Consider the following 115,343-nt stretch of genomic DNA (forward strand, 5'->3'; position numbering starts at 1 on the left):
CCTTGAGGGTGGTCTCCGAGATCGCCATCGTGCCCGACAGCGAGTGCAGTACGCCGACCTTGATCGGCGGCGCGCCTTGCGCCATCGCGCCGATCGACCATACGCCCACTGCGGCACCGACGGCGGCGCTCGCGACTTTCCTCAGCATCGTCATTCTTCTTCCCCTTCGCTGGACACCGGACCGCCATGGACCGGGCGCCTGCGCGGAGATGAGCAAGACTCGGGCCACTAGCGGGGATTGGTGCCTCAAAGAGGCAATCGCCTAGAATATGCCCTGATAGTCGAAAGACTAGTCATTAAACGGCTATTAATTGTGCATTCTCCTGCAATGCTGGTCGTCAAGCCGTCGCGACGGCCAAAATCCGCACGGACTGAGGCGGCCGGCGAGGCTGAATCGCCAGATTGACTAGTAATTGAGCAGTGGAAATACAGCCCGAAATTCGTCTGACTTCGATTTAGGCGATTCCAACAGCGATCGCGGCGCCGCCGAGAACGAGCGCGCCACCAAAGCCGCGCGGACCCAAGGCGCCGGCGGCACGGATCAGCGCAGAACCGATGCCAATTCCGGCCGCATGGAGAACGATCGTCGCCGCGACGAAGCCGGCCGCGTAGCCCGCCAGCGCGCCGCCGACGGGGATCTCCGCGCCGTGCGCGTAGCCGTGGAACACCGCGAACACCGCCGCCGTGGCGACCGGCGCCCATGACGGCAGGCGCGGGGCGCCCAACAGCAGCAGACCCAGCAGGACGACCGAACCGACGATGCCGGCCTCGATCATCGGCAGGCGCAGGCCGGTCCAGCCGGCGACCGCTCCGGCCAGCATCATGGCGACGAACGCCGCCGGGATCGTCCACACCGCCCGCCGGTCGGCGACGCCGCGCTGCGCCGCCCAGACGCCGATGCCGACCATGGCCAGCACGTGGTCGAGACCGGTCATGGGATGCGCGAAGCCGGCCGCGAGACCCAAGCCGTGGTCGCCGACATGGGCGTGGGCGGCGCCGGCGGAGGCGGCGAGCAGGAGCGCGGCGAGCGGGGCGATGCGGATCATGTCGGAACCTCCGTGGATTTGTGGGCAAGCTCTAGCATGGCGGCGCGGCGTCACGCAGCCTTCTAGTCGGGGCGCGCGGGACGGTCCGGCAGCCCGCCTTTGCGGACGATGAACTCGGCGATCTCGGCGACGCCGCGCTGCTCCTTCAGATTGGCGAACACGAAGGGCCTTGCGCCGCGCATCTTGCGGGCGTCGCGGTCCATCACGCCGAGATCGGCGCCGACCAGCGGCGCGAGGTCGATCTTGTTGATGACCAGAAGGTCGGACCGGGTGATGCCCGGTCCTCCCTTGCGCGGGATCTTGTCGCCGGCCGAGACGTCGATGACGTAGATCGTCAGGTCGGCCAGCTCGGGCGAGAACGTGGCCGCGAGATTGTCGCCGCCGGATTCGACGAACAGCAGCTCGAGGCCGGGGAAGCCGCGGCACAGGTCGGCCACGGCGGCGAGGTTGATCGAGGCGTCCTCGCGGATCGCGGTGTGCGGGCAGCCGCCGGTCTCGACGCCGATGATGCGGTCCGGCGGCAGCGCGCCGGAGCGGGTCAGGAACTCGGCGTCCTCCTTGGTGTAGATGTCGTTGGTGACGACGGCGATATCGTAGGAATCGCGCAGATGCTTGCACAGACGCTCGACCAGCGCCGTCTTGCCGGAGCCGACCGGCCCGCCGACGCCGACGCGCAGCGGCCCGTGCGATGTTGGCGGCACGCTCATTTCACGACTCCCGGCAGAAGCAGCGCGCCGTATCCGGCGGCGATGATGAAGCATAGTGGCGAGAACAGCGTGATGTCGCGCATCGCGAACGGCTCGGTGGCGAACCGCCGGCGCCAGGCGGGGAGGTAGCCCGCGACGCCGCGCAGCAGGAACACGACCGCGATGGCGGCGCCGACGCCGACGATGACGGCCCGCGGCGGCGCCGTCGTGGCTGTCGCGACGAGCAGCATCGGCCAGACCGCCGCGACCGCGACCGCCGCGGCCGCGAGCAGGCACGCGACTGGCGGCGGCATGCGCGCGCGGCCGTCGCCGATCACGGCGCGCGCCAGGCTGGCGCCGTCGCGGGCCGGCCAGACGCCGCCCGTCGCCCAGTAGGCGTGCGCCAGCGCGATGGCGCCCAGCACGCAGAGGATCGCTGCTGCGATCACCAGGCTCATGACCGGAACAACCGCGTGTACTGGGTCTCGTGCCGCATCGAGCACCAGTCCAGCAACGGCGCGGCGGCGCCGACCTCGTCGAGGTCGTCGACCGCCAGCGCGGCGGCGACGGCCGACTCGACCGCCGGCGCCAGCGCCGCCAGCGCGAGCTGGCCGTCGGACTGGCCCAGAGGGATCGAGCGCACCGCCGCCGAGCACAGATTGGCCGCGAACGCGTGCAGGTACGCGGTCAGCGCGGCCGCCAGCGGCACGCCATGCGCGGCGGCGGCGACCGCCACGGCGACCGGCAGCGCGCAGATCCCGTCGCGGCGGACCACGAAGCGCTCCAGCGCCGGCGCCGGCCACGCCGCGCGCGTGATCGACAGGAACGATCCGCCCTGTTGCCGCGACTCCAGCGCCATCTCGGACGTGCTGCGCCACGCCGCCGCCATCGCCGCGACGCCGTCTAGCGCCGCGTCGTCGCCGGCCTCCGCCGCGCGCCACGCCGCCGCGAACAGCGCGCCGTCGACGCGGCCGGTGCCGTGCGCCAGCACGCCCGCGATCCAGTCCGTCAACGTCGCGCGGTCGGCGACGAAGCCCGCCTCGATCGCGTATTCCAGCCCGTGGCTGTAGCTGAACGCGCCGACCGGATAGGCCGGCGACAGCCACGCCATCAGCCGGTACAGCGCCGCGCTGGAGGCGCCGCTATCCGTGACCATGGCCGTCGTGTCCGTGGCGTCCGCCGGCGCCGTGGGCGTGCGGATGCAGCGAATCATGGTTTTGCTGGCCGTAGGCGCCGCCTTCGGGATCGAACGCGCAGGCCACTTTCGCGACCTCGGCGCCGAGCCCCTTCAGCATGTCGACGATCACGTGGTCGTCGCGGATCAGCATGCGGTCGGCCTCGATCTGGGTCGGCAGATGGCGGTTGCCGAGATGCCAGGCCAGCCTGACGAACAACGCCGGGTCGCGGGCGCGGATCTCGATCAAGGGCTCGTCGGCCGCTTTCACCATCACGTAGCCTCCATCGTCGAGCGCCAGCCCGTCGCCCTCGCGCAGCACCACCGGCTCGGGCAGGTCGAGCAGGAAATCCGTGCCGGCGTCGCCGAGCAACCGCAGCCGGCGGCGGTAGCGGTCGTCGTAGATCAGGGTGATCGAATCGACGCGCGACTCCGCCGGCCACGAGCCGGCGCGCGCGACCCGGGCGGCGCGCCTCATCGCCATGCCCGCGCCTTGCCGACCATGTCCCACATCACGCGGTGGAGCGCCCCGGCGTGGCCGCCGGCGCCGCGCCGACGTCCGTTGGTCACGGCGGCCCGGCACGGGCCGGGCGCGGCGGCCGCGCGGAGGCCGTCGAGCGCTGTCGGGCACGCCAGGGACATCGCGTCAGAACAGGAAATAGCGCTGCGCCATCGCCAGCACCGTGGCGGGCTCGCAGGTCAGCAGCTCGCCGTCCGCGCGCACCTCGTAGGTCTCCGGATCGACCTCGATCCTCGGTGTCGCCGAGTTGTGCACCATCTTCTTCTTCGAGATGCCGCCGCGGGTGTTGCCGACGGCGACCAGCGGCCGCGACAGGCCCCATTTGCGGCCGATGCCCGCCGCCAGCCCGGCGGCCGACGTGAAGATCACCGAGCTCTGGACGCGGTTGCGGCCGTAGGCGCCGAACATCGGCCGGTAGTGCACGGGCTGCGGCGTCGGGATCGAGGCGTTGGGATCGCCCATCGGCGCCGTCGCGATCGAGCCGCCCTTGATCACGAAATCCGGCTTAACGCCGAAGAACGCCGGCGACCACAGCACCAGGTCGGCCAGCTTGCCGACCTCGACCGAGCCGACGTGCTTCGCGATGCCCTGCGCGATGGCGACGTTGATCGTGTATTTGGCGACGTAGCGCTTCACGCGGAAATTGTCGTTGTCGCCCTTCTCCTCCGGCAGCCGGCCGCGCTGCTTGCGCATCTTGTCGGCGGTCTGCCATGTGCGCACGATCACCTCGCCGACCCGGCCCATCGCCTGGCTGTCGGACGACATCATGCTGAAGGCGCCGATGTCGTGCAGGACGTCCTCGGCGGCGATGGTCTCGCGCCGGATGCGGCTCTCGGCGAACGCCACGTCCTCGGGGATGCGCGGATCGAGATGGTGGCAGACCATCAGCATGTCGAGATGCTCGTCCACGGTGTTGACCGTGTAGGGCATGGTCGGGTTGGTCGACGACGGCAGCACGTTGGGCAGACCGCAGACGCGGATGATGTCCGGCGCGTGGCCGCCGCCGGCGCCCTCGGTGTGGAAGGTGTGGATCGTGCGGCCCTTGAAGGCCTTGATCGACGCCTCGACGAAACCCGACTCGTTGAGCGTGTCGGTGTGGATCGCGACCTGCACGTCGTGGTCGTCGGCCACCGACAGGCAGTTGTCGATCGCCGCCGGCGTGGTGCCCCAGTCCTCGTGCAGCTTCAGGCCGCAGGCGCCGCCGACGAGCTGCTCGACCAGCGCGGCGGGACGGCTGGCGTTGCCCTTGCCGAGGAAGCCGAGGTTCATCGGAAAGGATTCGGCGGCCTGCATCATGCGCCCGAGATGCCACGGGCCGGGCGTGCAGGTGGTGGCCAGCGTGCCGTGCGCCGGGCCGGTGCCGCCGCCGATCATCGTCGTGACGCCGCTGGTCAGCGCCTCCTCGATCTGCTGCGGGGCGATGAAGTGGATGTGGCTGTCGATGCCGCCGGCCGTGAGGATGCGCCCCTCGCCGGCGATGATCTCCGTGCCCGGCCCGATGACGATGTCGACGCCCGGCTGGATATCGGGGTTGCCGGCCTTGCCGATGGCGGCGATGCGGCCGTCCTTCATGCCGACATCGGCCTTCACGATGCCCCAGTGGTCGACGATCAGCGCGTTAGTGATCACCGTGTCGACGGCGCCCTGGCGGCGGGTGCGCTGCGACTGGCCCATGCCGTCGCGGATCACCTTGCCGCCGCCGAACTTGACCTCCTCGCCGTAGGTCGTGTGGTCCTTCTCGACCTCGATGACCAGGTCGGTGTCGGCCAGCCGCACGCGGTCGCCGACGGTCGGGCCGAACATCGAGGCGTAGGCCGAGCGCGAGATGCGCGCCGGGCTGTTGCCGCCGCTCGCCGTGACCCGCTTGGCAGGCGGCAGCTTGCCGGAGACCTTGGCGTTGAAGCCGTGCACGACGCGCGCGCCGGCCATCGCGACCAAGGTGACCTCGCGCGTCTGGCCGGGCTCGAACCGCACGGCCGTGCCGGCGGCGATGTTCAGCCGGAAGCCCTTGGACTTGGCGCGGTCGAACTTCAGCGCCTCGTTGGTCTCGAAGAAATGGTAGTGGCTGCCGACCTGGATCGGCCGGTCGCCGCTGTTGGCGACCTCCAGGGTGATCGTCTCGCGGCCCTCGTTGAGGGCGATCTCGCCGGTCGCGGGAATGATCTCGCCGGGTTTCATGGCGGGCTCCTCAGCGGATCGGCTGGTGGACGGTCACGAGCTTCGTGCCGTCGGGGAAGGTCGCCTCGACCTGGATCTCGTGGATCATCTCGGCGATGCCGTCCATCACCTGCGCCCGCGTGACCACCGCGGCGCCGTCGCGCATCAGCTCGGCCACCGTGCGGCCGTCGCGCGCGCCCTCGACCACGAAATCGGTGATCAGCGCGATGGCCTCGGGGTGGTTGAGCTTGACGCCGCGTTCGAGCCGGCGGCGCGCCACCATCGCCGCCATCGAGATCAGCAGCTTGTCCTTTTCCCGCGGCGTCAGATTCACGGTCCGCTCCCTCGTTCATTCGGCCGGACCGTCGTTGTCGCGCGGTCCACGCGCCCTCCGGATAGCACTAAACGTGCCATACCCGGGGCAGACGCTCGGGCAATCCAAGACAGATCGCCCGGAGCTTGGCAATCAAGCGCGCCACGCCCATCCGCACCACCCGCGAGTCGCCCAAAAAACGGGCAACGAGCGAGCCGTTCACCGCCGTGATCCCGGCACGTAGACCCGGGAGCGCGGCCTCGATCGCGTCGAGCGCCTCGCGGGCCGCGTCGAGTCGCGCCGGCGCGTCGGCGGCGGCGTAGATCGCGGTGGCGATGGACGTCGCGTCGCCGAAGCCCGAAAGGCCGGTCGGCGGCGGCCCGTCGAGCCGCAGCGCGTCGGCCCAGACCAGACCACCGTCGCGCCGGATCCGCCACGAATCGAGCACGAGGCCATGCGTGAAGCTCTCGCCGCTGGCGGTGCGGCCCAGCGCCACCATCTCGCACGCCAGCAGGCGCGCGTCGGGCGCCAGGTCGACGACGGTGCGCCGGCGCAGACGCGCGCCGTCGAACACGATCGTCTCCTGCGGCAGCCACTCCAGCGTCGCGCCCGCGCGGACCGCGAGCGACACGTCGACGACGCAGTCCTCGGCGTAGGACGAGGCGCGGTAGATCTTCTCCGCCGCCTGCGTGGTGACCGTCGCCACCGCGCCGTCGCGGATCTCGACCGCGACGCGGACCCGGTCGCCGTCGCTCAATCCGCCCGACAGCGTGACGATCGCCGCCTGCGGCGGATCGCCATCCTCCTCGCGCGGAAACAGCACGCGGCAGGGATCGCTCTGGAACAGATGCGCCAGCGCCGTGATCCCGCCGTCGCGCCGCGCGAACGCCAGCTCGGCCGCGCCGTCGGCGCGCTGCAGCGGGCTGGCGCGCCCGGCGCGCGGCGCGCTCATGGCTTGGCGCGCGCCAGCAGGCCCAGCGCCGCGTCGAGGCCGAGGATGTAGGAATCGATCCCGAAACCGGCGATGTAGCCGGTCGCGGCCTCCGCCGTGATCGTGCGGACGCCGCGTTTCTCGATGTTGGTCATGTGCACTTCGACGATCGGCACGGGGATCGCGCGCAGGCAGTCGCGCAGCGCGAAGCCCGCGTACAGAAATCCGGCGGGATTCATGACCAGCGCGTCGAGGCCGGCGTCGAGCGCGCCGTAGATGCGGGCCACCGCCTCGCCCTCGACATGGGTGTAGACGATATCGAGGTCCACGCCGCGCGCGCGCGCGTGGGCGGCGAGCAGCGAGTCGAGCTCGGCGCGGGTCGTGGTGCCGTAGAGCTCGGGCTGGCGCTGGCCGAGATAGGTCATGTTGGCGCCCTGCAGCAGCAGGATGCGCGGCCGATTGGCGCGTCGACGCCGCGGCGCGGCCGTCCTTCCCGCCGCGGTCTTCCTCGTCGCCCCCGTCATGGTCCCCCTCCGCCGGCGCGCAGCCTATCAGCCGGTGGGCTTGGGGAGCGAGTCGATGGTCTTGATCACGGCCGGCGCCAGGCGGGCGACGATCTCGTCGACGCCGCGCAGGTTGGGGTGGATGCCGTCGGGCTGGTTCAGCTCGGCGACCGTCGCCACGCCGTCGAGCAGGAACGGATACAGCGGCACGTCGTGCTTCTTCGCGAGGCGCTCGTAGAGGCCGTCGAACGCCTCGACGTACTGCGCGCCGAAATTGCGCGGCGCCTTCATGCCCAGCAGCATCAGCGCGGCGCCGGCGGCTTTCAACTTGGCGAGGATCGCGTCGAGGTTGCGCTCGGTCTCGGCCGGATCGAGGCCGCGCAGCGCGTCGTTGGCGCCCAGCCCGACCAGCACCAGCCGCGGTTTGTCGCCCATCAACCAGTCCAGCCGGGCCAGCCCGCCGGCCGTGGTGTCGCCGGAGACGCCGTGGTTGGCGATCACGATATCGCGACCGGCGGCCTTGAGCGCCGCCTCCAGCCGCGCCGGCAGGGCCTGCTCGGGCTTCAGGCCGTAGCCCGCTGTGAGGCTGTCGCCCAGCATCGCGACACGCAGCGGCTCGGCCGCGCGCGGCTGCGTCGCCGACAGAACGGCGAGGCCGGCCAGCGCCGCGATCCCGCCGATCGACAGGCGACGGCGGTTGACGCCGCTGCGCGGATCGCCATATCCCGCCGGTGCGGCGTCCGCCGCGACCGCGCCGCAATCCTCGCCGAGCCTGCCCGACATGACGCCCTTCCCGCCGTCCGCCGCATGACCGAGATGATCCGCCTGCGCGACGTGCGCCTCGATATGGAGAGCGACGCCGGCACGGTCAACATCCTGCGCGGCATCGACCTCGATATCGCCCCGGGCGGCACCACGGCGCTGGTCGGCCCCTCCGGCGCCGGCAAGTCGAGCCTGATGATGGTGGTGGGCGGTCTGGAGCGCGCCACGTCGGGCTCCGTCGAGGTCGCCGGCGTCGATCTGCGCACCCTGTCGGACGACGGGCTGGCGCGGTTCCGCCGCGACCGGCTGGGCATCGTGTTCCAGGGGTTCCATCTCGTGCCGACGATGACCGCGACCGAGAACGTCGCGCTGCCGTTGGAATTCGCCGGCGCCAAGGATCCGTTCGGCGCCGCCGAGACGGCGCTGCGCGAGGTCGGCCTCGGCCACCGCCTGACGCACTATCCCGCGCAGCTCTCCGGTGGCGAGCAGCAGCGCGTCGCGGTGGCGCGGGCCTTCGCCGCCCGGCCCGGCCTGCTGCTGGCCGACGAGCCGACCGGCAATCTCGATGGCGCCACCGGCACGCAGGTGATGGGCCTGCTGTTCGATCTGGCGCGCGGCGCCGGCGCGACTCTGGTGCTGATCACCCACGATCCCGCGATCGCGGCGCGCTGCGACCGCGTCGTGCACATCGCCGACGGCCGCGTCGCGGACGACGCGTCGTGAGGCGTTCGCTGTCCGACTTCGGCGTCTTCGCCCGCGCCATCGCGGACGCCTGTGCTCGCGCGTGCGCGGAGCCGGCTCCCTCCGTCGTTCCAAGCGCTCTCTCTGTCATCCCGAGCGCAGCGAGGGATCTTGGCGCCGCCCTCAAGATCCCTCGCTACGCTCGGGATGACAAAGAGGGCTACCGAGCGGGCGGCGCGGCTCGCGCGCGCATCCACGCGATGCGGCGCTTCGCGCCGCCGGCACCGTCGTGACCGACGCCGCCGTTCCTTCGGCGGGAACCGTCGCCATCCGCGGCGACGGCGGACGCGCGGCGCTGTCGTGGGCGCTGGCGGTGCGGCTGGCGCTGCGCGAGCTGCGCACGGGGTTCGCCGGCTTCGGCCTGTTCCTCGCCTGCCTGGCGCTCGGCGTCGCCGCCATCGCCGGCATCCTGTCGATCTCGCGCGCGGTCGAGGAGGGGCTGCGGGCCGACGCCCGTTCCCTGCTCGGCGGCGACGTCTCGATCGCGCAATCCTACCGGCCGGCGACGCCGGAGCAGCTCGCCGCATTCGGCCGCGACGGCGCGCGGGTGGCGCGCTGGATCGAGCTGCGCGGCATGGCCCGCGCCGAGGCGCCGGACTCGCGGCCGACGCTGGTGCAGATCAAGGCGGTCGACGGCCTCTATCCGCTGGCCGGCGGGTTGGAGATCGCCGGCGGCGGCGAGCTGCGCGCGCTGCTGGCGCCACGCGACGGCGTGTTCGGCGCCGTGGTCGAGGACATCGCGCTGCGCCGGCTCGGAATCGGCATCGGCGGCCGCGTGCGCGTCGGCGACGCCGTCGTCGAGATCCGCGGCGTCATCGCGCGCGAGCCCGACCGCGGGCTGGGTCTGTTCGGCATCGGTCCGCGCCTGATGCTGTCGCTCGACGCCATGCCGGCCACCGGACTGATCCAGCCCGGCAGCATGATGACCTACGAGTACCGCGTCGCGCTGCCCGACGGCGCCGCCTACCGCGCGTGGATCGGCGATCTCCAACGGCGCTTCCCGCAGGCCGGCTGGCGCGTGCGCGGCCTCGACCAGGCCGGTGGCGGCCTGCGCATGTGGACCGACCGTCTGACGCTCTACCTCGAGCTGATCGGACTGGCGTCGCTGCTGGTCGGCGGCGTCGGTGTCGGCAACGCGGTCGACGCCTTCCTGCGCGCCCGCGTGCGCACCATCGCGATCCTCAAATGCCTCGGCGCGCCGGCGGCGTTGGTGTCGCGCATCTACTTCCTGCAGATCGCCATGCTCGCGGCGGTCGGCATCGCCATCGGCGTCGCGGTCGGCGCGGTGCTGCCGTACCTGGCCGAGGCGGCGATGGGCGACGCGCTGCCGGTGCGCGCCCGCGTCGCGCTCTACGCCAAGCCGCTGGCCGTCGCCGCCACGTTCGGCGGGCTCGTGGCGCTGCTCTTCGCGTTGTGGCCGATGGCGCGCGCCCGCGCCGTGCCGGCCGCCAGCCTGATGCGCGGCGCGGTGTCGCCGGCCGGCTTCCGCCCGACCTTGCGCGACATCGCCATCCTCGGCGCCGCGGCCGCGGCGCTGGTCGCGTTCACCCTGTTCGCGGCGTCCGACAAGCGCATCGCCGCGTGGTTCGCGGTCGGCGCGATCGGCGCCTTCATCGCGTTCCCGCTGCTGGCGCGCGTCGCCATGCTGGCCGCGCGTCTCGCGGGCAGGCCGCGCGCCGCGGTGCTGCGGCTGGCGCTGGCCAACATCCACCGCCCCGGCGCGCCGACGCCGACGGTGATGCTGTCGCTGGGGCTGGGGCTCACCGTGCTGGTGGCGACGGCGCTGGTCGAGGGCAATCTGCAGAACCAGCTCGGCAAGCGCATCCCCAAGGACGCGCCGGCGTTCTTCGTGGTCGACATCCAGCCCGACCAGATCGGCCCGTTCGCGGCGCTGGTCGGCGCCCAGACCGGCGTCACCCGGCTCGACAAGGTGCCCAGCCTGCGCGGCCGCATCGTGCGCATCGCCGGCCGGCCGGTGTCCGAGGTGGCCGTGCCGGCCAACGCGCGCTGGGCGGTCGACGGCGACCGCGGCCTGACCTACGCCGCGGCGCTGCCCGAGGGCAGCCGCGTCGTCGCCGGCGAATGGTGGCCGGCCGACTACAGGGGTCCGCCGCTGATCAGCTTCGACGCCGAGCTGGCGGCCGCGTTCGGCGTCGGCGTCGGCGACACCATCACGCTCAACGTGCTGGGCCGCGACGTCGAGGCGCGGATCGCCAATCTGCGGCGCATCGACTGGACCTCGCTGTCGCTGAACTTCACGTTCGTGTTCGCGCCGGGCGCGCTGGAGCGCGCGCCGCAGACCTTCCTCGCCACCGTCTACGCGCGCGAGCCGGCGGCCGAGGAGGCGGTCTACAAGGCCGTCACCGACCGCTTCGCCAACGTCACCGTCGTGCGGGTCAAGGACGCGCTCGAGACCGCCGGCAAGATCCTCGGCAACATCGGCCTGGCGGCCCGCGCGGTCGGCGTGGTCGGCATCGCCGCCGGACTGCTGGTGCTGGCCGGCGCCATCCTCGCCACCCAGCGCCGCCGCGTGCATGACACCGTGGTCATGAAGGTGCTCGGCGCCACCCGGGCCCGCATCCTCGGCGTCTACGCGCTGGAGTTCGCCGCGCTCGGCCTCGTCACCGCGCTGGCCGCCACCGCCGCCGGCACCTTGGCGGCGTGGCTGGTGGTGCGCTTGGTGATGGGGCTGGAGTGGGTGTTCCTGCCCTCGGTCGCCGTCATCACCGCCGCCGTCGCCGTCGGCCTCACTCTGGCCGTCGGCCTCGCCGGCGCGCTGGCGGCCCTGCGGCAGCGCCCGCTGGCGATTCTGCGGAACGAGTGATCACTCTCTGATCGGCTGCTGGGCGGCCGTGGCGGATTTGCCACATCCGGATCGAGAAATCCGTCAATCCGCCGATTCGAGGCGCGCCGATGTAGGCAGGCGGCGGGGGTTGTCGTATTTGTGCCGGGTCGCGCTGTTGGATCGGGTGGTCCGGCGGCGCTGAAGACGCGGGTGGGAGACGGACGACATGCGTGGAATTCTTTTGGCCGGAGCGGCGCTGGGCGCACTGATGGCGGGCGCGGCGCAGGCCCAGGTCCAGAGCGGGCCCGGCTTTTTCGCGATGATCGACGGCATGTACGCGGTGCATCCCGGCGGCGGCCACAAGATCACGAACAGCGGCGGGACGCGGAACTCGTCGTCGGGCGACGGCTGGGGCGCGAACGCCGTGGTCGGCTACCGCTTCGACGGTGGATGGGACGTGGCGCTCGGCGGCCGGTACGTCGATTTCAGCGCCGGCCGCGCCGACACCTCGCCGTTCACGCCGGGCGCGCGGGTGGATGACGTCAAGGTGTGGAACATCGACGGCGATGTCGGCTACACCATCTCGGGTCCGGGATACGGCGTGCGTCCGTTCCTGGGCGTCCGCTACCAGCGGGCGACGTCGAAATTCTCGTATCCGATCGGCCCGGCCACGGACAAGACCACGTCGTGGGGCATCGGTCCCCGGCTGGGCGTCGACGCCTCGATGCGGCTGACCGAGAGCCTCAGTCTGTTCGGCGGTGTCGACACCGCGTTCCTGTTCGGCAAGATCAAGGACAGCAAGAACGCCGGATTCCCGTTCCCCAACGGCAACTCGAGCCGCATGTTCTGGGACATCGGCATCAAGGCCGGCCTCGACTGGGAGGTCTCGCCATTGTTCCACATCGCCGCCGGCTACAAGGCCGAATGGCTCGACGGCGCGAACTACGAGTATCTATCGACCGGGATCGCGGGCGGACCGAAGGGCCGCAGCGGCGTCCTCGTGCACGGCCCGTTCGTGCGCCTGGCGTACAACTGGGGCGCGCCGCCGTCGGGCCCTGAGGCGCCGAAGCCGGTCGTGAGCGGCAAGAAGAGCTACATCGTGTTCTTCGACTTCGACCGGGCGTTGATCACGCCGACCGCCGCGACCACGATCAAGCAGGCGGCGACGGACGCGAAGGCCGGCAAGTCGACCCGTCTGGACGTGACGGGCCACGCCGACAAGTCGGGTGGCGACGCCTACAACATGGCGCTGTCGCTGCGCCGCGCGAACGCGGTGAAGGACCAGCTGGTGCGCGAGGGCATCCCGGCGAACCAGATCGCGGTCGTGGGCCGTGGCGAGTCGATGCCGCTGGTGCAGACTGCGGACGGCGTGCGCGAGCCGCAGAACCGCCGCGTCGAGATCGTCCTGAACTGACGATCCGCACCGGACCAGGACACGAAGGGCCGCCCCTCGGGGCGGCCCTTTTTGTTTGGGGCAGGGGTCCCGAATTCACCGCAGGAACCGGATAGCGACGGTCCGCCGAAGGGTGTTCACTGCGCCCCATGGACATGACCCGCACCCCCGCCCCCCGCGCGCCGTGCTCGCCCGATCCGGTCGCGCTCCCCGCCGCCACGGCCACCGCCGCGATGCCCGACGACGCGACCTGCTGGGCCGCGGTCGGACGGCGCGACCGCGCCTACAACGGCCGCTTCTATTTCTCCGTGCGCACCACCGGCGTCTACTGCCTGCCGTCCTGCGCGGCCCGTCCGGCGCGGCGCGAGAACGTCGCCTTCCACGCCTCCTGCGAGGCCGCCGAGGCCGCCGGCTTCCGCGCCTGCAAGCGCTGCAAGCCGCGGGAATGGCGGGCCGATGCCGGCCTGTCGCGCGCCGTGGCCGAGGCCTGCCGCCGGCTCGACACCGACGACTCCGAGTCGCGTCCCTCGCTCGAGCGCATCGCCCGCGGCCTGGGCATCACCGCCTCGACCCTGACGCGGCGCTTCCAGCGCGAACTCGGTATGACGCCGCGCGACTGGATCGCGGCCCGCAAGAGCGGCCGCTTCCGCGCCGCGCTGCGCCAGGGCGGCTCGGTGACCGAGGCGCTCTACGACGCCGGCTACGGCAGCGCCAGCCGGGTCTACGAATCCTCCGACAAGGTGCTGGGCATGACTCCCGCGACGTACCGGAAAGGCGGCGCCGGCGCGCGTCTGGCCTACGCCATCGCCGACAGCGACCACGGCCGCGTGCTGGTCGCGGCCACGCCGAAGGGCGTCGCCGCCGTGTTCCTCGGGGCCGACGATTCGGCGCTGGTGGACGAGCTGCGCGCAGACTTCCCGGCCGCCGAGATCGCGCCCGACGACGGTGCGCTGGCGCCGCGGGTGAAGGCCGTGCTGGCCCGCCTCGACGGCCGCAAGCCCACCGCGCTCGACGCCGCCGACGTGCCGCTCGACATCGCCGGCACCGCGTTCCAGTGGCGGGTGTGGAAGGCGCTGACCGAGATCCCGGCCGGCGAGACGCGCACCTACGGCCAGATCGCGGGCGCGCTCGGCCGTCCCAACGCCGCCCGCGCCGTCGGCCGCGCCTGCGCCACCAATCCGGTGTCGATCGTCGTGCCGTGCCACCGCGCCGTCGGCTCGACCGGCGCGCTCACCGGCTACCGCTGGGGCGTCGAGCGCAAGAAGCGCCTGCTGGAGGGCGAGCGCCGGCGCGCGGCGCGGTAGCTCGGGCCGGCGTCCGCCACCGTCCATCCGGACGGCTTGGCGGCCACGACAAGGCTATGCTTTCCTGCGTGGCGGGTGTCGTCCCGAGGGAGCGCAGATGGGCTGGATGTCCCGCATCCCCGACAGGCTGCTCGACTGGGCGGGACGCGTCGGCGCCGATCCGGCCGATAGCGGCGAGATCGTCCTGCGGAAACGGCTGGTCGTCCTGCTGTGCGTCGGCACGCTGCCGCTCACCGCGCTGTGGAGCGCCATCTATTTCGCGGTCGGCGCGCCATGGGCCGCCGCCATTCCCGGCTTCTACACGGTCTTCACACCGATCAACACGGCGCTCTTCGCCTGGACGCGCGATCTCGGCCTCTACCGCTCCACCCAGCTCCTGACCATCCTGATCCTGCCGTTCCTCGTGCAGCTCGCGCTCGGCGGCTTCCGCGAATCGAGCGTCGTGATCATCTGGGCCGCCCTTTGCCCGCTCGGTTCGCTGCTGATCGAGGACCGGCGCCGGACGCTTCTATGGATCGTGGGGTTCATCGTCCTGCTGGCGGTGGCGGTGCTGGTCGAGCCGGCGCTGACGCCGGCCGGGCTGCCCCCTTGGTTCGTCACTACGTTCTTCGCGCTCAACGTCGGCTGCGTGATCGCGATCACCTTCGGGCTGCTGCACTACTTCGTCGGCCGCCGCGACTTCTTCCAGCAGCGCTCCGAGATGCTGCTGCTCAACATCCTGCCGCGCGAGATCTCCGAGGCCCTCAAGGCCGAGCAGCGCACCATCGCCGCCCACCACGAGGCGGCCAGCGTCCTGTTCGCCGACGTGGTCGATTTCACGCCGATGGCCGCCACGATGACGCCGTTGCAACTGGTCGACCTGCTGAACGAGGTGTTCCAGTGCTTCGACGGGCTGGTCGAGCGCTACGGGCTCGAGAAGATCAAGACGATCGGCGACTGCTACATGGTCGCGTCGGGCGTGCCGGCGGCGCGCGAGGACCACGCCGTCGCGCTGGTCGATCTGGCGCTGGAGATGCGCGACGCGGTCGCCGCGCGCCGCTTCGGCGGCCGCGCGCTGGCGTTCCGCATCGGCGTCAACTCCGGCCCGGTGGTCGCCGGCGTCATCGGCCGCAAGAAATTCATCTACGACCTGTGGGGCGAGGCCGTGAACCTGGCCAGCCGGATGGAGTCGCATGGCCAGAGCGGCGCCATCCAGATCACGCGCGGCACCTACGATCTGGTGAAGGACCGCTACGTCTGCGAACCACGGGGCGCGATCGAGGTGAAGGGCGCGGGCCGCATGGAGATCTGGCATGTGACCGGGCGAGTCGGCGCCCGCGAGACCGCGGCGTCCGCATAGTCCAGCCTGCGGACTGTCGATCGATCCGGCGGTCGATCCCCGGGCCGTCGCTGCGACGCGACCTTGGCCTGCGCGACGTGCGGTGCGCCACTGAGGGCGGTCCGCGCTACCCCGCCTTCCGCAGCACCACGTAGAACGCCCCGCCGCCGCCGTGTCGCGGGCTGGCGGCGCGCACGCCGACCACCCGGGCGCGGTTCTCCGGCCGGTTGAGCCAGTGCGGGAACTCGGCGCGGATGCGGCCGCCGACCATGTGGCCGTCGGCCTCGCGCAGGCCCTTGCCGGTCACCACCAGCGCCAGCCGCTGGTCGCGCTGTTGGCACGTCGCGAGGAAGCGGGTCAGGGCGCGTTCCGCCTCGGCCAGGGTGTAGCCGTGCAGATCGAGCTTGGCGTCGGGCGCGACCCGGCCGCGGCGCAGCCTCGTGTCGCTGGCCCGGTCCAGGCCGGTGGCGGCGACGGGATCGAGCGGCCGGGCGCCGGCGGGCATCTTCGGCGGCTCGGGCTCGCGCGGCTGGATCGGCCTCTCGCGCAGCAGGTCGCGGAGGCGCGGCGGCGGCTCGACCACTTTCACCGACTTCCGCCCCTTGCGGTCGGTCAGGCGCCGCGCGTCGGCCATGGCGGCGCGGAATATCTCGTGGTCGTCGGGCATCGGCGGCGATGTAGCACGTTCCGGGCCGCGCGGCGGCGTTCCGCGCCCCGTGCGGCGACCCCGGCCGGCGCATTGCTGGAATCCGCGGCGCCGGCTACAAGCGCCCGGCGTTTCTCCCGCAGGATTCCGCCCATGGCCGCGCCGACGCCTTCCGTGCTTTCGCCGATCCCCGGCGGGATCGATCCCGACCTGCGGGACGGCATGGAGTTCCTGCGCGCCGGCCAGATCGCCGACGCCGAGATCCGGTTCCGCACCGCCATGGGCCGGCTCGGCGAGCGCCCCGAGATTCTGCACTTCCTCGCCGTCTGCGCCTTCCAGAAGGACGACGCCGCCGGCGCCGAGAAGCTGTGGCGCCGCGCCGTCAAGCGCGACCCCGACGAGGCGATGTTGCATTTCAACGTCGGTGCGGCCCAGCACCGGCAGGGCAAGATCGACGAGGCGATCCGCACCTGGCGGCAGACCCTGCGGCTGCGGCCGGACTACCACGAGGCGCGGCTGCGGCTGGCCGGCGTCTGCGCCGACCGCGAGGATTTCGCGGCCGCCGAGACCGAGTTCCGCGCCCTGATCGCGGCGCTCGACAGACCCGAGGCGACCGAGGGCCTGTCGCCCGAGGCGGTCAAGCAGATGTGGCAGCGCCGCGCCATGGCGCAGGCCGGGCTGGGCTACGCGCTGTTCCGCCTGGACCGCGCCGCCGAGGCGCTGGCGCCGTTCGACGCGGCGCTGGCGGCGATCGACGCGACCTCGCCGGAATGGCCGGGCATCCAGGGCGACCGCGGCCTGGCACTGGCCAGCGCCGGCCGGCTCGACGACGCGCTGGCGGCGATCGACGAAGCCTTGGCGGCGGCGCCGGGCAACGCCCGGCTGCACCACAGCCGCGGCCACGTGCTGCACCACGCCGGCCGCCTCGAGGAGTCGGAGCCGTCGTTCCTGAAGGCGATCGAGCTCGATCCCGCCAGCGCCGATTCGGCGCGGCTGCTGGGGCTGGGGCGCGAGGCGCGCGGCGACGTCGCCGGCGCCATGGAGGCCTACGAGACCGCGCTCAAGGGGCGCCCCGATTTCGCGACCGCGATCTACGACCTCAGCTCGGTGGCGCTGGAGGCCAAACTCTACGGCCGCGCGCTCGACGCGCTGAAGCCGTGGTTGGACGTCCATCGCGACGACGCCAAGGCGTGGAACAACGCCGGCCTCGCCTTCCTCGGCCTGAACGAGAACGAGCGCGCGCTGCAGGCGTTCAAACGCGCCAACCGGATCGATCCCGCCGATCCGCTGATCCTCAACAACTACGGCCGCGCGTTGCTGGCGGTGGGACGCGCCACGGAGGCCGCGCCGCTGCACCGAAAGGCGCTGGAGAAGCTGCCGGGCGACGCCCGCCTGCTGGCCTACTACGGCGAGTGCCTTCTGGCGCTGGGGCGCCTCGACGCGGCGGTGAGCATGTTCACGGCGGCGGTGTCCGCCAATCCCGATCTGCCGCTGGCGCACGAGGGCCTCGACCGCGCCCGCGCGCGCATCGGCGCGGCGCCGGATTCCTGAGCCGCGGCCATGGACGGAGACTCCGCGATGACCGGTCCCGCCTTCGACGCCGCGGCCAATCTCGCGGAAGTGCGCGCCCGCATCGACGCCGCCGCGCGCGCCGCCGGCCGCGATCCGTCGGAGGTCACGCTGGTCGCGGTGTCCAAGACCAATCCGGCGGAGCGCGTCGCGGCGTTGATCGCCGCCGGGCAGCTGATATTCGCGGAGAACCGCGTGCAGGAGGCGCAGGGCAAGTATCCCGCCCTGCAAGCCGCGCATCCCGGCCTGGAACTCCATCTTATCGGCCCGCTGCAGACCAACAAGGTGCGCGAGGCCATCGCCTTGTTCGACGTGATCGAGAGCGTCGACCGGCCCAAGCTGGCCGCCGAGCTGGCCAAGGAGATGGCGAAGCAGGGCCGCCGGCCGGACTGCTTCGTGCAGGTCAACACAGGCGAGGAGCCACAGAAGGCCGGCGTCATGCCGCGCGACGCCGACGCCTTCATCCGCGACTGCCGCGACACGCACGGCCTGCCCGTCGTCGGGCTGATGTGCATCCCGCCGGCCGACGAGGAGCCGGCGCTGCATTTCGCGCTGCTGCGCAAGATCGCCGAACGCAACGGCCTGACGCGGCTCAGCATGGGCATGAGCGCCGACTACGAGAGCGCGATCCGCCTCGGCGCCACCCATGTGCGCGTCGGCACGGCGCTGTTCGGCGCCCGCGCGACGCCGGCGGGTTGAGCGCCGGCCGCGCGCGTCGCCGCTCAGACGAAGCCCAGCGACCGCCGGCGATCGGCGCCCGAGGCGTCGGTCAGCAGCGCGATCAGACGCGCCGCGAGATCGGGCGCGCGCGCCGCGGCGCCGATGGCCGCCGTGTATGTCGTCGCCAGATCGCAGCCCGGCGGCAGCGGCGCCACCAGCGCCAGCCCCGGCGTGGCGAGGATCTCGGTGACCTGCGTGCAGCCGATCGGCGCGCGGCCGGAATCGGCCGCCAGCGCGCGCATCGCCGTGGCGCCGTTGGGCGCCGGCCGCAGGCGGTCCGCGACCGCTTCCCAGACGTCGAGGTCGCGCAGCACCTTGGCGAAGTGGATGCCCGCCGTGGCCTGTTCCGGGTCGGGGAAGTGGATCGCGTCGGCGGCCAGCAGGGCGGCGCGCAGCGACGCGGCGTCGCCGACCGCGGGCGCCGGATCGCCCGAGCGCACCGCGATGGCGGTCGCGACCGCGCCGATGTCGCGCGCCGAGCCGCCGAGCACATGGCCGTCGCCCACCAGACCGTCGATCAGCGCGCGCGAGAGGATCACCACGTCGGCCGCGTCGCCGTCGATCAGCCGCGCGCGCATCGCGCCCACGGCGCCGAACGTGCCGTCGATGGTGGCGCCGGTCGCGGCGGCGAACGCCGCGCGCGTCGCCTCGACCAGCCCCTGCGCCGCGCCGCCACTGAGAAGCCGCAGCGTGGTCACGGCGGATGCCTCCTCACTGCGCCTTCGCCCCGGACACGGCGATCACCTTCGCCCATTTCTCGATGTCGCGCTGGAGGAAGGCGCCGAACGCCGCGGCGTCCATGGTCATCGGCACGGCGCCCTGCTTGGCCCACGCCTCGGCCACCGCCGGCCGCGCGATGATCGCGGCGATCGCGGCGTTGAGCTTGGCCACGACCGCCGGTGGCGTGCCCGCCGGCGCCATGATCCCCAGCCAGATCGTCGCGTCGTAGCCCGGCAGTCCGGCCTCGGCCATCGTCGGCACCGACGCCAGCACGGCCGAGCGCGTCTGCCCGGTGGTCGCCAGCGCCCGCACCTGGCCGCCGGCGATCGGGCCGGCCATCGCCGTCACCGCGTCGATCATCATCGGCACGTGGCCGCCGTAGACGCTGCTCCGCGCCTCGCCGCTGCCGCGGTGGGGAACGTGCAGGATGTCGGTGCCGCTCATGGCTTTGAACAGTTCGCCGGCCATGTGGTAGGGCGTGCCCGGTCCGGACGATGCGTAGCTCAGCTTGCCCGGCTGCGCCTTGGCCAGCGCGATGAAAGCCTTCAGGTCCGTCGCCGCGACGGCGGGATGCACCACCATCACCAGGTCGGACGAGTTGACCGGCGCCACCGGCGCCAGGTCGCGCATCAGCGCGTAGGGCTTGTTGGCCAGCAGCGTCTCGTTGGTGGTGTGCGTGTTGGACATCATCAGCAGCGTGTGGCCGTCGGGCGCCGCCTTGGCGACGATGTCCGTGCCGATCACGGCGCCGCCGCCGGGCCGGTTCTCGATCACGAAGGGCTGCTTCAAAGACTCCGACAGCTCGGCGCCGAGGAAGCGGGCGTAGACGTCGGCCGGCCCGCCCGGCCCGAACGGCACGACGATGCGCACCGGCTTGCTGGGATAGTCCTGCGCCATGGCCGTCGCGGCCGGCAGCGCGGCCAACGACGCGATCAACAAGCCGAGTCTCGCGATCCACCGCATGACGATCCCTCCCGGTGCGCCGGCGCCACGTCTAACGGATGCGTGATCTGGTTGGGTGCCGGCGGTTGATTGCCGGGAGTCATGCCATGGCGTCGGCGGAGGCGCTAGGAGGGTTATCCGTGCCGCGCGGGATTGCGGTTGCGCCGCGATCTCGGCATCGTCGATGGGTGGAGACATCCCCCCAGTCGGATGATCGCCGGATCCCGGTCTGTCGCTGACAATCGCTGATGGAGGAAGGTTTCATGCGTCGCATTTTCGCTGGTTCTCTCGCGGTCGCGATTGCGCTCGCGACCCCCGCTATCGCTGGTCCGCTTGAGGACGCGAAAGCCGCATACGGCCGTCGCGAATTCGTCGTGGCGATACCGCAGTTGCGCCAGCTCGCCGAGCAAGGCGACGCCGAGGCGCAGTACATCCTCGGACACGCATCGCGAATGGCCAACGGCGTGCCAAAAGATTATGTGGAAACGGTGCGCTGGTACCGCAAGTCCGCTGAGCAGGGACACGAAAGGGCACAGTGGAATCTTGGTGAAATGTACTGGAGCGGCCGCGGCGTCCCGCAAGACTATACGGAGGCGATGCGCTGGTATCGAAAGGCAGCCGAGCAAGGCAACAATGTCTACCAATCCAATGTCGGTGTTTATTACCACGACGGAGAAGGCGTGCCGCGCGACTACGTAGAGGCCGCACGGTGGTTCAGGAAGGCGGCCGAACAGGGCAACGGAATTGCGCAGAACGCGCTTGGCCGAATGTACGCCAGAGGTCGAGGCGTGCCGCAGGACTATCCGGAGGCCATGCTGTGGTATCGGAAAGCCGCCGAGCAGGGTGATGCAAACGCCCAAATTCGCGTCGGCGAGTTGTACCAAGCCGGCCGGGGTGTGGTGGCGGACAACGCGGAGGCCTTCCGCTGGTATCGGTTAGGGGCCGAACAAGGACATCCTGCGGGGGCTTACTACGTTGGTGTCATGTACGCCAAGGGTGAGGGCGTGACGCAGGATTATTCAGAAGCGGTTCGTTGGCTGGTAGGGGCGGCCAGCATGGCCGATGCGGACGCTGCATCGTACCTCGGCGCGATGTACGCTAACGGTCGCGGACTGACGCAGGACTACGTACAGGCGCACATGTGGTACGACCTCGCGGCCGCCTTCTACGAATCGCCCTCGGCGGTGGAGCATCGTGAAGGTGCGATCCGAAACCGCGACAGACTAACTGAGAAAATGACGCCCGCGCAGGTCGAGGAGGCGAAGCGGCTTGCCGATGATCGCAAGCGGGGGGTGCGCTGAGGGGCATGATATCGGCGACGCCGGCCGGCGTCGCAGCCGCCCGGTCCGTCAAGCCGCCACAACGACAAAGGCCGGAACTTTCGTCCCGGCCCCGCGTTATCCTGAAAATGGTGCCCCGAGTCGGATTTGAACCAACGGCCTACCGCTTACGAAGCGGCGCATCCGAGCCATCGACGGTTTCTCTGTTTTGCTGAATGCCTCAGCTCATAGCAATTTAAGCCACTTCTTCTTTCCTCTCGTTTCCTCTGCCCGCCCCGTGTTATACGGGCCGTGGTCCCCCGGTGGTCCCCGGAGGGAATCGCGCAGGGGCGCAGAGGATGAGCGACAGACTCACAAAACGCTCTATCGACGCAGCGAGGCCAGGTCCGCGCGAGGTGGTGTTGTGGGACGGCGAGATCCGCGGCTTCGGCCTCCGCATCCGGCCGAGTGGCGTCCGTTCGTTCGTTTACGTCTACCGGCCCGGCGGCGGCCGCGCGTCGCCGAAACGCAGGGTAACGATCGGCAGCCACGGCGAGATCACGCTCGAGGACGCGCGCCTCAAGGCGAAGAAACTCGCCGGTGACGTAGCCCATGACCGCGACCCCGCGAAGGAGAAGCGAGCCAAGCGCCGTGCCAAGGCGTCGGCCGCAGCGTCGACGGTGGCGGGACTCGTTCCTCTCTTCGCCGAGCAGCATCACCGCGCGCGCGGAAACCGATGGGCGGATGAAGCCGAGCGCACGCTGAAATTCGACGCCGTCCGGAAGTGGGGCAGTCGATCGGTCGCAGAGATCGAACCCGTCGAGATCACCAGACTGTTGCGCGAAGTCGCGACCCAACGAGGCGCACCGGTCCAGGCGCGACGGCTCTACATCGCGCTATCGAGATTCTTCCGGTGGTGCGCGACGGAAGGCTACTGCTCCGGATCGCCGATGGTCGCCGTCGAGGCGCCGGCACCGGAGCGGGCCCGCGATCGTGTGATCAGCGATGAGGAGATCGCGCTTATGTGGCGCGCCGCAGATCGCATGTCCTATCCCTTCGGCCCCTGCGTTCAACTCCTGATCCTCACTGGCGCACGCCGCAACGAAATCGCCGAGGCCGAACGCGGCGAGTTCGATCTCGACGCCGCGACGTGGCTCCTCCCGGCGGCGCGCTCGAAGAACAAGCGGCCTCATCTTCGGCATCTCTCGCCGCTCACCGTCGAGCTCCTGAAGACCCTTCCGGAGCTGGGTCAACCTTTGTTGCCCGCGCCGGCGCCGAGGCGGAGCCGTCCGCCGCGTGACACCCCACTAGCGTCGTCGCTGCTGTTCTCGACAAACGGCTCAACGGCGGTTTCCGGCTTCAGCAAGGTCAGGACGCGGCTTCAGCTCGACATGACGACTGAAGCGGAACGGCTCGGCATCGCCCCGCCGGCGGATGACTGGACGTTCCACGATCTACGTCGATCGATGGTGACCTGGCTCGCTGGCGCGGGCTTCGCGATCCACGTCGCCGACAAGGTGCTCGGGCATGTCTCCGGGGCGATACAGGGCGTCACGGCGATCTACCAGCGCAACGAGTTTCTGCCGGAGCGGAAGGCCGCGATGTTGGCATGGGGCGAGCACGTCGCGGCGATCGTGTCGGGACGCGAGGGCGGCGGCAACGCCGTGGCGCTGCGCGGCGCGAAGAGCGGAGGCTGACGATGGCGCAGAAGGCAAGCGACCTCCGTCGCGATCCGCGGGTAGCGCGTGCCCGCCGGAAGCACGCCTTCCTGAAGACCGCCAAGGTATCGCCGGCGGTCTCGGCTTCCGCCCGGCTGCCGGACATGAGCACCGAACAGCGGGCCGAGATTGTCGCGGCCTATGACGTGATGGGCCTCGCCGAAACTCTGAGATTGCGCGCCATGAAAAGGGCAAGCCTTCATGGTGCGGTCAACCACGTGAGTATGTGCCTTCGCGGCGCTCAACCCAACCCAGAGATGATCTGGCGCGACACGCCAGTTCAAAAAGCGGCGAGTTCGCAGGCGCCGTCGCAACTCCTAGAGATATTAGCGGACGGCGCGTTGACGGCCGAAGGTGTGCTTCACTCAATCGAGAATGGGGTGGTGACGCAGCGCCTCGTCACAATTGGCAGAGAATGGTGGAAGCTCGCGATCACAACGGAAGATCGCGGCAAGGTGGTCGCGGCGAGCGGCCGGCCCTTCAATGTGGTCGATATGCATTGGGGCGAAATGGTCCGTCTCGTGGAACCGTCGCGTGGTACTTCCGGTGTGCCCACCAGGCTTACCGACGAGGACTTGGCCGAGGATTCGCGCTTCAGCATCAGCGGCATGCAGGTTGCCGCAGCGATCTCCGACATCGATGTCGACAGAGCGGCGCTTGATCAGATTTTCCCGCTGACGCGCAAACAGGCGGCCACGCTGCGCGCCGAGGCGGCGGAACTGGATCGCGGCGGCCCCACGCCCAATTTCGATCTCAGGATTAAAATTCAAGGAATAGCGAGAGATGTCCTGAAGGCAAAGCGCGGCGATCTCGCAGGGATATTGAAGGAGATCGCTGATCGCCATGTCGGGAACGGCGGGTCCGCTCTGAATCCCAAAGACGTTGAGCGCTTACTCTGGCCGGATTTGCAGGGCGACCGGGAAAGCGACGCGCGATGGAAAAGGCGCAACGGCGCGTCAGCAGGGGTTACGCCCCAAACGCCGGCAGACCGCTCAAAGAGGCGATGACCCTTATACGACCGCATTTCATTTGAGGTGTAACCCCCAAAGTGGGGTTGCGCTCTTACGCCGCCGAGAAACTCGGCGATCTTGCGCCCAGCCGCCCGACGTAACCGGGCAACTGACCGCAGGTGCCAAATGCCTCACGACGCCGTCAACACTAGCCAACCGTTCGAGATCGTCGACACTGCCGGCGCCGAGGCGATCGTCGGCCTCTCCGCCTCGACGCTAGAGAAGAAGCGCTGCACGGGCGGCGGGCCGCCGTTTGTCAAATACGGGAAGGCGGTGCGCTACCGCGTCGCCGATCTCCGCGCCTGGGCCGCCGCGCACGTCGTCACGTCGACATCGGCACGCCCGGCGCCCGAGATAGCGGAGCACATCAAGAAGGCGGACAAAAGCCGACGCAGCGGAGGGCGCAGCAAGAGGGGCGTCTGAGGTGTTCGGGCCGAAGCCGCCACGCGCAAGGCGGCGTTGATGCGCTGGGACGCCGGGTTGTTCGTGCTGATCGTGGCGCGGATCGCGCGGCCAGCCAAAGAAATGCATCTGGACCTATCGACGCCGACTCGCGGGATGCCGTGCAGATTCGCATCGCTGCCGACGCTACCCATTCCCCCCTCAGACGAAAAACGTCCACCACGTGGACCGGGCCGGGCGAAGATCGAGATCACCACAATGCCAGTGCCAATGACTAGTTCCGTCGCCGCGACCGCGGCGCAGGCTGACCTCGTCGTCGCGTCGATACCGAATGGCCGCCGCCGCGACGAGCTCCGCTTCTCTTTTGCGACATACAAAGGGCGCGCGTCCGTCGCGGCGCTGATCTGGTATCTCGACGACGCTGGCGCGACGAAGCCGCCGGCCAAGGGCTTCAACGTCAGAGCCGATCTGCTGCCGGCGATCGCCGAGAGGTTCGCGCGCGCGCCTGTCGAGTCCAACGGTGCGGCCGATGTCGGCACGTCCTAGGGCGGCGCCGGGCGATGGCAACGCGGCCGAGCTATATCCCGGCGCCACCAAAGGACAAGCAGGTGTTCGCCCTGGTGAAGTGGCGGATCATCGACGCCCTGATTACCGCCGACCTGCCCGACAAGACGAAGGTCATCGGGATGCTGATCATCACCGCCATCGGCCGCAGGGACGGGTTCGCCTATATGTCCGTCGACAAGATCGCCGAGAAGGTCCACGCGCATCGATCGAGGGTCGCGCCGTCGCTCAAGACGCTGGTCAACGACGGCTACATCGAGCGGCACGTCGGCCGCAGCGGCGCGGCGAGCGAGTACTGGCTCGACTGGTCGAAGTGGAAGCCGCCGGGTGCGTCGCCGGTGCATCTCGGGGAGATCCCGTTTTGACCGCCGCCGCGACTGTCCCGCGCGCTGCCACAGACCCTGCGACGGCGGCGCCCGTGTCCTGTCACTGTCTCCGAGACGGGGACACGCCAGTGTCGCGAAAACGCGACGCTGTAGCGTCGCGAAAGCGCGACGCTATCTATGTCGCGAAAACGCGACGCTACAGCGTCTCAAAAACGCGACGCTCCAGTGTCGCGAAAACGCGCCACCATCTTGTCTTACACATCCCGCTCATTCATCCAGCTCTTCATTCATCCCGCCCATCACATCCATTTTCCGCGCTACGCGCGGGCCGCCGACGCCGGCCTCGCTTCGCTCGCCGACGTCACCGGGCCGGCGCAGCGCAACCTGATCGGCTGGATGCCGCGGGAGACGAATACGACGGCCAACGCCGCGTCGCGCGCCGCCGATCGGAGCCACCGGGGGACGACCACTACCGGGCGGCACGGGGCATGGACCGTTTGTGGCCTCCCTTGGAATCGGGAGCAAGGAGGGGTGTGGATTCCGGGATCTCGGCCGCCGGGGGACCGGGTCCGAACATCCGCGTCAAGGGGTGCGACCGGGAGCTGTCGACTGATGGTAGAGATGTGGCTCATCGAGGGCGCGTTAGTGGCGTCGCTCAGGGCCTCCGTACCAGAATGGTCTTTGCCGCGTCCTTGTTCACGATCGCGATCCAGGCGCTCTTCTGGGTGGCCTTCGCGGTCGTTTGCGCGCTTCCGGCGATCAGGGCGGCACTGGCGCGCCGGCTGGTGTTCCGCGCGCTCCTGGTCGCGGTCTGCGTCGCGGCATCGTTGATCGGACCGACGACCCTCGGCCTCGAGTACGAGGACGCCTACGTCCACCAGGCGGCGGCTTACCTGCAGACCGCCCATTTCGCGTCGGGCAAGTTTCCGTTCTATCTCGACGTCTGCGTCGCCGGCACCGTGGCGGACTGCACCGTGCAGGCGACCTTCGGCACCCACCTGCCGGGATATGCGTCGCTGCTGTCCATCCTCCAGCACATGGTCGGCGAGCGCCGCTGGCTGGCCAACGCGACATCCATCGCGGCGACGGCGCTCGCCGTGCAGGTGTGCTGGTCCCTGCTGGAGGAGCATGCGACGGATCCCGCTGCGCGGGCCCTCGCGATGTGCCTCCTCCTGGCCGCCCCCGGCTTCCATCTGGTGGGAGGGTCGACCTTCGCCGAGCCGCTGTTCGCGTTCCTCGTCGTCTGCCACGTGAAGGCGCAACTCGACGTCGCGAAAGAGGGCCAAGGGCGCCATGGCCGGCTCGGCGCGTCGGTCCTTTTCGTCGCGTCCGGCGCGCTGATGATCCTGACCAAGAAGGAAGGCGTGCTGGTTCCGGGCGTCGCGTGCGTCGCGGCCGCGGCGATGTTCGTCGCTCGCCAGCGTTCAGGCGACCGGTCCACGGGCGCCGTCGTGACCGGCGCGATGGCGGCGGGCCTGGTCATGTTCGCGGTCTTCGGCGTCGGCATCCTCGACGCCGCTGGACGGCACGGCGCGGATATCGGGAGGGCCGCGTTCGCGCTGGAGAACGTCCCCCGGCTCCTCCCGGCATTGGCGTCCGCCGCCCTCTCGACCGGTGATTTCGGGATTCTCGGGATCGCGGCTGTCGCCGCGCTCCCCGTGGTGGTGCTCGGCCGCGACCGTGTCGGTCTGCGTCTGGTAGCGATTCTCGCGGGCTTCGCCCTCCTCTACACCTCGCACGCGAGGCATCGCCACTTCGCCGCCGGCGGCGACGTGGATCCCGCCGAGATGGTCCGTTACGTCCACGCCATGGCGCCGCTCGCCGCGGTCGTCGTCGGCATCGCGGCCTCGCGGGCGGCCGGTTTTCTGCGGGCCGCCGGCTTCGATCGCGCCGTTCGCGCGTCCGTGGCGCTGGCGGCGATGGGCCTCGTGGGCTGGCTTCCGGTGGCGGCCGTCGAACTGGACACCCTCAGGAGCGGGATCGCGCGGGCCGAGGCGGAGCGACGACTGGCGGCGGTCACGGTGGTTCCCGTGGATCGCCGCGAGGGCGCGATCTTCGTCACGCCATTCCCGGCCGCCTTGGTGTCGGCTTATGGAGCGAGGACGCGAGTGGTTGATAGCGCATCGCTCGGGTATGCCGATGTGCGGGAGCTGGTGCTCGATCATGCGCGCCGTGGCGGCGCGGTGGGCGTCGATCCGAGCCTCTGCGTCGGGGGCGCCCCGGCGGAACTCGACGACCTTTGCGCCCTGGGATGGAGAGAACGGTAGACGATCCGCCACCGTGCGCTATCGCGATCGCCGGAGAGCGCGGCGCCGGCGCGGGCCGTCACCTTGTCCGGACCGGCGACCGGCGGCTCCGCCGGCCGTGGGCCGCGTTCTTTCGTTCAGAGGGGCGCGATATGGGCGCTATGGCGGGTCCTGCCCGTGGCGAAGAATCCCGCGCACCCGCGCTTCGCGGAGCAATCCTCGCAGACCGCCAGGTACTCGTTCTTCCAGTCGCTGATCGACCGGCGCGCGAGATGGCGGACCGCGGGCTCGACGGTGCAGAGCTGGTGGTTGTACAGGGACACGCGCACGCCGGCGGCCTCGAGCCAGAGCGCGGCCTCGGCGAGTTCATGGCGGTAGTCGAACGGATCGACCCAGACGCTGTCGAGGTTCGCCCGGGCGAATCCCGTCACCTCCAGCGCCATCAACGCGACGTGGTCGACGAAGGACAGGTTGCGCGCGATGAACTCGGCGGTCCTCCGCAAGCGCGACCAGTTCTGCCGCACGACCACGACCCGGATCTCCACGCGGGCGCCGCGGGCCTTCAGGTTCAATATCCCACGCACCGTCCCGTCGAACGCCCCCTTCGCCTGGACGATGTGGTCGTGGACGGGAGCGACATCGGCGTAGATCGGGATGCCGGTCATCAGGTCGTGGTGCCCGATGGTGGCGTACGCCGCGGCGAAGGCGGGGTCCAGGAACCGCCTGCCGTTCGACAGCACGTGGACCGCCGTCCGCGGCAGTCGATCCCGGAGCGACCCGATCAGCGCCAGGAACCGGTCGCCGCCGATGGTGGGTTCGCCCCCGGTGATTCCGATCTCGACCGTTTCCGGGTCGATGAGAGGAATGGCGGTGTCGAGCTCGTCGAACAGGTGCCCGTCGTCGACGTCCTTCGGCGGCTGCGAGCACATCAGGCAGTAGTGGTCGCAGCGTTCGGTCACCAGGAGGCTGTTGCTGGGGGAGCCGCGCCGGTACAGGACGCGGATCGAGCCACGGACGGGATCCAGCGCGACGATATCCCCGTCGCCGAGGTGGTCGAGCGGCGACGGAAGCAGCAGCGCCGCCGCGGCGTCCGCCGCGCGGTCCATGAGATGGCGGTCGACGGAGCGGAAGGCGACGGTCCGCGCGCCACGCGCCTGGTCGGCGTCGGTCGCGATGACGCAGTCCGACGGGTCGAGCGGGGCGCCTACGGCGCCGGCGGCGCGGAGCCTCAGGACGCGACGTCCCGGCGCGGCGTCGAAGCCGCGCGTCCGGGCGCCTCCCGCGGCAAGCGCCAGCATCAGCCGCGGGCCGCCCACGCCCGGAAGATGCGCCGGGCCTCCGGGTCGGCTTCCATCGTCGAGATCAGATGCCGGAAGACCGCCATGTTCCGGCGGCAGAACGCGGAGGTCGGCTTGCGGCCCACGAAGTCGCCCTGGGTGGCGTGATGGAACACCGGGTCGGCGCCGCAGTAGGGCTCGAACGCGCAGTCCGCGCACATCGGGACGGAAAGCGCCGTCGACGCCTCGAGCGGATCGAGCAGGCGGTCGGAGAGGAAGATGTCCTCGAACCGGTCGGTGTGGACGTTTCCGATCGCGAAGGTCGTGTCGCCCATCTCGGCCAGCATCCGGGCCTCGTCGGAGGCGTACACCGAGCCGTCGTAGTTGTAGACGACCGCGCCGATGCCGATGCCCGCCGGGCTGCGGAGGTCGACGTAGCCCGTCTCGAACGGCGTCAGCATCTTCGAGAGCACGATCGCCGCGTAGCTCTCGACCAGGCGGTGGCCCCGGCGGTTGAGTTCGAGGATGTGGGTCAGACCGCGGACGTAGAAGTCGAGCCAGGCGTCGACGTCGTACCCCGCGTAGGACTTCGTCTTCACGGCGAAGCCGTAGGGCGACAACGGCCTCAGGAAGATCGAGTCGAACCCCAGCCTCACGTACTCGTCCACGATCTCCTCGGGCCGCGCCAGGCTCTCCTTCGTCGTGGTCATCAGCGCGCTCACGCGGTCGTGGCCCAGCGCCGCGCGCGCCCGCTCGATTCCGGACACCGCGCGCGCGTGGCTGTCGTGGCCCGGCCTCGGACGGTTGCGGTCGTGCAGATCCCGGGGGCCGTCGAGCGAGGTCGAGATCAGGATGCGGTGCTCGCGGGCGAACTCGAGCATCCCGTCGGTCACGAGCGCCAGGTTCGTCGCGATCACGAACTCGACGGGACGCCCTCCCTCCGCCGCCGCCCGGGACTCGGCGGCCTCGACCACGCGCTCGATGAGCGCGAAGTTGAGCAGCGGCTCGCCGCCTTGGAACTCGATCTTCAAACGGGAGGACGGCGATCGGAACACGAGATCGAGCGCCTTGGACGCCGTCTCCGCCGTCATGTCGAAGGCGTCGACGTCCGCGCTCCTCCGCGAGACCTGGCAGTACGGGCACGAATGCTCGCAGCGCAAGGTCACCACGAAGATGTGGAGGCCGGTGAACTCCGCGAGGCCGAGGAGCCGCGTGCGCGCCTTCAGCGCCAGAAGGTCCTCTCCGACCGACGAGTCGGCGTCCACGAGGAAGTGCCGCGACGCCAGATCCCGGTAGGTCGACGTGCCGGCGGGAAGCCGGCCGCGCACCAGGCCCTCGATCGTCGCACGGTCGAGGACGAGGTACTCGCCGACGAGGTTGCTCGCGACGTAGCGGTCTTCGTACAATCGTGTGAAGCGGAACGGCAGCAGCTTGTATCCGGATACGCCCGCCGACTCGAACGACTCCGCCGGCTTGAACCTAGCCATCGGACTGCAGCCCGGTGCGCGAGAATGCCACCGCGAGGATGGTGTTGCGCACGGCCGCCGTCTCGCTCGCGATCCGCTCGCGCAAGTCCTGGTCGAGGACCTCGATCCGCAGGGATTCGCCCGCCTCGGCGCGCGCCGCCGGCGGCGTGGGCCTGAGGAACCGCAGGGAGCATATCCAGTCCGTCCCCTCGCGGCGGATCTCCACGGAGGCCGTGGCGGCCAGCGTGTAGGCGGCCTTCTTGACCGCGCTCTCTGCGAACAGGGCGGCGTCGAACGTGACGATCAGCGGATCGTCCACGGAGCCGCGCTACCGCGAGGAATAGTGCGAACGATGGCTCGCATGGGAGGAGTGGGAGGAATGCGACGAATGCCGCGCGATGACCTCCCCCGTCTCGGGCGAACGGCCGATCACCAGGAACTCCGGCAGCTGGAATGGCGCGATGGCGCGCTTCTCGCCGGGATCGCCGGAGGGAGCGGCGTCCGCGCGCCGCGCGGGCGCGTCCGCTTTGCTGGTCGCGGAGCCCGCGAGGGTCGCCAGCGCGAGGGCCAACGACGACAGGAACCCTCTCTTGATCGACACGGCCGTGCTCCCGCGGACGGTTGCAATGGAGTACGCTAACATGTCGCAGCCGTGGTGAACAAGGTCGCGGGAACGTCCGCGTCCGTGGGGTTCGCGGCGCGGGCTCCGGCGATGCCGGGTTGCGCTGGTGGCGGTGCGCGTCCGCGGACGCGGCGGCCTTCGATCACGGTGCGGCGCGTCGACGGGGACGCGGCGTGTCCGAAAGACGGGAGCGGCTCCACGCGGGCCGGCGAGGCGCGGGGGCGGCGATGGGGTTCTCGTTCCGCAAGCGTATTGGTCTCGGGAAGCTGGTCAGGGTGAACCTGAGCCGGTCGGGGGTGAGCGTCGGCCTTGGGCCGCCGGGACTGAACGTCAACATCGGTCCACGGGGCGTCCGGAAGACGATCGGCATCCCCGGATCCGGTCTTTCCTACCAAACGTTCAAGTCATGGGGATCGCCGACGGGCGCGGTGCCTCCGCCGGTGGTGCCGGTTGCGCCGCCGCCGGCCGCGCCGGCTTCCGCAGTGGGATCCTCCCGGTTCCAGCTGGGCCTGCTGGCGCTCCTCGCCTTCCTGGCGGCCGCTTGGTTCCTCCCGCGGTGGTTCCCGGAATCCGGTATCCCGCCTCGCTCATTCTCGACGGCGCCGCCGCCACCGGTCCCGGCGCCCGACCCGCCAGCGGCAGCCGCTACGGCACCCGCGCCGCCGCCACCGCTGCTGCCGCGGGCCGCGACGCCGGCGCCGACCGCGTCCGCGCCATCGGTGGCGCCTTCGCCGCCTGTGCCGGCGGCATCGCCGATCACGGCGACCGACATCCAGGAGGTCCAGACCCGGCTAAAGGCGCTGGGGCACGACCCGGGGCCCGTCGACGGCTCGGTCGGGCCGCGTACCCAGTCCGCTATCCGCGCCTACCAGTCGGCGAATGCATTGCCGGTGACGGGCGAGGTCACGCGCGCCCTCATCGACCGTCTCAAGATCGAGGGGCGCTCCGGTGCCCGATAGCGCGATGGTCCGATCGTCGCCTCGACGGCCGCGCGGACCATGCCTTTGGTCCTCATGTGCGAGGCGGAACGGGGACAGCGCGCGCGCGCGGTCGATCGCGCGGCTGGGCGTCGAACGTCATAGCTTGGGATTTGCGCCCCGGATCTTAGGGCCGGTCGTGAGCTGGATATTGGCGGGGCTCTGGCTCATCGCGCTTGCGGTCAGCGCTCCTCCGGTCGCAGCGGAGGACCTCGCCGGCCGCGCGTCCGTGGTCGACGGCGATACGATCGAGATACGGGGCGTCCGCGTCCGGATGTGGGGGATCGACGCGCCGGAGTCGAAGCAGATCTGCCGCCGCGCCGGAGGCCCATGGTTGTGCGGCGGGGCCGCCGCAAACGCCTTGGCGGAGTGGATCGGGACCAGGACGGTCCTGTGCGAGGACAAGGGGCGGGATCGATACGGTCGCATGATCGGACTTTGCCGGGTGGGCGGGTCCGATATGTCGGGCTGGATGGTCGAGAACGGGTGGGCCATGGCGTTCGTCCGCTACAGCCGGGACTACGTCGCGCACGAGGAGCGGGCGAAGGCGGCGCGAAGAGGCGTGTGGGCGAGCGAGTTCGAGGCGCCGTGGGACTGGCGCGCATCGAGCCGCGGCGGCCGATGAAGCCGAGCATGCGCCCCCCTGAGGCGGCCTCCCGCGACCACAGGGCCGGTGGCGCTCTCCGCCGTGAGCCACCGCGCGGCCGCGACCTCGCGAGCGACCGGAGGCGACCGGGGTGGCGTCGAGCCATGAGGTTGCCGTGCCTTTTTTCGATCGTCGTCGCCCTCATCGGCGCGGCGGCGCGGGCGCAAGGTCCGCCGAGCCTCTTCGACCGGCCATTCTCGCGGATGGCGACGATCGAGGAGATCGGGATCGTCGACGTCCAGAAGGCGCTGATCTGGACGACCCACTACGGCTCCATGGTGGACGGCGACTATGGAAAGCTGACGCGCGGCGCCGTCGCCGCGTGGCAGGGCGCCCAAGGCAGGACCGCGACCGGCACGCTGACGCCGGCCGAGGCGGTGGCGCTCGTCGCGCAGGGCATGCGCGCGCGCGACGAATGGGGCTGGACGACGTTTCGCGACGACGCGGCAGGCTACTCGCTCGGATACGCCGCCCGGCTGTTCACGCCCGGACGGCGGACCGGCGACGGTGGCGTCGAGTTCGTCTCGTCCGTCGTCGGCGGCCGTCTTTGGATCTCCGTCATCCCCGGCGGTCGCGCGGATCAGTTCGGCGCGTTTTACGATATCGCCTCGAGCGCCCACGGACCGGCCGAGCGCATCGACTACGCCGTCCGCACGGAGCGCTGGTTCGTGGTTTCCGGCGTCCGGTCGGGCAATTGGTTCTACCTTCGCGCGGAACGCCGCCCGTCCGCGGTCGCGGCGTTCACCTACGTCATGCCCGAGGACGGCCGGAGCGCGTATGGTTTTCTCGCCACCGCGATGTCCAACGCCTTCCACGTGGATCTCGATCTGCGTCCGCCACGGTCGGCGGACCGGACGCCCAGCCCGCCCACTCCTCCGACGCCTCCGGTGGACAGGCCGCCGGCGGCACGGGCTCCCACCGCATCGAGCGCCGGCACCGCCTTCTACGTCAACGGCGCCGGGTATCTCGTCACCAACCGGCACGTCGTGGACGGCTGCCGCCGCATCGCGTTGAAGCGGCGCGGGTTGGCGATCGGCGACGCCGAGCTCGTCGTGAGCGACGCGAGGGACGATCTCGCCGTCCTGAGGCACGCTGCGCGGTCCCCCGCGTACCTCAAGGTCCGCATCGGCGACCCGCTTCGCGCGGCCGAGTCCGTCACCGTGTTCGGCTTCCCGCTCTCAGGCGTCCTGTCGACCGGCGGCAACACGACGCTCGGGAATATCACGGCGTTGAGCGGTCTCGGGGACGACGCCCGGTATTTCCAGCTCTCGGCTCCCGTGCAGCCCGGCAGCAGTGGCGGCCCCGTCCTCGACGCGCGCGGACGCCTCGTGGGAATCGTCGTCAGCAAACGGGACACCCTGCGTGTCGCCGGCATCACGGGCGACATCCCCCAGAATGTGAACTTCACGATCAAAGCGGCGACGCTGGCGGCGTTTCTGGAGGCGCAGGGCGTCCGCTTCGAGACGGACGGCGCGGGCGCCGCCCTGGATCCGACGCGCGTGGCGGAGATCGCGGCCGAGGCGAGCGTCGCGGTGGAGTGCGTGCGATAGTCGCGTTGCGTCTCGCGCGCTCCGGGCGAGCGCGCGCAGGGCGGTTGAACGCGCGCGGAGTTTCTCACTAGTATGCGCCAAACCCGCGCGATCGCGGGATCGGGAACGGGGGGTGTCATGACGAATCTCGAGCAGATCCCATTCGGAGCGGCGGAGTTCGCCGACAATCCGGAGCCGCGGTGCCCCTGCCTGCTGCTGCTCGACACGTCGGGCTCCATGCAGGGCGCGCCGATCCAGGAGCTGAACAACGGGCTGGTCGCGTTCAAGGACGAGCTCGCGGCCGACGCGCTGGCGATGAAGAGGGTCGAGGTCGGCCTGGTCACCTTCGGACCGGTGCAGACGATCGCCGAGTTCCAGACGCCGGACCTCTTCCACCCGCCGACCCTGTCGACCACGGGCGACACGCCGATGGGCGCCGCGATCACGCACGGCCTGGAGATGATCCGCCGCCGCAAGGACGCCTACCGGACCAATGGCGTCGCCTACTACCGGCCGTGGGTCTTCCTGATCACGGACGGCGCTCCGACCGACGCCTGGCAGCAGGCGGCGGCGATGGTGCGCGAGGGCGAGGCGTCGAAGAGCTTCTCGTTCTTCGGGATCGGCGTCCAGGGAGCCAACATGGAGATACTCGGCAAGATCTGCGTGAGGCAGCCGCTCAGCCTCTCGGGCCTGCGTTTCCGCGAGCTCTTCGCCTGGCTCTCGTCCTCGCTGAGCAAGGTGTCCCAGTCGCAGGTGGGGCAGACGGTGCCGCTGGAGCCGCCGTCGGGCTGGGCCCAGGTGTGACGCACGGCGCGCGCTGGCGCGTCGCGGCCGCCTCGACGATCGGGACATCCCACGACGCGACGGGCGCTCCCTGCCAGGACGCCCACGCCTGCGAGTTTCTCGCGACCGGGGAGGGCGGGACCGCGACGCTGTTCGCGGTGGCCGATGGCGCGGGAACGGCCAGTCGTTCGGACGTGGGCGCCGCCACGGCCTGCCGCGAGCTGGCACGCCTCGTGCGCGAGCACCTCGACGCCGGAGGGAGCGTCGCCGGCGTGGAGCGGACGCAGGCCGTCGGATGGATCGTCTCCATCGTGCGGGCGTTGTCCGCGCTGGCGGACGGCGAGGGCGTGCCGGTCCGGGAGTACGCCTGCACCCTGCTGGCGGTCGTGGCCGACGAGTCGCACGCCGCGTTCCTCCAGATCGGCGACGGCGCCATCGTCGTTTCCGAGGGCCCCGAGGACGGCTGGTCGTGGGTGTTCTGGCCGCAGCACGGGGAGTTCGCGAACACCACCAACTTCGTGGTGGCGCCCGACGCGGCCGACGTCCTGGAGTTCAAGGTCGACGAACGCCGGTTCGTGGAGGTGGCGCTGTTCACCGACGGGATCGAGAATCTCGTGCTGCGCCAGGCCGAACGGAGCGTCCATCAGCCGTTCTTCTCGACCATGATCAAACCGGTCCGCGAATCGCCCGTCGACGGCGTCGACGCGGCCCTGTCGGACGGCCTCGCCCGCTACCTGGCGGCGCCGGTGGTCACCGACCGCACCGACGACGACAAGACCCTCATCCTGGCGAGCAGGATGGCCCGGCCCGCGTCCTTCGAAGCGGAGCCGGCGGTTTGAGCGCCCAGGGCCGGCCCGACGTCGTCGACACCGCCGGACGGCCGATCGCGCTGGGGCGGCTCGTCGGCCGCGGCGGCGAGGGCGCCGTGTACGAGATCGCGTCGGACGCCAACGCCGTCGCAAAGATCTACCACCAGCCGCTCGCTCCGGACCGCGCCGAGAAGATCCGCGCGATGGCGGCGCTCCGCACCGACAACCTCGACAAGCTCGCGGCGTGGCCGCTGGGCCTCGTCAAGCGCCGGACGGGCGAGGCGGTGGGCCTGACGATGCCCCGGGTCGTTGGCCACCGCGACATCCACCATCTCTACAGTCCGAAGAGCCGCCGGACCGACTTCCAGAAGGCCAACTGGCAGTTCCTGATCCGCGCCGCCACCAACGCCGCGCGCGCGTTCGCCACCATCCACGCGAGCGGATGCGTGATCGGCGACGTCAACCCCGGCGGGGTGATGGTGGCGCAGGACGCCCGCGTCCGCCTCATCGACTGCGACAGCTTCCAGATCCAGGCCAACGGCAGGAGCTTCCTCTGCCGGGTGGGCGTGCCCCACTTCACGCCGCCGGAACTGCAGGACAAGGATCTCTCCAAGGTCGTCCGCACCGCGAACCACGACAATTTCGGGCTCGCGGTCATGGTCTTCCTGATTCTTTTCATGGGGCGTCATCCATACGCCGGCCGCTATCTCGGCGCGGGCGACATGCCGATCGAGAAGGCGATCAGCGAGCACCGCTTCGTCTACGGCGCCGGCCGTGCGGCCGCGCAGATGCAGCCGCCGCCGGGGACGCCGGCCCTCGACATCGCCTCCGCCGAGGTCGCGCGGCTGTTCGAGCGCGCCTTCGCCCGTGGCGCCACGGCGGGAGGAAGGCCGACCGCGACCGAGTGGGTCGAGGCCCTCGCGGCGCTCGAGCGGCGTCTGAAAGCCTGCTCCAGGAATCCGTCGCATGTCCATTTCTCGGGTCTCGGAGATTGCCCGTGGTGCGCCATGGAGGCGGCGACCGGGATCTCGCTCTTCCCGCTGGTCTACTCCGCCACGGGCGGAGGCGCGCTGAGCATCGACGAGCTCTTGAAGCAGTTCCTCGCCGTTCCCTCCCCCGGGCCGGCGCCGGCGGTCGAAGCCGCCATCACGCCGTCGATGTTTACGCCCTCGCCGGAGGCCGTCAAACTCCGCGAAGCCCGGCGATGGCGCATTCCCTACGCGCTCGGCGCGGCGGCGGTTCCGGCGTTCATGGTCTTCGCGGTGACCGGGGGCGGCGCGAAGTTCGCGCTCTGCGTGGCGGCTGTCGCCCTCTACTTCTTCGTGTACGCGATGACGAACCCCGAAAGCCGCGTGAGGGCGTTTCAGACCAGGCGCGACGCCGCGCACCAGACATGGACCCGGGTATCCGACGACTGGCGTGAGAGAGCCGGAACGCGGCAGTTCGACGAGAAGCGGCAGGTCGCGGCGAATCTGCGCGCGGAGTGGGAGGCGGTTCCCAGGTTAAGGCAACGGAAGCTCGACGATCTCAGATCGAGCGCGCGGGAACGACAGCTGGAGCGCTTCCTCGACCAGTTCGAGATTCCGTCCAAGGGGATCTCCGGTATCGGCCCGGCGCGCAAGACCCTGCTCGAATCCTACGGCATCGAGACGGCGGCCGACGTGCTCGAGCACAGGCTGCTCGGCGTCCCCGGCTTCGGACCTACCCGAAGCTCGGCGCTCGTACGGTGGCGCCAGGGGCTCGAGCGGCGGTTCGTGTTCGACGAGCGCCGGGCGGTCGAGCCGCAGGACGTCCAGCGGGTCGAACAGGAGATCCTCGCGTTGCGTCAGAGCCTCATAGCGCGCGCGCAGCGCGCGATCCAGGAGCTCAAAGTCGTCTCCGCGCAGACGATGTCCGCCCGCTCATACATCTGGCCCCACTTGGAGGCCGCCTACCGGGAGTACCTGCAGGCCGACGTGGATCTGGCCGACGCCCGGAAAGGATGAGGCCGGGTCCGGAGGGTCGGAGTGCGCGTAGACGCTATCCGTAACGCTTCAGACCTTTTTGAGACCGAACGCTTCAAGCTGGGCGGGTGTGAACGGCGTCTTGCGCTTGCCCTGCGCGCGGTGCCGGCGCGCGTCGTGCGGCGGCGAGGTCTGGAATGAGCACACGGGGCACGGTGCGTCCTTGATGCCGCGCGCGCCCCGGCGGCCCGCCTTCACAGCCGGCACCGCGACCTTCCGGCCGCCTTCGACGAGGTCGTACTTGAAGCCGAGCGCGACGAGATCCGCCACCGCGTCCCGGGCGCGACCGAGCGCCTCCTTCCGCGCGGCCGCCACGAGGGCGCCGCGCTCCTTGTCGAGTTGCCTGATGCGCTGGACCGCTGTCGCCGCCTTGGCCATTGGGCTTCCTTCGTACGGGGTCGGAGAGGGGGCGCCCTCCCGCCGCCGACGGTAGCGCGGCGCGCGCGCCGGGGCAATTTGGCGGCCCGTCTGGTAGTGGGTCAGTTTGATATTTCGGTCTTATCGGTCGGCGTGTCCGGCTTCGGTTGTCCGTTCCGGAGTCTGTTGGCCGCGTCGATAGCGTTCTGAAGAATCGTGTAGATTTCATCGAATCCCCAGACCTTGCCGAGGACAAGCACGAGGATAAATTCGAAGATTAGGACCACGAGGCACATCGCCCATCCCGCGTCCTTGAGGGATGCGAGGTCCACAGTGATGATGACAACGAGCGCCCAGACGAACCGCTCAGATTTTCTGGAATCCTTTTCCTTTTGCAGGTCGTTCTCCAGCCGGGCGACCTGCGTATCCCTTGCCGACTCCTCTTGAGTTGTTATCTGTTCAAGGTCGCCGGACACGCTTGTGGTACTCATCCAAGATGTCTGCGTTGGGGATCACAATGCCGCGGCCGCCTGAGGCGTAGTGTTTCGCCCACGCGCCGCCGTGCCAATGCGTGATGGCGACAAGCTCCCCCGGTGTCTTGTCCTCTAGGCTCTCTACGGCCTCTTGAATCATTTCGGCTTCGGCGCCGCCTCTGGGCCGTGGGTATGCAACGAATACGTTCTTGACCGGCCCGTTTCCGAAAGCCTTGGCGCGATGATAGACGGTCGGCAGGACGGGACCATAGTCCCAAGCCTCGAAGTGTTCGGACACGAGTCGCTTCTTACCCTCGCTCCGCCCCAAGAAGGTCATGTGGGCGAGATAGAGAATCTTCTGAATTTCGAGATTGGAGACGTTCCAGCCTCGAACCTCACAGACTTCTCTTGCGGCGACCAGCGGGTGTAGGGACATCGTGCGCACCTCCAAGCGCCCGTCTAACGAGCGCTTGGCCTCCCCATGATTTGGCGGCGACCGTCGCATGCGGCGCACGTCAAAGCGACCCGCGATTGGCGGTGTCAAGGGTTTACGCACAGAACATAGTGCGAACTTGTCCGAAATTCAAGAATTATCCACTGAGTCGTGTGAACGCTCCCAATCCTCAAGCACCTTCACCATGTCGGCCATCTCCCAAAGACGGTCGGTCACGCCAGCCGCCATCGCGGGGTGACGCGGAGCTGGCCGTGGATGCGGACGAAGTTGTGATACATCACGAACAGCGCGACCGACGCGGCGTGGTTCTCGACCTTCTTGCTGAAAGCGTTGGCCAGGCGGGTGAAGCGGCGGACGCCCATGCGCATGTTGAGGTTCGCCGCCGCCTTCCAGCGAGTCTTTGCCGCTTTTCGCGCCGACGCCTGACGCTGCGCCGGCGTCAGAGACGTAGCGCGGGCCTTGCCGCCCTTGAGGCCCCCGAGGCGTCCGAGCGCCACCGCCGCCGGGTTCTTGCCGTCGTCTGGCGCCTTATCCTTCACGTCGCCGGTCGCGATATCGACGATGAGCTTGCCAAGCTGGATCGGGTCGCGGGGGCGTTTCAGGCGCTTGGTTATGCGGAGCAACCGTTCTGGCCGGGATAGTGCTCAAAATGAGCGCGCTGTCCCGTCGAGCCAGCTTCATGCGGGGAGACCTGCCCGTGACACTTCGGGCACCGCATGTGTTCCTTCCGTCGCCCAAGGGCATCCTCGATCCCGAGGGTGACCCATCGGCCGCCTTCTTGGACTTCGCATTCGACCATCATGGGCGACAAATTCGACTCCGCGCGGGCGACTGTCAATCCGCCCCGAAATTCAAACTGACCCACTACCGCCCGTCTCCTGGGCGCAGGCGGCCGCCGGGGGTCGAGCCCGTGCCGCGCATGTGTCGGCGGTCGACGATGGCGGACGCGCGCCGCGCCAAGCCCCGGAATCCCGAATCGGGACCTTGGCGGGGCGGGAGCGGTTGGTGCTCGTCCATCCGGACGGCGCGATGCTCTGGTGAACCAGGCGTGCGTCGACGCCGCGTGCTTCGCGCCGATTTGGCGCATGAGGACGAGAAGCGAACCCGGTGATCACGTCCCGATCCACGCGGTCGCGGCGCCGCGCCGCGACCGCGTGGATCGGCCGCCTACGGGCGAACGCGGGCCGCTTCCACCTGCCGTCAGAGTGGTCGCCGAGCTCGTGGAGAGGGGATCCCGCGTCAGCCCGCGACGCGGTAGACCCGGTAGCGTTCCTCCTCGCGCGTCGAGGTCACGGCCAGCCCGAGGCGATTGCCGATGGCGTCCGACGGCGCGCCCCGGACCGTGCGCGGCCGCCATCCGGTGGCGGCGACCATGTCGGCGAGCGTGGCGCCGCCGGGGCGGCGCAGCAGTGCGACGAAGGCCGCCTGCTTGGTGGCGGCGAGGGGCTCCTCACCTGCTTGGCGGGGATCGTGGTGACCCTGGACGCAGGTCTAGGTTCGTCCCTCAAGAGACGCCAGACGTTTCGGGGACGGCGCGGCGGTGGCGGCCCTACGGGCCGCGCCGGTGACGGGCTTCGGCGCGCGCGCCTTGGCGCGGGAAACGGGCTTGCACTTCTTCGACGGTCCGCGGGCCATGTCGGCTCTCCGGTAGCGGGTCGCGTCGTTCGCGGCCCCTCACCGGCGCAAGCCCCGGTCCGGCGCGCCGGCGGGCCCGAGGAGATGGAGGCGGTTTCGCCTAGGCGGCGTCGCGGTCATCAGCGTCGATCGACGCGCTGCCGATGAAGCCCGTCAGGTACGGCAGTTCTTCCGGGATCCCGTGCTCGCGCGCCGAGCGCCGACCTATGCGCCAGCCCATCCAGCGCGTCACCGCGGCGTCGACGGCGGCGGAAGTCTCGAGGCCGCGCGCCTGACCGGAGACGACGTCTTTGGCGAAGTGCCGCCCGTGGCGGCTGTCGAGGAAGTCCCGCGCGGCGTCGGCGTCGAATCCCGTCGCGGCGCTGACGGCCGCGATCGCCGCGTCCCAGGTCCGCGACCGGAACGCGGGGTCGATCGCGCCGTGGAAGCCTTGGATCTCGTTGCGGGTCGATGACGTCGGCGTCATGGCGGGCTCCTTCGCTCGTCCGTACACGTTCATTCCACCGGAGAAGCCAAGCGTCCGTGGTGGAGAATGATCGCGAAACCTACTTCGTTCGAATCTCATGGGCACAGGCGCTCCGACGACGTCCTGGACGGCGGTCCGACGACGATCGGCCCGGCCGCGCGGCGCGGGGTGACGCCGGCGTCATCGGACCGACGGCCGCTCTATTCACGCGGGTGGCGCGCCGGACCCACCGATTCCTGCCGGCCGCGGAAAATATTTCCCGCCGCGCGGCGCGATAGATCGATTCATTGCCGGCGTGTCGGGCCGCTGGCGATGGTGCGGCGCGGAACGCGCGCCGATTCAGACGTCTAGCGTGTCCGCCTAAAGACCCCTGAGAATGACGCCGCCCGGCGGCGTCGTGGAAAAGTAATACAACCCGGGTCGCGGGCACCGGTTATCCACAGCGGGTTGCATCGCCGCGGCATTGCGCGCGGTGGTTGCCTTCAGCAAGGTGGCGGAAGTCGGCGCGAAGATCGACTTCGGCGTTCAGTTCCATCCGGAGTGGAGCATGATGCGCGTTGGGGGAAACGGCCTTTCAGCGGAACGACGCGCGACGCGCGGGTGGTCGGCATGACCACCCAGGCCGTCGCCTCGAAGCTCACCGGCGTCACCAACGGCGGGCTTCCCGAAGCGCCGCCACCCACCGGCGCCCCCTACGACACGGTGTATTTCAACGGGACGCCGTACGTGGCGGTCCAGACGTGGACGCCCCGCGCGATCGCCGACACCCATTTCATCGACGGCGTGCCCTCCGGCCAGATCTGGTACGAGCCGCTGGAGCCCGCCCCTCCGGTCCCGCCCGCGACGGAGGCTCCGGATCCGGTCGAGGGCGACACCATCGCGAACGACGGCGCGCTTCTGAACACGGCGTTGGCGGAGAAGCTCGCCAGGATCCGCGCCGCCGTCCCCGAAGTGGCCGACCTCATCACCGGCGGATCGCTTTCGGACAACACCGACGGTGGATCGACCGTCGACCCTCCGGCGCCCCCGTCCGAAACGGCGGTGGAAGAATCCATCCTGCGCAAACTGGCGCGCGCCTACGGCATCCGGATCCGCGACGACGGGGGGACGTCCCCGCCCGTCGCGGCCCCGCCAGCCGGTGGTGAGACGCCGCCGCTACTGGGCAACACCGGCGAATCGCTTCTCAACCGGCCGTCGGCGCCGCAGGTCGCGGACTCCGAGGGGGCGGCCGATGCGGGCGTGCCGGAGGCGGATACCGGCGCGCCGACCATGACGGGTAACACGGGATCGGCCGACGTCGAGCGCCTGGTGGCGGCGATGGCGACCTTCGGGACGTCGGACGCCGCCGAGCTGGGGATGCCGAACCTCGTGCCGGAGCAGTTCAAACCCGTGGTCGCGGGCGTCTGGCAGACCGCCGCCCCCGCGGGCGCGAACGGATTCATGGGGGTCGGCTCATAGGATCGACCGGCGCCGCGCCGGGAGGCGACGCGCGCCAAGGAGCTGGATGGAATGGCGATCGGGGGCACCCTGACGGGAGAGGACGCGGCGGCTCTGGCCGGCCCGCCGCCTCGCCCGTCGCCGTCCCTTCCGCCCCCGGCCGGCGCCGCTCCCCGGACGACCGACACCGGCCTGAGCTGCCTCGTCCTGCTCCTCAAATTCCTCGACAAGCCGGTCGACCCCGGCCAGGTGCGCCACCAGTACGGCCGCGACGGCGAGGAGCTGTCGGCCATCGACATGCTGCGCTGCGCCCGCGACATGGGCGTCAAGGCGCGCGAGGTCAAAGCCGACTGGAGGCGGCTGGCGAAGCTGTCGCTGCCGGCGATCGCCGCCCTGAAGGACGGCTCCTGGGTGGTGCTGGCCCGGATCTCCGAGGACAAGGCGCTGATCCAGGACCCAGTCGAGCGCCGGCCGGTCACCGTGGCGCGGGCGGAGTTCGAGGAGCGCTGGGCGGGCCGCCTGCTGCTGATGACCACGCGCGAGCGCGTCGCGGGCGAGCTGCGGTCGTTCGACGTCACGTGGTTCATCCCCGCGATCGTGCGCTTCCGGGGCCTGTTCGGCCAGGTGCTGGCGGCCTCGTTCTTCCTGCAGATCCTCGGGCTGATCAGTCCGCTGTTCTTCCAGGTCGTGGTCGACAAAGTGCTGGTGCACCGCACCTACACCACGCTGGACGTGCTGGTGATGGCGTTGATCGCCGTCACGCTGTTCGAGTGCGTGGTCGGCGCGCTCAGGATGTACGTCTTCGCCCACACCACCAGCCGGGTCGACGTCGAGCTGGGGGCGCGGCTCTACCGGCACCTCGTGTCGCTGCCCTTGGCATACTTCCAGGTCCGGCGGGTGGGCCAGTCGGTGGCGCGGGTGCGCGAGCTAGAGACGATCCGGCATTTCCTGACTAGCAACGCTCTGACGCTCGTGATCGACGTGCTGTTCACCGGCGTGTTCTTCGCCGTCATGTTCCTCTACAGCGTCAAGCTGAGCCTGATCGTGCTGGCCGCCGTGCCGATGTTCGCGGGCATCGTGGTGGTGATCGGCCCGGTGCTGCGGCGGCGGCTGGAGGAGAAGTTCAACAGGGGGGCGGAGAACCAGTCCTTCCTGGTCGAGTCCGTGAGCGGCATCGAGACGGTCAAGGCGATGGCGGTGGAGCCGCAGATGCAGCGCCGCTGGGAGGAGCAGCTGGCGGGCTACGTGCAGGCCGCCTTCAAGGTCACCAGCCTGGCCAACATCGGCAGCCACCTCATCCAGCTCGTCGGCAAGGGCGTGACGGCGGCCACCCTATGGTTCGGGGCGCACGCGGTGATCGACGGCGAGCTGACGGTGGGCCAGTTCATCGCCTTCACGATGTTCGCCAACCACGTGATCCAGCCGATCCTGCGCCTGAGCCAGATGTGGCAGGACTTCCAGCAGGTCCGCATCTCGGTCAACCGGCTGGGCGACATCCTCAACACCCCCACGGAGCCGACCTACAAGGCCGGCCGCGTCGTGCTGCCGCCGATCCGCGGCGACATCGAGTTCGACGCCGTCACCTTCCGCTACCGCACCGACGGGCCGGAGGTGCTACGGCGGCTGTCCCTCAAGATCCCGGCCGGGCAGGTGATCGGCATCACCGGCGCCTCGGGCTCGGGCAAGAGCACCTTGGCGAAGCTGGTGCAGCGGCTCTACGTGCCGGAATCGGGCCGGGTGCTGGTGGACGGCGTCGACCTGGCGCTGATTGATCCGGCGTGGCTGCGGCGGCAGGTCGGCGTGGTGCCGCAGGAGTCGGTGCTGTTCAACCGCTCTGTCCGGGACAACATCGCGCTGGCGGACCGCACGGTGTCGATGGACCGGATCGTGCGGGCGGCTACGATGGCCGGCGCGCACGAGTTCATCCTCCAGATGCCGGAGGGCTACGACACGCAGATCGAGGAGCGCGGGATGAACCTGTCCGGCGGCCAGCGGCAGCGCATCGCCATCGCGCGGGCGCTGCTGATGGACCCGCGCATCCTGATCTTCGACGAGGCGACGAGCGCGCTGGACGCGGAGACGGAGGCCATCGTACAGGACAACATGGCGGAGATCGTGCGGGGGCGGACAGTCATCATCATCGCGCACAGAGAGTCGGCGTTAAGAATATGTCACGAAGTAGTTAGCCTAAAAGTCCGGAATGGTGGTGATCTCTGATGCTGAACTACCAAACAAACCGCACGCATGTCTTGCAGTCAAATGAGCGACTACGAGACTGCAAGAAAACGAGGCGTCCCACAATTTCAAAACTATGTGTTTTGTTTCTTTTTCTGTTACTCGTTTCTCTTGAATTTATCGTGTCAATAGCGAGGGCGGACAGCGAATACACCAGAGGCGAAGGAAGGTTCACACATTATGCTGTTAGTAAAGCAGGTCAAAGCGCACACGTTGAGGCGCTATCGCCTCAGGTTCCTTGCATGAATATACGCGTCTCCGAAGATGGCATTGAGTGCGCTGACTCAGCTTCCAAAGTCCAGCTCAGATATTCCATATGCCGATCGGCCACACTAGACAAACAAGACATGCGGTGGCGACAATATCGCACCGTGGTAGACCCTTTCTTCAGAGGCATTGTTGCCTGCGCCGCTCAAAGCTCAGATCACCAATTTGAAGGCATATACAGCCCGTCCTCACCGGACTGTCTTGAGCATCAAAGCATATATGCAGTGACAGCATTGCAGGTGGCGCAAAAAGATCCGGGTGCATCACACATACTCGTCCTTGCCTGGCCCACAAAAAAGGGAGGCAGCGTTTGCTCATTAGGGCTTTCCATTGACGAGATTAACTCTTGCGCAAAACCCATAGCTAGGTCTGTTTACGAAGGACGGTTGCAAGACGCATTCGAGACTTGCCCTTAGTGCTTGGCGAAACCAACGCATGATGAGGCTAAACCATGGCTGACATAGTCGAGATACGGCGAAACGCGCCGGGCAAACTTGGATCGCATGGCTTTGTAAGATTTGCGTTTAGTCAATTCGTGGGATCAGTTCAGGGAGCAAGATGGCGTTTTGCTCCACAGGACGCCTACGAGCAGACTCTATCTATCATCGTCCGTATGGGCGAGCTGCGCTCATTTCAGCAAGTAATTGGTGCTATTTCTTCCGAAACCATAAATATAAGAGTAGGCGAAGCTACAGTTAATCCGATTGCCGGATTTGTCAGTAGTGGAAGCAGATTCGATCTCCATACTCAAATTATTTACATCGCAATAAACGACATCTCAAAATTTGAATTCAAGGACATCAAAGGTCGATCGCAGAAATTGACAATCGAGAGGTTGCTTGCGGCCGAAGTAACAAGATATGCGATGGTAAATGACCTAAAAGAATTTAACGAGTCATTCTTGAGGGCATATACGGGGCGGGAAATTAGCGACACAGATCGTAGACAAGCGGTAAATGATTTTCTTACGTTTTATGCGGGGAATGATGAAAAAAGAGTCAGGATTGAAAATGCCATAGTGCGTGAATTCAACGGTCGTGGAGACGATGTCTCCTACGATCGTGCATCGTACAATTCGTCAGGGGTTGGCGAGGGGAACTATTCAAGCGCTGCTTGGATTAGGATTGCGCAAGCATTGGGGTCACCATGGGTACGGACAGTCGAAGACCTGGGTGAATGGCTAATTCGCCAACAAACTGACATAAAACGAAGGAACGTTTTCGATCAGTATAATTATTTCACCGACTACACAACGGAGTATCGCGGAGATTTAACCGCTAGCGGACCCTCTATTCAAACGTTTCGCAATGAATTGGAAGCAATTCGCTTCGCATACTCGTCTGGAAATTTGCGCAACATAAGTCCTCCATCTTTCCTGGGGCCTGGTGACCCGGGCTCAAGTAAAAGTATCAACGAAAGGATTGACGCAATTGAAGAGACGCTGAGGAATGGCTATGATTTTAGTCGAGATCCTTCCATAGGATCGGTTAGTTTAGGTCGCGTCCTGCAATTGCAGCATCGGTCAGATACTATTGAGGATTCTGGGATACAAGAAGGGTATGAACTTAATAACACATATAACCCCTCGCGAGGATCGTTGGCGCTAGCCGCAGCTCTGTCGACGACGTTTCAGCAGGCAACGGATCTCATTGCTGATGAAATCGCGGGGGAAAGCATCGGATTGCAATTGGTACTAAAGGCAATTCCGGGATTCATTGTAGGCAAGATTGGAGGGAATCTTGCGGAGCAGCTGGCAGGAAATGGCGGAGCAAACGCGAACTTTGTAACGGATTTGGAAAGCGGTGCGTTTGCGAGCGAGATCGGATTTAATATTATTTCGACGCTATACAGCTTCGGCGTTGGGAAAGTGGCGAATCTGACAATAAGTGAACTGGGATTGCATGGAGCGGCGGCCGATCTAGCAAGTCGCGTGTTGAACGTTGGATTCGGAACGATTCAAAACTATGCGTTAGGACAATTGGCGGCGAGTCTAAATGTTGCTGCATATGGCGCAACTTTGGCACCAAACTATATTGCGACTGCTGGCGGCGGCCTCGAAGTGTCGGGGACAATAGGGGTAGCGCCGGAGTTTGGTGCAGGGTTTGGCGCGAGTCTTGCGGGAGCGGTTGGATCGTGGGCGGGGTCGCAGCTAGCAGCTGCCGTGTTCGGCCAATCGCAGGCGCAGGCAATCGGCTCGCAGATCGGATCGGCAGTGGGTCTCGCCATCGCTGGCGCGTTGTCGACAAATCCGCTGACGATGCCCGTCGCCCTCGTTGTCGCGTTCGTCTCTGCGTTCATTGGGGGCGGAGTCGGAAGCCTTTTTTCCAAGAAGCCGAAACCGCACTACTCCGGCGCCCAGCTGGAGTACGACATCGACGAGAAACGCTTCAAGGTCGGCGCGAGCTGGGCGAGCAAGCGGCTGAGCCGCGAGACGGCGGTGGCGATCGCCGAGAACGCGGCCGGCCGGTTGAACGGGCTGACGGACGCGGTGGGCGGCGAGCTCGCCAATCTGAACTTCTCCGAACAGATCTTCGGAGAGGTCATCAAGATGAGGAGGAACGGCAAGCTCAAGTACCACTACTACTACACCCGGGTCGGCGGCAACGCGATGGCCCGCTCGGTCACGTTCGGAGAGACACTGCGGGTCGCGGCACCGTTGACGCAGGGCTCGCTGGTGTATTTTAACGACCCGGAGGGCGCGATCTCGGCCGGAGTGATCAACACCGTCAGGGACATGAAGTTCGCCGGCGGCGACATTTTCCTTAAACGGGTTCTGGACTACGTCGACCGCCACTACAGCTCCACCTACAACGACTACAACGGCGGCACGACGACGCTGACCGAGGGCGAAGCGCTCGACGACCTCGTCAAGGACATCGGCTACGCGACGGACTGGGGCTTGTACCTCGACAACCCGACGAAGTTCCTCGAGCAGATGGCCGAGGCGTCGCCCGATGCGCAGAAGCGGTGGGAGGAGGCGCGCGAGCGTCTGGTCGAGCTGGGCGTGGACGCGCCGTCGCAGGAGCAAGTGGTCGGAGAGGTCGACACGGCGTTCTCCATCACCACCGACGAGTTCGAGCGCGCCTACCTACGCCACGAGTGGTCGGGGCTGTGGAAGGACGAGAAGGACCGGCTCGCGGAGGCGCTGGCCGAGGCCAAGGTGCTGGCCTACGACGAATGGCTGTCGACGGAGGGCGCGTCGACCGGTGGACGGCGCCACGACGACGCGCTGGGACCGGACCAGGGCTGGACCATGGGGCTGATGGCGCTGGATCTCGGCGCCGACGGGCTGGAGGTGCTGGAGGCGGAAGATGTCAACGTCCGCTTCGACATCGACGGCGACGGTTTCCTGGAGGCTTCGAGCTGGATCGGCGCCGAGGACGGCTTCCTCGCACTGGACCGGAACGACAACGGCGACATCGACGACGTCAGCGAGCTGTTCTCGTGGGGCTACGCCACCCGGCGGCCCGGCATGGAGGACGGCCCCCGCGCGCTGGCCAGCCTCGACAGCAACGGCGACGGGCTGGTGGACGCCCGAGACCTCGACTGGGACCGGCTGCGGGTGTGGGTCGACACCGACCAGGACGGGGCGACTGATTTCGGGGAGCTGCAGGCGCTGTGGCGCTTCTCGATCAAGGCCATCGACATCGGCGGCGACCACGGCCGGGGCGTGCTCGACGCCGAGTGGCTGTTCGCCCGCCCGCGGTGATCCTCTACACGCAGGGCGTCATCGAGACCTACGACGCGCAGTTGTCCTACGATCCCGAGGGCGTGCGCGAGGTCCAGACCGAGTTCACGTCCGACGATCCCCTGTCGCTCTTCCATGTGCGCATCGAGAGCGAGAGCGAGCGCATCCGCCTCGACCTCGATAGCGGTATCCGCCACGGCACCGAGGGCGCCGACCTCATCATCGGCGCCACGGCGCGGGCGGCCAGCGGCGACGACCGGGGCGATTCCGGCGACGACGTCATCGTCGGCGAGGGCGGCCTCGACACCATGTACGGCGGCGGCGACACCGCCGGTGGCGGCGCCACCTACGCCTATGTCGACCCCACCGGCACCTCGCAGACGTTCTATGGCGGCCGCTCCGGCGGCGACACCTTCGTCCTCAAGGCCGAGGCCGGCGCCGGCTCCGCCCCGCTGTACGGGGGCGACGGCGACGACGCGGTCATGTTCGAGGGCACGGTCGGCGTCACGTACGTGCTGGACACCGCCACGCAGCGGACGACGCTCTACGATCCCGGCGCCAAGCCCACGGGGATGAGCGACGCCGACTACGCGCGCCTGCGCGCCAGCTACCCGCGCGTGGTGGAGAACCATTGGGGTATCGAGGCGGTCAGCGGCTGCGAGGGCAACGACACCTTCTCGACTACCGCGCGGACCGACGGCGCCGTGACCATGGCCGGCAACGGCGGCGAGGACCGCCTGATCGGCGGGATCGGCGACGACCGGATGGACGGCGGCGAGGGCTCGGACTGGATCTACGGCGGAATCGGGAACGACATGATCGACGGCGGCTCCGGCCGCGACATGCTGTTCGGCGGCGACGGCGACGATTTCCTGACGGCGGAGACGGCCGATCCCACGATCGAGGTGTTCACGCCGGGAACGAGTGTCTTGAACGGCCTCAAGGTCAGTTCCGAGGCCGCGCCCATCATCATCGACGGCGGCAGGGGTCGCGACACGCTGAGGCTGGTAGGCGTCGAGAACGTCGAGGTCGAGCTGGACGAGATCGGCATCGAGACGCTGATCTCCGGCAACGGCGACGACACCCTGACGCAGACCGGCGAGACCAACGTCTTCATCGGCGGCGGCTGGGGCGATGACACCATCACCGCCTCTGACGGCCACGACTCGCTGGAGGGCGGCGAGGACAAAGACCGCATCTCCGGCGGCGCGGGCGACGATGCCATCGCCATGGACGCCGCCGACCTGGGCCTCGTCGAGGACACCGACACCGTCGCGCGGCAGTTCCTGAACGGCGACACGCTCACGGACGGGTATTACGGCTCGCTGCGCAGCATCTACACGACCGAGGGCGGCGAAGCCTACTATCTCGACGCCGACGGCGTCGCCGTCCACGGCGTCCTGACCACCATCGCCGAGGGGGGCGGGTTCCAGTCGATCGACCCCGACGTGTCCGTGACGCTGGTCAGCGAGACCGAGTATCAAGTCCGCATCCGCGGCGTGTCCGCGGTCCGGGGCGGGGTGGGTTTCGACCGGTTGGCAGTGCAGGGTGAACGCGGCGTGTCGTTCGACGTCGGCGCGGGCGAGTTCGAGATGGCGACCGGTGGCGCGGGGAACGACCATCTCTTCACGCACAAGCGTGACTCCGTCCTGGTCTACGGCGAGGGCGGCGACGACACGCTGCAGGGCGGACGCGGCAACGATCTTCTGAACGGCGGCGTCGGCGACGACACGCTCAAGGGCGGGATCGGCAACGACACGCTCAACGGCGCGGACGGCCTGGATATCGTCTCCCTCGCCGACAAGACCGCGACGCTCGTCGTCGCGCTGGCTCCGCAGATCTCCGGCACCACCGTGTACAACGTCGTGGGTCTGGACGACACGGTCACCGGCACGGTGTGGACCGTCGACGATTTCCGGACGACGGTCGACCTGGGATCGGGCGAGGCCGAGGTCCTGATCGACGTCGAGGGATTGGTCGGCGGGACGGGGAACGACACGTTCTACGGCACGTCCGGGGGCGACATCCTCGAAGGCGGCGCCGGGGCCGACGTCCTCTACGGCGGGTTCTGGCGGCCCGCGACGCTGCAGGATTCGGATGGCGATGATGTCGAGGGCAAGGTCTTCGGCGGCGGCGACGATGTCTTCGTCGGCGATTCCTCGAGCTCCGACACGTTCTACGGGGGCGACGACACCGCCTTCGGCGGCCTGACGTTCTACGGCGGCGAGGACACCGCCGACTACCACAAGCTCACCGCGGGAGTGACGGCCAATCTTACGAGCGGGACCGCGTCCCACGGCCTGTTCACGTCGGACAAGCTCTATGGCATCGAGCATCTGATCGGCGGGACCGGCAACGACGCTCTGACCGGCAGTGCCCGGGACAACTCCCTTTCCGGCGGCGCCGGGAACGACGTCGTTTCAGGCGGCGATGGCGACGACGAGCTGGAGGGTGGCGCCGGCAACGATTCGCTCGAGGGCGGCTCCGGGAACGACACCGCGATCTACGCCGGCGCGCTGGGCGCCATCGTGGCCACACTGGGTTCGGGGTCGGTCACCGAGACGATCGAGGCCGAGGAGCGCCGCGCCAACGACACCGTCGACGGCAAAGGCACGTGGACGGCGGGCGCCGGCGCCACGGTGTGGACCGACGCGATCTCGTCGATCGAGGACCTCATCGCGGGGGATTACAACGACACGGTCACCGGCTCGACGGCCGCCAACGGCGTCGAGGCCGGCGCCGGTGACGACACCGTCTACGGCGCGGCGGCCGCCGACACCCTGGGCGGCGGCTCCGAGAACGACGCCCTCTACGGCGGCGACAACGGAAGCGATTCGACGGTCTCCGTCAGCGGCGGCTACGATACGCTGTTCGGCGGCGACATCCTCTACGGCGATTCCGGCGTCGACACGCTTTACGGCGACGCGGGGCGCGACACGGTGTTCGGCGGATCCGGCAACGACGTGCTCTATGGCGGCGCCAACGGCTCGGACGCGACGTTCGCCGACGGAACGCTCTACGAGACGCTGTACGGCGGCGACAGCCTGTACGGCGATTCCGGTGACGACACCCTGGTGGGCGGCGCCGACAACGACGCCCACGGCGACACGCTCGACGGCGGCGCGGGCTCCGACACCGTGTCCTACGCCGGCACGACGATCGCCCGCGTCATCCATCTCGACAACCTCGTGGTCGACGACGTCGAGCTCTCCTACGGCACCGTCGCCGACGGCTCGGGGGTCGACACCATCGTGTCGGTCGAGAACGCGATCGGGACGTCGGCGGCGGACACGATCTACGGCACCGACGGCCAGAACGTGCTGGCGGGAGGCGAGGGGAACGACCTCCTCTACGGCGGTCTGGGCGCCGACGGCCTCAAGGGCGGCGCCGGGAACGACGTCTACTATTTCAGGGCGGCGGAGGGCACGACCTACGCCGGCGACGGGCGCGACGTGGTGCTCGACGCCGTCACGATCCGGCGCGAGATCGATCTGCGGGAGGTGGGCGGCACGCCGACGCTCTCGCTGCCGGAGGCGTTCGAGTTCACGGTCGACTGGACCAACGACGTTCCGGATACGACCGGGCCGCAGCCCGGCACCGACACCCTCCTGCTGGGGATGTCGGAGGACGACCACGACCGGCTCGTGTTCCGCATCGACGGCGGCGACATGCTGGTCGGGATCAGGCCCGACGGGGACACCGCCACCCGCATCGAGGACCTGGCCGACGTCGTGCGTCTGCGGGATTTCGTGAACGAGCGGAACCGCGTCGAGCGGATCGCCTTCACCGACTCCGGCGGCACATACTGGGGCTGGTCGACGCCCGACGACGGCGCTACCTGGATCCTGACGCGCTCGGCCGCCGAGGAGGGGCTGGACCCGGTCACGCTCGGCGCCACCGACGACGGCTACACGTTCCACCATGGCGACGGATCCGTCGTGATCCGCGACGAGCACCGCTACACGACCGCCGTCGAGCGTCCGATCGAGGTGCGGGTCAACTACACGCACGCCGACCCCGACCATCTCGCGACCGCCACCCGCTACGAGATCGACCATTTCGTCGTCGACAGCGGAGATGCCGGCGCGCCGGGCGCCGTGACGCGCTACGTCGAGACCCTGGCGGCCGACGGTGGCGACGACACTCTGACGCTCACGGGCATCGCGTTCGAGGACGCGATCTTCCGCCTCGATGGCGCCGATCTCGTGATCGCCGTCAAGGACGGCGACCGGCCGTTCGACGTCCTGACCGACCGCGTCACGATCCGCGACTGGTTGGCCGCGTCGAACCGGATCGAGGGTTTCCTGTTCGCCGACGGCGCCAAGGACGCGCAGGACGTCCTCGACACCATCGACCTCGCCGGCGACGACGCGATCGACGCCGCGCGCGGCGGCGCGGACTTCCTGCCGGAGACGCTTGACACCGGCGCGGGCGATGATTCCGTGGTGCTCGACGTCGTCGAGGAGGATGGCGGGATCGCCCACACGCTGACCGGCGGCATCGGGAACGACACCCTCAACGCTGGCGCCGGCAACGACGTCTACGTCTACCGCCGGGGTGACGGCCGCGACCAGGTCCACTACCAGGCGTTCGAGATGGACGACACCATCGTCCGCCAGCTCGTCGAGACGCGCACCGCCAGCCACAGCTACTCGATGTCCGGCACCGGCGCGCGCACGGACGAGTACATCGCGGATTTCTTCGAGCTCTCGACCTCGCCGGAGCCGCTGGAGACCGATGGCGGCACGAACGACATCCTGCGCCTGACCGGCGGCATCGCGCTGTCCGACCTGGTGTTCCGCCGCGACGGCAACGACCTCGTCGTCGGCGTGCGGCAGGCCGACTACGTCAGATGGCAGGAGCTCGATGACCGGATCGTCGTGCGCGACCATTTCCAGGCGGGCGGGAACAACCGGATCGAGTGGCTCGAGCTTGACGGCGGCCACCTCGTCGACCTCGGCGCGCTGACCGACGTGGTCGCCGGGCCGGGATCGGAGAACTTCCTCGACCAGACGCTGTCGGGCACCGACAGCACGACGCTCTCCAACGGCTCCGACTGGTTCGAGGCCGGCGAGGGCCACGACGTGCTCTACGGCGGCACCGGAACGGTGACCGTGGCCACCGGCGACGACTATTTCGTGGGGGGCGCAGGCAACGACACGATGTACGGCGGCGACGGCGACGACCGCTACTACGCCGGCGCCGGCACCGACGAGGACACCGTCGTCGACTCCGCCGGCTCCGCCGACATGCTCGTGGTCGGCGTGCTTCCCGAGATCGTCGCCATGACCGTCTCCGGCGGCAACGGCGTCGTCGAGTTCGTATCGGGCGACCACGTCACGATCCTCGGGCAGGACACCTCGGGCACGCGCGTCGAGAACCTGCACGAGTCGAGCGCGGGGCGGACGGCCACATGGAACACGGTCGGCACCGGCGGCGGCGACTGGATCGTGGGCGTGGCGACCGTGAGCGCGGGCGCCGGTGGCGACGTCGTGATCGGCAGCGCGGCGGCCGACACGGTCGATGGCGGCGGCGACAGCGACTACATCATGGGAGGAAGCGGCAGCGACACGCTCGACGGCGGCTCGGGCGAGGACACGCTCTCCTACGCCTACGCTACGGCCAACGTCGTCCTCGACGGCAGCAACGGCGCGACGCCGACCACCGTCAGCCTGGGAGGCTCGGACGTCGACGTCATCGCGAACTTCGAGAATTTCGCGGTCGGGGCGGGGAACGACACGGTGTGGGCGACCCACGGGCGCAACATCGTCTGGGGCGGCGCCGGCAACGACGCGATCTACGCCTACGACGGCGAGGACACGCTCTACGGCGGCGCCGGCGACGACACGCTGGAGGGGGGCTACTACGGCGGCTCGACGCTAAACGGCGACGTGCTCTACGGCGGCGCCGGCGTGGACTACCTCGACTACGTCGGCAGCACCGTCTCGCTGACCATCGACCTCGCCGAGGGCGGCGCCTACGACGACACCTACTACGACATCGAGGCGATCCGAAGCGGATCCGGGAACGACACACTCGGCGGCGACGCCGCCGACAACTTCCTGCGCGGGGGCGCCGGCGACGATGTCTACATGCTGCGCGCCGAAGGCGGCGACGACACCATCGAAGAGTATGACGGCTCCGCCGACGCCATCAGGGTGCTGGACATCTCCGAGATCGCCGACATCCGCAAGGGTCCCGGCACGTCGTGGCAGAGCCTGATCGCGACGCTGCAGGACGGCACGCGGCTGGAGGCGCTCTACCAGTGGGGAGCGTCGAACTACCGTATCGAGCTCGTCCAAGCCGGCACGATCGAGGAGGCATCGGCGACCTGGCACGTCGCGAGCGGATACGATGGAACCACGCTCGCCGAGGTCATCGTCGGCGACCTCTACTACTACGACCACGTCGACTGGAACTACGGTCAAGGCGGCGACGACCTCATGTTCGGCGGCGACCTCGACGATCATCTATTCGGAGGGACGGGCAACGATCGGCTCGCTGGCGGCGAACACGACGACGTGCTGACAGGCGAAGACGGCGACGACCTCCTGGTGGGTGGCGCCGACAACGACACGCTCTACGGCGGAGCCGGCAACGACACCGCCTCCTACGTCTACGTCACGGCCAATCTCGCCATCGATCTCGCCGACACCTCCTACGTTACGATCGCGGCCGGCCTCGACGTCGACCGGCTGTTCGGCATGGAGAACGCCACGGGCGGGTCCGGCGACGACACGTTGATCGGCACGTCGTCCGCCAACGTGCTCTCCGGCGGCCGGGGCGACGACACGCTGCGCGGCGGCGGCGGGGAGGACACGTTCTACGGCGGATACGGCGAGGACACGCTTTCGTGGTCCGACGACACGGCCGGCTACGAGTTCTGGCTGCGCGGCGACGCGGCCACGACCGCCTACGGTGATTCCGGGTACGTGCCGGCGGAGACGGCCGATGGCGGGCATTTCGGGACGGTCGGCGACCGGCACTACTGGGGAATCGAGGGATTCCAGGGCGGAGCGGGCGACGACGTCTTCCGGATGGGCCAGGCGGCGAACGTCGTCGAGGGCGGCGCCGGGCAGGACACCGTCGACTACGACGGATTGTCGACGGGCAGCTTGGTTTCAGGGGCCGGCGTCACGCTCGCCCTCGGCGGCGGCATGGGCCGCGGCGGCTGGGCCAGCGGCGACCGTGTCAGCGGCGTCGAGGTGCTGATCGGGTCCGCGCTCGACGACGCCTTCGCCGGGGAGGATGACGCCGTCACGATCGGCACGCTCGGCACCGGATCCGATCTGGCCGTCCACGTCTACGAAACGCGCACCGGCGCCGACGGCGTGGACACCTACTGGCGCCACGAGGGCGGCGACGAGACCTTCTTCGGCGGCGCCGGGAACGACGGACTCGACGGCCGGCTCGGCGACGACACCCTGTACGGCGGCGGCGAAAGCGATTCCCTTTTCGGTGGATACGGCCACGACACCGCGTACGGTGGCGATGGCAACGACACGTTGGCCGGCGGCGTGGGCGACGACGTGATGTATGGCGGAGCCGGACACGACGTGTTCCGCATCGGTCTGTACGCGACGGGCGCGCCGCCGTGCGACGACACGATCTACGGCGGGAGCGGCAACGACACCGTCGCCATGGCCGACCTCGCCGAGATCGCCTTGATCGAGCGCGGCGCCGGCAACGACCTCATCTTCCGTCTGGCCGATGGCGGCACGGTCGTCGCGGTCGGCGGGGCGGGGTCGGGCGACGGGCGGATCGCGATGCTGGTCGACGACGCCAGCGGCCGCGAGATCGAACTGCCGACCACGTGGTCCGACGCGGGCGACACGCTGGACGACGCGCTCTTCGGGAACACGACCGCCTCGACGCTGACCGGCGCCGACGGGGCCGACCTGCTTTTCGGAGGTGGCGGCAACGACACGCTCTACGGCGGCCGGGGCGACGACACCCTGGTCGGCGGGGTGGGCAACGACACCTACTACGGCGGCGACGAAGACACCGTCACCATCGGGGCCACCACGACGACGCCCGGCGGCAACGACTACGTGTCGTTCGCGGGCGACGACGGCGTCGTTCTGACCGGCACCGTCATCTCCGACACCGTCGACAGCTGGAGCGCCACGATCTCGGGTCAGGGCGGGGACGTGTTCGCGGGCATCGAGGGATTCATCGGCTCATCGGCCGACGACACCATGACGGGCCGTGACGACGACTTCGAACGCTGGTTCGACACACTTCTCGGCGCCTACGGCGACGACACGCTGTCGGGAAGGGCGGGCGACGATTCCCTCTCGGGCGGCGAAGGCGAGGACCTGCTCTACGGCGGCCTGGGCGCCGACACGATGTCCGGCGGCGGCGGCGACGACACGTTCATCGCCGACGCCGGCGCCGACGTCATGTTCGGCGGCGACGGCTTCGACTGGGTAGACTACGCCGGGTCGGCCACCGGGGTGGTGGCGCGGCTGAACATCGGCGCGGGCCTCGACGACGACACGGTCGCCGACACGACGCACCATTCCGCCGGCGACAGCTACGCCGGGATCGAGGGACTTCGCGGAGGGGTGGAGACGGACCGCCTCTACGGCGACGCGGCGGTCAACACGCTGGACGGCCGGGCGGGCGACGATCTGCTGGACGGCGGACTGGGCGACGACGTCCTGATCGGCGGCGAGCCCACCGGCACGCTGACGCACGGCGGCCGCGACACGCTGATCGGCGGCTTCGGCCGCGATACCCTATACGGCGGCGACAACGACGACCTGTACGAATACGCGCTCGGCGACGGCGACGACACGATCTTCGAGGACGCCACGCTGGGCGGGACCTCGGACGTGCTCTCGCTCGATTCGATGGCCAACGTCCGTCGCATCCGTCGCGGCGACGATCCGACGAACACCATCGCCAACGACGACCGGGCGTTGTTCGTGGAGTACGCCGACGGGGCCGTCATCTCGATCCTCGACGAGTTCGTGGACGGGCGCGACGTGGTCGAGGCGATCCGCGACCGTAGCACCGGCCGCACCTACCTGGTGCTCGGCGCGGGCTCCGGCACCGACACGATCGGCGACGCAGAGGACGAGATCCTGGTGGCCGGCGCCTCCGGCTCCTCCAACACCCTCTACGGCGGCCTCGGCGGCGACGTGCTGTTCGGGGACGCCGCCGCGGACTCGCTCTACGGGGGCGCCGGCGACGACACGCTGTTCGGCGGCGCCGCCAACGACCGGCTGGACGGCGGCACCGGCATCGACCGCGTGACCTACGCGGCCGCCGGCGCGGGCGTCGTCGTCGACCTCTCCGCCGGCACCGCCTCGGTGAACGGCACGGGAGAGGTCGACCAGCTGGTCTCGATCGAGGGCGTCGTGGCCACGGCCTACGCAGACACGGTCTACGGCGGCTCGAACAACGACATCCTGTCCGGCGGCGCCGGCGTCGACCGGCTCGAGGGCGGCGGCGGCGACGACACCATCGAGGGCGGCGCGGCCAACGACACGCTTTACGGCGGGTCCGGCAACGATCTGCTTTCCTACGAGCGGTCCCGGATCGGCGTGTTCGTGGATCTCGCGACGAGCTCCGTCTCGGGCGGCCACGCGGCCGGCGACGTCGTCTCCGGCTTCGAGCACGTCATCGGCACGCGCGAGGCCGACACGATCTACGGCGGCTCGGCGGCCAACTCGTTGTTCGGTGGTGGCGGCCGCGACACCATCGCGGGGGGCAACAACTCCGACACCGTCGGCGGCGGCTCCGGCGCCGATACCCTCTACGGCGGCGACGACGTGGGCGACATCCTGTCCTACGCCGGGGCGGTGGAGGGCGTCACCATCGACCTGTCCTCCTCGATCGCCACGGGCGGGGACGCCGAGGGCGACGTGATCTCCGGCTTCGAGGGCGTGGTCGGCGGAGGCGGCGACGACACGCTGTCGGGGACGGCGTACGCCGACCTGATCGGCGGCGGCGCGGGCGGAAACGACACGCTGCAGGGCGGTCTCGGCAACGACACGTACCAGTTCGACCGCGGCGGCGGCCACGACACGGTGCGCGACGAATACGGGACCACGACCACCGCCGCCGGCACGGACAGGCTCGCGTTCGGATCGGGAGTGGCCGTGGCGGACGTGTTCGCGCGCATCGGCGCGGCGTCCGGCAGCGACGACCTACAGCTCGGGCTGCGGGAGACGGACTCGACGCTGAAACCGTTCGATTCGCTGGCCGACCGTATCGACCTCGTGGACTGGTTCGACACGGCGCGCCGCGTCGAGAGTTTCACGTTCACCGACGGGACGACACTCGACCTCGCGGGCATCGGCGCCCACATCGGCACCGACGAGGCCGACACGGTCGGCTGGACGCTGACCGCCGTCGACATCAACGTCTGGGCGGGCGACGACACGGTCACGACGGGGAGCGCCGACGACATCGTCGAGGGCGGGGCGGACGGCGACACGCTGGACGGCGGCGGCGGCTTCGACATGCTGTCCTACCTGCGCGACACCGCCGGCGTGGCGGTGACGCTGGGCGCGACGGCTTCGGGCGGCGACGCGCAGGGCGACGTCGCGGTGAACTTCGAGGGGCTGATCGGCGGCTCGGCGGCCGACACGCTGGCCGGCGATACGTTCGCCAATGTGATCGAGGGCGCCGGCGGGAACGACGTCCTATCGGGCGGAGGCGGCGTCGACACGCTTTCGTACGGCCACGCGGGAGCCGCCGTGACCGCGGCGGTGTTCGGATCCGGCACCGGCACGGTCTCGACCGGCGGCGCCGGCACTGACATCGTCACCGGCTTCCTCCATCTCGTGGGTGGCGGCCACGGCGATTCGCTGTCCGGCTCCGCCGACGTCAACACCATCTGGGGCGGCCTCGGCGACGACGTCCTCAAGGGGGCGGACGGCTCGACACTCTACGGCGACATCCTCTACGGCGGCTCGGGAACCGACTACGTCTCGTTCGAGGACCGGTCGGGCGGCGACACGTTCAGCCTGGGTGGCACGACCCTCGGCGGCGACACGATAACCTCGATCGAGGGCGTGCGCGGAACGACCGGTGGAGACACGATCTTCGGCACGTCCGGCGCCGACGGCCTCGACGGGTGGTCCGGTGTGGACCAGCTCTACGGCGGCATCGGCGCGGACGAGTACCGTTGGCAGCGCGGCAACGGGAACGACACCATCTGGGACAACACGGCCGGCGGCACGGACGCCTCGGTCGACACGCTGCGGTTCATGGGCGTGGACACGTCCGGCGCGGCCGCCGCGATCACGCTCGACGACCTGTCCGTCAGCCTGTCCGGCGCCGACCTGGACATCGTCGTGGGTGGAACCGGCGGCGCCCACGCGCTGGTCAAGAACTGGACCTCGACCGACCGGAAGGTCGAACGCATCGTCACGTCGGACGGCGTCATCCTGGACATCTCCGGCGTCTCGACCTTCGCCACCGGCACGTCCGGCGCCGACACGATGACCGGCGGCGGATCGGTGGATTGGCTCGCCGGCGGCGACGCGGCCGACACCATCGCGGGACTGGGCGGCGCCGACATCGTGCAGGCGGGCGCCGGCGACGACACGGTCTCGGGCGGGGCCGGTGCCGACATCCTGGCGGGCGGAGCCGGCAACGACGTCTACGCCTTCAACCTCGGCGACGGCCAGGACACCATCGTGGTGTCCGGCGGCGGCAACGACACGCTGCGGTTCGGTCCGGACATCGCCTTCGACCAGCTGTGGCTGGAGCGTTCCGGCGACGACCTCGTCATCTCCGTCATCGGCACCACCGACAGCGTGCGCCAGACCGGCTGGGGGCTGGCGTCCTCGCCGCCACGTCTGCACGCGATCCACGCCGGCGGATACGGGCTGGATACGACGGGCATGCTCGCCCTCGTCGCGGCCATGGCGGAACTGGAGCCTCCCGCGCCGGGCGAGACCACGCTGCCGCCGGGCACGCGCGCCTCGCTCTACGGCGACGACATCGGCGACTGGACCGGCGTCGCCGGCGACACGATGTTCGGCACGTCCGGCGCGGACACCATCACCGTCGGCGGCGGCGACGATCCCGTGGTCGACGCCATCGGCGGCGCCGACGTGGTCACGGGCGACGGCCGCGTCAACACCCTTCTCGGCGGCGGCGGCGACGACACCCTCGACGGCGCGGGCGGCATCGACGCGCTGTTCGGCGGCGCGGGCGACGACACCCTCAAGGGCGCCAACGCCGGCGACCGGCTGGCCGGCGGCGCCGGCCGCGACGTCGCGGACTACCGCTCGTTGTCGAGCGCGATCTCGCTCGACCTGGTGACGGGGGCGTTCTCGATTGGCGGCTCGGCGGCGGACGACCAGCTGTTCGATATCGAGGGTCTCATCGGCGGCACGGGCAACGACGTCCTCTATGGCGGCGTGGCCAACGACTACTTCCGGGGCGGCGCGGGAGCGGATCTCTTCTACGGCGGCGCGGGCGGCCAGGACACGCTATCCTACGAGGGTTCGTCCAGCGGCGTGTACGTCACGATCAGCGGCGGCGGATACCTCGGATACGGAGGCGACGCCGCCGGCGACGCGGCGTTCAACGTGGATGCCGTCGTCGGTAGTTCGCATGCCGACACGATCTACGGCACATCGAGCGCCGACACGCTCGTGGGGGGCGCAGGCAACGACACCCTGATGGCCGTCGGCGGCGACGACGCCTACAGCTTCGACACCGGCTGGGGCAACGACCTGGTCACCGGCGACACCGCCGGGACGGACACGCTGCGGTTCGGCGCGGGCATCGCGGCCGGCGACTTCCAGTTCGCCGCCTCCGGGTCCGACGCCACGCTGACCGGCGCGCCGACCACCGACGTCATCCGCCTCGCGGGCTGGTCGACCTCGGGCAACCGCGTGGAGACGGCCGCCTTCGTCGACGGATCGACGCTGTCCCTGGCCGGCATGACGGCCGGCGCCACCGGCACGTCCTCGGGCGAAAGCGTCGTGGGCGGCGCCGGGAACGACTGGGTGGCCGGTCTCTCCGGCGACGACAGCCTCTACGGCGGCGCCGCCGACGACATCCTCACCGGCGGCGCCGGCGCCGACACGCTCTACGGCGGCGCCGGGAACGACCAGCTCGCCGGCGGCGCCGGCAACGACGTCTACGTCTTCGGCCGGGGCGGCGGCAGCGACCGGATCGAGGCGGTCGACGTCGACACGTCGGGCGTCGTGGACGTCGTGGATTTCGGGAGGGAGATCCAGGCCGACCAGCTTTGGCTGGAGCGTTCCGGCGACGACCTCGTCATCTCCGTCCTCGGGACCACCGACAGCGTCGTCGTCAGCGGATGGTTCGCCACCCCCGTCGCCGGCATGGCCCGCAAGCTGGACGAGATCCGCGCGCTCGGTTTCCGCCTCGCGGCCGCCGACGCCGACCTTCTGGTCGCCGCCATGGCCGGCATGGAGGTCACCCGGGCCGACCTCGCGCGCCTGTCGCCGGCGCAGCGCTACCAGAGTCGACCAGGCGCTGGCGCGCAACGGCGCCAGCGGCGGCTGGGCGGCGCGCTGGACGACCCTCTCCTCCAACGGCCCAGACGACTACTCCTCGCGACCACGTCCGCGGCGACCTTCACCGGCGGCTCCGGGGTCGATGTCGTGAGCTACGAAAGCCTCGACGCCGCCGTCGCCATCGACATGGACACGACGACGGCGACCATCGCGGGCGCCGGCGGCGTCACGCACGTGTTCTCCTCGATCGAAGGCGTCGTCGGAGGCGACCACGCCGACACCCTGCGCGGCGACGCCAACGAGAACTGGCTGTTCGGCGGATACGGGAACGACACCCTCCAGGGCCGCGCCGGCGCCGACCACCTGTTCGGCGGCGCCGGCCGCGACATCGCCTCGTACGCGGGCTCGAGCTCCGTCACCGTCTACCTCTCCACAGGCACCAACAGCGGCGGCGAGGCCGCGGGCGACGTCCTGTTCGATTTCGAGGGCGTCATCGGCGGCGGCTCCGCGGACACCTTCTACGGTGGCGCGACCGACGACCTTTTCATCGGCGGCGCGGGCATCGATTCGTACTATGGAGGCGACGGCGTCGACACGGTGTCGTACGACGGCTCCAGCGCCGTCACGATCGACAGCTCCGGCAACGGCAGCGGCGGCGACGCCGCGAGCGAGTACGTCGACAGCTCGATCGAGGCCGTCGCGGGATCCGAGAACGCCGACGTTCTGCACAACGCCAGCCGTATCTCATACCTCTATGGTGGCGCCGGCAACGACACGCTGACCAGCTCGACGACCAGCACGCTCGACGGCGGGGCGGGCGTCGACACGATGTACGGCGGCGGCTCCGCCGACGCCTTCCGGCTTGGACACGGCGACGGAGTCGACACGATCCACGACACGGCGGGTTCCGACGACCGGCTCATGCTCAAGCGCGGAACGGAGCTCTCGGACCTGCGCCGGGCCACGATCGGCGGCGACGTCTGGTACGGTCTGCGGGATCCCGACGACCTCGAGGCGGCCTTCGCCGACCTGCCCACGCGCGTCCGGGTCGCCGCCGGCGCGATCGAACGGATCGCGTCGTCGGACGGCTTCTCCTTCGCGGTCGGCGACCTCGCCCTGGCCGAGGGCAGTCTCGGCGCCGACACCATGGAGGGAGGCGACGGAAACGACTGGATCACCACCGACGACGGCGACGACTACGCCACCGGCGATGGCGACAACGACGTCGTCGTGGGCGGCGCCGGCCGCGACCAGCTCTATGGCGGCGCCGGCGACGACGTGCTCGACGGTGGCGCGGGCAACGACACGCTGGACGGCGGCGCCGGCAACGACGTCTATCGCTGGGCCGGCGGCGGTGGCACGGACAGCGTGGTCGACGGCGGCGGCAACGACACGCTATGGCTCGGCGACGGACTGGATGAGACCAACCTCTGGTTCCAGGTCGTCGGCCACGATCTGCGCATCCACCAGATGGGCGTCGAGGGCACGTCGCTGACCATCCGCGGCTGGTACGACTCCGCCGACAACCGTCTGGAGACGATCCGGACGGCGGACAGGAAGGTGTCGCTGTCCGATCTGGAGGCCCTGCGGCAGGCGATGGCCACGTTCGCGCCCGAAAGCGACGCCAACGCCCAGATCCCCGCCTTCATGCCCGACCAGCTGCGGACGCCGCTGGCCGCGGCATGGACGTCGACGTGACCTGGCGGAGCGACTCCGCGCGGCGCGAACGCGGTGGCCGCCGCCCGCCGTCGACGGGTAGAGTCGCCGCCGGGCGCCGCCCGCGCGGCGCCGGGATTTTCCACGGGGGATGCGATGGCTGGTAGCGAGGGACGTCCTGCGGGGAACGGCGCGTTGGACGGCGGCGCGCCCGCCGGCGCGATCACGGACGTCGAGAAGATGGCCGCCGGGGCGCCGGCGCAGCAGGGCTCGATCGAGAAGATGACGCTGGTGGGCTGCGCCGCCTTCCTGATGATGAACACGCCCACCCACAAGCACGTCTTCATCTCCGACCTGGAGTGGTGCGTCATCCCGCCGATCGCGCTCGGCCAGTTCCACCTCTGGCGCCGCCAGGGCGTGCCCGTTGGGTTCGCCAGCTGGGCGTTCCTGAGCGAGGCGGCCGAGGCGCGCGTGCGGAGCGGATCGCTCCGTCTGGCGCCCGACGACTGGAACTCCGGCGACCGGCTGTGGCTGATCGACTTCCTCATGCCGTTCGGCGGCCAGCAGGAGGGCATGATGGACCTCAGGAACCGGGTGCTCGCCGGCAAGAAGGTCATGACGGTGCAGCGCTCGCCCGACGGCGGCCTCAGCTTCACCCAGTGGGGCGCCTGAGGCGCCCCGGACGGGAGGCGGAGACGTGGCGTTTGACCGGCTCACAAAGGCGCTGGGCGTCTGGCGGCAGTCGGTGCGCGACGACCGGGCGCGCCCGAAGGACGTCCACAGCCGCGACGGGATGGAGTTCCTGCCGGCCGCCATCGAGGTGATGGAGAGCCCGCCCTCGCCGGTCGGCCGCGCGCTGCTGTGGCTGGCCTGCGGTTTCGTGACGCTGGGGATCGCCTGGGCGTGGTTCGGGGAGGTCGACGTCGTGGCCGTCGCCTCCGGACGGGTGATCCCCTCCGGCCGCGTCAAGCTGGTCCAGCCGGCCGAGCTGGGCGTGGTGCGCACGATCCACGTCCGCGAGGGGCAGCGGGTGCGGGTGGGCGACCTGCTCGTCGAGCTCGACACCACCGTCAGCGGCGCCGACCGCGACCGTCTGGCGCGCGAGCTCCTCACCACGACGCTGGACCGCGCCCGGCTCGAAGCCTTGCTGGCCAGCCCGGCAAACCCGAGGACGGATTTCGAGGCGCCGGCGGAGGCGACCACGGAAATGATCGACGTGCAGCGCCGGCTGATGGCCGCGGAGGCGGCCAAATTCCGCGCCGCCATGGCCGGGCTGGACGAGGAGGAGAAACGCCGGCGCGCCCAGCGCGACGTCTCGCGCGCGCAGATCGACAAACTTAAATCGGTGATCCCGATCCAGCGTGAGAACGCCAACGCCATCGGCTCGCTGGTCAGCGAGGGCTACGCGGCCAAGCTCAAGCACAACGAGCTAAAGGAGCGGCTGCTCTCTTCCGAGAAGGACCTCGCCACGGAGGGCGAGCGGCTCAAGGAGGCCGAGGCGTCGCTGCTGGCGGTGCGGGAGCAGCGCCGGCAGCAGGAACAGGAGTTCCGCACCCAGATCCTCAAGGAGCTGTCGACCGCGACCGAGAAGGGCGCGGCCGCCGGCCAGGAGCTGCGCAAGGCGACCCAGCGCGGCGTCCTGCAGGTCCTGCGCGCGCCTGTGGACGGCGCCGTGCAGCAGCTGGCCGTCCATACCGTGGGCGGGGTGGTCCAGCCGGCCGAGACGCTGATGGCGATCGTGCCCAGCGACGGCGGGCTCGAGATCGAAGCCATGCTGCAGAACAAGGATGTCGGCTTCGTGAAGGCCGGGCAGTCCGCCGCCATCAAGATCGAGGCGTTCCCCTACACCATCTACGGCACCCTGCGCGGCGAGGTGACCGACGTGTCGGCCGACGCGGTCGCGGCGCCCGGCGCCGCCCAGCAGGCCGGTGGACGGCCGGGGGCCCGGTCCTCGGCGGGCGAGCCGCAGGCGGCGTCCGTGTACGTGGCGCGGGTGCGCCTGGAGAAAGCTGTGATCGAGATCCAAGGTAAGCCCGTGGCGCTCGGGCCTGGCCTCGCCGCCAGTGTGGAGATCCGCACCGGCACGCGCACGGTGCTCACCTACCTGCTCGATCCGATCACTCGCCATCGCAGCGAGTCGTTGAGGGAGCGGTAGCACTTCTTGATTGCGCCGCAGCGCTTGGCTGGCGTCCTCGACTGCCCACGGGGTAGACGGCTTCACGAGCGCGTTCGGCGGCGGCGAGCTTGTCTGTAGTGATGCAACGAGATTGCTTTGTGGGCGAGAGTGGCGATCCGTAAAAACCGGCCACCCTAGTCGTGGAAGTCTGCATCCGATTCTCGGGTGACTCTGCAGGGTCTCTGATGCGCCTACAAGACCAGGCCTTTGAAACGCACCACGCTCTTGCTCGGCGCTGACGAGCCGGACGACGACCGTACACAGGGCGATGCCGACGTTGCCCTTCGTAGCTTAGAGCGTTGAAAAATAGCCCTCGAAAAGCTCGGTGAACGCAACTCGAAAGGCGACGGAGACATCGGATGGATCAACTCCCCACTTTTGCCGATCGTCTCTCCTAAACGGGATCACGATCCCAATATTTACCCTCAATTTCCCGTTGTTCCACTGAAACGACACCACCAGTTTGTGATCAAAATTCGCTCCAGGGCTCCCGGATGGCTTCCTGATCGTCAACTCCACCGTCCGATCATGCCCAGATCCGTTCGAATCAATCACGGCAATCTGTCCGTCTGCCTTTAGTGCATCGACCGCACGTCCGAACGACGGAGCAATAACCTGCTCGACGAGATAGTCCGCTTGCTCACTGGCGGTGCCGGAGGCGGGATAGGGAGGAGCAGGCTTCAGATGAGAGATCTTGGCCTTCTCGATGAGCGCCTTGTAGTCGATGTTCAAGACGTAGCCCTTTCAAGTGGGTTTTCATGAGAGATCGACTATCAACTATACATTGTAGACGGTGCGGCCGGCAAGCGGGTTCGACACTGTGTGCGGCCGTGGCGAGGTGGGAGCGATGCGATGCGCCAACTCGCAGGTCCCATAGTGCATCGGGATGGCGTCGGCGCTGGCGGGTGCCTGCTCAAGAGGTTTGGGGCGTAGAATCGAACTACACTCGAGACGCGAGCCGTGCGAATCTGTTGAGCAACTCGGATGGCGAATCAAGCTACGTGGAATTTTGCATGCCGACCTCAAATTCAACCGAGCGTCTCGTGCCGATTGACCGACTGCGCGTGTGTGGCGTTGGCGAGTTGGAACCGGGTGAACTCTTTGTATCATGTTGGGGTCGGACGGGCAGTCGGTTGGCGCTATTGGGATCCTCGCATGAGCAGCGCGATGGAGCGCGCTTCGCAGTGTGGCTTTCGGATGAGGCGGGTCATTTGACCGCCCCTAGCTACGATCGCATCGAGACCGCGGGCGAATTGGTGGCATCGTTTGGTCGAACGTTCGAGTTCGTCGTCGACCCTCTCGATCCACACAATAGAATCGACCGGGCTCCCGGCAACATCGAAGGCGCCGCCCTTTTTCGGATGCAAGATCGAGTCGCGTTGCGGGCGCAGTCGAAAAGCATAAGACTTTCCGATATCATCATCGATGTTCGGACGGGTCTACTTCTTCCAGCCGGGCCCGCTCCGACTATTTCGTTCGCATCCTGGACTCTCCGTCTCCAGCCCCTACAGCCGCACCAGGCACCTGTCGTCCTCGGCAGACTGGATGCACGAGCAACACTCGAGGGCGCGCGTTGAGATCGCGGTGAACGGACGCCGTGATCGCGGCATTCGAAGAAGCGGATGCTTGGAGGGCTGCGGGGCGTGATTGATGCTCTCATGCGCCTGGAGCACGGTCGTCTTCGACCAAGAAGTCAGGAAGGGGGGATACCGCAATGGTAAGCGTATTTTTTTCATACTCTCACAAAGACGAAGCACTTCGAGACGCCCTCGAGACGCAGTTGTCCATGCTGAAGCGGCAGGGAATCATCGAGACATGGCATGACAGGCGGATTGGCGCTGGCGAGGTGCTCGACGAGGTCATCGACAGAAGGATCAATAGCGACGAGATCATTCTTCTGCTTGTTAGCCCCGATTTCATCGCCTCGAACTACTGCTATGATGTCGAGATGGGGCAAGCCTTGAAGCGGCATGAAGCGAGAGACGCGATCGTCATTCCGGTCATCCTCCGCCCATGCGAATGGCACCATGCGCCGTTCGGAAAGCTAGCGGCGACGCCACGGGATGGAAAGCCGATCACCCGCTGGACCGATCGGGACGAAGCCTTTTTGGATGTCGCGCAAGCGATTCGGGAAGCAGTCAAGCGCCTCCGCAAAAGTCCGCATCCCCCCTCGCGACCACTCGATCCTACCTCGACCGATCCCCACACCGGCAGGGGGCGAGCCGACGCTCCATCGGTGGCGCGATCGTCCCTGTCGCCAGCGGGACCCCGGTCTAGCAATCTGCGCCTTGCCAAAACGTTCAGCGATCGCGAGCGTGACGAGTTCAGGCTTGAGACGTTCGAGTATATGGCACGCTTCTTCGAGAACTCGCTCGCGGAACTAGGCACGCGCAACGCCGGCGTGGAGGGCCGATTTCGCCGGGTGGACGCAAACCGCTTCTTCGCGACGATATATCGCGATGGGCAGGCGAAGGTGCGTGCCACGCTCTTCACCAGCCATGGCGCCTTCGGAAACGGCGTCTGCTATACGGAGAGTGAGACAATGGAGAGCAATACGATGCATGGAAATGTGTCAGTCGATGCGGACGAGCAGTCCATGTTCCTTAGAGGCGTGATGCTGCGGGGCGGTAGCAGCGCGCAGAAACTGACGCAAGAGGGTGCATCCGAAGCCTTCTGGGAGATGATGATCAGTCGACTTCAGTAGGTGACCAAGATTCAGCCCAACGGCGGGTGTATCGTGTGGTTCTGAAAAGGTCTTCGGGCGCGGGCGCTCGACGTCGCAGCGAATCGCACAGGCGATCGACATGGTGGCGCGCAACTCGCGCTCGACACGCGAGCCGAGCACTTCCGGCTGCTGAAGCACAGCGTCACTGGCGAGGACATTATCGACGGATGCTGATCTTCTCCTGCCGGGGGCCGCTCTTCTCCTGCTGGGGCGCGATTCCGGATTGACGCCGGCCTCGAGCGCGCGCATCTTGCGGACGTTGTCGCGGCGTCGTCGCGGCCGAAGTCCACAGGGGACGAAGATGAACAGCCCACGCATGATCGACATGATCGACATGACCGACGACCGCGCCGGCGCCGAGCTGGCGACGCGGCCGCGCCAGGACGAACGCGACCTGCTGGGGGCGTTGGGCGCGGCGCTGTACGGGGAGCAATGGCGCGGGCCGATGTGCCACGCGCTCGGCGTGAACCGGCGCGTCCTCGATCGCTTCATGGCGGCGACGCTGAAGCCGGACGGCGATTGCTTCCGGCTGTATCCCGACCAGTGGGCCGAGCTCGAGCGCATCGCCGACGCGAACCGCGAACGCCTGGACTTGGCTGCGCGGGTGTCGTCGATGACGCGGCGCCTCGCGGGAACGTAGCCGGCCGCTCTTCTCCCGGACGGGTGCTCTTCTCCTGGTGGGGTGGGCTGATCTTCTCCTGCTGGGGGCCGCTCTTCTCCTGGTGGGGTGCGCCGCGCTCGAGCGCCAGGCCGCGCGCGTCGCCTCGAGTCGCGTCGACGCCAGGCCGCGCGCCGCCGCCCGTCATGCTGCGCCGCCGTCCGGCCCGCCGCGCCGCACCATCCGCCGCCCGTCCAAACGCGCCGCGCATTTCGCCAGCGATCCGACGCCGGAGCGCTCCGACCGCGTCGCGGAGCTCCGCCGTCGCGCCGCCAGCGAGCCGCGCGGATAGGAAGGCGACGGCGGCGCGGCGCGCGCGCCTGGTATCGGCGGCGGTTGTTCTTTCGCGCTTTCAAAAACCTTTTGACGCGCCGCTTTTAGCTATTGAACGCGCCGCGAATCGCCGTATCTTTCACTTATCGACGGCGCGGAAAGGTCCGCTCCGGAAACGCCAAAGGGGCAGCAAGTGGAAATCATCCTCATATCGTTTCAGCACGCGCCGGGGCACTCGCTGGTTTGCGCGATCATGTTCGTAAGCGTCATCGTGGCGAGCGCGTGCATGGTGGTCGGCGCCATCCAAATCGACCGCGCCCGCTCCGCGCCGGCCCGCATGCTGGCGGCGCGCCGTCGCCGCATCGGCCGCTAAGAGGAGTCCGGAACATGGGCGCCTCGCTGGAAATCTACCACCCGCAACCCGCCACCGACTCGCGCGTCGCCGCTGTCCTAGACGCCGGCGCGTGCGATGATTGGCTGGAAATGATCTATGACGAGTCGAGCGGCGGTTTCGCCGCGCCGGACTCCGTCGACTGCCGCACGGCGGCGGAGGAATACGCCGCGGCCGTGTCGGGCGACGGTATCGACACGTCCGAGTCCGTTGTCGCCGCGCTGGCCGATTACTTCGCGGCGGAGTGCGCGGCCGCGGTGGCGTGGTATCAGGCGCGCGACGCGGCGCCGCCCGTAGACTGGCGCGACGTCGAGTCCAATCTCCGGTGCGGCGTGATGGACGCTGAACCGGATGAGGATGTCGACAATCTGCCCGATACGGAATACCGCCTCGCGCTGCTAGGCGCCGCCGACGCAATCGACACGATGTTGAACGCCTAAGCGCCGGTTTGTGGCATCCGGCCCGCGCGGCCGGATGTCATGAGCGCGGCGCGCTCCGCACCGGAATTGTCTGGCGCGAAAATCCCAAAGGGGGAATCCAATGGGCGATAGATTCATCGCGGCGGAGGCGGCGGCCGGCTGCCTGTCAGACGCGATTTACGACGTCGACAAATACGACGCGGACTCGCTCCGCGACTCGGTTTTCGACGATCACATTGCGTCCGCCGTTGAATCGGCGTGCGTCTACTATCACGCCTGCGCCGAGATCATTTCGCGCTACGAACATGACTACGGCCGCGACGCGGAAGACTTGGCGGACGGCGCCGGCCCGATCTACAAAGCGAGTCAGTGGCAAGAGGCGCAAGTCGCCTATGCTGCGGCTATCTGCGACGCGGCGATCCGCGCGGAGGCGGAAACGCTGTTATCGGAAGTCGCGGAGCGCGCCGACTCGCTGGCGGCGCTCGCGAACGAAAACGGCGCGAGCGGTATCGACGCGAGCGATTTGCGCGTCACGCTCAATTGCCCCCATGGGCGGGCGCCGCATGAGCGCGAAACGGCGGACGGCGCGCATATCTGGCAGCCGGGAGAGTTGGAAGGCTGCCGCGCCGTCGCGATAGACGCCGGCCCGTTTTGGCTTTCCTACACATGGACTCCGGAAGCGCCGGCCGATGACGCCAGCGCCGACGCGCCGGAGTCCGGCCGATGACGCCCGCGGCATTCGATCCGCTGGCGTCGGTCGACGCAAGCCGCGGCGCGCCCATGGGCCGCGCGTCGCGACTCAGTCCGGATTTCGGCGGCGCACTTCGACTCGCCAAGGTCCGGCTGGACTCCGGCGGCTATGACCGCGGCGGCGCCTATTGGGGTTGTCGCGAGCGCGGCGAGTCGCTTTTCGTCGCGTGGTCGACGGAGTTTCACGCCGTCGCGTTCCTAGACGCGCCGGACCGCGACACGGCGCGCGCCCGCATCCTCGCGCGCGTGCCAGCCGCCATGATCCGACACTGACGCATCGCGGAGCGGGCGCGCGCCGCCCGCTCAACCATGCGCCATGACGGCACATGCCGCTCGGATATGTCCGGCGGAAAACTCAATGGGAGTTAAGACAATGGCTAAGATCGCTCGCGCCAAGGCGCCCAAGGTTCCGACCCTCCGTAAGCTCGTCGACATGGTTTCGGCCGTGATCGAAACGCGCAATTCGATTCCCGTCCTGGGCGCCGTGCTCTTGACGCCGCGCGCCGACGGCGCTTCGGAGCTCCGCGCGACCGACATGGACTCCACCGTCACGGTCGCGTGCGCCATCGCCGCGGCCGCTCCGGCGTTGCTCAACGCGAAGGCGCTATCCCTCGCGGTCGACAAGGCGACGTCGGCGGAGCTCGCGCCCGGCAACATGATGACGCACGCCGCGGCCGGCCGGCTGGTCGACGTCGGCGCCGTCGACTGCGCGGCCGTGCCATCCGACTTCCCCATGCTCGCGACCGATCAACAGTGGACCGGCGGCGCGACGTTCCGCGCCGGCGCCCTGGCCGAGTCGCTGGCGTGGATCGCGCCGTGTATCTCGCGCGAGGAAACGAGGTACTATCTCAATGGCGTGTATTTCCACGCCGACCCGGACTCGCCCGCGACGCTCAAGATGGTGGCGACGGATGGGCACCGGCTGAAAATCGACTCGCTGGCGTGCCCCGACCCCGACGACTTCGCGTGCGGCGACACGATCATCGTTCCGCGCCGCGCCGTCGACCTCATCATCCGCGCGTGCGGACTGTACGGGCCCGAAGAGTCCGTGCGGCTCGACTGGAACGCCGCGCGCATCCAAGTCAGCATCGGCCCCTTCGGCGCCGTGACCATCGACTCCAAGGTGATCGACGGCACCTTCCCGGCTTACGATCGCGTCATCGGTTCCGCCGACGCGCCGGCCGTGTCGATCGTTTTCGCCCCGGCGGACCGGCCGGCTTTCGTCGCGGCCTGGAAGGCGCATCGCGCCGCGTCGGGCCGGAGCAAGGTCGACGTGGTGCGCGTGTCGCGCGCCGCCGGCGCCTACTTCCCCGGTCAGGGGAACGACGCGCCGGGGGAAGTCGCCTACAACGCCGGCTATCTCAATAGCATGCTGTGCGACGACTCCGTCGTGTTGAGCGTCCCGCGGAATATCGACACCGGCGCGCCGGCGTTCGACTCGCTGACCCGCGTCACCTACCCGGCGCATCCGCGGCGCCTCGGCGTGCTCATGCCCATGCGCGACGCGACTCCGCCGGATCCGACGCCGGAAGATGCGGCCTGGGCCGCGACGCACGGCGCGACGCTCCGGGCGGAGCGGGACGGGGAGCGGGACCGCAAGGCGGCGGAGCGGGCGGCGGCGAAGATCGCGGAGTCGCGCCTCGCGCCCGATTACACCCCATGGGGCCGCGCGCAGTCGACGGCGGAGCTCGCGCCGGGAATCTGGCACGTCGGAACGCCGTCGCATGGCGGCTTCCGCGTCGCCGATCATCTGGTGGCCGAAATGGACTCGCGGTTGCCCGGAGCGAGCGCCGCCATGGGCCGCCGCGACGCTGGCGACTGGTGGTTTGAGGAGGATTGCGATTGGGCCGCCGTCGCCCTGGCGTGGCCCGAGCTCTTCAAGCCGGCCGACGTCGACGCCGCGCACCGAACGGCGCGGCGCTGGCGCGCGGCGTGGTATTTCGGGCCGCTGGTGGACTCGGCGCCGGAGCCCGACGCCGCGCATTTCGTCGCCACGCCCGGCATGCGCGACGACGATTGGGGGTACGCCGGAGCACACGCCACGATCCGCCGGTCACGGCCGGTCGACAGGTCCGGCTACCAGGTCGACGGGCCGCTGTCGGCGCCGCCGGCCGAGTCGCGCGTCATCGTGATCGGCGCCGGCTCCGATACGCCGTTCGGCGCCGCGCTCCGCGCGCGCATCGCGGCGCAAGGCTACGTCGTCGCGGCCGAAACGCAAGGCGCCGTCGTCGCAGAAACGCTCTACGCCGTCGCGGCCGAATAGCCGGACGCATCGCAGGGACGGCGCCGCGCGCGCCGTTCCGACCATGCGCCCGCATGCGGCGGCGGAATGTTCCACGCCGGAAACGATGGAGTCGAACATGAAAGAGCGAATCTTTGAGTGCCAGAATTGCGACTGGCACGGCGCGGAGGATGCGACGCGCGAGGCGCGCGACGTCGCGCAACGTCACGAGGAAGGCGACACGTTTTCGGATCGTGAATGCCCGAAGTGCGGCGCGCTGGTTTTCCCGCGGGATGGTGCGGCGAGCTCCGCGCCGGCCCCGCTCGAGCCTGGCGCCACGCCGGAGTCCATGGCGCGGGAAGCCGAGTCCATGCTCCGCCGCGCCCGCGACATGCTGATCCAGGCCGGAGCGCCGCGCGCCGCCGACAAGGTCCGCGCCGCGATCAAAAGCGCCGGCGGAGCGGTCCGGCATGCGGAAGGCAAGGCGGCGCGCCAGCCGGAGCGCGGGACATGAGCGCGCGCCCGTTGCCGCGCTTGGCCGCGGCGCTCCGCCGCGTCGCGTGCCTGAATGCCAGCGAGGCGGAGTCGTGCGTCGCTGCCCATCGCGCCGGCCTTGCCTATGCGTGCGAGGCAGTCGACCATTTCGGCGGGTGCGTCGCCGCGCTCCGCGCCGCCATCTCCAAGCGCCGCCACTGGCGCCAGCCTGCCAAGGTGCGCCCATGCTAGAGCTCGCAATCGTTCCGCTCTTGCTACTCGCCCATTGGCTGGCGGGTCGGCGTATCAAACACCATCGCACCGGCATACCGCCGCCCCTCCCGCGGAAGCTCCGCCGCCATAGGAAGCGAAGGCGGAAACCACCCTAGACGATAGAGCGCCGGATCCTGATAGATCCGGCGCTTTCGTTTGTCTGGGTCATTGGCGGCTAGGGCCGCAAAAGATAGGAGCGCGTCAGCGTCGCCTGAACACCTAGCCTGGCGACGCGACGTCAGCCTCACGCCGGCGGAGTCTGCGACGGTATCCGCGAAGGTCGGCTGCCCGATGGCGCTCCGGCTTGGCCGCCGCCGCCGTGCGACAGATTATGCCGTCGTTGGATGATGCAAAACCCCAGCCTACCCACCAGCGATGGGTGGGGGGGGGAGGCAAATCTCTAGAACTAGTGGCGATCCTTACCGCCCGGGGTGTCACGCGCATATTTTTTTTCTGCGCCCCGGAATTTCAGCCGATTCCCGAATCCACCCGAAAGAACGCAGCGTTTGCAACGTTCCGCCGCCGCAGCGGAGCGAATTATTGTACCAAATCCAGATTTTCGGAATCCGGACCTTTTGGGCGATCCGTTGGAGGCACCATCAGCATCGGATGCGATTCGCCACGTTGCGATTGGGCGTGAGCGATGACCGCTGATCGGCTCCCCGGCTGATCGGCCCCCCGCCGGCGCCGCGCTCCTGATCGACCGCGTCGACGGCAGCGACCTCGACGACACCGACATGGCGGCGCTGCGGGCGCTCGGAGAGGGGCGGCCGGCGGTCGGGATCCTCAACGGCTTGGCGCGGGACCAGCGCGACGCGGCGCTGCGGGCGATGCGGGCGGCACACTTCGGCGACGTGGCGCCGAGCCGGGCGGCGAAAAGGATCACCTCTGCGCTCGCGCGGTACGAGGCCGCGGGGTGGTCGGCGGATCGAAGCACCGGGCGCACGCCGAGGGCAGGAACGCTGCGGCGCGGGCTTTTCGACGTGCTCAGCCTCGGCCCGGCGCCGGGCTGGCGGACGACGCTCGACGCGCTCTAGCCTTTGCAAAAAGTAGCCGGGTCGTTGCAAAGCGAGCCCGTCATCCTGACCGCCACAGGAGACGAAGAATGCGAGCCATAGCGCGCATGTTCACCGGGCCGGGGCGGACGCCTCTGGCGTACCAGGCCGCGCTACTGCGCACCGAGCGGCGCCACGCCGTGATCGACGAGGCGCACCGGACCATGAACCAAGCGCGGACGGCATATCTGCTGGATGATCACTTTCCGCTCGCGCGCACCGTCGGGCATGCGATGGACGCCCTCGACTAGGCGGCCGCGATCGTGCAACTCCTGAGCGACCGTGTCGGCGCGGCGGCTGAGGAGCACCGGGCGGAGCGCGAGGCGGCGCTTGTCGCGGACCGCACCGCGATCGCGCGCGACGCCGTCGCTATGGCCCTCGATCTCCGCGAGATCGCCGGCGCCAAGGTCGCGCGCACCGCGCCGGCCGGCGCCGACCGCCCCGGCGCCGTGACGGAACCCACGCCGATCAACGCCGGCGAGGGCTGAGCCGATGCCGGCCCGCGCCGCGATCCCGCCTGAAGCGGAGGCCGCGCTCGCCGAGTTCGTCCTAGAGCGGGATGAGTTGAGTCGGAATCGAAGGGGGATTCCCAAGAGGTCGAGAAGTGATTCAAGACGCTGGCTGGGCAGGAGGCCAGCAAAGATGGCTCGACCCTACTCGATGGACCTTCGTGAGCGCGTGGTGCGGGCGGTCGAAGAGGAAGGCCTGTCGCGCAACAAGGCGGCCAGCCGTTTCGGCATAGGCATCAAGACGGCGATCGACTGGGTCGCAGGCACCGGGAGACGGGCAGCGTGGCGGCCAAGCCGATGGGTGGCTGCCGGCCGAAGAAGATCGTGGGCGCGTATCGGGACTGGCTGCTCGAGCGCTGCCGGGCGCAGGACTTCACGCTGCGCGGCCTGGTCGGCGAGCTGGCCGGGCGCGGCCTGCGGGTCGACTACCGGACGGTGTGGGAGTTCGTCCACGGCGAGAAGCGCAGTTATAGAAAAAGACGCTGGTCGCCAGCGAGCGCGACCGGCCGGACGTAGCGCGCCGCCGCCCGCGGTGGAGGGACCATCAGGGCCACATCGACGCCGCCCGCCTGGTCTTCATCGACGAGACCTGGACCAAGACCAACATGGCGCCGCTGCGCGGATGGGCGCCGCGCGGACAACGCCTGCCGGGCAAGGCGCCGCACGGCCGCTGGACGACCATGACCTTCCTGGCCGCCCTGCGGCACGACCGGCTCACCGCGCCGTGGCTCATCGACGGCCCCATCGATGGTCAGAGCTTCCTCCAGTACGTCGAGCAGGTTCTCGCGCCCACCCTCCAGCCGGGCGACATCGTCGTCATGGACAATCTCGGCTCCCACAAGGGCGAGGCCGTCCGCCACGCCGTCCGCGCCGTCGGCGCCAAGCTCTTCTTCCTGCCCAAGTACTCCCCGGATCTCAATCCGATCGAGCGGTTCTTCGCCAAGCTCAAGCACTGGCTGCGCAAGGCCGGCGAACGCTCCGTCGACGCCGTCTACAACGCCATCGCCGACATCCTGCCCATGACCACTCCCGAAGAATGCTCAAACTACTTCGCCCACGCCGGATATTCCCGACATCATCCCATCACGCTCTAGCCGACTCCGCCGTCGAGCGTGCGCGGCTTCGGTTCGCGGCGCGCGAGGTCGAGATCGCGCAGGCCGTGTGCCGTGAGTACCAGCCTGCGCCCGGCGCGACGGCGGCCGCGATCCGCTAGGCGCGCGCCGCTGCGGCCCGGCGCCTGGCGGATGCGCGGTACACGACTTTCCGATGAGAGCTTGCCGAGCTCGCCGTCGACATTGTGAACCAAACCCGCCACCGCGAGCGCGCGCTGCGCCAGCTCGACGCCTTTGCCGATCTCGGCGAGCCGGTGCCCCCTGTCGACGTCGTCGCGACCCACGATGGGGAGCGTCGCCTGACCCTGGGCGTCGGACGCAAGACCTTAGATTTCGACTTGCCGATCCCAATCAACCGCGGCGTCTACGCCGACGATCGCGCCTACGTCCGCGGCGACTGCGTCACGCACAGCGGATGCTTGTGGATCGCGCGCGGGCCGGCATCCGGATGCATGCCGGGCGTCAGCTCGGAATGGAGGCTCGCCGTGGTTAAAGGGCGCAACTGGCGCGACGCCGACCACCGCCGCGGCGCGCGGACGAAGACCTGAGGAGCACAACATGAACGGCGAACGCATCGTCGCCGCGCTGGCGGTCGTCGACTCCAGGGGCGGGCTCGCCGTCGCGGAGCGGCGCGTCGAGGAGACGGAGCGGCGGCGCTCCGACGCCGTCGGGCTGTTCTCCCAGGTCCGCGTCGAGGCGCAGCGGGAGTTTAACACCACCGGCGAACTCGTCGCCGACATGCGCGCCGCGGACGAGCTGCTGCGGCGCGAGGCGAAGACGGCCGAGACGGAGGCGGAGGAAGCGAAAGCCCACCTCGAGCCCGTGCGCCGCGACGTCGCGGCGGAGCTCGCCGCCGTCACCGTGCCGGCCCGGCGCGAGGCGCTGGCCGCGATCGTCGCCACCGTCGTCGAGATCGAGGCCGCATTCAAGGTGCTCGACGACAGCGGCCGGGCGTACCACTGCCGCCGCCCCTCGCTGCCGCTGCCGTTCGCCACCCGCGGATACGCGGCGGCTGGATCGCCTGAAGGGCGCTGCGCTGTCGGCGCTGCACCCCGAGTCGCGGAAAGGGCACTCGACGTCGCCGCCCTTGAAGCCAGCAGGGCCGACGCCGGCGGCGAGCCGCTTCCCGGTCGTTTCGCACAGCTCCCGAAAGGGATAGGGGCTTCGGACTCTACGTCAGACCCGCACTCGCACTTGCAGGCGGTCGTACAAGCGAGTTTCCAGCTGATGTTCAAGCTCAACCACAACAGCGTACTGCTGATTGCCGACGTCAGCCCAGCCACGCTCACAACGAACCACTAGGTAATACATATCTCCGTAGTTCTCTGTTCCGCGCTGAAAGGAAACGCTTGCACACTGAAGTGTCCCACGTTCCCGCTGCTGCGGGCCGGGCAAAAGCTTGCAGTCGAATCGTGGACTCAGCTCTGGTTGACGTCCATCACTCTGCGAACGCCTACGAAAGTGGTCAAACACAAATTCCCGCGTACATCCACGGACTAGTCGGAAGCTCATTCCGACTCCCGCGTAGTCGGCCCTCGTATGGCGAACCGGCGAATCATAGGCAAGAGAGACACGAATTGAACGCCGTCCGCCTGCCTGAAAGATCTCCGGAATCGGCAATTCATACACTACGAAGTGATCAATATCTATCTGGTCATCCGCAAAAAGTATGACCCGGTGATCGTCTGAATATGCTGCACGCTCCACGTCCACCATTCCATTCCCGCAGACGAACGTTGGCGCGTGATCTCCTAACGGCTGCAATTTTGCCATCGCTTCTTCAGGGACGCGCGCCGCGTTAACGAGAAGCGCGCGAATCAAATTCGCTGAAGCGTGGGGAAACTGCCTCAGGAGTTGCGCCGCCTTATGTGCGACCATTGGCGCAGCAAAAGACGTGCCTGACGCGCTCGCGAACAACCGGACCATGGGCTGGTGGTGTAGCGTCAGAATACCAGCCGATGGCAATTGCTGACCTACTCTAAGGCGCCTCACCCCCGCATCAAAAACAGCTGTGCCCCCAATATCCACGAGGTCTGGTTTTGTGGCTTTACCAGGCCCGGGGCCAATTCGCGTAAATGGCGACGGCTCCAAAGCTTGCGTTATCGGTCTAACGTGGACTATCTCGGAGAACTCGGGCCCGACGCCTTCACCGTGTGCAAGCGACCCGACTGTCAAAACGTTGATCGCGCCGCCCGGTTCGAATAGGCGATTCTGCGCTTCCAAAAGGTACGCGGGGTACTCCGTTACCGCCTCCTCGAGCGCATCACCACTACGAGGAGATTCGTTGTTCCCGGCGGCGACAATAATCACGGCGTTGAGTTCATGTGCGAGTTCATCAAGTGTCGCGGCCCAAGTGCCAACCTTGCCTCCATCGTATGGCGCACTGCGATCCCCCAAAGCGATGACAAACAGCCGGCATCCGAAGCGCTCATTCAGTGTCGTCAATGCTGCGCGCATCTGTCGGGCAACGAGACTCCTTTCGTCAAATTTTCCGTCTTGGTTGAGAACCCGCGCTGATGCTATGCGCGCGCCTTGCACCAACATATTACTGCCTAGTTGCGCGCGCAAATCGCCGAACAGGGCCACTCCTCCGACACGAGTTCCGTGTCCGAAGTCATCGGCCCCCCCTAGCGCCTCGGGGACCCCAATCGCTCCTGCTATTGCCCCCTCAAAAAGAGGATGCGCATTCAGGCCGCTATCTACCAGACCGATTACCGGGGCATCCGCCGCGACTTGCGATACAGAAGGTAGATTGTCTGCCGTAAGAGCCAAGGCGGCGCCGGTCGCCGCATCCGGCTCGGGTGGCAGGTCAATTGTTGCAATCTCAGTCACCGCTAAAAGGGACCGAGCGATTGATCCGTCCAATCGCGCGCGAAGTAGCGAAATCGAAGGGCCGATATACCTGTCAAACACTTCGCCATGATGGGTGGTGATATATGCCTCTATATCGTTCAGCTTACGCTGTCTGAGGTCGCTACTTCCGAAGTCCCAGAGTTCGATATCAACAACAAAAGATTGATCGAGAGAAAAATCGTCGGGGTTGATGTAGCCTTGCTCGCGTAGTCGGCGGCCAATTCTGTCTTCCGGCGCTAGGTCGCCTATTTCTTCAATCCGTCCGATGAATCCGCTATAGGGCGGAGCTACGCGGCCTGGCTGAATGCCGGAAGAGTACGCCTCAAGGCGTGAACGGAAATCGGAAACTTCATCACTCGAGGAGAAGAGGATCAACGATTTATCCTGGTCGCTACTCAGAAGAGAGAGCCCCAAACGCTCCCACTCTTTTTCCAGCGTCATTCCCTGCATCTTGACGCGCAGAATTAACGCCGGGTCAACGAACTCCGGCCGACGCCGCCGTCGCTGCTCATTCACTGCCGCATTAAGCTCGGCCCGAAGCTTCGTGCTGTGCAGACGTGTATCACGCACTGGCGCTCCGCCGCCTCCTGGACGCTTTCGCCGCTCGAGCTGCTCTGGAATACGGATCAATCGCAAATGTTGGTAACTCGGCATTTACGCCTAGGCTCCGCCGAGGTTGTTTAGACGGGCGCTCGCAGTTCGACGCCTTGCCTCGTCTGCGATCGCTCGGACGAAGTCCTGTTCGAAAATATCCTTGCGGCGATCAATGACCGCAGCCTTGATCGCCTGAGTGCAAATTCGCTCGATCTCAGCGAATGAGTATCCCACCATCTTGGTCGCGTGCTGCAAAACATCAAATCCAACAGCAGCGTTCTTGAATTTGAATCGCAGAAAGCGCCCGATCATTGCAAGATCGGGCTTGTCGAACCAAATCACCTCATCGAATCGGCGCCAGATCGCGGGGTCGAGGGACTTATCTAAATTGGTCGCTGCAACGAGAAAGCCCTTTGGCTTAATACGATCAATGAAAATCAGAAGGCTGTTGACTACCCGCCGTAGTTCGTTGTGCTCGCCGGCGTCGTCTCGGGCTCTGGCGAGTGCGTCGAACTCGTCCAAAAAAAGAACACAGGGCTGAGCTCGAGCAAACTCGAATACCTTTCGCACGTTTGCCGCTGTCTCACCGAGATATGAAGAGATCAATCGATCGATTTTGACTACGAAGAATGCAAGTCCCGTCTCTGCAGCAAAAATCTCCGCGCAAAGAGTTTTGCCACATCCCGGTGGCCCACATAGCAAAAGCTTTGATCGCACCGTCAATCCGTGACGTCGAATGTCTTCGCCGCGGCGGAACTCCTGAATCAGATCAGTGAGAATCTGAATATTCGCGTGACTAAGCAAGATATCATTTCGATCATGCGATGGCTCGATTCGTTCGACGAAGTTGCTTGTAGCGTCCGGAAATGGAATCAATGGGGCCAAGGTCCGCCCAGCACTTGGATTCGTCGTCGCGCTGTCCAACGCCTTTCGAAGCGACCGCGCAAGCGCGCGATTGTTTTTCCGTTCTTCTTCAGAAATGATTTGCTCCGCCACAGCGCGAAACTCTTCGTCCCGCCCATAGCTGACAAGCAACTTCTTCATCAACTCGCCACGCGCCATGTCCCGCCACCATCATGCCGCTAGAGCATGGCCCAGCAGCACCGCCGATGCTTGTCAGAGCCGGGGTTGTGGCTCTGGAAACGTCGGCGCCCGCGACTGCCATGAGATGTGCTCACACGGTACTGACCCGATAATGGTGCAGTTCGCCGGTGCCGTCGAGGCGCTCAAGTCGTTCCTTGGGGTCGCCCGGCCTGGAGCCTGATCCGCCGCGGCGGTCGACCGGGCGCCGACAGAATACTCAACAACGCCGCCGGCCGCTGTGGCCGTCTGAGACGATCGGCCGGAACCCCGGCCCCAGGGCCGCGCCGGGTCGAGGCGCCGTACAGGGCGATTTCCGGGGGTGTGTCGGCCGACCTGACCCCCGGTCCGAATTTCGCGGCGCTGCACAGGAATGGCCGAACCGGTGCCGCCCCGCGGCGCGCTAGGGATCTGACCGCCCCCGGGGTGGCGGGCCGCCGGTAGGGGGGCCGGGCGGATATCCACAGCCGCCGACCCGTCCACCGGCCAGGGATTTCCGGCGTGCCGCCGCGAATCTGAAGGAAAATGCCGGGGGATCTCACCGGCCGGAAGAACCACGCGGCGCCCGGCTCCATGCTTGAAACTCCCCGTCGCTGCCCCAAATAGGATTTGCGGCGGGGAAATGCTCCGCTGATTTGCATGGGCGCAGGGCCCGGCCGAGCGAGGAATCATGGACACCGGCAAACTGTTTCGGAACGTGTGCGAGTCGCTATGCGGGACTCGTTGGATCCCGGCGATCGCGGAAGCTGTCGAGGTCAACGAGCGAACGGTCCGCCGATGGGCGGCCGGTGACCACGTGCCGCAGGGTGTGTGGCGGCAGCTCCGGGACCTCGACAATGAACGTCGCGTCCTGGCCGATGATCAGTGGCAGCTCATTGACGCGCTCGGGCACACGAGCAACGACCGCGCCGAAATCGGCGAGCGCTGGAACATCCTGTGTGACCAATTGCAGATTGCGCAGGACGTGGCTCGGACCCGCCAAATCGCTCTACTCCGCGCCTTGAGGGAGTGCGCGCATCGGCGCGCGTCGATCGCAACGCTGGAGGCGCTTGAACGCGCTGACGGCGTCGCGCGCGACCGCGTGCGCTCGGTTCAGGGCGCGATGGCTGATTTCTGTAGGGCCAACGTCGAGCCCTATGAGCGCGCCGCCAGCGCGGGTGGTTGACTGCTGACGATATGCCCCGTCCCCGGCGTCGGCGGGGCGATGGTGTGTTCGGGGCGGCTCATCCCTGCGAGTTCAGGCCGCGCCGGCGCGCGGGTCAATGGGGTGGGGAGAAATTGCTCAGAGGGCCTTGATCACAAGGTTGAGCCCGGCGCCCGCGGCGCCGACGATGGCGGTAGCCATGAGGCCGGCAAGCCATTTGTTGCGTTCGACCCACCAGCTCATCTGAGCGAACCGCGACTCTGGCAGCAGTGCGCGATAGGCAATACGGCGACGTTCGATCTCCGGAAGAATGCGGCTGATGTAGGAGGTTGGATCACGCGGCACAATTTTATCAGGAAAACCTTCGCCTCGAAGCAATCGATCCACCTCAGACATGCGTACATAAACTTGGGATACGAATCCCGTCAGCAACGTCGCTCCTTCGTCGATCGCCTTCAAGGCTGGTCGAGGCGGATATCCCTTTGCAGTCTCATATACGGCGGCCATGGTGTCACCGATCTCCCGCTTGAGAACCGGCGTCATGATTGTCCAGAAAACGTCGACTGGGCTGCCTGTAAACTTGAGTCCCTGATAGTGAACTTTGTCGCCCTCTCCGTAGTCGATCTTCACCTCACCGGACCAGTTCATCAGCCAATAAGTGATCTTTTCCCGATCAAGCCGGCGAAACTTCTCCTCAAGCCGAAGTTCCGTCTCGTAGTAGCAGGGCGTCGGAGGGCCATCGCGCTAGCGACCGCTCTTCGCCTTCAGCCCGAGTTCGACGAGCCGGCGGATCGCCTCGGAGCTTTTTAGGTAATACCTTATTGGACTTGCTCATTATTGTGGTAGTACCAGAAAGGCGAGCCGGACGGAAGTGGCAACCTCCGCCCGGCTCTGACCACAACCTGATCCTATGGAGATCACGCGATGGCTGATTTCAACCCTACCACCTCCCCTGACGTCGCGCTGCTCGAGGCCTGGGCCGGATACTGCCGCCAGTCGATCGAGAACATCGCGGCGCCGGCGGGCACCATCGAGGCCGAGGATCAGATGAACACGCGCCTCAAGGTCCATGAGGACGTGCTCGACGATGTCGCGCCGCTCACGACCGAGGGGCTGCGGGTCAAGCTGAAGCATCTACTGATCCGCTACAACGAAGGCGCCGACATCGAAGACGCGCTGATCCATGGCCGCCGACCTTCCGCAGCCGCGTTGAGCGACTACCGCGACGCGCTGCTGTGGCGCCTGCTCGGCGGGCTTCCGGTCGACGTGCCGCTGGCTCCGGTCAAGCGCGCGGCGGTAGCATGAGCGCGCCGCCGGCCAAGCGCCCGACCGGAATGCGGTTCGGCGGCCGGGTCTATCCGACCGCCGACTACGCCGAGGCGTCAGCGATGTTCACGGCGGCGCTGGCCCGCTGGCCGGGACGCTATGCCGACGTCCGGTTTCCGCGGCTGTGTGCCGACGATGGCGCAGAGGTCGGCTACGTATCGAGCAACGGCCGCGTCTGGCTCGGCTCGCCGCTCGGCAACGACGCCGTCTGCGTCTACACGCCGGCGTAGCGCGCGATCGACGACAGGAGCCCGGCTGGCGACGGCCGGGCCCTTGGCGTGTCAGGGCCCTTGAAAACGACCACGCCCGCCGACCGGTCGACTCCGGTGGCGGGCGCGTGGAACCCCGGTGATCGACGCGCCGACCTCTTTGGACGAATGCCTCTTCGCCTATGCAGTTCCGGGGTTATTCCGATGAAATCGCGTAAGAGCGATCTCAAGGACACTTTCAACAACTGCGGGGGTCAACTTTTCGCCCGCTTTTAGTCCGATCTGTTCGTTCAATGAATGCCCGCCTAATTCCGTCGCATACCAGTTTCCTTCTGCGTCGACTCCAATCGTATAATCTCCACGTTTCACGACGCCTTTTGCTCGCGGGTCCACAACGCTGAAGCTAATGAATGCATCTCCGCGACTCTCGGAGCGCTTGTGTTCTCGCTGCTCTCTGACAACCTTCGCCCTTCGTCCCCAAGCCGCGCTCGCGCTTCGCAGGCAAGGCGGGACGATCGACTCGATCTCATCCACGCGGGACCGGAACTCTTTGTCGAGCCGCTTGTTCTCCGCCTGCGTCTGGGCGTTTCGCGCCTCTCTCTCACTGTCGAGCGCCAGGAGCGCTCGTTGCATTCTCTCTCTCGTCATTGTCCGTCCTATCGCTCTCAACGAGGTGTTCCGATGCCTAGCCACTGGAGTTAGGCTTCTTAGATCAACGTGATATCAGATTCTAACTGAATGACCGTGTTTGGGAGCTTCTGCTTAATGAGTGTGTCGAGATATTCGCGAGCAGTCTTGGGGGGACTCTTCAAACGTTGCCGCACTCGACGTGCAGCGGCTACAACTTCAGATTTATTAAGATCGATCTGATAAGTAAGAAAGTCGTCGGGATGTATTAGCTCGATATCGTATGGCTCTAGCGCCGCGGCGGGAAAGTCCTTTTTGTTGAAAGAAACTATCGCGTCGACGCGCCCCCGAATGGCGGCAGCAAGGACGTGGCGATCATTCGGATCCGGCAACGCCAAACACGGGATCAAAGACTCGTATCCGTCAATCAGGCAATGCTCAGCATGAAGGTCCATGAGCGTTCTTGTTCGTTCGAGTGCGTCCTTCGCAACATCGGGATTGTCACGGAGGACGGCGCCCATCCACTCATCGTGGATTTTCGCCGTCCACCGCGCTCGATAAACGCCCTTGGCCGCAAGCTCTAGAAGCAAATCTCGCAACGGTGCCGGGTAAAGCGTGCAGGCGTCGAGGATGACAGCGAATGCTGAATTGATTCGCGCCATGGCGACGGCTTTTAGTACCCCATTCCGTTCTGCTGCGCGATCGCGGCTAGCTCATCCAACGCACTCTCGCGAGTCTGATCACGCTCGCGCTTGTACCCAAGCAATGCGGAAAACTCGATCCGCCGATGGGTCCCGACCTTGGTGAATTTAATCTTGCCCTCTTCCAAGAGCTTGATCAAATACGGACGAGACACGTGCAGCAGATCCGCCGCCTCCTGTGTGGTTAGCTGCGCTTTCATAGGCAGCACCTGCGCCGGCTCCCCGCGAGCAACGGCCGCTAGTATTTCGATCATTGGACGCAGGATAGTAAGCGGAAGGTCGAGGACCTCCACATTGTCACCTCGAGCGACGGACAGGGAAATCCGAACCCGCTCATTAACGTAATGAGCAAGCTGCTGGCTCGAAGTCCTAGCGGCATCCATCTCTGTGAGCGTCGGAGGCGCATCCTGCGTGCGCTCCATGTCGAGAAGTGCCATGCTCATTTCGCCCTCCATGGCTTGACCGTAAGTATGTGGTCATATTCGCAATAAACGCAACGGTTTTCACCCCACTGGAGTTCCAGCGCCAGTTTTCGCAATAAACGAATTAACGCATTACCCAAGGCATAATTTTGGTTCACAACGCGGGCGCTGATAGCCACGACGTGACCCTCCCCCATTTGATCGAGCGGCAGACGCAACGGACGAGCCTGCGCAACGTTGCTAAATCTAGCTATGGCCCTTCGTGGTCCCCCGGTGGTCCCCCGGAGGGGCGGACGGAGCGACCTAGGCCGAAAAGTGCATTAAAAATGGTGCCCCGAGTCGGATTTGAACCAACGGCCTACCGCTTACGAAGCGGTTGCTCTACCGCTGAGCTATCGGGGCGACGGGCGCGGTCATACGGGAAAGAGCGGGCCGACGCAAGGGCGACCCCCGGCGGCGGGCGGGCGCCCACCGGCGCCGGCGCGCGCCGTATCCGGCCCATCAAACGCCCGCAAATCACCATCTTCGATCCCGATCCTGAGGCACCCGCCGACCGCGCCGGCCGTTCCCGTCCGGACGCCGGTCAAATCGGCGTGTGGCGCGGGGATGGCGGCCGCCGCGCCGCCCTATGAAACTGGTACACAAGAGCCCGCCGCCGCGCTCTCCAACCCCGTGATCCCGCCGCCATGTCCCGCCGCAACGCCATCGTCCTGATCGCCGCGATCGCCGTGGTCGCCGCCGCCGTCGGCGGCTGGACGCTGTGGCCGGGCTCCAGTGGCCCCGGCCGCGCCGCACCCATCACCCAGAAGGTCGTGATCGGCGACGTCGAGGACACCGTGGCGGCGGTGGGCGTGCTCCAGCCGCTGGAATACGTCGACGTCGGCACCCAGGTGTCCGGCCAGCTCCAGCGCATCTTCGTCGAGCCCGGGTCCAAGGTCGAGAAGGGCAAGCTGCTGGCCCAGATCGACCCCACGGTCTACCAGTCGCGGGTCAACGCCAACGAGGCGCAGCTCCTGAACCTGCGCGCCCAGCTCTCCGACAAGCGGGCCCAGAAGATCCTCGCCGACCAGCAGCTCAAGCGGCAGCGCGAGCTGCTGGCGGCGCGCGCCACCAGCCAGGACGCCTACGACATCGCCGACGCCAACGTGAAGATCGCGGAGGCGCAGATCGGCATGGTCGAGGCGCAGATCAAGCAGACCGAGTCGACCCTCAGCGGCGACCGCGCCAACCTCGAGTACACCAAGATCTACGCGCCAATGGCCGGCACGGTGGTCAACATCCTCGCCAAGCAGGGCCAGACGCTGAACGCCAACCAGCAGGCGCCGATCATCCTGCGCATCGCCGACCTCGACACGATGACGGTGTGGACCCAGGTGTCCGAGGCCGACGTGCCGCGGCTGAAGATCGGCATGACGGCGTATTTCACGACGCTGGGCCGGCCCGACCGCCGGCGCTCCGGCAAGCTGCGCCAGATCATGCCCACGCCGCAGGTGGTCAACAGCGTCGTGCTCTACGATTCGCTGTTCGACGCGCCCAACCCCGAGGCCGACCTGCTGCCGCAGATGAGCGCCCAGGTGTTCTTCGTGGTCGGCGACGCCAAGAAGGTGCCCGTCGTGCCGGTGGTGGCGCTGCGCTCGGTGCGCGGCGCCGCCGGCGCCCCCCGCACCTGGCGCGTGCGCGTGCTGGAGAACGGCAAGATCGTCGACCGCCCGGTCGAGGTCGGCGTCACCAACCGCGTCTCGGCCGAGATCAAATCCGGCCTCAAGGTGGGCGAGGAAGTGGTGATCGGCGAGGCGACGACGCCCACGCGCACGATCGCGCCGCAGCCCGGCGGCGGCCAGCGGACGCCGCGGCTATGACCGCGACGCCGATCATCGAGCTGCGCGGCATCACCAAGACCTTCGTGCGCGGCGACATCGCGACCGAGGTGCTGCACGGCATCTCGCTGACGATCAACGCCGGCGAGTTCGCCGCCATCATGGGGCCGTCCGGCTGCGGCAAGTCGACCCTGATGAACCTGATCGGCATGCTCGACCGGCCGACCACGGGCAGCTACCTGTTCAACGGCCGCGAGGTCTCCGAGCTCGACGGCGACGACCGCGCCGTGCTGCGCCGGGAGGCGTTCGGCTTCATCTTCCAGCAGTACAACCTGCTCGCCACCGCGACCGCGACCGAGAACGTCGAGGTGCCGGCCGTCTACGCCGGCCTGCCGCGCGAGACGCGGCTGGCGCGGGCGCGCGAGATCCTGACGACGCTCGGACTCGGCGATCGGCTCGACCACCGGCCCAGCCAGCTCTCGGGCGGCCAGCAGCAGCGCGTGTCGATCGCGCGGGCGCTGATGAACGGCGGCTCGGTGATCCTGGCCGACGAGCCGACCGGCGCGCTCGACAGCAAGAGCGGCGTCGAGGTCATGAAGCTGCTGACCTCGCTCAACGAGGCCGGCCACACCGTGCTGCTGATCACCCACGATTCCGACGTCGCCAGGCAGGCGCGCCGCGTGATCGAGATCCGCGACGGCGACATCGTCAACGACAGCGGCGCCATGCCGGCGGTGTCGGCGACCACGGTGCCGGCGTCGCGCCCGTCGCGCGGCTCGACCGTGCTGCCCGACATGGTCGAGGCCGGCAAGATGGCGCTCCGCGCGCTGCGCGCCAATCTGATGCGCACCCTGCTGACCCTGCTCGGCATCATCATCGGCGTCGCCTCGGTGGTGGCGATGCTGGCGATCGGCGACGGCGCCAAGAAGCAGGTGCTCGACCGCATCACCGCGATGGGCACCAACCTGCTGCTGATCCGCCCCGGCGCGCCCAACGTGCGCCAGTCCGGCGGCCTGACCGCGACCCTGGTGGCGGCCGACGCCACCGCGATCGCCGACCTGCCCAACGTCGCCGCCGCCGTGCCGGAGTTCCCCGGCAGCGTGACGGCGCGCTACCTGAACCGCGACTACGTCACCCAGGCCGACGCCACGACGGCGCAGTTCCCGCAGGCGCGCGACTGGCCGGTCGCCAGCGGCGCGTTCTTCAGCGACGAGGACGTGACGCGCTTCGCCGCCGTCACGGTGCTCGGCCAGACCGTGGCCAGGGCGCTGTTCCCCGGCGGCGAGAATCCGATCGGCGCCTACGTGCTGGTCAACAACGTGCCGTTCCAGGTGATCGGCGTGATGGCGGCCAAGGGCGCCTCGCCGTTCGGCAGCGACCAGGACGACATCATGTTCACGCCGCTGACCACCGGCAGCCTGCGGCTGTTCGGCCAGCGCTACGTGCGGTCGATCACCGTGCAGGTCGAGGACGTCTCGCGCATCGACGCCACCCAGGAGGCGATCCGCCGCCTGCTGATCGACCGCCACCGGGCGGAGGATTTCCAGATCCGCAACATGGCGTCGATCCTCGAGACCGCGACCGAGACGCAGAACACGCTGACGCTGCTGCTGGGCTCGATCGCGGCGATCTCGCTGCTGGTCGGCGGCATCGGCGTGATGAACATCATGCTGGTCAGCGTCACCGAGCGCACGCGCGAGATCGGCATCCGCATGGCCACCGGCGCGCGCCGCTTCAACATCCTGCTGCAGTTCAACACCGAGGCGCTGGCGGTGTGCGCGCTGGGCGGCGTGATCGGCGTGCTGGTCGGGCTCGGCACCGCCGGCGCCTTCGTGGCGTTCGGACGGCCGGTGGTGTTCTCGGCCGGGCCGGTGCTGCTGGCGTTCGGCTGCGCCACCGCCACCGGCCTGCTGTTCGGCTACCTGCCGGCGCGCAAGGCCGCGATGCTCGACCCCGTCGTCGCCCTGGCGGCGGATTGAGGCGGCGGATGTCCGGCATGGTCGGCCAGTTCGGGTGGCGACGCCTATTCCCTCTCCGCCACGGAGTGGGGGAGAGGGCGGGGCCCGCGCCGAAGGCGCGGGAGGGTGAGGTGGTCGTGGTGTCGGTCGTGGCGGTGATCGAAACGCGACGTGCGTCGATACCGGGCATCGACGACTCGACGGCGACCCACCTCACCCCGACCCTCTCCCCCCGCAAGCGGGCGGAGAGGGAGGATGACGCGGGAGCGTATGCTGTCCGCCTCCACACGATTTCAAGCCGCCCCGTCGTCGCGTCCGCCTTCCCTTCCTCCACGTCACATGTTGAATCCTGACATGCGCCGCGCCCGTTTCCTCGCATCAGCCGCGTCGGCCGTCCTGGTCGGCGGCTGCTCGCTGCTGGGTCCCGCCTACAAGGCCGGGAAGGTCGACACGCCGGAGCGCTGGCAGTGGGGCGCCGCGGGCGCCGGCGAATGGCCCGATCCGGCGTGGTGGCGCGGCTTCGGCAGCGCCGAGCTCGACCGGCTCCAGGGCGAGGCCGTCGCCGGCAACCGCGATCTGCGCGCCGCCGTGGCGCGTGTCGCCCAGGCCGAGGCGCAGGCGAAGATCGCCGGCGCCGCGCTGCTGCCGACGCTGGGTGCCGACGCTTCGGTGTCGCGCGTCTCGCAGTCGACCTCGCGCGGCCGGGCCGCGACCACGACCTACGGCGTCGGCCTGACGGCCGGCTACCAGATCGACCTGTTCGGCGCCAACGCCGCGGCGGCCGGCGCGGCGCGCACGCGCGTCGAGGCCAGCCGCTACGACCGCGAGACCGTGGCGCTGACCGTCAACGCCGGCGTCGCCGCGACCTACTTCCAGCTTCTGGCGCTGCGCGACCGCACGCGGTTCGCGACCGCCTCGCTGGCGGCCGCGACGCGGCTGCTCCAGCTGCTCGAGGAGCAGCGGCGCATCGGCACGACGTCCGACCTCGAGGTGGCGCAGCAGCGGGCCTCGGTCGCCTCGCAGCGCGCCTCGATCCCGGCGCTGGTGCAGGCCGAGCGCGAGACGCTGGCGGCGCTGGCGCTGCTGCTCGGCCGCGCGCCGCAGGGCTTCACCGCCGACGGCCGCGACCTGTCGACCCTGCGCCCGCCGCCGGTGGTGTCCGGAATCCCGTCCGAGCTGCTGCAGCGCCGCCCCGACATCCGGCGTGCCGAGGCCGACCTGCGGGCGGCGAATTTCGACATCGCGCAGGCGCGCGCGGCGCGCTTCCCGCGCATCCAGCTGACCGCCGACGCCGGCTCGAGCAGCGCGGCCCTGTCCAACCTGTTCAACCCCAGCGGCTTCCTCTACGCGCTCGCCGCCGGCCTGGTGGCGCCGATCTTCGAGGGCGGCCGGCTGAAGGGGCAGGAGAAGCTGAGCCAGGCGCGCTACGAGGAGCTGGTCCAGAGCTACCACAACGCCATCCTCTCGGCGTTCCGCGACGTCGACAACGCGCTGAGCGGCGTCGAACAGTTCCGTCAGCAGCTCGTGTTCGAGCGCGAGGCCCGCGCCCACGCGCGCGACGCCTACCGTCTGGCCGAGCTGCGCTACCGTGCCGGCTCGGTCGACTTCCTGACCGTGCTCGTGACGCAGCGGGCCGTGCTTCAGAGCGAGGACGCGGTGGTGCTCGCCGAGCTGGCGCAGGCTGGCGCGCTGGTCGATCTCTACAAGGCGCTGGGCGGCGGCTGGAGCGGCGCGCTAGCGCAGTAGCGCGGCGGCGGCCGGATTGTACCGGGACAAATCCGCGCTTCGCGATCCCCCCGCAGCGGGCTATCGCGGTGCGCCACGCTTCGACGGCCGCCGAACCATCACGTCCGCGCGGCCGGCTAGAAGCGTGGCCTGCCGCGTCGGCGCGCCGCCGACGCCCGTGGAGCGCCGTTCCGTCCGATGCCGCCGATCCTCGCCGCCACGCCGCTGCTGATCGTCATCGCGCTGCTCGCCAGCGGCCGCGTCGGCGCGCTGGTGGCGGGCGCCGCCGGACTCGCCGCCACCGTCGCCGCCATCGTCCTGTCGCCGCCGGCCGGCGCGGCGCTGGGCGGTTTCCTCGCGCATCACGGCGCGGTCGGCGCCTGGCTGGCGTGGCAGGTCGTCGCCATCGTGGTCGGCGGCGTGTTCTTCCACCGCTGCGTCCAGAGCCGGGCGCGGATTGCCGACGCGGCGGGCGCGACGCCGACGCCGGCCGACACCCACCGCCAGCTCTACTTCATCGCCTTTCTGCTCGGGCCGTTCGCGGAGTCGGTCACCGGATTCGGCGTCGGCACCATCGTGGCGCTGGCGGCGATCGCTCGGCTCGGGTTGGGCGGATTGCCGGCGCTGACCTTCGCGCTCTACAGCCAGAGCTTCGTGCCGTGGGGCGCGCTGGCGGTCGGCACCACCGTCGGGGGATTGCTGGCGGGGATCACGCCGACCGATCTCGGGCTGCGCTGCGCGCTGCTCCAGGCGCCGATCCATCTTGGCTACCTGCTGCTGTTCTGGCGGTATTGCGCGCAGGCCGGATCGCCGCTGGACTGGCGCCGCCGCCTCGACGACCTCGCGTGGACGGCGTCGGCGGTGGCCGGCGTGTGGGCTGCCCACGCCATCGTCGATGTCGAGATCGCGGGTGCCGCGCCGCTGGGCGCGCTGGTGGCGCTGCGCTGGTGGCGCGACGCCCGGCCGGACGGCGCCAGGATCGCCTCGGCGGCGCTGGGGGCGGCGCCGTACATCGCGCTGACGCTGGCGTTGCTGGCGACGCGCATCGTCGCGCCGTTGCAGGCGGCGCTGAAGACGCTGGCGGCATGGCGGCCGCTCGACGGCCAGCCGGCCTTCGCGCCGTTCTACGCGCCGGGCTTCTGGCTGGTGGCCGTCGGCGTCGCGACGCTGGTCGCCGCCCGCGCCGCGCCGGCGCCGGTGCTGCGCGCCACGGCCGCCGCGGCGTGGCGGCCGTCGGTGGTGACGCTGCTGTTCGTCGTCATGGCCGCCTACTACGTCGCCGGCGGCATGGCGGCGGCGATCGCCGACGCGCTGCATCGCGCTGCGGGCGATTCGGCGGCGTTCGGCGCGCCGTTCTTCGCCGCGCTGGGCGGCTTCCTCACCGGCAGCGGCGCGGCCTCCAACGCCATGCTGATGCCGATGCAGACCGCGCTGGCCGGCGAGGCGCGGCTCGACCGCGCCTGGATGGCGGCGGTGCAGAACGGCGTCACCGCCAACCTCACCATGCTGTCGCCGATCCGCGTGTCGATGGGCGTGGCGCTGCTGGCGCTGGCCGGCGGCGAGAGCGCCGCCTACCGCCGCGTCTGGCCGCTTGCGCTGCCGCCACTGCTCGCCGGCCTCGCCGCCGTCGGTCTGCTGCTGGCGACGCGCGGGTGACGGCGCGACGCGGCGGCAAAACCGTTGTTCCGCCATCCGCGCAATGGCGCGGGCGGGCCGGCGGCCGCGCGATTCCATCGCGGCGGGAAATCCTCTAGGGTGCGGCGCTTCGCGGATCGGGCCGGAACGGCGCAGGAGATGGACATGGCGAACGTCGCGTTTCTCGGACTTGGCGTGATGGGCTATCCGATGGCCGGGCACCTCGCGGCCAAGGGGCACACGGTCACCGTCTACAACCGCACCTTCGCCAAGGCGGAGAAGTGGACGGCGCAGCACAAGGGCGACGCCAAGCGCACGCCGCGCGAGGCCGCCGCCGGCAAGGACATCGTGTTCTGCTGCGTCGGCAACGACGACGACCTGCGCGGCGTCATGCTGGGCGCCGACGGCGCGCTGGCCGGCATGAAGTCCGGCGCCATCGTCGTCGACAACACCACCGCCTCGGCCGACGTCGCGCGCGAGCTGCACGCGCTGGCCGCCAAGAGCGGGATCGCGTTCATCGACGCGCCGGTGTCGGGCGGCCAGGCCGGCGCCGAGAACGGCCAGCTCACGGTGATGTGCGGCGGCGACCAGGCGGCGTTCGACAAGGCCAAGCCGGTGGTCGACGCCTTCGCCAAGGCGGTGACGCTGATCGGGCCGCCGGGCGCCGGCCAGCTCACCAAGATGATGAACCAGATCTGCATCGCCGGCATCGTGCAGGGCCTCTCCGAGGCGGTGGCGCTGGGCATGCGCGCCGGGCTCGACATGGAGAAGGCGATGGGCGCCATCTCGAAGGGCGCCGCCCAGAGCTGGCAGATGGAGAACCGCTGGCAGAACATGGTCGCCGGCAAGTTCGACTACGGCTTCGCCGTCGACTGGATGCGCAAGGATCTCGGCATCTGCCTCGACGAGGCCAAGCGCAACGGCGCGCGCCTGCCGCTGACGGCGCTGGTCGACCAGTTCTACGGCACCGTGCAGCTGCGCGGCGGCAAGCGCTGGGACACCTCGAGCCTGATCCATCTGCTCAACAACCCCTGAGGCCGGCGCGCCGCGACCGGCGCTCCGCCCGCGAGACCGCCATGACACGCGCCCGCCCGCTGGCGATCGTCGTCTTCAGCGCCGCCTGCGTCCTGCTGATCGGCATGGGCCTGCGGCAGGCGTTCGGCCTGTTCCTGCCGCGCATGACCGTCGATCTCGGCATGTCGCGTGAGATGTTCGGCTTCGGCGTGGCGTTGCAGAATATCCTTTGGGGTATCGGCGCCCTCCCGGCCGGTGTTCTGGCCGATCTCTACGGCTCGGCCCGGGTCGCGGCGACCTGCGCACTGCTCTACGTGGGAGGTCTGGTCCTGATGGCCCTTGCCGATGGGCCCGCACTCTATATCGGTGGTAGCATCCTGCTCGGCATCGGTCTTGGTGGCGTTAGCTTCAGCGTCGTGATGAGCGCCGTCGGCAAGGCGGCGCCGCCGGAATCCCGAGTAACAATGCTCGCTTGGGTCGGATTCGGCGGCGCCATCGGCCAGTTCTTGGCGATTCCCCTGACTCATGCGTTGATCGCTGGCCTCGACTGGCGCTTGGCGATGGCGGTGTGCGCTGCATTGTCGGCGATCATGCTGCCGCTGACCGCCGGGATCGCCGGGGTGAGGGGCGACAATGCTGACGGCGCCCAACCGTCACAGACGCTTCGCGAAGCGTTGCGGGAGGCGTTTTCAACCCCGAGCTACGTGCTGTTGACGATCGGCTTCTTCGTCTGCGGTTTCCAGCTCGCCTCGATCACGACGCATCTGCCGGCCTATCTCGTCGACCTCCGCCTGCCGGCGTCGCTTGGCGCCGTCGCGCTGATGATCATCGGACTGGCCAACATCGCCGGCAATTTCGCCGCCGGGTGGCTGGCGGGCCGCTTCGAGAAGCGCGCGATCCTGGCCGCGCTCTACGCGATCCGCGGCGTCAGCATGGTGGCCTTCCTGCTCATGCCGCCGTCGGCGTTCAGCGTCTCCGTCTTCGCGCTCGGCATGGGTGTGACCTGGCTGGCGACCGTGCCGCTGACCGGCGGGCTGGTGGCGACGTTCTTCGGCCCCGCCTTCATGTCGACGCTCTACGGCATCGTGTTTTTCAGCCATCAGCTCGGCGGCTTCTTCGGCGCCTGGCTGGCGGGCGCGCTGTACGACCGCACCGGCTCGTACTCGCTGGTGTGGTGGAGCAGCGCGGCGCTGGCGTTCATCGCCGCGGCGATGCACTGGGCGATCGTCGAGCGGCCGGCGGCGCGCCCCGCCCACGCCTGAACGCCCTCGGAGGTCCGGCCATGTTCACGCTCTACGGACACCGCGGCTGGGGTTCGGTCCTGATCGAGGCCCAGTTCGCCTGGTACGGCACGCCGTTCGAGTTCGTGGACGTCGGCAACCTGTTCAAGCAGCCCGAGGCGCGCGGCCGTCTGGTGGACGTCAATCCGCTCGCGCAGGTACCGACCCTCGTGCTGCCGGACGGCTCGATCATGACGGAGAGCGCGGCGATCACGCTGTTCCTCGCCGATTCGGCGCCGGCCGGACGCGCGCTGGTGCCGTCGCCCGGCGATCCGGCGCGGCCCGCCTTCCTGCGCTGGCTCGTGTTCCTCGTCGCCAACGTCTACCCGACCTTCACCTACATCGATGTGCCCGACCGCTTCGTCGCCGATCCGACCGGAGTGAAGGAGCTGACGGAGCGCGTGTCGGCCTATCGCGACACGTTGTGGCGGCAGGTCGAGACCGCCGTCGGCGCGCCGTGGTTCCTCGGCGCGCGCTTCTCGGCGCTGGATATCTATCTCGAGGTGATGACGCGCTGGACGCCCAAGCGCGGCTGGTTCGAGGCGAACACGCCGAAAATCCACGCGGCGGCCGCTGCCGTCGACCGCGTGCCCGAACTGGTGCCGGTGTGGGAGAGGAACTACCGCGGCTGAGCGCCGCGCCGCGTCAGCGGATCTGCAGCATCAACGCGACGCAGGCGCCGATCATGGCGACGAAGCCCACCAGCTCGACATAGTGGCGTGGCGAATGCTGGAACCGCCGCGTGAAACGCTGGCCCTGGTAGCGCAGTTCGTCGATGACCCGCGCGCCCAAGGACGGCTCCGGCATCACTTCGCTGCGCGAGGTGGAGTTCGGTACGTCGGTCATGGTCTCTGAGTCCCCGGCCTCGTCGATCCGCCGGACACCCCTCCGCCGGACCGAGGAAACATGCATGTGATAAGCACATGAACGCCGTCGCGACGCCAGAGTTACGTAGGTTCGATGGCGAATATATGGCGTTGCGAAATCGATCGCAGATTTCACTTCAACTCCGGAGTCGCCGCCACAACCACCGAAAGGAATCCTGTTTCAATCGGATAGGAACGAATTCTCATGTGCGATGGGAATTGCGGTCGAACGCCCTTGCGGAGCACGGCGCCGTCCGTCCATGGTCCGCGTCGAGCGAATTCACGAGGATGTGGGCGATGAGATTGCAGCTGGCGACCTGGCCGGAGGTGGAGACCTATCTCAAGACGTCGACGGCGATCATCATTCCGATCGGCTCGACCGAGCAGCACGGGCCCAACGGCCTGATCGGCACCGACGCGCTGACGGCGGAGTTCATCGCCCAGGGCGCCGGCGACAAGGCCGGCGCGCTGGTGGCGCCGACCATCTCCGTCGGCATGGCGCAGCATCACCTCGACTTCCCCGGCTCGATGACCCTGCGGCCCTCGACCCTGATCGCGGTCGTGCGCGACACCGTCGAGTCGCTGGTGCGACATGGCTTCACGCGCTTCTTCTTCGTCAACGGCCATGGCGGCAACATCGCCACGGTGACCGCGGCGTTCTCCGAGATATACGCCGAGCGCTCGCTGACGCGCGGGTCGAACGCGCCGTCGGTGAAATGCAGGCTGCGCAACTGGTGGGAGGGCTCCGGCGTCAAGGCGCTGTCGCGCGAGCTCTACGGCGCGTCCGAGGGCAGCCACGCCACGCCCAGCGAGGTGTCGCTGACCTTCCACATGTTCCCCGACAAGGAGCGCAAGGTGCCGATGTCGCCGGAGGTGGCGCCGAACGGCTCGTTCGCCGACGCCGAGGACTACCGTCGCAACTTCCCGGACGGCCGCATCGGCTCGAATCCGAACCTGTCGACGGCGGCGCACGGCAAACGCATCTACGACGTGGCGGTCGAGGAGGTGGCGCGCGACTACCTCGCCTTCGCCGCGAGCTGAGGGAGGCACGCATGACTCCGACCGCCGCCGAGCGCGACGCGATCTTCAAGGCCTTCGGCCGCGCCTTCTTCCGCCAGGACCTCGACGCGATGTACGAGGTGGTGGCGCCGGACTTCGTCTGGACGGTGCCCGCGGGCGACGCCGTGCGCACGCTCGACAGCCGCGACAAGATCGCGGCGTTCTTCGAGGAGCGTCGCGAGACCGTGTCGGACATGCGCTTCGGCGACGTGGTGTTCCACCACGCGCCCGAGGCGACGTTCATGACCTACCGCATGAGCGGCACCGACAAGGCGACCGGCAAGGCGTTCGCCTTCGTCGGCGTCGAGCGCTACACGTTCCGCGACGGTAGGCTGACGGCCAAGGACGTCTACAGCCGCCCGGCGCCGGTCGCGGCGTGACGGAGACGTCGCCGCGCGATCCCGCGGCGCGGATTCCGGGGATCATCCAGCGCTATCTCGCGCGGTTTCCGGCCGAGAAGGCGCGTCTGACGCCGCTGCTCGACCGCATGGCGCAGCCCGACGCGCTGTTCGAGCGCGGCTCGATGTCCGGCCACGTCACCGGCAGCGGGTTCGTCGTCGATCCGAAGCGCGGCGTGATGCTGCTGATCCACCACCGCGCGCTCGACCGCTGGTTCCAGCCCGGCGGCCACGTCGATCCCGGCGAGACGCCGAAGGACGGCGCCGCGCGCGAGATCTGGGAGGAGACCGGCTTGACGCGGTTCACGCCCAGCGACTGGGCCGGCGATCCGTCGCTGCCGCTCGACATCGATCCGCACTGGATCCCCGCCAACGACAAGCGCGGCGAGAAACGCCACTACCATTTCGACTTCCGCTACCTGTTCGTCGCCGACTCGACGCAGAAGCTGACGGCGCAGGAGGGCGAGGTCCGCGACGTGCGCTGGACGCCGTTCGACCATCTGACCCGCGACGATCCCGACGGCGTCTGGAAGATCGTCGTCGCCAAGCTCCACGCCGCGCTGCGGTGGCAATCGGGCACGGCCTGAGCGGCGCTGCGCGTGCGTTCGGCGCGGAGGCCGTTCCACAGCCATTCTAGGCGCGGCGATCTGCGACGTGTCTTCCCTTCTTCCCTGTCATCGGGGGAGAAGGGAAGAGAATGCGGCATAGGCGATAGCGCTGCCCCACCAGCGGGTGGCGAGGGCAACGCCGCGCCGTCAACCGCCGGCCGCCCGCGCGCGGACGCGTTCCCGGTGCAGGATGTAGAGGCCCGCGCCGACGAGCAGGGCGCTGCCGGCCAGCGCCGGCCCGTCCGGCACGTGCCGCCAGACGACGAGGTCGATCGCCAGCGCGGCCAGCAGGCCGGTGTAGCGGAACGACCCCGTCACCGACAGCTCGCCGGCGCGCATCGCCACCGTCACGCCGTAGTAGCCGCCGGCGAGGAACACCGAGGCGGCGGCCAGCAGGGTGATCTGGCCGATCGTCATCGGCCGCCAGCCTTCGACCGTGGCCCAGACGCAACCGACGGCCGTCACCATCACCGCCGTCGACAGGGTGACGACGATCGAGGGGATGGCGGCCGCGATGCGGCGGGTGAAGATGTCGCGCAACGCCAGCAGGAAGGTGGCGCCGAGGCACAGCAGCGCCCAGCCGTCGAACGCGCCGGGCAGCGGCCGCACCACCAGCAGCACGCCGACGAAGCCCGCGCCGACCGCGCTCCAGCGGCGCCAGCCCACGCTCTCGCCCAGCACCAGCGCCGCCAGCGCGCAGATCACCAGCGGCGCCGCCATGTTGATGGCGGTGGCGTTGGCCAGCGGAAGATGGAACAGCGCGAAGAGGTACGAGAACGTGCCGATGGTGTCGAACAGGGCGCGCGCGGCGACGTTGGGTTCGGCGAGATGGCGCAGCGCGCGGCCGTGGCCGCCGGCCAGCACCACCGCCATCACGAACGCGGTTGCGAACAGCCCGCGCACCGCGATCGCCTGGGCCGCCGGCATCGACTCGCTGGCCAGCTTGATCAGCGAGTCGTTGACGATGAACGCCGCCATCGCCAGCGCCATGTAGACGATGCCGCGGCGGTTGGCGGCCGCCAGCGCGACGGCCGTCGAGACGGCCGGCGTCACGCCGTGGTGCCGCCCATCTTCAGCATCAGCGCCCAGTGCGCGTCGCTCACCGGCACCACCGACAGGCGCGACTGGCGCACAAGCGCCAGCTCCTTCAGCTTCGGCTCGGCCTTGATCGCCGCCAGCGTCACGGGGGTCTTGAGCGGCTTCACGGGTTCGATGTCGACCATGCCGAACTTGCCGCTCTCGTCGGTGTGGTCGGGATAGTACTCCTTCACCACCCGCGCGATGCCGACGATCTCCAGCCCCTCGTTGGAATGGTAGAAGAACGCCAGATCGCCCTTGCGCATCGCCTTCAGGTTGGCGGCGGCCTGATGGTTGCGCACGCCGCTCCAGAAGGTGCGCTTGTCCTTGACCAGCGCGGCCCACGGGTAGACCGAGGGCTCGGACTTCACCAGCCAGAAGGCCATCTCACTCCCCTTCGCCCTTGAGCGGCCGCGCCAGCAGCGCGCGGATCGTCGCGTCGACGTCGGCGCCATCATGCAGCACGTCGGCGACCGCGGTACAGATCGGCATGTCGACGCCCCGCGCGCGCGCCAGCTCGCGCAGCGCCGGCGCGGTGTGGAAACCCTCCGCCACGCTGGTCTTGCCGGCGAGGAAGTCGGCGGCGCGCGCGCCGGCGCCGACCGCGACGCCCAGCGCATGGTTGCGCGACAGCCTCCCGCCGCAGGTCAGGACGAGGTCGCCCAGCCCGGCCAGTCCCGCCATGGTCTCGAGGCGCGCGCCCAGCGCGGCGCCCAGCCGCGCCATCTCCGCGAAACCGCGGGTGATCAGCGCGGCGCGGGCGTTGTCGCCCAGACGTTTGCCGTCGACGATGCCGCAGGCGATGGCCAGCACGTTCTTGACCGCGCCGCCCAGCGCCACCCCCGCGACGTCGTCGGTCCAGTACGGCCGGAAGGTCGCCGTGCGCAGCGCCCGCGCCAGCGCTTCGCCCAGCGCCGCGTCGCGGCACGCCAGCGTCACCGCCGTCGGCAGGCCGCGGGCGACCTCCTCGGCGAAGCTCGGGCCCGACAGCAACGCCACGGGATGTCCGGGCAACGCCTCGGTCGCTATGTCCGCCACGCCGCGCCCGGTGGTCCGCTCGATGCCCTTGGCGCAGACCACGACCGGCGCGCCGGGCCGCAGGCTGGGCGCCAGCAGCGTGGCGATGGCGCGCGTCGCCTGCGCGGGCGACGCCAGCAGGACCGCGCCGCACGCCGTCAGCGCGGCGGGATCGGCGGTGACCGCGATCGCGGCGTCGACGACGTGGCCCGGCAGATAGCCGGCGTTGACGCGCGTCCTGGCGATCGCGTCGGCGACTTCGCCGCGGCGCGCCCACAGGACCGTGTCGCGGCCGGCGCGGTGCGCGGTGATCGCCAGCGCCGTGCCCCAGGCGCCGGCGCCGACGACGCCGACGCGCTGGAAGGTCCCGGAGGTGGCCATCGTCGATGGTATCCGGCCGCTCAGCCGGGCTTCGGCGTCGCGGGTCCGCGGTCGCGGAAGAACGTCGTCAGCACGAAGCGGCGGCCCGAGGTCACCGGCAGCGCCTCGTGCAGCAGCGAGCACGAGAAGATCGCGGCGGCGCCGGCGCCGGGCCGGAAGCGCGTCGGGCCGTACTCGGGGAAAACCAGCTCGCCGCCCTCGAAGCCCTCGTTGAGGTTGAGCGAGACGGCGAAGGCGCGGTCGGCCGACTGCGGCGTGTTGTTGTCGCGGTGGGCGCCGAAGAAATGCCGCGCCTCGGCCGCGTAGGAGATGATGACCGGCGCGTCGAAGCCGAACTGCCGGTCCCAGCCGAACCCCTTGGCCAGTTCCGGCCCGACGCGGTAGGCGAGGCGGTCGAAGATCTGCCGGACGAACGCCGGATCGGTGACGATGTGGTCCTCGGTCTGCTTGCGGCTGGCCGACACGACGTTGCCGTAGCGGCTGGCGACGCCGCCGTCGCCGCGCTCGCCGGCGTGCCACAGCTCGATCAGCGCGGCGCGGAACTCCGGTTCGAACACCCGCGGCAGGATCATCACGGGCGCGGCCGAGCCGACGTGCAGCGAGTCCGCCGGCCGCTCGGCGCGCGCCAGCGCCACCGCGTCGCGCATGCCCGCCCGGATGGCGTCCATCGACATGCCGGCGAACTGCGCCACCAGCCGCTGGTTGGCGTCGAGAAGCATCACGCGGCGGTCGTGGACCGCCGCGGCCGACGCGCCCTGCGCCGCGTCGGGCGCCAGCATCGGCCGCAGGAAGCGGCGGTCGGGATCGCACAGCGTGAACACCGCCTCGCCGCCGAGGCCCGCCTCGGCCAGCGCGACGCCGGCCACCGCCGGCGGGGCGCCGACCACCACCGCGCAGGTCGCGCCCAGACCGCGCGCCGCCGCGACGATGTCGGCCATCCTCGAGTCGATGGCGCGGCCGTCGGCCAGCGCCAGCAGCGCGACCGGCTCGCCCTGGAACGCCCACAACAATTTGCGCGGCCTGCCCTCGACGTCCGGCAGCTGCAGGTCCGGCACGCGGTCGCCGGCGCGGAACGGGAAGAACATGCCGCTCATGCCGGCAGGCTCAGGTTGAAGGCGATGGAGATGCGCGCCGCGGCGCCCGTATAGGGCCGCACGGCGTGCAGAATCCACGAGGGGAACATCACCATGCGTCCGGCCACCGGCGGCACGGTCTCGCAGGCGCCGATCGACTGGCCGCCGGGCACCGCGAAGGCGAGATGTGGCGCGTACATCGCCGGCGCCGGCCCGCGCGGGTCCATGAACTCCAACGCGCCGCCCAGCGTCGGATCGTCGGCGATGCCGCCGTCCTCGACGTAGTAGACGCCGGACCAGAAGCTGCCGGGATGGCAGTGGAACTCGTTGCCGTGGCCGGCGCGGTTGACGTTGGCCCAGATGTTGGCGCGCCACGGGACCACCACCGGCCGGCCCTGGCGGTCGCAGGTCGTGCGTCCGGCCACCTCGCGCGCCACGTCGAGCAGGCGCGCCGCCGCCGGTCCACCCCAGCTGTCCATGTCCCAGCTCGACTGCCAGCCGCCGAGGTTGCTGTGCTGGGTCGACGGGACGGCCTTCTCGCGCTCGAGGATCGTGGCGCGCAGCGCGGCGTTGAGCGCCGCCGCGTCGGGCAGCTCGACGATCGCGACCGGCGTCGCGAACAGCGGGGCGAGGTCGACGCGCGGCTGGTTGGACGTCATCGGTGGAATCTACACCTTTACGCCGGCGCCGACACCGCTTCTTCCGATCGCCGCGCGCGCCGAAGGGTCGAGCGGCCAGCGCGGACGCGGCGCGAAATCCAGCCCGTCGACCGAGCCGAGCCGCAGCCGCTCGACGGCCGCCCACGCCACCATCGCAGCGTTGTCGGTGCACAGCGCCGGCGGCGGCGCCACCAGCCGCGCGCCGCGGTCGTCGCACATCGCGCCCAGCGCCGCGCGCAGATGCGCGTTCGAGGCCACGCCGCCGGCGACCACCAGCGGCACCGGCGGGCCGGCGTCGGACCACGCCACGCGCGCGCGGAACATCGCCAGCGCGTTGCCGCAGCGGTCGACCAGCGTCTCGCCGACCGCCCGCTGGAAGCTGGCGCAGAGATCGGCGGTGGCGTGCGGATCGTCCGGCGCGACTCCCGCCGCCGCCAGCCGCACAGCCGTCTTCAATCCGGAGAACGAGAAATCGCAGCCCGGCTTGCGCCACATCGGCCGCGGCAGGTCGAAACGCCGGGGATCGCCGCCGCGCGCGGCGCGCTCCACCGCCGGCCCGCCGGGAAAGCCGAGGCCCAGCAGCTTGGCGGTCTTGTCGAACGCCTCGCCGACGGCGTCGTCGATGGTCGTGCCCAGCCGCGCGTAGCGGCCGACGCCCTCGACCGCCAGAAGCTGGCAGTGTCCGCCCGAAACGAGCAGCAGCAGGTAGGGGAAATCCAGCGGCTCGACCAGCCGCGCCGTCAGCGCGTGCGCCTCCAGATGGTTGACCGCGACGAACGGTTTGGCGTGCGCCAGCGCGATCGCCTTGGCGGTCATCACGCCGACCACGACGCCGCCGATCAGCCCGGGCCCGCCGGTGACGCCGACGCCATCGAGATCGGCGAAGCCGGTTCCGGCCTCGTCGAGCGCGCGGCGCACCAGCCCGTCGAGGCGCTCGAGATGGGCGCGCGCCGCCAGCTCGGGCACCACGCCGCCGAACGGCGCGTGCTCGCGGATCTGCGAATGCACGACGTTGGCGCGGATATGGCCGGGCCCCTCGGGGCCGGCCTCGACCACCGCCACCGCCGTCTCGTCGCAGCTCGTCTCGATGCCCAGGACCAGCATGCCACCTCGAATCGGGCGCGTTACGCCCGCGTTCTATCCGCCGGCGCGTCGGATCGCCACTTTTCCCGCCCGCGGCGGAACGCTACACCCGTCCCATGACCGCCACCCCCTTCCGGATCGGCACCCGCGGCAGCCCGCTGGCGCTGGCGCAGGCCCATATGACGCGCGACGCGCTGGTCGCGGCGCATCCCGCGCTGGCCGCGCCCGGCGCCGTCGAGATCGTCGTCGTGCGCACCACCGGCGACGCCGTGCAGGACCGCCGCCTGTCGGAGATCGGCGGCAAGGGCCTGTTCACCAAGGAGATCGAGGACCAGCTCGTCGCCGGGACCGTCGATATCGGCGTGCACAGCAGCAAGGACATGCCGCCGCGCCTGCCCGACGGTCTGACGCTGGCGGCCTTCCTGCCGCGCGAGGATGCGCGCGACGCGCTGATCGCGCCCGCCGGCGCGCGCACCATCGCCGAGCTGCCCCGGGGCGCCACCGTCGCCACCGTGGCGCTGCGCCGCCAGGCGCTGCTGCTGCACCGGCGCCCCGATCTGCGCGTGGTCGCGATCCGCGGCAACGTCGACACCCGGCTGCGCAAGCTCGACGAGGGCGTGGCGCAGGCGCTGATCCTGGCGCGCGCCGGACTGAACCGGCTCGACAAGCGCGACCTCGGCGCCGCGATCCCGGCCGGCGACATGCTGCCGGCGGTCGGGCAGGGCGCGGTATGCGTGGAGTGCCGCGCGGGCGACGCGCGCGCGCTGGCGCTGCTGGCCGCCATCAACCACGCTCCGACCGATATGTGCGTGCGCGCCGAGATGGCGATGCTGCGCGTGCTCGACGGCTCCTGCCGCACGCCGATCGCCGGCCACGCCACCCTGCTCGACGGCGGCGGCGCGATGTGGCTGCGCGCGCTGGTGGCGCGCCCCGACGGCAGCGAGGTGATCGCGACCGAACGGCGCGGGCCGGCGCCGACCGGCGAGGCGATGGGCATCGACGCCGGCGAGGAGCTGCGCCGCCGCGCCGGGCCGGATTTCTTCGCCACCTGAGCGGCGGGGGCGGCGATGCTGGTCCTCGTCACCCGCCCCGAGGCCGAGGCGCGCGCCTTCGCGGAGACGCTGGCGGCGCGCGGCCACACGGCGCTGCTGGCGCCGATGCTGCGGATCGAGTCGCGTAAACCGCCGGCGGGGTTCGTCGAGCGGCTGAAGTCGGCGCAGGCGGTGCTGCTGACCAGCGCCAACGGCGCCCGCGCGCTGGCCGGGCTGACCGTGGCGCGCGACCTGCCGGTGCTGGCGGTGGGGCCCGCCACCACCCATATCGCCGGAGGGCTGGGCTTCACCGACGTCCGGTCGGCCGATGGCGATTCGGACGCGCTGGTGGCGCTGGCGCGGGAGTCGCTGTCGCCGGACAAGGGCGCGCTGCTGCATGTCGGCGGCGCGGCGCGGGCCGGCGACGTCGCGGGCGCGCTGCGCGCCGCCGGCTTCGAGGTGGTCGAGGCCGCGCTCTACGACGCGCGGCTGGCCGACTCGCTGCCCGACGACGTGGTGCGCGCGATCGCCGATGGCGCGGTCGACGCCGTGACGTTTTTTTCGCCGCGCACGGCGCGCGCGTTTGTTAGTCTGGCCGGACGGGCCGGAATCGACGGCGGCCTCGCCGGCTCGGTGGTGGTGGCGATCAGCCCGGCGGCGCTGGCGGCGGCCGCTGGACCGCCCTGGCGGTCGCGGATCGCGGCGCGGACGCCGACGCAGGGTGGAATTCTGGCGGCGCTCGACTCGATCGCCGCGACGCAGGGAAAAGGGTCGGCGATGAGCGACGACACCGGCAGGACGGCGAGACGCGAAGGCGCCACGATCACGGACGTCGACGTGTCGCGCGACGACGACCCGAAGCCCGCGTCCAGCGAGGCGCGGCCGGCCGCCGTGGTCCAGCCGCGCCGCGGCATGGGCGTGGTCGGCACCTTCATCGTCGGCTTGATCGCCGCGGCGGTCGTCGTCGGTGGCGCCGGCGTGGCCTACATGGCGCAGCCCGAGGCGGTGCGCGCGCTGCTCGGCCACGCGCCCAAGCCGGCGGCGCCGACCGTGTCGCCCGAGGCGCTGGCCGCCGCGCTCAAGCCGCTCGACGAGCGTCTGGCGAAGCTGGAGACGCGGACCGGCGCCGTCGAGAGCCAGGGCGAGATGGCGCGCGCGCGCATCGAGGCGCGATTCGCCGACCAGGAGAAGCGCGTCGCGGCGCTGGCCGAGGCGGCGGCGGCGCGGCAGACCGCGACGCCGGCGCGTCAGCCGGCCGTCGACATCGCGCCGCTGCAGGCCGAGCTCGCGCGCGGGCAGCGCGACCTCGCGGCGTTGCGCGCCGAGCTGGCGACGCTGAAGGCGCAGCAAGAGACGACGGCCGCCGCGGTCAAAGGCATGGCGGAGCGTCCGGCGGCGGTCGCGGCCGCGCCGTCGACCTCCGGCGCGCCCGCGACCACGTCCGCGCCGGTCGATGTCGCCGACGCCCAGCGGCAGATCGCGGCGCTGGTCGAGCGTCTCGACCGGTTGGAGAAGCGCGACGCGCAGACCGCCGGCGCGCTGGCCAACGCCGTCGACCGCGCCGCCGTCGCGCGCGAGATCGCCGAGGCCGAGGCCCGTCTGCGCGAGCAGATCGCGAGGGGCGGTGGGGACACGTCCGGCGCGCGCGAGGCCGCCGCCCGCGCCGCCGAGCGTCTGGCCGCGATCGAGAAGGAGGTCGCCTCCCGCCTCGACGCGTTCGGCAAGGACGTCGCGCGCCGCGGCGACGAGGGCAAACGCGTCGCCGAGGGCGGCCGCGCGGCGGCCGTGATCGGCATCGCCGCCCGCATGCGCCAGGCGATCGAGGCCGAGGGGCCGTTCGCGACCGACCTCGATCTGCTGAGGCCGCTGGCGGCCGACGATCCGGAGATCGCCAAGGCGATCGCCGAGCTGGCGCCGCTGGCCGCCACCGGCGTCGCCGCCCGCCGCGCGCTGGCCGCCGAGTTCCCCGACGTGGCGCGCCGCGTCGTCGCGGCCGACCTCGCCGACGATTCGCTCGGCGAGCGTCTTCTCGGCAAGCTGCGCCAGCTCGTCACCATCCGCCGCGTCGGCGACGACGCCAAGGGCGCGACGCCGGAGGCCATCGTGGCCCGCGCCGAGGCGGCGCTGGCGGCCGGCGACGTCGCCAAGGCGGTCGCCGAGATCCGCGCGCTGAAGGGTCCGCCGGCCGATCCCGCCCGCGCCTGGCTGGCCCGCGCCGAGGCGCGTCTGGCCGCCCAGGGCAGCGTCGACCGGCTCAGCCTCCATGGCGTCGGCCTCCTCTCCCGCGCCGGGGTGGCGAAGTGATGGGTTCGCCGTCGTCCGTCGTCCGGTGGAGAGGAAGCCCCTCAGCCGCCCCTTCGGGGCACCTTCTCCCCCTCGTCAGGGGGAGAAGGGAAGACGCCTCTCCTTCCTTCTCCCCCGTCATCGGGGGAGAAGGTGCCCGAAGGGCGGATGAGGGGCTTCTTCATTCCCGCCTGGAACCGCGCGCATGACCTTGATGCGCACGCTGGGATGGTTCGCGCTGCTGCTGGTGGCGATGGGGCTGGCCGTGGCGCTGGCCGAGCGGCCGGGGCAGGTGACGATCGAATGGTACGGCTGGCGGCTGGACACCAGCGTCGGCGTGCTGATCGCCTTCGCCATCGCGCTGGCGGCGCTGGCGGTGCTGGTGTGGGGCCTGTGGCGCCGCCTCGCCGGCGCGCCGGGCGCGCTGTTCGGTTTCTGGGGCGAGAGCCGCCGCCGCAAGGGCTACCGCGCGCTGAGCGAGGGCATGGTCGCGGTCGCGGCCGGCGACGCCGCCGAGGCCAGGCATCTGGCGGTGGTCGCCGAGAAGCTGGTCGACGAGCCGTCGCTGACCCTGCTGCTGTCGGCCCAGGCCGCCCAGCTCGCCGGCGACAAGGACGCCGCGCGCAGGCACTTCAACGCCATGCTCGACGATCCGCGCATGGCCTTCCTGGGTCTGCGCGGGCTGGTGATGCAGTCGCTCAAGGACGGCGACGCGACGCAGGCGCTGGCCTACGCCGAGAAGGCGTTCCAGAAGCGGCCCGACACGCCGTGGGTGGTGCGCTCGCTGTTCGACATGCAGGCCCGCGCCGGCAAGTGGCGCGAGGCGCAGGAGACCCTGCAGGCCGGGGTCAAGCGCAAGGTGGTCGACGCCGAGCGCGGCCGCGCCTTGAACGCGCTGCTGCTGGTCGAGCGCAGCCGCGCCGCCGAGCGCGGCGGCGTCGACGAGGACGCCTTCGACCACGCGCGCTCGGCGCTGGCGCTGGCGCCGGAGCGCTTCGCGGTCGCCTACCGCTTCGCCGAGCTCAGTCTGAAGCGCGGCGATCCCAGGCGCGCCGCGCGCACGATCGAGAAGGCGTGGGCCACCACGCCGCATCCGGATCTGGCGCAGCTCTACCTCGCCGCCTCGGGCGACAAGGATCCGCTCAAGCGCGTGCAGGCGCTGGCGCGGCTGGCGGCCAACCATCCCGACGAGGTCGAGAGCCATCTGGCGCAGGCGCGGGAATGCCTCGAGGCGCGGCTTTGGGGCGAGGCGCGCCGCCATCTCGCCGCCGCCGGCGCCGAGCGTCCCGAGGCGCCGACGCGGGTCTGCCGCCTGATGGCCGATCTCGAGGAGCAGGAATACGGCGACGGCGAGAAGGTGCGGCGCTGGCTGGCGCGCGCCGCCGACGCGCCGGCCGACCGGCAATGGCGCTGCCGCAACTGCGGCGGCGCGCATGACCGCTGGCAGTCGATCTGCGATTCCTGCGCCGCCTTCGGCACGCTGGAATGGCGCCAGCCGCCGCCCAGCCCGCAGGCCGTCAAGATCGCCGCCGCGACGGACGTGCTGAAGCTCCAGCCCAAGCAGGAGGTCCTCCCGCCCGAGCCGGAGCCCGCGCCGGAGAAGGCGAAGACATAGCGCAAACGCCCTCTCCGCCGCGCAGCGGGGGAGAGGCCGAAGGCGTCGCCACCCGAGGTGTTTGAGTTGCCATGGCTTCTCGGCGGCGAGGGCTTTGAGGCGATCCCTACCTTCCGCCCAGAAAGGCCCGCACCTCCGCCGCCGTCGCGTCGGCGGCCTCCTCCATCGGCATGTGGCCGACCTTCGGATAGACCACGAGCCGGCTGCCGGGGATGTCGCCGCGCAGGCGTTCGCCGTCGCGCGGCGGCACCCAGCGGTCGGCGGCGCCCCACAACAGCAAGGTCGGCACGGCGACCTCGCGCACCGGCGACGGATCGAGCCGCGGCATCGTGCGGGCGCGGCGGAGCTGCGCGCCGCGGTTGCCCTCGCGCCGCAGCAGCTCGGCGTAGCGCGTCGCGGCGGCGGGATCGACGCGCCACGACGGATCGTACAACCCGCCGAACGCCGCGATCATCGTGGCGTCGTCGCGCAGCCCGGCGGCGATCTCGCCGACCACCGGCGCGCGCAGCCAGCGCGCGCGCAACGACGGCGGCGCGTCCGGCGGATAGGCCGAGCCGGCGACGAGGACGAGATGCGTCAGCTCCGGCGGACGCCGCGCCGCGTAGGTCCACGCCGCCGCGCCGCCCAGCGAGTGCCCGGCCAGCGCGAAGCGCTCCAGCTTCAGCGTGGCGGCCAGCGCGGCGATGAAATCGGCGTTGGCGGCCAACCCGTAATCGTCGCGCGGCCACGGGCCGGTGAGGCCGTGGCCGGGCATGTCGACGGAGACCACGCGCATCGAGCCGCGCAGCCGCGCCGCCCACGGCTCCCAGACGTGCAGCGACAACGTGGCGCCGTGGATCAGCACCAACGCCGGCGCGTCGCGCGGCCCCTCGTCGCGGACATGCGCGCGCGCGCCCGCGATCTCGACGAAGCGCGAGGCCGGGCCGGCATACTTCATCTCCAGCGCGGCGGGCGGTAGTTCCGGCGTCCAGCGCGTGGCGAGAGTCCCCGCGCCGACCGCCGCCGCGCCGGCGACGAGGCCGAGCAGGATCGACAAGGCGCGGCGCCGGGACATGCACGCTCCATCCATCGGGGGTTCGCGTAGGGAAGATCACTGCGCCGACGCGGCGCGCCGGGCAAGCCACCACGACCGCGCCGCTTCCGCCCGCGGCGCGGCCGCGATCGGGCCGCCACGACCTTCGCGCGCGCGCGACGTCCGGCTGGAAGCGCCGGACCTGGCCGTCTATTGTGGGCGGCGCCGCGGGCGGACGCCCGCGGGATGGTCGACATCGGACGGACGCCGCGCGGATCGCGCGCGATCTCGCCGTTCCGGGAGCGGGAGGCTGGGGATCATGAAAACCACCACACGGCGCGGCGTCGCCGGCGCGTTGGCGCTGCTGCCGGCGTTCGGCATCGGATCGGCGCGCGCCCAGGCGGGCGTCACCGCGGCGGAAGCCCGCGCCATCGCCAAGGAGGCCTACATCTACGGCTATCCGATGGTCGACGGCTACCGCATCAACTACGCGTTCTGGCTGCTCCCCGGAAACCCCGAGTACAAGGCGCCCCTCAACACGCTGGTGAGTTTGGCGCGCCTGTTCACGCCGGCCGACACCGCGGTGCAGACGCCGAACTCGGACACGCCGTATTCCTTCTTCGGCGCCGATATCCGCGCCGAGCCGATCGTGCTGACCGTGCCGGAGATCGAGAAGGAACGGTACTACTCGATCCAGCTGGTCGACGCCTACACGCACAACTTCGCGTACATCGGTAGCCGCGCCACCGGCAACGGCGCCGGCAACTATCTCGTGACCGGCCCGGGGTGGAAGGGCGAGAAGCCGCCGGGGATCACGGCGGTGATCCCGTGCGAGACCGATCTCATGCTGGGCATCTACCGCACCCAGCTTTTCAACCCCGGCGACATGGAGGCCGTCAAGAAGGTCCAGGCCGGCTACCGGATGCGGCCGCTCAGCGCGTTCCTCGGCAAGGCCGCGCCGCCGGCCCCGCCCAAGGTCGACTACATCAGGCCCTACGCGCCGGCGGCGCAAAAGACGTCGCTGGAGATGTTCAAGGTCCTGAACTTCGTCCTGACGTTCTGCCCCCACCGTGCCGTCGGAGACGGAGCTGATGGCGCGGTTCGCCAGGATCGGCGTCGGCGCGGGCAAGGTGTTCGACGCCGACAAGCTGCCGCCGGAGATCAAGCGGGCCATCGAGGAGGGCGTCGCCGACGCGTGGAAGACGTACGACGACTTCAAGCGCGCCGAGGTCGACACCGGTAAGGTCGCCTCCGGCGACATGTTCGGCACGCGCGCCTTCCTGCGGAACAACTACCTCTACCGCATGGCCGCGGCGATCGCCGGGATCTACGGCAACTCGAAGGCGGAGGCGATGTATCCGCTCTACGCCGTCGACGCCGCCGGGGCGAAGCTCGACGCCGCGACGAACCGCTACGCCCTGCGCTTCGCGCCGGGCCAGCTGCCGCCGGTGAACGCGTTCTGGTCGCTGACGATGTACGACATGCCGGCGCAGCTGCTGGTCGCGAATCCGATCAACCGCTACCTTCTCAACTCGCCGATGCTGCCGTCGTTCAAGCGCGACGCCGACGGCGGCTTGACCCTCCACATCCAGAACGAATCGCCCGGCAAGGACAGGGAGGCCAACTGGCTGCCGGCGCCGAAGGGGCCGTTCTTCATGGCGATGCGCCTCTACTGGCCGAAGGCCGAGGCGCTCGACGGCAAGTGGACCGCGCCGAAAGTGGAGCGGGTGACGTAGGCGCGGGCCGTCCCGCCCCGCTTCGCCGGGACGGCCGGCGCGCGGCCACCGCCGTCTACGTCAGGAACACCCCGCCGTTCACGTGGATCGTCTGCCCGGTGATGTAGGCGCCGTCGGGGCCGGCCAGCAGCGCCACCATGGCGGCGATCTCCTCCGGCGTGCCCTTGCGCTTCAACGGGATGCCGTCGTCGGCGAGGTTGCGCGGCATGGCGCCGCCGGCCGCCGCGCCGCGCACGGTGTCGATGGCGCCGGGCGCCACGGCGTTGCAGCGGATGCCGTGCGGCGCCAGCTCGACCGCCAGCGCCCGCATCAACCCCTCCAGCCCGGATTTGGACGCCGAGACGTGGCAGCGGTTGGGCGTGCCGATATGGGTGGAGATGCCCGACAGCGCGATGATGGCGCCGCCGCCGCGCGCGACCATCGACGGCGCCACGGCGCGCGCCAGCAGGAAGGCGCCGTCCAGCGCCACCGACAGGATCTCGCGCCACTCCGCGAAGCCCATGTCGAGGAACTTCGTCTGCCGCCGCAGGCCGGCGTTGCTGACGAGGATGTCGACGCCGCCCAGCGCCCCGGTCGCCGCCGCCACGATGGCCTCGACGTCGGCGGGCTTCGACACGTCGCCCATCGCCGCCGCCGCCCAGCCGCCCATGGCCTCGATCTCGGCGACGACGGAGTCGACGGCGGCGCGGTCGGCGCGGCCGTTGACGACGATGGCGGCGCCGTCACGCGCCAGCCGCAGCGCGATGGCGCGGCCGATGTTCCTGCCCGCGCCGGTGACCAGCGCGACCTTGCCGTCGAGCGGGCGCGCCATGTCCCCGCTCACGTCGCGCTGGCGGCGTCGAGCCGCGCGATCTGGCCCGCGTCGAGCTTCACGTCGGCGGCGCCCAGCACCTCCTCGAGCTGCTTGACGCTGGTGGCGCTGACGATCGGCGCGGTGACGCCGGGCCGCGCGATCAGCCACGCCAGCGCCACCTGGGTCGGCGTCGACTTGGTCTCGCTCGCGACGGCGCGAAGGGTCTCGACGATGCCGAAGCCGCGGTCGTTCATGTACTTCTTCACGCCGGCGCCGCGCGGCTTGCCCTCGGCGTCGGCCTCGGAGCGGTACTTGCCGGTGAGGAAGCCGCTGGCCAGCGAGTAGTAGCCGATGACGCCGAGGTCCTCCTTGCGGCAGAGATCCTCCAGCTCGCCCTCGTAGAGCTTGCGTTCGCACAGGTTGTAGTGCGGCTGCAGGCTCTCGTAGCGCGGCAGGCCCTGCTTGCGGCTGACCTCGAGCGCCAGGGCCAGGCGCTTGGGCCCGTAGTTCGAGGCGCCGATGGCGCGCACCTTGCCCTGCTTGATGAGCTCGGCGTAGGCCTCCAGCGTCTCGTGCAGCGGCACTGTCTCGTCGTCGCGGTGCGACTGGTAGAGGTCGATGTAGTCGGTCTTGAGCCGCTTCAGCGAATCCTCGCACGACTTGATGACGTAGTCCTTCTTCAGCCCGCCGCGCTCCGGCGAGAAGTTCATGCCGACCTTGGTGGCGATCTTCACCTTCGAGCGCGCGCCGCCGCGGCGGATCCACTCGCCGATCGCCAGCTCGGACTCGCCGCCCTGGTTGCCCGGCGCCCAGCGCGAGTAGACGTCGGCGGTGTCGATGAAGTCGAAGCCGCCGGCGAGGAAGGCGTCGATCAGCTTGCACGAGGTGTCGGTGTCGGCGGTCCAGCCGAACACGTTGCCGCCGAAGGTCAGCGGCGCCGTCTCGATGCCCGAGCGGCCGAGCTTACGTTTCTCCATGGTCGTCTCCATCCCCAGAAATGCGCGCGCGAGCCTAGAGCTTGGGGTCAGGCCTGCAAAACGGCAAATTTCGGCGCCGCCGCCCGACCGGAATTTGCCGTTTTGCAGGCCTGACCCCGTGGCCTGACCCCGTGGCCGCGAGCCAGTGCGTCTCCGAGGTCGAGGCCGCGACAGGCGAATTGCCGTCGCCACCACCGTCATCCCCAGCGGTGCGAGGGTGTGGATTCACATTCGAGGCGCAACAGTTTGTCGAAGAAGACCTCGGCCGGGGACCTGAAGGCGAGGCACTTGCGGGGCGTGTTGTTGTAGGCGGCAATCGCGGCGTCGAGGCGGTCGAGAGTGATCGTGTCGAGGTCGGTCTTGCGTGGCAAGCGTCCGCGCAGGCGTCCGATGGCGTTCTCGACGCCGCCCTTCTGCCACGGGCTGTGGGGGTCGCAGAAGAAGGCGCGGAGGCCGAGGGCGTCGGCGAGCGAGCCGTGGCGGGCGAACTCCGTGCCGTTGTCGAAGGTGATGGTGCGTCGCAGGCGGGGATCGAGCCGCTGGAACCAGGCGAGAAGCCGCTCGGCGACGGGTCCGGGGAGCTTGCCGGGCTGGTGCGCCGCCAGGACCAGACGGGACTTGCGTTCGTGGGCGACGAGGATGGTCCGGCCGGGCGTGGCGAACGACATGAGGTCGCCCTCCCAGTGGCCGAAGGTGCGGCGGCCGTCGACGCCGGGGGCCGTAGATCGATGGGGACGCGGCCCTTGATGAGATCGTCGACGGAGCGTTTGCGCCGTCCGAGCCGGCCGCGGCGGTGCTTGCGGCGCGGCAGGTAGTTGCGCCAGGCGGCGTCGTTGGTGCGACGGCGCTGGGCGTGGATGAAGCGGTAGATGCTCTCGTGGCTGATGCTGGCGGCGCGCTCGCGTCCGAGGCGGCCGGCGACCTGCTCGGGCGACCAGCCCTGGGCGAGGCGCCCGAGGACGAGGCCGCGCAGGTCCGCGTCGCGTTCGAGGCGGGAGCCGGTCCATCGCCGGGCGCGGGCCTGCTCCTGGGCGTAGGCCGGCCTGTAGCCGACCGTGGTCCCGCTGTTGCGCCTCAGCTCGCGCGAGATGGTCGATGGCGCGCGATCCACAGCTGCAGCGATCTGGCGGATCGACTGGCCGGCTTGTCGAAGGCGGGCAATCTCGCACCGCTCGTCGAGGTCGAGGTGGTCGTATCGTGTACCCATGGCAACACCTTAAGCTGGTGTTGCGCCTCGTTTGTGAACTCAGGGGGATCTTGGCGCCGCGTAAAGATCCCTCGCTCCGCTCGGGATGACGGGATGGTCGCCGGGATCACTCGCTCAAAATTCATGAGTCCCCACTTGTAAAGTACTAAAGCAGTGCTTTATAGTCTTAACCATGCTCAGACCCCGCCCGATCCCGGACAAAGGCTTCGCGATCCTGCGTTTGCAGCCGGATCCGGCCGCCGCCGCCGCTCTGGCGCGGCTGGCCGAGGCCTATGCCGGCCTGTCGGCGTGGCTGGACGCGACCATTCCCGCCGACCATTCCGCCGACCGGGTGGCGCTGCATCGCGCCTTCTACGAGCGTGCCCGCCAACGGGCCGGGCTTCCGGCCCAGCTCACCACCTTGGCGCTGCACGACTGGGCGGCACGGCGCCGGGGGCAGGTCGCGCCGGGCGTGCCGCTCGACGACAAGCTTTACGCGGTGAAGGGACTATCGACGGCCACGATCTCGACCCTCGACGGGCGGGTGGTGCTGCCGTTCGCGGTCGCCGGCTACGGCGACCGTTGGCCGGGCGGCGCGCCGGCCCGCCTGACGGTCGAGGGCGGCCGTTGGGAATTGCGCGTCGAATCGGATCGCGAGTCGATCCGTCTGGCGAAGGAGGAGAAGGTCATGGCCACCGAGACCACGCTGACCCGCATCGGACGTCTGATCGCGGGCATGACGCACGCCGCCATCGGCGCGGCCGAGAGCGCCAACCCGCGCGCCGTGCTCGAGCAGGCGCTGCGCGAGATCGACGCCGCCGCCGACGAGGTGCGCGGCGAGATGGGCAAGGCGATGGCCGAGCGCACGCGGCTCGATCTGCGCCGCAAGGAGCTGGCGCGCGAGCTGGCCGACCTCGAGACCAAGGCCCGGCTCGCCGTCCAGAAGGGCCGCGACGACCTCGCCGAGGCCGGCATCGCCCGCCAGATCGACATCGAGGCGCAGACCGGCGTGCTCGACCGCCTGCTGGCCGACGCGCAGGACCGCATCGACCAGTTCGAGCAGACGCTGAACGCGGTGC

The 115,343-nt window shown here is 69.4% G+C and carries 94 protein-coding genes, 1 tRNA gene and 6 pseudogenes (2 of these 101 running past the window's edge); 57 read left to right on the plus strand and 44 right to left on the minus strand.

The genetic code is table 11. The features are described from left to right. The 11 genes from urtA to IPK81_13835 form a co-directional block, all read right to left on the minus strand. Positions 1 to 148, minus strand: the 5' portion of a protein-coding gene (gene urtA / locus IPK81_13785) for an urea ABC transporter substrate-binding protein (GenBank protein ID QQS15106.1). It extends 1,124 nt beyond the left edge of the window; 148 of the gene's 1,272 nt are visible here — the first part of the coding sequence; its start codon is at positions 146 to 148; its stop codon lies beyond the left edge, outside the window. 307 nt (positions 149 to 455) lie between these two features. After that, on the minus strand, positions 456 to 1,046 hold the full coding sequence (locus tag IPK81_13790) for a HupE/UreJ family protein (protein QQS10717.1): 591 nt from the start codon (positions 1,044 to 1,046) through the stop codon (positions 456 to 458). Between the two features lie 62 nt (positions 1,047 to 1,108). Further along, positions 1,109 to 1,753, minus strand: a complete 645-nt coding sequence (gene ureG, locus IPK81_13795; protein ID QQS10718.1) for an urease accessory protein UreG — start codon at positions 1,751 to 1,753, stop codon at positions 1,109 to 1,111. Next, on the minus strand, positions 1,750 to 2,190 hold the full coding sequence (locus IPK81_13800; protein QQS10719.1) for a DUF3995 domain-containing protein: 441 nt from the start codon (positions 2,188 to 2,190) through the stop codon (positions 1,750 to 1,752). The genes ureG and IPK81_13800 overlap by 4 nt, the downstream gene beginning before the upstream one ends. Beyond that, positions 2,187 to 2,888, minus strand: coding sequence for an urease accessory protein UreF (locus tag IPK81_13805; protein QQS10720.1), 702 nt, complete (start codon positions 2,886 to 2,888; stop codon positions 2,187 to 2,189). Before IPK81_13805 ends, IPK81_13800 begins: the two co-directional genes overlap by 4 nt. Next, a complete protein-coding gene (locus IPK81_13810; GenBank protein ID QQS15107.1) occupies positions 2,875 to 3,384 on the minus strand; it encodes an urease accessory protein UreE in 510 nt (169 codons plus the stop codon). The genes IPK81_13805 and IPK81_13810 overlap by 14 nt, the downstream gene beginning before the upstream one ends. A gap of 168 nt (positions 3,385 to 3,552) precedes the next feature. After that, positions 3,553 to 5,604 carry an urease subunit alpha gene (gene ureC, locus IPK81_13815; protein ID QQS10721.1) on the minus strand — a complete coding sequence of 684 codons (2,052 nt, stop codon included), beginning with the start codon at positions 5,602 to 5,604 and terminating at the stop codon, positions 3,553 to 3,555. A 10-nt stretch (positions 5,605 to 5,614) separates the two neighbouring features. Beyond that, the gene (locus tag IPK81_13820) at positions 5,615 to 5,917 is read right to left on the minus strand and encodes an urease subunit gamma (protein ID QQS10722.1); all 303 of its coding nucleotides are present in this window, start codon (positions 5,915 to 5,917) and stop codon (positions 5,615 to 5,617) included. A gap of 67 nt (positions 5,918 to 5,984) precedes the next feature. Beyond that, complete coding sequence (locus IPK81_13825; GenBank protein ID QQS10723.1) at positions 5,985 to 6,848, minus strand: urease accessory protein UreD; 864 nt, start codon at positions 6,846 to 6,848, stop codon at positions 5,985 to 5,987. Next, positions 6,845 to 7,351 carry a 3-dehydroquinate dehydratase gene (locus IPK81_13830; GenBank protein ID QQS10724.1) on the minus strand — a complete coding sequence of 169 codons (507 nt, stop codon included), beginning with the start codon at positions 7,349 to 7,351 and terminating at the stop codon, positions 6,845 to 6,847. Before IPK81_13830 ends, IPK81_13825 begins: the two co-directional genes overlap by 4 nt. Before the next feature lie 27 nt (positions 7,352 to 7,378). Further along, entirely contained in the window at positions 7,379 to 8,113 is a 735-nt protein-coding gene (locus IPK81_13835; GenBank protein ID QQS10725.1) for an arylesterase, read from the minus strand. Positions 8,114 to 8,146: 33 nt separating this feature from the next. On the opposite strand from IPK81_13835, the gene IPK81_13840 reads away from it, so the two are divergent. The 5 genes from IPK81_13840 (at position 8,147) to IPK81_13860 (ending at position 15,654) form a co-directional block, all read left to right on the plus strand. Further along, positions 8,147 to 8,815 carry an ATP-binding cassette domain-containing protein gene (locus IPK81_13840; GenBank protein QQS15108.1) on the plus strand — a complete coding sequence of 223 codons (669 nt, stop codon included), beginning with the start codon at positions 8,147 to 8,149 and terminating at the stop codon, positions 8,813 to 8,815. A 331-nt stretch (positions 8,816 to 9,146) separates the two neighbouring features. Next, entirely contained in the window at positions 9,147 to 11,657 is a 2,511-nt protein-coding gene (locus IPK81_13845; protein ID QQS15109.1) for an ABC transporter permease, read from the plus strand. A gap of 925 nt (positions 11,658 to 12,582) precedes the next feature. Continuing rightward, positions 12,583 to 13,032 carry an OmpA family protein gene (locus IPK81_13850; protein ID QQS15110.1) on the plus strand — a complete coding sequence of 150 codons (450 nt, stop codon included), beginning with the start codon at positions 12,583 to 12,585 and terminating at the stop codon, positions 13,030 to 13,032. Between the two features lie 212 nt (positions 13,033 to 13,244). After that, positions 13,245 to 14,315, plus strand: coding sequence for a bifunctional DNA-binding transcriptional regulator/O6-methylguanine-DNA methyltransferase Ada (gene ada, locus IPK81_13855; GenBank protein QQS15111.1), 1,071 nt, complete (start codon positions 13,245 to 13,247; stop codon positions 14,313 to 14,315). Between the two features lie 97 nt (positions 14,316 to 14,412). Further along, positions 14,413 to 15,654: a hypothetical protein gene (locus IPK81_13860; protein ID QQS10726.1), complete on the plus strand. Its 1,242-nt coding sequence runs from the start codon at positions 14,413 to 14,415 to the stop codon at positions 15,652 to 15,654. A 106-nt stretch (positions 15,655 to 15,760) separates the two neighbouring features. On the opposite strand, the gene IPK81_13865 is transcribed toward IPK81_13860, so the two are convergent. Next, entirely contained in the window at positions 15,761 to 16,300 is a 540-nt protein-coding gene (locus IPK81_13865; protein QQS10727.1) for a Smr/MutS family protein, read from the minus strand. A gap of 132 nt (positions 16,301 to 16,432) precedes the next feature. Between IPK81_13865 and IPK81_13870 the strand changes: the two genes are divergently transcribed. Together IPK81_13870 and IPK81_13875 are read left to right on the plus strand one after the other, a co-directional pair. After that, on the plus strand, positions 16,433 to 17,830 hold the full coding sequence (locus tag IPK81_13870) for a tetratricopeptide repeat protein (protein ID QQS10728.1): 1,398 nt from the start codon (positions 16,433 to 16,435) through the stop codon (positions 17,828 to 17,830). A gap of 27 nt (positions 17,831 to 17,857) precedes the next feature. Further along, positions 17,858 to 18,547 carry a YggS family pyridoxal phosphate-dependent enzyme gene (locus IPK81_13875; protein ID QQS10729.1) on the plus strand — a complete coding sequence of 230 codons (690 nt, stop codon included), beginning with the start codon at positions 17,858 to 17,860 and terminating at the stop codon, positions 18,545 to 18,547. Positions 18,548 to 18,570: 23 nt separating this feature from the next. Here IPK81_13875 and IPK81_13880 read toward each other — a convergent pair whose 3' ends face one another. Together IPK81_13880 and IPK81_13885 are read right to left on the minus strand one after the other, a co-directional pair. Continuing rightward, the gene (locus IPK81_13880) at positions 18,571 to 19,266 is read right to left on the minus strand and encodes a substrate-binding domain-containing protein (GenBank protein QQS10730.1); all 696 of its coding nucleotides are present in this window, start codon (positions 19,264 to 19,266) and stop codon (positions 18,571 to 18,573) included. Between the two features lie 13 nt (positions 19,267 to 19,279). Then, entirely contained in the window at positions 19,280 to 20,251 is a 972-nt protein-coding gene (locus tag IPK81_13885) for a tripartite tricarboxylate transporter substrate binding protein (GenBank protein ID QQS10731.1), read from the minus strand. A 242-nt stretch (positions 20,252 to 20,493) separates the two neighbouring features. Between IPK81_13885 and IPK81_13890 the strand changes: the two genes are divergently transcribed. From IPK81_13890 to IPK81_13920, 7 genes are all read left to right on the plus strand, one after another. Next, entirely contained in the window at positions 20,494 to 21,531 is a 1,038-nt protein-coding gene (locus IPK81_13890; protein ID QQS10732.1) for a sel1 repeat family protein, read from the plus strand. A 317-nt stretch (positions 21,532 to 21,848) separates the two neighbouring features. Next, positions 21,849 to 23,186 carry a site-specific integrase gene (locus tag IPK81_13895; GenBank protein QQS10733.1) on the plus strand — a complete coding sequence of 446 codons (1,338 nt, stop codon included), beginning with the start codon at positions 21,849 to 21,851 and terminating at the stop codon, positions 23,184 to 23,186. 2 nt (positions 23,187 to 23,188) lie between these two features. Then, on the plus strand, positions 23,189 to 24,214 hold the full coding sequence (locus IPK81_13900; GenBank protein ID QQS10734.1) for a hypothetical protein: 1,026 nt from the start codon (positions 23,189 to 23,191) through the stop codon (positions 24,212 to 24,214). A 129-nt stretch (positions 24,215 to 24,343) separates the two neighbouring features. Further along, positions 24,344 to 24,640, plus strand: a complete 297-nt coding sequence (locus IPK81_13905; protein QQS10735.1) for a DNA-binding protein — start codon at positions 24,344 to 24,346, stop codon at positions 24,638 to 24,640. Between the two features lie 57 nt (positions 24,641 to 24,697). Next, positions 24,698 to 25,165, plus strand: coding sequence for a hypothetical protein (locus tag IPK81_13910; GenBank protein ID QQS10736.1), 468 nt, complete (start codon positions 24,698 to 24,700; stop codon positions 25,163 to 25,165). 14 nt (positions 25,166 to 25,179) lie between these two features. Then, entirely contained in the window at positions 25,180 to 25,548 is a 369-nt protein-coding gene (locus IPK81_13915; protein ID QQS10737.1) for a hypothetical protein, read from the plus strand. Positions 25,549 to 26,201: 653 nt separating this feature from the next. Continuing rightward, positions 26,202 to 27,776, plus strand: coding sequence for a hypothetical protein (locus IPK81_13920; GenBank protein ID QQS10738.1), 1,575 nt, complete (start codon positions 26,202 to 26,204; stop codon positions 27,774 to 27,776). Between the two features lie 116 nt (positions 27,777 to 27,892). On the opposite strand, the gene hxsC is transcribed toward IPK81_13920, so the two are convergent. The 4 genes from hxsC to IPK81_13940 are packed head-to-tail and all read right to left on the minus strand — an operon-like array spanning position 27,893 to position 31,141. Next, positions 27,893 to 29,053, minus strand: coding sequence for a His-Xaa-Ser system radical SAM maturase HxsC (gene hxsC, locus IPK81_13925; protein ID QQS10739.1), 1,161 nt, complete (start codon positions 29,051 to 29,053; stop codon positions 27,893 to 27,895). Continuing rightward, on the minus strand, positions 29,053 to 30,519 hold the full coding sequence (hxsB, locus tag IPK81_13930; protein ID QQS10740.1) for a His-Xaa-Ser system radical SAM maturase HxsB: 1,467 nt from the start codon (positions 30,517 to 30,519) through the stop codon (positions 29,053 to 29,055). Before hxsB ends, hxsC begins: the two co-directional genes overlap by 1 nt. Further along, entirely contained in the window at positions 30,512 to 30,817 is a 306-nt protein-coding gene (gene hxsD / locus IPK81_13935; protein QQS10741.1) for a His-Xaa-Ser system protein HxsD, read from the minus strand. Before hxsD ends, hxsB begins: the two co-directional genes overlap by 8 nt. Before the next feature lie 9 nt (positions 30,818 to 30,826). Beyond that, entirely contained in the window at positions 30,827 to 31,141 is a 315-nt protein-coding gene (locus IPK81_13940; protein ID QQS10742.1) for a hypothetical protein, read from the minus strand. A 206-nt stretch (positions 31,142 to 31,347) separates the two neighbouring features. Here IPK81_13940 and IPK81_13945 point away from each other — a divergent pair, with 206 nt between their 5' ends. The 6 genes from IPK81_13945 (at position 31,348) to IPK81_13970 (ending at position 37,849) form a co-directional block, all read left to right on the plus strand. After that, on the plus strand, positions 31,348 to 32,079 hold the full coding sequence (locus IPK81_13945; GenBank protein QQS10743.1) for a DUF4236 domain-containing protein: 732 nt from the start codon (positions 31,348 to 31,350) through the stop codon (positions 32,077 to 32,079). 292 nt (positions 32,080 to 32,371) lie between these two features. Then, positions 32,372 to 32,722, plus strand: a complete 351-nt coding sequence (locus tag IPK81_13950; protein QQS15112.1) for a thermonuclease family protein — start codon at positions 32,372 to 32,374, stop codon at positions 32,720 to 32,722. A 125-nt stretch (positions 32,723 to 32,847) separates the two neighbouring features. Beyond that, positions 32,848 to 34,293: a trypsin-like peptidase domain-containing protein gene (locus IPK81_13955; GenBank protein ID QQS10744.1), complete on the plus strand. Its 1,446-nt coding sequence runs from the start codon at positions 32,848 to 32,850 to the stop codon at positions 34,291 to 34,293. Between the two features lie 117 nt (positions 34,294 to 34,410). Then, positions 34,411 to 35,076 carry a VWA domain-containing protein gene (locus IPK81_13960; GenBank protein QQS10745.1) on the plus strand — a complete coding sequence of 222 codons (666 nt, stop codon included), beginning with the start codon at positions 34,411 to 34,413 and terminating at the stop codon, positions 35,074 to 35,076. Beyond that, positions 35,073 to 35,894, plus strand: coding sequence for a protein phosphatase 2C domain-containing protein (locus IPK81_13965; GenBank protein QQS10746.1), 822 nt, complete (start codon positions 35,073 to 35,075; stop codon positions 35,892 to 35,894). Before IPK81_13960 ends, IPK81_13965 begins: the two co-directional genes overlap by 4 nt. Further along, positions 35,891 to 37,849, plus strand: a complete 1,959-nt coding sequence (locus IPK81_13970) for a hypothetical protein (protein ID QQS10747.1) — start codon at positions 35,891 to 35,893, stop codon at positions 37,847 to 37,849. Before IPK81_13965 ends, IPK81_13970 begins: the two co-directional genes overlap by 4 nt. 48 nt (positions 37,850 to 37,897) lie before the next feature. Here the strand turns inward: IPK81_13970 and IPK81_13975 are convergent, their stop codons facing one another. From IPK81_13975 to IPK81_14005, 7 genes and pseudogenes are all read right to left on the minus strand, one after another. Further along, on the minus strand, positions 37,898 to 38,245 hold the full coding sequence (locus IPK81_13975) for a hypothetical protein (GenBank protein ID QQS10748.1): 348 nt from the start codon (positions 38,243 to 38,245) through the stop codon (positions 37,898 to 37,900). Between the two features lie 101 nt (positions 38,246 to 38,346). Next, positions 38,347 to 38,700 (minus strand): hypothetical protein, encoded by a 354-nt coding sequence (locus IPK81_13980; GenBank protein QQS10749.1) that lies wholly within the window; start codon positions 38,698 to 38,700, stop codon positions 38,347 to 38,349. Beyond that, the gene (locus IPK81_13985) at positions 38,684 to 39,133 is read right to left on the minus strand and encodes a SocA family protein (GenBank protein ID QQS10750.1); all 450 of its coding nucleotides are present in this window, start codon (positions 39,131 to 39,133) and stop codon (positions 38,684 to 38,686) included. The genes IPK81_13980 and IPK81_13985 overlap by 17 nt, the downstream gene beginning before the upstream one ends. Before the next feature lie 168 nt (positions 39,134 to 39,301). Continuing rightward, positions 39,302 to 39,531, minus strand: a pseudogene (locus tag IPK81_13990) (IS1 family transposase). A 9-nt stretch (positions 39,532 to 39,540) separates the two neighbouring features. Next, positions 39,541 to 39,765 (minus strand): annotated as a pseudogene (locus IPK81_13995) (histone H1). A gap of 625 nt (positions 39,766 to 40,390) precedes the next feature. Continuing rightward, positions 40,391 to 40,561, minus strand: coding sequence for a DUF3489 domain-containing protein (locus tag IPK81_14000; protein ID QQS15113.1), 171 nt, complete (start codon positions 40,559 to 40,561; stop codon positions 40,391 to 40,393). Positions 40,562 to 40,886: 325 nt separating this feature from the next. Beyond that, entirely contained in the window at positions 40,887 to 41,252 is a 366-nt protein-coding gene (locus IPK81_14005; protein ID QQS15114.1) for a hypothetical protein, read from the minus strand. 447 nt (positions 41,253 to 41,699) lie between these two features. Between IPK81_14005 and IPK81_14010 the strand changes: the two genes are divergently transcribed. From IPK81_14010 to IPK81_14035, 6 genes are all read left to right on the plus strand, one after another. Further along, positions 41,700 to 42,710 carry a hypothetical protein gene (locus IPK81_14010; protein ID QQS10751.1) on the plus strand — a complete coding sequence of 337 codons (1,011 nt, stop codon included), beginning with the start codon at positions 41,700 to 41,702 and terminating at the stop codon, positions 42,708 to 42,710. Positions 42,711 to 42,761: 51 nt separating this feature from the next. Then, on the plus strand, positions 42,762 to 44,906 hold the full coding sequence (locus tag IPK81_14015) for a type I secretion system permease/ATPase (protein QQS10752.1): 2,145 nt from the start codon (positions 42,762 to 42,764) through the stop codon (positions 44,904 to 44,906). A 2,497-nt stretch (positions 44,907 to 47,403) separates the two neighbouring features. After that, positions 47,404 to 48,900, plus strand: a complete 1,497-nt coding sequence (locus tag IPK81_14020) for a hypothetical protein (protein QQS10753.1) — start codon at positions 47,404 to 47,406, stop codon at positions 48,898 to 48,900. Continuing rightward, positions 48,876 to 64,031 carry a hypothetical protein gene (locus IPK81_14025; protein QQS10754.1) on the plus strand — a complete coding sequence of 5,052 codons (15,156 nt, stop codon included), beginning with the start codon at positions 48,876 to 48,878 and terminating at the stop codon, positions 64,029 to 64,031. Before IPK81_14020 ends, IPK81_14025 begins: the two co-directional genes overlap by 25 nt. Before the next feature lie 114 nt (positions 64,032 to 64,145). Continuing rightward, positions 64,146 to 64,661, plus strand: coding sequence for a toxin-activating lysine-acyltransferase (locus IPK81_14030; GenBank protein ID QQS10755.1), 516 nt, complete (start codon positions 64,146 to 64,148; stop codon positions 64,659 to 64,661). A gap of 25 nt (positions 64,662 to 64,686) precedes the next feature. Next, positions 64,687 to 66,144, plus strand: a complete 1,458-nt coding sequence (locus IPK81_14035) for an HlyD family type I secretion periplasmic adaptor subunit (GenBank protein ID QQS10756.1) — start codon at positions 64,687 to 64,689, stop codon at positions 66,142 to 66,144. 312 nt (positions 66,145 to 66,456) lie between these two features. On the opposite strand, the gene IPK81_14040 is transcribed toward IPK81_14035, so the two are convergent. After that, positions 66,457 to 66,897 (minus strand): hypothetical protein, encoded by a 441-nt coding sequence (locus tag IPK81_14040; GenBank protein ID QQS10757.1) that lies wholly within the window; start codon positions 66,895 to 66,897, stop codon positions 66,457 to 66,459. 982 nt (positions 66,898 to 67,879) lie between these two features. Here IPK81_14040 and IPK81_14045 point away from each other — a divergent pair. The 13 genes and pseudogenes from IPK81_14045 to IPK81_14105 all read left to right on the plus strand — a co-directional run bounded on the left by IPK81_14045 (position 67,880) and on the right by IPK81_14105 (position 77,007). Next, a complete protein-coding gene (locus IPK81_14045) occupies positions 67,880 to 68,869 on the plus strand; it encodes a toll/interleukin-1 receptor domain-containing protein (protein ID QQS10758.1) in 990 nt (329 codons plus the stop codon). 322 nt (positions 68,870 to 69,191) lie between these two features. Continuing rightward, positions 69,192 to 69,530 carry a hypothetical protein gene (locus IPK81_14050; GenBank protein QQS10759.1) on the plus strand — a complete coding sequence of 113 codons (339 nt, stop codon included), beginning with the start codon at positions 69,192 to 69,194 and terminating at the stop codon, positions 69,528 to 69,530. Positions 69,531 to 70,014: 484 nt separating this feature from the next. Then, positions 70,015 to 70,194: a hypothetical protein gene (locus IPK81_14055; GenBank protein ID QQS10760.1), complete on the plus strand. Its 180-nt coding sequence runs from the start codon at positions 70,015 to 70,017 to the stop codon at positions 70,192 to 70,194. Between the two features lie 14 nt (positions 70,195 to 70,208). Further along, positions 70,209 to 70,652, plus strand: a complete 444-nt coding sequence (locus IPK81_14060; GenBank protein QQS10761.1) for a hypothetical protein — start codon at positions 70,209 to 70,211, stop codon at positions 70,650 to 70,652. Between the two features lie 100 nt (positions 70,653 to 70,752). Continuing rightward, positions 70,753 to 71,358: a hypothetical protein gene (locus tag IPK81_14065; protein QQS10762.1), complete on the plus strand. Its 606-nt coding sequence runs from the start codon at positions 70,753 to 70,755 to the stop codon at positions 71,356 to 71,358. Further along, complete coding sequence (locus IPK81_14070) at positions 71,355 to 71,654, plus strand: hypothetical protein (protein ID QQS10763.1); 300 nt, start codon at positions 71,355 to 71,357, stop codon at positions 71,652 to 71,654. Before IPK81_14065 ends, IPK81_14070 begins: the two co-directional genes overlap by 4 nt. A 43-nt stretch (positions 71,655 to 71,697) precedes the next feature. After that, the gene (locus IPK81_14075) at positions 71,698 to 73,644 is read left to right on the plus strand and encodes a hypothetical protein (GenBank protein ID QQS10764.1); all 1,947 of its coding nucleotides are present in this window, start codon (positions 71,698 to 71,700) and stop codon (positions 73,642 to 73,644) included. 97 nt (positions 73,645 to 73,741) lie between these two features. After that, the gene (locus IPK81_14080) at positions 73,742 to 74,116 is read left to right on the plus strand and encodes a hypothetical protein (GenBank protein ID QQS15261.1); all 375 of its coding nucleotides are present in this window, start codon (positions 73,742 to 73,744) and stop codon (positions 74,114 to 74,116) included. Then, a complete protein-coding gene (locus IPK81_14085; GenBank protein QQS10765.1) occupies positions 74,113 to 74,328 on the plus strand; it encodes a hypothetical protein in 216 nt (71 codons plus the stop codon). The genes IPK81_14080 and IPK81_14085 overlap by 4 nt, the downstream gene beginning before the upstream one ends. Before the next feature lie 758 nt (positions 74,329 to 75,086). Then, on the plus strand, positions 75,087 to 75,386 hold the full coding sequence (locus IPK81_14090; GenBank protein QQS10766.1) for a hypothetical protein: 300 nt from the start codon (positions 75,087 to 75,089) through the stop codon (positions 75,384 to 75,386). 86 nt (positions 75,387 to 75,472) lie between these two features. Continuing rightward, positions 75,473 to 75,655, plus strand: a complete 183-nt coding sequence (locus IPK81_14095) for a hypothetical protein (GenBank protein QQS10767.1) — start codon at positions 75,473 to 75,475, stop codon at positions 75,653 to 75,655. 12 nt (positions 75,656 to 75,667) lie between these two features. After that, the gene (locus IPK81_14100) at positions 75,668 to 75,892 is read left to right on the plus strand and encodes a hypothetical protein (GenBank protein QQS10768.1); all 225 of its coding nucleotides are present in this window, start codon (positions 75,668 to 75,670) and stop codon (positions 75,890 to 75,892) included. Between the two features lie 154 nt (positions 75,893 to 76,046). After that, a pseudogene (locus tag IPK81_14105) lies at positions 76,047 to 77,007 on the plus strand (IS630 family transposase). Here the strand turns inward: IPK81_14105 and IPK81_14110 are convergent. The 3 genes from IPK81_14110 to IPK81_14120 form a co-directional block, all read right to left on the minus strand. Further along, positions 77,004 to 77,309 carry a hypothetical protein gene (locus IPK81_14110; GenBank protein QQS10769.1) on the minus strand — a complete coding sequence of 102 codons (306 nt, stop codon included), beginning with the start codon at positions 77,307 to 77,309 and terminating at the stop codon, positions 77,004 to 77,006. The pseudogene IPK81_14105 and the gene IPK81_14110 sit on opposite strands and share 4 nt — an antisense overlap. An 892-nt stretch (positions 77,310 to 78,201) precedes the next feature. Beyond that, positions 78,202 to 80,319, minus strand: coding sequence for a S8 family peptidase (locus tag IPK81_14115; protein ID QQS15115.1), 2,118 nt, complete (start codon positions 80,317 to 80,319; stop codon positions 78,202 to 78,204). A gap of 219 nt (positions 80,320 to 80,538) precedes the next feature. Then, complete coding sequence (locus IPK81_14120) at positions 80,539 to 81,534, minus strand: ATP-binding protein (GenBank protein ID QQS10770.1); 996 nt, start codon at positions 81,532 to 81,534, stop codon at positions 80,539 to 80,541. 688 nt (positions 81,535 to 82,222) lie between these two features. On the opposite strand from IPK81_14120, the gene IPK81_14125 reads away from it, so the two are divergent. Beyond that, the gene (locus IPK81_14125) at positions 82,223 to 82,717 is read left to right on the plus strand and encodes a hypothetical protein (GenBank protein ID QQS10771.1); all 495 of its coding nucleotides are present in this window, start codon (positions 82,223 to 82,225) and stop codon (positions 82,715 to 82,717) included. 117 nt (positions 82,718 to 82,834) lie between these two features. Here IPK81_14125 and IPK81_14130 read toward each other — a convergent pair whose 3' ends face one another. Next, the gene (locus tag IPK81_14130; GenBank protein QQS10772.1) at positions 82,835 to 83,326 is read right to left on the minus strand and encodes a hypothetical protein; all 492 of its coding nucleotides are present in this window, start codon (positions 83,324 to 83,326) and stop codon (positions 82,835 to 82,837) included. A gap of 294 nt (positions 83,327 to 83,620) precedes the next feature. Here IPK81_14130 and IPK81_14135 point away from each other — a divergent pair, with 294 nt between their 5' ends. Together IPK81_14135 and IPK81_14140 are read left to right on the plus strand one after the other, a co-directional pair. Continuing rightward, entirely contained in the window at positions 83,621 to 84,001 is a 381-nt protein-coding gene (locus IPK81_14135) for a hypothetical protein (GenBank protein ID QQS10773.1), read from the plus strand. Then, positions 83,998 to 84,252 carry a hypothetical protein gene (locus tag IPK81_14140; GenBank protein QQS10774.1) on the plus strand — a complete coding sequence of 85 codons (255 nt, stop codon included), beginning with the start codon at positions 83,998 to 84,000 and terminating at the stop codon, positions 84,250 to 84,252. Before IPK81_14135 ends, IPK81_14140 begins: the two co-directional genes overlap by 4 nt. A gap of 686 nt (positions 84,253 to 84,938) precedes the next feature. Here IPK81_14140 and IPK81_14145 read toward each other — a convergent pair. The 3 genes from IPK81_14145 to IPK81_14155 form a co-directional block, all read right to left on the minus strand. Next, on the minus strand, positions 84,939 to 85,511 hold the full coding sequence (locus IPK81_14145; protein QQS15116.1) for a PIN domain-containing protein: 573 nt from the start codon (positions 85,509 to 85,511) through the stop codon (positions 84,939 to 84,941). A 20-nt stretch (positions 85,512 to 85,531) separates the two neighbouring features. Further along, the gene (locus IPK81_14150; protein ID QQS10775.1) at positions 85,532 to 85,996 is read right to left on the minus strand and encodes a helix-turn-helix domain-containing protein; all 465 of its coding nucleotides are present in this window, start codon (positions 85,994 to 85,996) and stop codon (positions 85,532 to 85,534) included. Positions 85,997 to 86,308: 312 nt separating this feature from the next. Beyond that, a tRNA-Thr gene (locus tag IPK81_14155) sits at positions 86,309 to 86,383 on the minus strand. Positions 86,384 to 86,667: 284 nt separating this feature from the next. Between IPK81_14155 and IPK81_14160 the strand changes: the two genes are divergently transcribed. From IPK81_14160 to IPK81_14190, 7 genes and pseudogenes are all read left to right on the plus strand, one after another. Beyond that, positions 86,668 to 87,840: an efflux RND transporter periplasmic adaptor subunit gene (locus tag IPK81_14160; GenBank protein ID QQS10776.1), complete on the plus strand. Its 1,173-nt coding sequence runs from the start codon at positions 86,668 to 86,670 to the stop codon at positions 87,838 to 87,840. After that, entirely contained in the window at positions 87,837 to 89,777 is a 1,941-nt protein-coding gene (gene macB, locus IPK81_14165; GenBank protein ID QQS10777.1) for a MacB family efflux pump subunit, read from the plus strand. The genes IPK81_14160 and macB overlap by 4 nt, the downstream gene beginning before the upstream one ends. Positions 89,778 to 90,110: 333 nt before the next feature. Then, a complete protein-coding gene (locus tag IPK81_14170; GenBank protein QQS10778.1) occupies positions 90,111 to 91,502 on the plus strand; it encodes an efflux transporter outer membrane subunit in 1,392 nt (463 codons plus the stop codon). Between the two features lie 177 nt (positions 91,503 to 91,679). Next, positions 91,680 to 93,137, plus strand: coding sequence for an L-lactate permease (locus tag IPK81_14175; GenBank protein ID QQS10779.1), 1,458 nt, complete (start codon positions 91,680 to 91,682; stop codon positions 93,135 to 93,137). Positions 93,138 to 93,287: 150 nt separating this feature from the next. Then, positions 93,288 to 94,151 (plus strand): annotated as a pseudogene (locus IPK81_14180) (NAD(P)-dependent oxidoreductase). A 41-nt stretch (positions 94,152 to 94,192) separates the two neighbouring features. Next, complete coding sequence (locus IPK81_14185; GenBank protein QQS10780.1) at positions 94,193 to 95,392, plus strand: MFS transporter; 1,200 nt, start codon at positions 94,193 to 94,195, stop codon at positions 95,390 to 95,392. A gap of 20 nt (positions 95,393 to 95,412) precedes the next feature. Then, positions 95,413 to 96,042 (plus strand): glutathione S-transferase, encoded by a 630-nt coding sequence (locus tag IPK81_14190; GenBank protein ID QQS10781.1) that lies wholly within the window; start codon positions 95,413 to 95,415, stop codon positions 96,040 to 96,042. A gap of 13 nt (positions 96,043 to 96,055) precedes the next feature. Here IPK81_14190 and IPK81_14195 read toward each other — a convergent pair whose 3' ends face one another. Beyond that, a complete protein-coding gene (locus IPK81_14195; protein ID QQS10782.1) occupies positions 96,056 to 96,256 on the minus strand; it encodes a hypothetical protein in 201 nt (66 codons plus the stop codon). Between the two features lie 317 nt (positions 96,257 to 96,573). On the opposite strand from IPK81_14195, the gene IPK81_14200 reads away from it, so the two are divergent. From IPK81_14200 to IPK81_14210, 3 genes are read left to right on the plus strand one after another with little or no spacing between them, the layout of a single operon-like run. Beyond that, positions 96,574 to 97,317 carry a creatininase family protein gene (locus IPK81_14200; GenBank protein QQS10783.1) on the plus strand — a complete coding sequence of 248 codons (744 nt, stop codon included), beginning with the start codon at positions 96,574 to 96,576 and terminating at the stop codon, positions 97,315 to 97,317. Between the two features lie 11 nt (positions 97,318 to 97,328). Then, the gene (locus IPK81_14205; GenBank protein QQS10784.1) at positions 97,329 to 97,715 is read left to right on the plus strand and encodes a nuclear transport factor 2 family protein; all 387 of its coding nucleotides are present in this window, start codon (positions 97,329 to 97,331) and stop codon (positions 97,713 to 97,715) included. Next, positions 97,712 to 98,320, plus strand: coding sequence for an NUDIX hydrolase (locus IPK81_14210; protein ID QQS10785.1), 609 nt, complete (start codon positions 97,712 to 97,714; stop codon positions 98,318 to 98,320). The genes IPK81_14205 and IPK81_14210 overlap by 4 nt, the downstream gene beginning before the upstream one ends. A 168-nt stretch (positions 98,321 to 98,488) precedes the next feature. On the opposite strand, the gene IPK81_14215 is transcribed toward IPK81_14210, so the two are convergent. The 6 genes from IPK81_14215 to tsaD are packed head-to-tail and all read right to left on the minus strand — an operon-like array spanning position 98,489 to position 103,652. Further along, on the minus strand, positions 98,489 to 99,394 hold the full coding sequence (locus tag IPK81_14215) for a DMT family transporter (GenBank protein QQS10786.1): 906 nt from the start codon (positions 99,392 to 99,394) through the stop codon (positions 98,489 to 98,491). Further along, the gene (locus IPK81_14220; GenBank protein ID QQS10787.1) at positions 99,391 to 99,804 is read right to left on the minus strand and encodes an EVE domain-containing protein; all 414 of its coding nucleotides are present in this window, start codon (positions 99,802 to 99,804) and stop codon (positions 99,391 to 99,393) included. Before IPK81_14220 ends, IPK81_14215 begins: the two co-directional genes overlap by 4 nt. Position 99,805: 1 nt before the next feature. After that, positions 99,806 to 100,816, minus strand: coding sequence for an NAD(P)-dependent glycerol-3-phosphate dehydrogenase (locus tag IPK81_14225; protein ID QQS10788.1), 1,011 nt, complete (start codon positions 100,814 to 100,816; stop codon positions 99,806 to 99,808). A 20-nt stretch (positions 100,817 to 100,836) separates the two neighbouring features. Beyond that, entirely contained in the window at positions 100,837 to 101,910 is a 1,074-nt protein-coding gene (locus IPK81_14230) for a 2OG-Fe(II) oxygenase (GenBank protein QQS10789.1), read from the minus strand. Next, positions 101,907 to 102,548 (minus strand): 2OG-Fe(II) oxygenase, encoded by a 642-nt coding sequence (locus IPK81_14235; protein QQS10790.1) that lies wholly within the window; start codon positions 102,546 to 102,548, stop codon positions 101,907 to 101,909. Before IPK81_14235 ends, IPK81_14230 begins: the two co-directional genes overlap by 4 nt. A gap of 9 nt (positions 102,549 to 102,557) precedes the next feature. Further along, positions 102,558 to 103,652: a tRNA (adenosine(37)-N6)-threonylcarbamoyltransferase complex transferase subunit TsaD gene (tsaD, locus tag IPK81_14240; protein QQS10791.1), complete on the minus strand. Its 1,095-nt coding sequence runs from the start codon at positions 103,650 to 103,652 to the stop codon at positions 102,558 to 102,560. Positions 103,653 to 103,747: 95 nt separating this feature from the next. Here tsaD and hemC point away from each other — a divergent pair, with 95 nt between their 5' ends. The 3 genes from hemC (at position 103,748) to IPK81_14255 (ending at position 108,560) form a co-directional block, all read left to right on the plus strand. Beyond that, entirely contained in the window at positions 103,748 to 104,683 is a 936-nt protein-coding gene (gene hemC / locus IPK81_14245) for a hydroxymethylbilane synthase (GenBank protein QQS10792.1), read from the plus strand. Positions 104,684 to 104,698: 15 nt separating this feature from the next. Beyond that, a complete protein-coding gene (locus tag IPK81_14250; GenBank protein ID QQS10793.1) occupies positions 104,699 to 106,966 on the plus strand; it encodes a uroporphyrinogen-III synthase in 2,268 nt (755 codons plus the stop codon). Between the two features lie 184 nt (positions 106,967 to 107,150). Next, positions 107,151 to 108,560 (plus strand): tetratricopeptide repeat protein, encoded by a 1,410-nt coding sequence (locus tag IPK81_14255; GenBank protein QQS10794.1) that lies wholly within the window; start codon positions 107,151 to 107,153, stop codon positions 108,558 to 108,560. A 106-nt stretch (positions 108,561 to 108,666) separates the two neighbouring features. On the opposite strand, the gene IPK81_14260 is transcribed toward IPK81_14255, so the two are convergent. Beyond that, entirely contained in the window at positions 108,667 to 109,614 is a 948-nt protein-coding gene (locus IPK81_14260; protein QQS10795.1) for an alpha/beta hydrolase, read from the minus strand. Between the two features lie 277 nt (positions 109,615 to 109,891). On the opposite strand from IPK81_14260, the pseudogene IPK81_14265 reads away from it, so the two are divergent. After that, positions 109,892 to 111,308: pseudogene (locus IPK81_14265) on the plus strand (DUF1254 domain-containing protein). A 55-nt stretch (positions 111,309 to 111,363) separates the two neighbouring features. Here the strand turns inward: IPK81_14265 and IPK81_14270 are convergent. The 3 genes and pseudogenes from IPK81_14270 to IPK81_14280 form a co-directional block, all read right to left on the minus strand. Beyond that, positions 111,364 to 112,119 carry an SDR family oxidoreductase gene (locus IPK81_14270; protein QQS10796.1) on the minus strand — a complete coding sequence of 252 codons (756 nt, stop codon included), beginning with the start codon at positions 112,117 to 112,119 and terminating at the stop codon, positions 111,364 to 111,366. An 8-nt stretch (positions 112,120 to 112,127) separates the two neighbouring features. Next, on the minus strand, positions 112,128 to 113,078 hold the full coding sequence (locus IPK81_14275) for an aldo/keto reductase (GenBank protein QQS10797.1): 951 nt from the start codon (positions 113,076 to 113,078) through the stop codon (positions 112,128 to 112,130). 197 nt (positions 113,079 to 113,275) lie between these two features. Then, positions 113,276 to 114,285: pseudogene (locus IPK81_14280) on the minus strand (IS30 family transposase). 172 nt (positions 114,286 to 114,457) lie between these two features. On the opposite strand from IPK81_14280, the gene IPK81_14285 reads away from it, so the two are divergent. Beyond that, positions 114,458 to 115,343: the 5' portion of a PspA/IM30 family protein gene (locus tag IPK81_14285; protein ID QQS10798.1), read on the plus strand. Its footprint extends 272 nt past the window's final position; only the first 886 of its 1,158 coding nucleotides appear in the window; it begins with the start codon at positions 114,458 to 114,460; the stop codon falls past the right edge of the window.

It is taken from the genome of Rhodospirillales bacterium (assembly GCA_016699855.1).
In the GTDB taxonomy this organism is placed as follows: domain Bacteria; phylum Pseudomonadota; class Alphaproteobacteria; order Reyranellales; family Reyranellaceae.

Excerpts from the sequence above, each read along its gene's own strand:
- IPK81_13790 (QQS10717.1), bottom strand. The coding sequence starts at position 1,046 with ATGATCCGCATCGCCCCGCTCGCCGCGCTCCTGCTCGCCGCCTCCGCC.
- ureG (QQS10718.1), bottom strand. The coding sequence starts at position 1,753 with ATGAGCGTGCCGCCAACATCGCACGGGCCGCTGCGCGTCGGCGTCGGC.
- IPK81_13800 (QQS10719.1), bottom strand. The coding sequence starts at position 2,190 with ATGAGCCTGGTGATCGCAGCAGCGATCCTCTGCGTGCTGGGCGCCATC.
- IPK81_13805 (QQS10720.1), bottom strand. The coding sequence starts at position 2,888 with ATGGTCACGGATAGCGGCGCCTCCAGCGCGGCGCTGTACCGGCTGATG.
- IPK81_13810 (QQS15107.1), bottom strand. The coding sequence starts at position 3,384 with ATGAGGCGCGCCGCCCGGGTCGCGCGCGCCGGCTCGTGGCCGGCGGAG.
- ureC (QQS10721.1), bottom strand. The coding sequence starts at position 5,604 with ATGAAACCCGGCGAGATCATTCCCGCGACCGGCGAGATCGCCCTCAAC.
- IPK81_13825 (QQS10723.1), bottom strand. The coding sequence starts at position 6,848 with ATGAGCGCGCCGCGCGCCGGGCGCGCCAGCCCGCTGCAGCGCGCCGAC.
- IPK81_13830 (QQS10724.1), bottom strand. The coding sequence starts at position 7,351 with ATGACGGGGGCGACGAGGAAGACCGCGGCGGGAAGGACGGCCGCGCCG.
- IPK81_13835 (QQS10725.1), bottom strand. The coding sequence starts at position 8,113 with ATGTCGGGCAGGCTCGGCGAGGATTGCGGCGCGGTCGCGGCGGACGCC.
- IPK81_13840 (QQS15108.1), top strand. The coding sequence starts at position 8,147 with ATGATCCGCCTGCGCGACGTGCGCCTCGATATGGAGAGCGACGCCGGC.
- ada (QQS15111.1), top strand. The coding sequence starts at position 13,245 with ATGCCCGACGACGCGACCTGCTGGGCCGCGGTCGGACGGCGCGACCGC.
- IPK81_13860 (QQS10726.1), top strand. The coding sequence starts at position 14,413 with ATGGGCTGGATGTCCCGCATCCCCGACAGGCTGCTCGACTGGGCGGGA.
- IPK81_13865 (QQS10727.1), bottom strand. The coding sequence starts at position 16,300 with ATGCCCGACGACCACGAGATATTCCGCGCCGCCATGGCCGACGCGCGG.
- IPK81_13870 (QQS10728.1), top strand. The coding sequence starts at position 16,433 with ATGGCCGCGCCGACGCCTTCCGTGCTTTCGCCGATCCCCGGCGGGATC.
- IPK81_13875 (QQS10729.1), top strand. The coding sequence starts at position 17,858 with ATGACCGGTCCCGCCTTCGACGCCGCGGCCAATCTCGCGGAAGTGCGC.
- IPK81_13885 (QQS10731.1), bottom strand. The coding sequence starts at position 20,251 with ATGCGGTGGATCGCGAGACTCGGCTTGTTGATCGCGTCGTTGGCCGCG.
- IPK81_13890 (QQS10732.1), top strand. The coding sequence starts at position 20,494 with ATGCGTCGCATTTTCGCTGGTTCTCTCGCGGTCGCGATTGCGCTCGCG.
- IPK81_13895 (QQS10733.1), top strand. The coding sequence starts at position 21,849 with ATGAGCGACAGACTCACAAAACGCTCTATCGACGCAGCGAGGCCAGGT.
- IPK81_13900 (QQS10734.1), top strand. The coding sequence starts at position 23,189 with ATGGCGCAGAAGGCAAGCGACCTCCGTCGCGATCCGCGGGTAGCGCGT.
- IPK81_13905 (QQS10735.1), top strand. The coding sequence starts at position 24,344 with ATGCCTCACGACGCCGTCAACACTAGCCAACCGTTCGAGATCGTCGAC.
- IPK81_13915 (QQS10737.1), top strand. The coding sequence starts at position 25,180 with ATGGCAACGCGGCCGAGCTATATCCCGGCGCCACCAAAGGACAAGCAG.
- hxsC (QQS10739.1), bottom strand. The coding sequence starts at position 29,053 with ATGCTGGCGCTTGCCGCGGGAGGCGCCCGGACGCGCGGCTTCGACGCC.
- hxsB (QQS10740.1), bottom strand. The coding sequence starts at position 30,519 with ATGGCTAGGTTCAAGCCGGCGGAGTCGTTCGAGTCGGCGGGCGTATCC.
- IPK81_13940 (QQS10742.1), bottom strand. The coding sequence starts at position 31,141 with ATGTTAGCGTACTCCATTGCAACCGTCCGCGGGAGCACGGCCGTGTCG.
- IPK81_13945 (QQS10743.1), top strand. The coding sequence starts at position 31,348 with ATGGGGTTCTCGTTCCGCAAGCGTATTGGTCTCGGGAAGCTGGTCAGG.
- IPK81_13950 (QQS15112.1), top strand. The coding sequence starts at position 32,372 with ATGTGGGGGATCGACGCGCCGGAGTCGAAGCAGATCTGCCGCCGCGCC.
- IPK81_13955 (QQS10744.1), top strand. The coding sequence starts at position 32,848 with ATGAGGTTGCCGTGCCTTTTTTCGATCGTCGTCGCCCTCATCGGCGCG.
- IPK81_13960 (QQS10745.1), top strand. The coding sequence starts at position 34,411 with ATGACGAATCTCGAGCAGATCCCATTCGGAGCGGCGGAGTTCGCCGAC.
- IPK81_13975 (QQS10748.1), bottom strand. The coding sequence starts at position 38,245 with ATGGCCAAGGCGGCGACAGCGGTCCAGCGCATCAGGCAACTCGACAAG.
- IPK81_13985 (QQS10750.1), bottom strand. The coding sequence starts at position 39,133 with ATGTCCCTACACCCGCTGGTCGCCGCAAGAGAAGTCTGTGAGGTTCGA.
- IPK81_14005 (QQS15114.1), bottom strand. The coding sequence starts at position 41,252 with ATGACGCCGACGTCATCGACCCGCAACGAGATCCAAGGCTTCCACGGC.
- IPK81_14015 (QQS10752.1), top strand. The coding sequence starts at position 42,762 with ATGGCGATCGGGGGCACCCTGACGGGAGAGGACGCGGCGGCTCTGGCC.
- IPK81_14030 (QQS10755.1), top strand. The coding sequence starts at position 64,146 with ATGGCTGGTAGCGAGGGACGTCCTGCGGGGAACGGCGCGTTGGACGGC.
- IPK81_14045 (QQS10758.1), top strand. The coding sequence starts at position 67,880 with ATGGTAAGCGTATTTTTTTCATACTCTCACAAAGACGAAGCACTTCGA.
- IPK81_14050 (QQS10759.1), top strand. The coding sequence starts at position 69,192 with ATGAACAGCCCACGCATGATCGACATGATCGACATGACCGACGACCGC.
- IPK81_14060 (QQS10761.1), top strand. The coding sequence starts at position 70,209 with ATGGGCGCCTCGCTGGAAATCTACCACCCGCAACCCGCCACCGACTCG.
- IPK81_14065 (QQS10762.1), top strand. The coding sequence starts at position 70,753 with ATGGGCGATAGATTCATCGCGGCGGAGGCGGCGGCCGGCTGCCTGTCA.
- IPK81_14070 (QQS10763.1), top strand. The coding sequence starts at position 71,355 with ATGACGCCCGCGGCATTCGATCCGCTGGCGTCGGTCGACGCAAGCCGC.
- IPK81_14075 (QQS10764.1), top strand. The coding sequence starts at position 71,698 with ATGACGGCACATGCCGCTCGGATATGTCCGGCGGAAAACTCAATGGGA.
- IPK81_14080 (QQS15261.1), top strand. The coding sequence starts at position 73,742 with ATGAAAGAGCGAATCTTTGAGTGCCAGAATTGCGACTGGCACGGCGCG.
- IPK81_14085 (QQS10765.1), top strand. The coding sequence starts at position 74,113 with ATGAGCGCGCGCCCGTTGCCGCGCTTGGCCGCGGCGCTCCGCCGCGTC.
- IPK81_14090 (QQS10766.1), top strand. The coding sequence starts at position 75,087 with ATGGCGGCGCTGCGGGCGCTCGGAGAGGGGCGGCCGGCGGTCGGGATC.
- IPK81_14095 (QQS10767.1), top strand. The coding sequence starts at position 75,473 with ATGTTCACCGGGCCGGGGCGGACGCCTCTGGCGTACCAGGCCGCGCTA.
- IPK81_14115 (QQS15115.1), bottom strand. The coding sequence starts at position 80,319 with ATGACGCTGGAAAAAGAGTGGGAGCGTTTGGGGCTCTCTCTTCTGAGT.
- IPK81_14120 (QQS10770.1), bottom strand. The coding sequence starts at position 81,534 with ATGGCGCGTGGCGAGTTGATGAAGAAGTTGCTTGTCAGCTATGGGCGG.
- IPK81_14125 (QQS10771.1), top strand. The coding sequence starts at position 82,223 with ATGGACACCGGCAAACTGTTTCGGAACGTGTGCGAGTCGCTATGCGGG.
- IPK81_14135 (QQS10773.1), top strand. The coding sequence starts at position 83,621 with ATGGCTGATTTCAACCCTACCACCTCCCCTGACGTCGCGCTGCTCGAG.
- IPK81_14140 (QQS10774.1), top strand. The coding sequence starts at position 83,998 with ATGAGCGCGCCGCCGGCCAAGCGCCCGACCGGAATGCGGTTCGGCGGC.
- IPK81_14150 (QQS10775.1), bottom strand. The coding sequence starts at position 85,996 with ATGGCACTTCTCGACATGGAGCGCACGCAGGATGCGCCTCCGACGCTC.
- IPK81_14160 (QQS10776.1), top strand. The coding sequence starts at position 86,668 with ATGTCCCGCCGCAACGCCATCGTCCTGATCGCCGCGATCGCCGTGGTC.
- macB (QQS10777.1), top strand. The coding sequence starts at position 87,837 with ATGACCGCGACGCCGATCATCGAGCTGCGCGGCATCACCAAGACCTTC.
- IPK81_14170 (QQS10778.1), top strand. The coding sequence starts at position 90,111 with ATGCGCCGCGCCCGTTTCCTCGCATCAGCCGCGTCGGCCGTCCTGGTC.
- IPK81_14175 (QQS10779.1), top strand. The coding sequence starts at position 91,680 with ATGCCGCCGATCCTCGCCGCCACGCCGCTGCTGATCGTCATCGCGCTG.
- IPK81_14185 (QQS10780.1), top strand. The coding sequence starts at position 94,193 with ATGACACGCGCCCGCCCGCTGGCGATCGTCGTCTTCAGCGCCGCCTGC.
- IPK81_14190 (QQS10781.1), top strand. The coding sequence starts at position 95,413 with ATGTTCACGCTCTACGGACACCGCGGCTGGGGTTCGGTCCTGATCGAG.
- IPK81_14195 (QQS10782.1), bottom strand. The coding sequence starts at position 96,256 with ATGACCGACGTACCGAACTCCACCTCGCGCAGCGAAGTGATGCCGGAG.
- IPK81_14200 (QQS10783.1), top strand. The coding sequence starts at position 96,574 with ATGAGATTGCAGCTGGCGACCTGGCCGGAGGTGGAGACCTATCTCAAG.
- IPK81_14205 (QQS10784.1), top strand. The coding sequence starts at position 97,329 with ATGACTCCGACCGCCGCCGAGCGCGACGCGATCTTCAAGGCCTTCGGC.
- IPK81_14220 (QQS10787.1), bottom strand. The coding sequence starts at position 99,804 with ATGGCCTTCTGGCTGGTGAAGTCCGAGCCCTCGGTCTACCCGTGGGCC.
- IPK81_14225 (QQS10788.1), bottom strand. The coding sequence starts at position 100,816 with ATGGCCACCTCCGGGACCTTCCAGCGCGTCGGCGTCGTCGGCGCCGGC.
- IPK81_14230 (QQS10789.1), bottom strand. The coding sequence starts at position 101,910 with ATGAGCGGCATGTTCTTCCCGTTCCGCGCCGGCGACCGCGTGCCGGAC.
- IPK81_14235 (QQS10790.1), bottom strand. The coding sequence starts at position 102,548 with ATGACGTCCAACCAGCCGCGCGTCGACCTCGCCCCGCTGTTCGCGACG.
- tsaD (QQS10791.1), bottom strand. The coding sequence starts at position 103,652 with ATGCTGGTCCTGGGCATCGAGACGAGCTGCGACGAGACGGCGGTGGCG.
- hemC (QQS10792.1), top strand. The coding sequence starts at position 103,748 with ATGACCGCCACCCCCTTCCGGATCGGCACCCGCGGCAGCCCGCTGGCG.
- IPK81_14250 (QQS10793.1), top strand. The coding sequence starts at position 104,699 with ATGCTGGTCCTCGTCACCCGCCCCGAGGCCGAGGCGCGCGCCTTCGCG.
- IPK81_14255 (QQS10794.1), top strand. The coding sequence starts at position 107,151 with ATGACCTTGATGCGCACGCTGGGATGGTTCGCGCTGCTGCTGGTGGCG.
- IPK81_14260 (QQS10795.1), bottom strand. The coding sequence starts at position 109,614 with ATGTCCCGGCGCCGCGCCTTGTCGATCCTGCTCGGCCTCGTCGCCGGC.
- IPK81_14270 (QQS10796.1), bottom strand. The coding sequence starts at position 112,119 with ATGGCGCGCCCGCTCGACGGCAAGGTCGCGCTGGTCACCGGCGCGGGC.
- IPK81_14275 (QQS10797.1), bottom strand. The coding sequence starts at position 113,078 with ATGGAGAAACGTAAGCTCGGCCGCTCGGGCATCGAGACGGCGCCGCTG.